This window comes from Streptomyces diversicolor, assembly GCF_057537855.1.
On record NZ_BAAJXA010000012.1, the window covers coordinates 1 to 115,343 of the forward strand.

The 115,343-nt window shown below is 71.7% G+C and carries 95 protein-coding genes, 1 tRNA gene and 2 pseudogenes; 42 read left to right on the top strand and 56 right to left on the bottom strand.

Going from position 1 to position 115,343, the window contains the following annotated elements; all coding sequences use genetic code 11:
- Positions 1-763: 763 nt before the first annotated feature.
- The 9 genes from AC27LF_RS15945 to uvrC form a co-directional block, all read right to left on the bottom strand.
- Positions 764-1,099 (bottom strand): RNA polymerase-binding protein RbpA, encoded by a 336-nt coding sequence (locus tag AC27LF_RS15945; protein ID WP_003976875.1) that lies wholly within the window; start codon positions 1,097-1,099, stop codon positions 764-766.
- A 199-nt stretch (positions 1,100-1,298) separates the two neighbouring features.
- Entirely contained in the window at positions 1,299-1,529 is a 231-nt protein-coding gene (gene secG, locus AC27LF_RS15950) for a preprotein translocase subunit SecG (protein WP_189942979.1), read from the bottom strand.
- 160 nt (positions 1,530-1,689) lie between these two features.
- Complete coding sequence (tpiA, locus tag AC27LF_RS15955; protein ID WP_479657557.1) at positions 1,690-2,466, bottom strand: triose-phosphate isomerase; 777 nt, start codon at positions 2,464-2,466, stop codon at positions 1,690-1,692.
- On the bottom strand, positions 2,463-3,683 hold the full coding sequence (locus AC27LF_RS15960) for a phosphoglycerate kinase (protein ID WP_479657558.1): 1,221 nt from the start codon (positions 3,681-3,683) through the stop codon (positions 2,463-2,465). Before AC27LF_RS15960 ends, tpiA begins: the two co-directional genes overlap by 4 nt.
- A 125-nt stretch (positions 3,684-3,808) precedes the next feature.
- Positions 3,809-4,816 carry a type I glyceraldehyde-3-phosphate dehydrogenase gene (gap, locus tag AC27LF_RS15965; protein WP_404039711.1) on the bottom strand — a complete coding sequence of 336 codons (1,008 nt, stop codon included), beginning with the start codon at positions 4,814-4,816 and terminating at the stop codon, positions 3,809-3,811.
- Between the two features lie 607 nt (positions 4,817-5,423).
- A complete protein-coding gene (gene whiA / locus AC27LF_RS15970) occupies positions 5,424-6,413 on the bottom strand; it encodes a DNA-binding protein WhiA (RefSeq protein WP_351746563.1) in 990 nt (329 codons plus the stop codon).
- Complete coding sequence (locus AC27LF_RS15975; RefSeq protein WP_479657559.1) at positions 6,404-7,471, bottom strand: gluconeogenesis factor YvcK family protein; 1,068 nt, start codon at positions 7,469-7,471, stop codon at positions 6,404-6,406. The genes whiA and AC27LF_RS15975 overlap by 10 nt, the downstream gene beginning before the upstream one ends.
- Positions 7,468-8,469: an RNase adapter RapZ gene (gene rapZ / locus AC27LF_RS15980; RefSeq protein WP_479657560.1), complete on the bottom strand. Its 1,002-nt coding sequence runs from the start codon at positions 8,467-8,469 to the stop codon at positions 7,468-7,470. Before rapZ ends, AC27LF_RS15975 begins: the two co-directional genes overlap by 4 nt.
- A complete protein-coding gene (uvrC, locus tag AC27LF_RS15985) occupies positions 8,466-10,553 on the bottom strand; it encodes an excinuclease ABC subunit UvrC (RefSeq protein WP_479657561.1) in 2,088 nt (695 codons plus the stop codon). Before uvrC ends, rapZ begins: the two co-directional genes overlap by 4 nt.
- Positions 10,554-11,172: 619 nt before the next feature.
- On the opposite strand from uvrC, the gene AC27LF_RS15990 reads away from it, so the two are divergent.
- On the top strand, positions 11,173-12,117 hold the full coding sequence (locus AC27LF_RS15990) for a hypothetical protein (protein WP_479657562.1): 945 nt from the start codon (positions 11,173-11,175) through the stop codon (positions 12,115-12,117).
- Positions 12,118-12,134: 17 nt separating this feature from the next.
- Here AC27LF_RS15990 and AC27LF_RS15995 read toward each other — a convergent pair whose 3' ends face one another.
- Positions 12,135-12,560: a Rieske (2Fe-2S) protein gene (locus AC27LF_RS15995; RefSeq protein WP_479657563.1), complete on the bottom strand. Its 426-nt coding sequence runs from the start codon at positions 12,558-12,560 to the stop codon at positions 12,135-12,137.
- 224 nt (positions 12,561-12,784) lie between these two features.
- On the opposite strand from AC27LF_RS15995, the gene AC27LF_RS16000 reads away from it, so the two are divergent.
- Together AC27LF_RS16000 and AC27LF_RS16005 are read left to right on the top strand one after the other, a co-directional pair.
- Entirely contained in the window at positions 12,785-13,921 is a 1,137-nt protein-coding gene (locus tag AC27LF_RS16000; RefSeq protein WP_479657564.1) for a LacI family DNA-binding transcriptional regulator, read from the top strand.
- On the top strand, positions 13,918-14,829 hold the full coding sequence (locus AC27LF_RS16005; RefSeq protein ID WP_479657565.1) for a carbohydrate kinase family protein: 912 nt from the start codon (positions 13,918-13,920) through the stop codon (positions 14,827-14,829). The genes AC27LF_RS16000 and AC27LF_RS16005 overlap by 4 nt, the downstream gene beginning before the upstream one ends.
- A 234-nt stretch (positions 14,830-15,063) precedes the next feature.
- Here the strand turns inward: AC27LF_RS16005 and uvrA are convergent, their stop codons facing one another.
- The gene (gene uvrA / locus AC27LF_RS16010) at positions 15,064-18,102 is read right to left on the bottom strand and encodes an excinuclease ABC subunit UvrA (protein WP_479657566.1); all 3,039 of its coding nucleotides are present in this window, start codon (positions 18,100-18,102) and stop codon (positions 15,064-15,066) included.
- Between the two features lie 224 nt (positions 18,103-18,326).
- Between uvrA and AC27LF_RS16015 the strand changes: the two genes are divergently transcribed.
- The 6 genes from AC27LF_RS16015 (at position 18,327) to AC27LF_RS16040 (ending at position 23,364) form a co-directional block, all read left to right on the top strand.
- A complete protein-coding gene (locus AC27LF_RS16015; RefSeq protein ID WP_479657567.1) occupies positions 18,327-19,016 on the top strand; it encodes a maleylpyruvate isomerase family mycothiol-dependent enzyme in 690 nt (229 codons plus the stop codon).
- Between the two features lie 45 nt (positions 19,017-19,061).
- Complete coding sequence (locus tag AC27LF_RS16020) at positions 19,062-19,712, top strand: MBL fold metallo-hydrolase (protein WP_479657568.1); 651 nt, start codon at positions 19,062-19,064, stop codon at positions 19,710-19,712.
- Between the two features lie 139 nt (positions 19,713-19,851).
- Positions 19,852-20,223, top strand: coding sequence for a hypothetical protein (locus AC27LF_RS16025; protein WP_479657569.1), 372 nt, complete (start codon positions 19,852-19,854; stop codon positions 20,221-20,223).
- A gap of 575 nt (positions 20,224-20,798) precedes the next feature.
- Positions 20,799-21,680, top strand: a complete 882-nt coding sequence (locus AC27LF_RS16030; RefSeq protein ID WP_479657570.1) for an ABC transporter substrate-binding protein — start codon at positions 20,799-20,801, stop codon at positions 21,678-21,680.
- Entirely contained in the window at positions 21,677-22,600 is a 924-nt protein-coding gene (locus tag AC27LF_RS16035) for an amino acid ABC transporter permease (RefSeq protein WP_479657571.1), read from the top strand. Before AC27LF_RS16030 ends, AC27LF_RS16035 begins: the two co-directional genes overlap by 4 nt.
- Positions 22,597-23,364 carry an amino acid ABC transporter ATP-binding protein gene (locus tag AC27LF_RS16040; RefSeq protein ID WP_479657572.1) on the top strand — a complete coding sequence of 256 codons (768 nt, stop codon included), beginning with the start codon at positions 22,597-22,599 and terminating at the stop codon, positions 23,362-23,364. The genes AC27LF_RS16035 and AC27LF_RS16040 overlap by 4 nt, the downstream gene beginning before the upstream one ends.
- Before the next feature lie 91 nt (positions 23,365-23,455).
- Here the strand turns inward: AC27LF_RS16040 and aroQ are convergent, their stop codons facing one another.
- Positions 23,456-23,929, bottom strand: a complete 474-nt coding sequence (aroQ, locus tag AC27LF_RS16045) for a type II 3-dehydroquinate dehydratase (protein WP_351735131.1) — start codon at positions 23,927-23,929, stop codon at positions 23,456-23,458.
- A gap of 343 nt (positions 23,930-24,272) precedes the next feature.
- Here aroQ and AC27LF_RS16050 point away from each other — a divergent pair, with 343 nt between their 5' ends.
- Positions 24,273-25,544 (top strand): MFS transporter, encoded by a 1,272-nt coding sequence (locus AC27LF_RS16050; protein WP_479657573.1) that lies wholly within the window; start codon positions 24,273-24,275, stop codon positions 25,542-25,544.
- Here the strand turns inward: AC27LF_RS16050 and AC27LF_RS16055 are convergent.
- The 6 genes from AC27LF_RS16055 to AC27LF_RS16080 form a co-directional block, all read right to left on the bottom strand.
- Complete coding sequence (locus tag AC27LF_RS16055) at positions 25,534-26,631, bottom strand: calcium:cation antiporter (protein ID WP_479657574.1); 1,098 nt, start codon at positions 26,629-26,631, stop codon at positions 25,534-25,536. The two genes, AC27LF_RS16050 and AC27LF_RS16055, sit on opposite strands and share 11 nt — an antisense overlap.
- A 248-nt stretch (positions 26,632-26,879) precedes the next feature.
- Entirely contained in the window at positions 26,880-27,884 is a 1,005-nt protein-coding gene (locus AC27LF_RS16060; protein WP_479657575.1) for a TerC/Alx family metal homeostasis membrane protein, read from the bottom strand.
- Between the two features lie 224 nt (positions 27,885-28,108).
- Entirely contained in the window at positions 28,109-30,127 is a 2,019-nt protein-coding gene (locus AC27LF_RS16065; RefSeq protein ID WP_479657576.1) for a TerD family protein, read from the bottom strand.
- A 55-nt stretch (positions 30,128-30,182) separates the two neighbouring features.
- Positions 30,183-30,761 (bottom strand): TerD family protein, encoded by a 579-nt coding sequence (locus tag AC27LF_RS16070; RefSeq protein ID WP_479657577.1) that lies wholly within the window; start codon positions 30,759-30,761, stop codon positions 30,183-30,185.
- A gap of 160 nt (positions 30,762-30,921) precedes the next feature.
- Positions 30,922-33,075 (bottom strand): excinuclease ABC subunit UvrB, encoded by a 2,154-nt coding sequence (uvrB, locus tag AC27LF_RS16075; RefSeq protein WP_479657578.1) that lies wholly within the window; start codon positions 33,073-33,075, stop codon positions 30,922-30,924.
- A gap of 40 nt (positions 33,076-33,115) precedes the next feature.
- A complete protein-coding gene (locus AC27LF_RS16080; RefSeq protein WP_479657579.1) occupies positions 33,116-34,006 on the bottom strand; it encodes an MHYT domain-containing protein in 891 nt (296 codons plus the stop codon).
- A 278-nt stretch (positions 34,007-34,284) separates the two neighbouring features.
- Between AC27LF_RS16080 and AC27LF_RS16085 the strand changes: the two genes are divergently transcribed.
- The 4 genes from AC27LF_RS16085 (at position 34,285) to AC27LF_RS16100 (ending at position 37,853) form a co-directional block, all read left to right on the top strand.
- The gene (locus AC27LF_RS16085; protein ID WP_479657580.1) at positions 34,285-35,157 is read left to right on the top strand and encodes a glycerophosphodiester phosphodiesterase; all 873 of its coding nucleotides are present in this window, start codon (positions 34,285-34,287) and stop codon (positions 35,155-35,157) included.
- 73 nt (positions 35,158-35,230) lie between these two features.
- A complete protein-coding gene (locus AC27LF_RS16090; protein WP_479657581.1) occupies positions 35,231-35,785 on the top strand; it encodes a methylated-DNA--[protein]-cysteine S-methyltransferase in 555 nt (184 codons plus the stop codon).
- Between the two features lie 248 nt (positions 35,786-36,033).
- Positions 36,034-36,942 (top strand): pseudouridine-5'-phosphate glycosidase, encoded by a 909-nt coding sequence (locus AC27LF_RS16095; protein ID WP_479657582.1) that lies wholly within the window; start codon positions 36,034-36,036, stop codon positions 36,940-36,942.
- Positions 36,927-37,853: a carbohydrate kinase family protein gene (locus AC27LF_RS16100; RefSeq protein WP_479657583.1), complete on the top strand. Its 927-nt coding sequence runs from the start codon at positions 36,927-36,929 to the stop codon at positions 37,851-37,853. Before AC27LF_RS16095 ends, AC27LF_RS16100 begins: the two co-directional genes overlap by 16 nt.
- A 431-nt stretch (positions 37,854-38,284) precedes the next feature.
- Here the strand turns inward: AC27LF_RS16100 and AC27LF_RS16105 are convergent, their stop codons facing one another.
- Entirely contained in the window at positions 38,285-39,079 is a 795-nt protein-coding gene (locus AC27LF_RS16105; RefSeq protein WP_479657584.1) for a methyltransferase, read from the bottom strand.
- Positions 39,080-39,294: 215 nt separating this feature from the next.
- Here AC27LF_RS16105 and AC27LF_RS16110 point away from each other — a divergent pair, with 215 nt between their 5' ends.
- The gene (locus AC27LF_RS16110; RefSeq protein ID WP_479657585.1) at positions 39,295-40,422 is read left to right on the top strand and encodes a magnesium and cobalt transport protein CorA; all 1,128 of its coding nucleotides are present in this window, start codon (positions 39,295-39,297) and stop codon (positions 40,420-40,422) included.
- A 24-nt stretch (positions 40,423-40,446) separates the two neighbouring features.
- On the opposite strand, the gene AC27LF_RS16115 is transcribed toward AC27LF_RS16110, so the two are convergent.
- The 3 genes from AC27LF_RS16115 to AC27LF_RS16125 form a co-directional block, all read right to left on the bottom strand.
- Complete coding sequence (locus AC27LF_RS16115; RefSeq protein ID WP_479657586.1) at positions 40,447-40,881, bottom strand: CBS domain-containing protein; 435 nt, start codon at positions 40,879-40,881, stop codon at positions 40,447-40,449.
- Positions 40,882-41,132: 251 nt separating this feature from the next.
- Positions 41,133-41,765: a nucleoside/nucleotide kinase family protein gene (locus AC27LF_RS16120; protein WP_479657587.1), complete on the bottom strand. Its 633-nt coding sequence runs from the start codon at positions 41,763-41,765 to the stop codon at positions 41,133-41,135.
- A gap of 106 nt (positions 41,766-41,871) precedes the next feature.
- Positions 41,872-42,216 carry a winged helix-turn-helix transcriptional regulator gene (locus tag AC27LF_RS16125; protein WP_479657716.1) on the bottom strand — a complete coding sequence of 115 codons (345 nt, stop codon included), beginning with the start codon at positions 42,214-42,216 and terminating at the stop codon, positions 41,872-41,874.
- Between the two features lie 192 nt (positions 42,217-42,408).
- Here AC27LF_RS16125 and AC27LF_RS16130 point away from each other — a divergent pair, with 192 nt between their 5' ends.
- The 4 genes from AC27LF_RS16130 (at position 42,409) to AC27LF_RS16145 (ending at position 46,435) form a co-directional block, all read left to right on the top strand.
- Positions 42,409-43,104: an NAD(P)-dependent oxidoreductase gene (locus tag AC27LF_RS16130; protein ID WP_479657588.1), complete on the top strand. Its 696-nt coding sequence runs from the start codon at positions 42,409-42,411 to the stop codon at positions 43,102-43,104.
- Between the two features lie 368 nt (positions 43,105-43,472).
- Entirely contained in the window at positions 43,473-44,168 is a 696-nt protein-coding gene (locus AC27LF_RS16135; protein ID WP_479657589.1) for a DUF2293 domain-containing protein, read from the top strand.
- A 139-nt stretch (positions 44,169-44,307) separates the two neighbouring features.
- Positions 44,308-44,787, top strand: a complete 480-nt coding sequence (locus tag AC27LF_RS16140; RefSeq protein ID WP_479657590.1) for an anthrone oxygenase family protein — start codon at positions 44,308-44,310, stop codon at positions 44,785-44,787.
- A gap of 160 nt (positions 44,788-44,947) precedes the next feature.
- Positions 44,948-46,435, top strand: a complete 1,488-nt coding sequence (locus tag AC27LF_RS16145) for a glutamate synthase subunit beta (RefSeq protein ID WP_479657591.1) — start codon at positions 44,948-44,950, stop codon at positions 46,433-46,435.
- A gap of 32 nt (positions 46,436-46,467) precedes the next feature.
- On the opposite strand, the gene AC27LF_RS16150 is transcribed toward AC27LF_RS16145, so the two are convergent.
- The 3 genes from AC27LF_RS16150 to AC27LF_RS16160 all read right to left on the bottom strand — a co-directional run bounded on the left by AC27LF_RS16150 (position 46,468) and on the right by AC27LF_RS16160 (position 47,845).
- Positions 46,468-46,602: a hypothetical protein gene (locus AC27LF_RS16150; protein WP_479657592.1), complete on the bottom strand. Its 135-nt coding sequence runs from the start codon at positions 46,600-46,602 to the stop codon at positions 46,468-46,470.
- Between the two features lie 106 nt (positions 46,603-46,708).
- Positions 46,709-46,984, bottom strand: a complete 276-nt coding sequence (locus tag AC27LF_RS16155) for a DUF397 domain-containing protein (RefSeq protein ID WP_479657593.1) — start codon at positions 46,982-46,984, stop codon at positions 46,709-46,711.
- A complete protein-coding gene (locus AC27LF_RS16160; RefSeq protein ID WP_479657594.1) occupies positions 46,985-47,845 on the bottom strand; it encodes a helix-turn-helix domain-containing protein in 861 nt (286 codons plus the stop codon).
- 220 nt (positions 47,846-48,065) lie between these two features.
- Here AC27LF_RS16160 and AC27LF_RS16165 point away from each other — a divergent pair, with 220 nt between their 5' ends.
- Positions 48,066-48,716 (top strand): ATP-binding protein, encoded by a 651-nt coding sequence (locus AC27LF_RS16165; protein ID WP_479657595.1) that lies wholly within the window; start codon positions 48,066-48,068, stop codon positions 48,714-48,716.
- Positions 48,707-49,138: a hypothetical protein gene (locus AC27LF_RS16170; protein ID WP_479657596.1), complete on the top strand. Its 432-nt coding sequence runs from the start codon at positions 48,707-48,709 to the stop codon at positions 49,136-49,138. Before AC27LF_RS16165 ends, AC27LF_RS16170 begins: the two co-directional genes overlap by 10 nt.
- 173 nt (positions 49,139-49,311) lie before the next feature.
- On the opposite strand, the gene AC27LF_RS16175 is transcribed toward AC27LF_RS16170, so the two are convergent.
- The 5 genes and pseudogenes from AC27LF_RS16175 to AC27LF_RS16195 all read right to left on the bottom strand — a co-directional run bounded on the left by AC27LF_RS16175 (position 49,312) and on the right by AC27LF_RS16195 (position 55,123).
- Complete coding sequence (locus AC27LF_RS16175; protein WP_479657597.1) at positions 49,312-49,956, bottom strand: DUF899 domain-containing protein; 645 nt, start codon at positions 49,954-49,956, stop codon at positions 49,312-49,314.
- Between the two features lie 113 nt (positions 49,957-50,069).
- A complete protein-coding gene (locus AC27LF_RS16180; RefSeq protein WP_479657598.1) occupies positions 50,070-51,236 on the bottom strand; it encodes a cytochrome P450 family protein in 1,167 nt (388 codons plus the stop codon).
- 233 nt (positions 51,237-51,469) lie between these two features.
- Positions 51,470-53,323, bottom strand: coding sequence for an FUSC family protein (locus tag AC27LF_RS16185; protein WP_479657599.1), 1,854 nt, complete (start codon positions 53,321-53,323; stop codon positions 51,470-51,472).
- Between the two features lie 626 nt (positions 53,324-53,949).
- A pseudogene (locus tag AC27LF_RS16190) lies at positions 53,950-54,270 on the bottom strand (DUF7873 family protein); the annotation flags it as partial.
- A gap of 40 nt (positions 54,271-54,310) precedes the next feature.
- Complete coding sequence (locus tag AC27LF_RS16195) at positions 54,311-55,123, bottom strand: nucleotidyltransferase domain-containing protein (protein WP_479657600.1); 813 nt, start codon at positions 55,121-55,123, stop codon at positions 54,311-54,313.
- Positions 55,124-55,312: 189 nt separating this feature from the next.
- Here AC27LF_RS16195 and AC27LF_RS16200 point away from each other — a divergent pair, with 189 nt between their 5' ends.
- Entirely contained in the window at positions 55,313-55,726 is a 414-nt protein-coding gene (locus AC27LF_RS16200) for a RidA family protein (RefSeq protein WP_479657601.1), read from the top strand.
- Positions 55,727-55,734: 8 nt separating this feature from the next.
- Entirely contained in the window at positions 55,735-56,187 is a 453-nt protein-coding gene (locus AC27LF_RS16205) for a GNAT family N-acetyltransferase (protein ID WP_479657602.1), read from the top strand.
- Here the strand turns inward: AC27LF_RS16205 and pip are convergent, their stop codons facing one another.
- Together pip and AC27LF_RS16215 are read right to left on the bottom strand one after the other, a co-directional pair.
- Positions 56,188-57,156: a prolyl aminopeptidase gene (gene pip, locus AC27LF_RS16210; protein WP_479657603.1), complete on the bottom strand. Its 969-nt coding sequence runs from the start codon at positions 57,154-57,156 to the stop codon at positions 56,188-56,190.
- 37 nt (positions 57,157-57,193) lie between these two features.
- A complete protein-coding gene (locus tag AC27LF_RS16215; protein WP_479657604.1) occupies positions 57,194-57,895 on the bottom strand; it encodes a uracil-DNA glycosylase in 702 nt (233 codons plus the stop codon).
- A gap of 149 nt (positions 57,896-58,044) precedes the next feature.
- On the opposite strand from AC27LF_RS16215, the gene AC27LF_RS16220 reads away from it, so the two are divergent.
- Positions 58,045-58,662: an RNA-binding S4 domain-containing protein gene (locus AC27LF_RS16220; protein ID WP_479657605.1), complete on the top strand. Its 618-nt coding sequence runs from the start codon at positions 58,045-58,047 to the stop codon at positions 58,660-58,662.
- A 6-nt stretch (positions 58,663-58,668) separates the two neighbouring features.
- Here AC27LF_RS16220 and AC27LF_RS16225 read toward each other — a convergent pair whose 3' ends face one another.
- Both AC27LF_RS16225 and AC27LF_RS16230 read right to left on the bottom strand, forming a co-directional pair.
- Positions 58,669-59,133, bottom strand: coding sequence for a DoxX family protein (locus AC27LF_RS16225; protein ID WP_479657606.1), 465 nt, complete (start codon positions 59,131-59,133; stop codon positions 58,669-58,671).
- A 99-nt stretch (positions 59,134-59,232) separates the two neighbouring features.
- Positions 59,233-59,931, bottom strand: a complete 699-nt coding sequence (locus tag AC27LF_RS16230) for a class I SAM-dependent methyltransferase (protein ID WP_479657607.1) — start codon at positions 59,929-59,931, stop codon at positions 59,233-59,235.
- 296 nt (positions 59,932-60,227) lie between these two features.
- On the opposite strand from AC27LF_RS16230, the gene AC27LF_RS16235 reads away from it, so the two are divergent.
- Positions 60,228-60,554, top strand: a complete 327-nt coding sequence (locus AC27LF_RS16235; protein ID WP_479657608.1) for a DUF6343 family protein — start codon at positions 60,228-60,230, stop codon at positions 60,552-60,554.
- 37 nt (positions 60,555-60,591) lie between these two features.
- Here the strand turns inward: AC27LF_RS16235 and AC27LF_RS16240 are convergent, their stop codons facing one another.
- The 5 genes from AC27LF_RS16240 to rpsA all read right to left on the bottom strand — a co-directional run bounded on the left by AC27LF_RS16240 (position 60,592) and on the right by rpsA (position 67,891).
- Positions 60,592-60,972, bottom strand: a complete 381-nt coding sequence (locus tag AC27LF_RS16240; protein ID WP_404026237.1) for a tetratricopeptide repeat protein — start codon at positions 60,970-60,972, stop codon at positions 60,592-60,594.
- A 50-nt stretch (positions 60,973-61,022) separates the two neighbouring features.
- The gene (coaE, locus tag AC27LF_RS16245) at positions 61,023-61,655 is read right to left on the bottom strand and encodes a dephospho-CoA kinase (RefSeq protein WP_479657609.1); all 633 of its coding nucleotides are present in this window, start codon (positions 61,653-61,655) and stop codon (positions 61,023-61,025) included.
- Between the two features lie 929 nt (positions 61,656-62,584).
- Entirely contained in the window at positions 62,585-63,520 is a 936-nt protein-coding gene (locus AC27LF_RS16250; protein ID WP_479657610.1) for a PAC2 family protein, read from the bottom strand.
- Between the two features lie 162 nt (positions 63,521-63,682).
- A complete protein-coding gene (locus AC27LF_RS16255) occupies positions 63,683-65,299 on the bottom strand; it encodes a flavin monoamine oxidase family protein (RefSeq protein ID WP_479657611.1) in 1,617 nt (538 codons plus the stop codon).
- 1,098 nt (positions 65,300-66,397) lie between these two features.
- Positions 66,398-67,891 (bottom strand): 30S ribosomal protein S1, encoded by a 1,494-nt coding sequence (gene rpsA, locus AC27LF_RS16260; protein ID WP_351735057.1) that lies wholly within the window; start codon positions 67,889-67,891, stop codon positions 66,398-66,400.
- 378 nt (positions 67,892-68,269) lie between these two features.
- Here rpsA and AC27LF_RS16265 point away from each other — a divergent pair, with 378 nt between their 5' ends.
- Positions 68,270-69,082, top strand: coding sequence for a class I SAM-dependent methyltransferase (locus tag AC27LF_RS16265; protein ID WP_479657717.1), 813 nt, complete (start codon positions 68,270-68,272; stop codon positions 69,080-69,082).
- A gap of 200 nt (positions 69,083-69,282) precedes the next feature.
- Positions 69,283-71,883 (top strand): ATP-dependent helicase HrpB, encoded by a 2,601-nt coding sequence (gene hrpB / locus AC27LF_RS16270; RefSeq protein ID WP_479657612.1) that lies wholly within the window; start codon positions 69,283-69,285, stop codon positions 71,881-71,883.
- 85 nt (positions 71,884-71,968) lie between these two features.
- On the opposite strand, the gene pgfA is transcribed toward hrpB, so the two are convergent.
- The 3 genes from pgfA to AC27LF_RS16285 all read right to left on the bottom strand — a co-directional run bounded on the left by pgfA (position 71,969) and on the right by AC27LF_RS16285 (position 75,032).
- Complete coding sequence (gene pgfA / locus AC27LF_RS16275; protein ID WP_479657613.1) at positions 71,969-72,961, bottom strand: cell envelope lipid trafficking protein PgfA; 993 nt, start codon at positions 72,959-72,961, stop codon at positions 71,969-71,971.
- Between the two features lie 21 nt (positions 72,962-72,982).
- Complete coding sequence (locus AC27LF_RS16280) at positions 72,983-73,117, bottom strand: SPW_0924 family protein (protein ID WP_479657614.1); 135 nt, start codon at positions 73,115-73,117, stop codon at positions 72,983-72,985.
- 205 nt (positions 73,118-73,322) lie between these two features.
- The gene (locus tag AC27LF_RS16285) at positions 73,323-75,032 is read right to left on the bottom strand and encodes a lytic transglycosylase domain-containing protein (RefSeq protein ID WP_479657615.1); all 1,710 of its coding nucleotides are present in this window, start codon (positions 75,030-75,032) and stop codon (positions 73,323-73,325) included.
- 307 nt (positions 75,033-75,339) lie between these two features.
- Here AC27LF_RS16285 and AC27LF_RS16290 point away from each other — a divergent pair, with 307 nt between their 5' ends.
- Complete coding sequence (locus AC27LF_RS16290) at positions 75,340-76,200, top strand: DUF4184 family protein (protein WP_479657616.1); 861 nt, start codon at positions 75,340-75,342, stop codon at positions 76,198-76,200.
- On the opposite strand, the gene AC27LF_RS16295 is transcribed toward AC27LF_RS16290, so the two are convergent.
- Both AC27LF_RS16295 and polA read right to left on the bottom strand, forming a co-directional pair.
- Positions 76,115-76,534, bottom strand: coding sequence for a hypothetical protein (locus tag AC27LF_RS16295; RefSeq protein WP_479657617.1), 420 nt, complete (start codon positions 76,532-76,534; stop codon positions 76,115-76,117). The two genes, AC27LF_RS16290 and AC27LF_RS16295, sit on opposite strands and share 86 nt — an antisense overlap.
- A 494-nt stretch (positions 76,535-77,028) precedes the next feature.
- A complete protein-coding gene (gene polA, locus AC27LF_RS16300) occupies positions 77,029-79,755 on the bottom strand; it encodes a DNA polymerase I (RefSeq protein ID WP_479657618.1) in 2,727 nt (908 codons plus the stop codon).
- Between the two features lie 224 nt (positions 79,756-79,979).
- Here polA and AC27LF_RS16305 point away from each other — a divergent pair, with 224 nt between their 5' ends.
- The 8 genes from AC27LF_RS16305 to AC27LF_RS16340 all read left to right on the top strand — a co-directional run bounded on the left by AC27LF_RS16305 (position 79,980) and on the right by AC27LF_RS16340 (position 89,626).
- Entirely contained in the window at positions 79,980-82,259 is a 2,280-nt protein-coding gene (locus tag AC27LF_RS16305; RefSeq protein ID WP_479657619.1) for an FdhF/YdeP family oxidoreductase, read from the top strand.
- Between the two features lie 80 nt (positions 82,260-82,339).
- On the top strand, positions 82,340-82,831 hold the full coding sequence (locus tag AC27LF_RS16310) for a hotdog fold thioesterase (protein WP_479657620.1): 492 nt from the start codon (positions 82,340-82,342) through the stop codon (positions 82,829-82,831).
- A gap of 239 nt (positions 82,832-83,070) precedes the next feature.
- Positions 83,071-83,283: a hypothetical protein gene (locus AC27LF_RS16315; RefSeq protein WP_479657621.1), complete on the top strand. Its 213-nt coding sequence runs from the start codon at positions 83,071-83,073 to the stop codon at positions 83,281-83,283.
- A 596-nt stretch (positions 83,284-83,879) separates the two neighbouring features.
- Positions 83,880-85,115, top strand: coding sequence for a branched-chain amino acid ABC transporter substrate-binding protein (locus AC27LF_RS16320; RefSeq protein ID WP_479657622.1), 1,236 nt, complete (start codon positions 83,880-83,882; stop codon positions 85,113-85,115).
- A 115-nt stretch (positions 85,116-85,230) separates the two neighbouring features.
- On the top strand, positions 85,231-86,163 hold the full coding sequence (locus AC27LF_RS16325; RefSeq protein ID WP_479657623.1) for a branched-chain amino acid ABC transporter permease: 933 nt from the start codon (positions 85,231-85,233) through the stop codon (positions 86,161-86,163).
- Positions 86,164-86,168: 5 nt separating this feature from the next.
- A complete protein-coding gene (locus AC27LF_RS16330; RefSeq protein WP_479657624.1) occupies positions 86,169-87,995 on the top strand; it encodes a branched-chain amino acid ABC transporter permease in 1,827 nt (608 codons plus the stop codon).
- A 6-nt stretch (positions 87,996-88,001) separates the two neighbouring features.
- The gene (locus AC27LF_RS16335) at positions 88,002-88,913 is read left to right on the top strand and encodes an ABC transporter ATP-binding protein (RefSeq protein WP_479657625.1); all 912 of its coding nucleotides are present in this window, start codon (positions 88,002-88,004) and stop codon (positions 88,911-88,913) included.
- Positions 88,910-89,626 (top strand): ABC transporter ATP-binding protein, encoded by a 717-nt coding sequence (locus AC27LF_RS16340; protein ID WP_479657626.1) that lies wholly within the window; start codon positions 88,910-88,912, stop codon positions 89,624-89,626. The genes AC27LF_RS16335 and AC27LF_RS16340 overlap by 4 nt, the downstream gene beginning before the upstream one ends.
- Positions 89,627-89,925: 299 nt before the next feature.
- Here the strand turns inward: AC27LF_RS16340 and AC27LF_RS16345 are convergent, their stop codons facing one another.
- On the bottom strand, positions 89,926-90,579 hold the full coding sequence (locus AC27LF_RS16345) for an ANTAR domain-containing response regulator (RefSeq protein WP_479657627.1): 654 nt from the start codon (positions 90,577-90,579) through the stop codon (positions 89,926-89,928).
- A gap of 100 nt (positions 90,580-90,679) precedes the next feature.
- Between AC27LF_RS16345 and AC27LF_RS16350 the strand changes: the two genes are divergently transcribed.
- A tRNA-Leu gene (locus AC27LF_RS16350) sits at positions 90,680-90,754 on the top strand.
- 102 nt (positions 90,755-90,856) lie between these two features.
- On the opposite strand, the gene pyk is transcribed toward AC27LF_RS16350, so the two are convergent.
- Together pyk and AC27LF_RS16360 are read right to left on the bottom strand one after the other, a co-directional pair.
- Positions 90,857-92,293 (bottom strand): pyruvate kinase, encoded by a 1,437-nt coding sequence (gene pyk, locus AC27LF_RS16355; protein ID WP_479657628.1) that lies wholly within the window; start codon positions 92,291-92,293, stop codon positions 90,857-90,859.
- 230 nt (positions 92,294-92,523) lie between these two features.
- Positions 92,524-93,210, bottom strand: coding sequence for an SIMPL domain-containing protein (locus AC27LF_RS16360; protein WP_479657629.1), 687 nt, complete (start codon positions 93,208-93,210; stop codon positions 92,524-92,526).
- 150 nt (positions 93,211-93,360) lie between these two features.
- Between AC27LF_RS16360 and AC27LF_RS16365 the strand changes: the two genes are divergently transcribed.
- A complete protein-coding gene (locus tag AC27LF_RS16365) occupies positions 93,361-95,172 on the top strand; it encodes a bifunctional metallophosphatase/5'-nucleotidase (protein WP_479657630.1) in 1,812 nt (603 codons plus the stop codon).
- 43 nt (positions 95,173-95,215) lie between these two features.
- On the opposite strand, the gene AC27LF_RS16370 is transcribed toward AC27LF_RS16365, so the two are convergent.
- The 5 genes from AC27LF_RS16370 to AC27LF_RS16390 form a co-directional block, all read right to left on the bottom strand.
- A complete protein-coding gene (locus AC27LF_RS16370) occupies positions 95,216-96,628 on the bottom strand; it encodes a lysine N(6)-hydroxylase/L-ornithine N(5)-oxygenase family protein (RefSeq protein ID WP_479657631.1) in 1,413 nt (470 codons plus the stop codon).
- Positions 96,625-97,983: a pyridoxal phosphate-dependent decarboxylase family protein gene (locus AC27LF_RS16375; RefSeq protein WP_479657632.1), complete on the bottom strand. Its 1,359-nt coding sequence runs from the start codon at positions 97,981-97,983 to the stop codon at positions 96,625-96,627. Before AC27LF_RS16375 ends, AC27LF_RS16370 begins: the two co-directional genes overlap by 4 nt.
- 535 nt (positions 97,984-98,518) lie before the next feature.
- The gene (pepN, locus tag AC27LF_RS16380; RefSeq protein ID WP_479657633.1) at positions 98,519-101,020 is read right to left on the bottom strand and encodes an aminopeptidase N; all 2,502 of its coding nucleotides are present in this window, start codon (positions 101,018-101,020) and stop codon (positions 98,519-98,521) included.
- Between the two features lie 66 nt (positions 101,021-101,086).
- Entirely contained in the window at positions 101,087-101,641 is a 555-nt protein-coding gene (locus tag AC27LF_RS16385) for a response regulator (RefSeq protein ID WP_479657634.1), read from the bottom strand.
- Positions 101,642-101,863: 222 nt separating this feature from the next.
- Positions 101,864-102,214: a chorismate mutase gene (locus tag AC27LF_RS16390; protein ID WP_479657635.1), complete on the bottom strand. Its 351-nt coding sequence runs from the start codon at positions 102,212-102,214 to the stop codon at positions 101,864-101,866.
- A gap of 476 nt (positions 102,215-102,690) precedes the next feature.
- On the opposite strand from AC27LF_RS16390, the gene AC27LF_RS16395 reads away from it, so the two are divergent.
- Positions 102,691-103,572 carry a hypothetical protein gene (locus AC27LF_RS16395; RefSeq protein ID WP_479657636.1) on the top strand — a complete coding sequence of 294 codons (882 nt, stop codon included), beginning with the start codon at positions 102,691-102,693 and terminating at the stop codon, positions 103,570-103,572.
- 295 nt (positions 103,573-103,867) lie between these two features.
- On the opposite strand, the gene AC27LF_RS16400 is transcribed toward AC27LF_RS16395, so the two are convergent.
- Positions 103,868-104,593, bottom strand: coding sequence for a vWA domain-containing protein (locus AC27LF_RS16400; RefSeq protein ID WP_479657637.1), 726 nt, complete (start codon positions 104,591-104,593; stop codon positions 103,868-103,870).
- Between the two features lie 146 nt (positions 104,594-104,739).
- Here AC27LF_RS16400 and AC27LF_RS16405 point away from each other — a divergent pair, with 146 nt between their 5' ends.
- Together AC27LF_RS16405 and AC27LF_RS16410 are read left to right on the top strand one after the other, a co-directional pair.
- Positions 104,740-105,660 carry a rhomboid family intramembrane serine protease gene (locus AC27LF_RS16405; protein WP_479657638.1) on the top strand — a complete coding sequence of 307 codons (921 nt, stop codon included), beginning with the start codon at positions 104,740-104,742 and terminating at the stop codon, positions 105,658-105,660.
- Positions 105,661-105,681: 21 nt separating this feature from the next.
- A complete protein-coding gene (locus AC27LF_RS16410; protein WP_479657639.1) occupies positions 105,682-106,587 on the top strand; it encodes a chitosanase in 906 nt (301 codons plus the stop codon).
- A 221-nt stretch (positions 106,588-106,808) separates the two neighbouring features.
- Here AC27LF_RS16410 and AC27LF_RS16415 read toward each other — a convergent pair whose 3' ends face one another.
- The 3 genes from AC27LF_RS16415 to AC27LF_RS16425 all read right to left on the bottom strand — a co-directional run bounded on the left by AC27LF_RS16415 (position 106,809) and on the right by AC27LF_RS16425 (position 113,957).
- Positions 106,809-108,269: a glutamate synthase subunit beta gene (locus tag AC27LF_RS16415; protein WP_479657640.1), complete on the bottom strand. Its 1,461-nt coding sequence runs from the start codon at positions 108,267-108,269 to the stop codon at positions 106,809-106,811.
- A complete protein-coding gene (gene gltB, locus AC27LF_RS16420; protein WP_479657641.1) occupies positions 108,262-112,770 on the bottom strand; it encodes a glutamate synthase large subunit in 4,509 nt (1,502 codons plus the stop codon). Before gltB ends, AC27LF_RS16415 begins: the two co-directional genes overlap by 8 nt.
- Positions 112,771-113,225: 455 nt before the next feature.
- Positions 113,226-113,957, bottom strand: a complete 732-nt coding sequence (locus AC27LF_RS16425) for a VIT1/CCC1 transporter family protein (protein WP_479657642.1) — start codon at positions 113,955-113,957, stop codon at positions 113,226-113,228.
- A gap of 240 nt (positions 113,958-114,197) precedes the next feature.
- Here AC27LF_RS16425 and AC27LF_RS16430 point away from each other — a divergent pair.
- Positions 114,198-115,184 (top strand): annotated as a pseudogene (locus AC27LF_RS16430) (ADP-ribosylglycohydrolase family protein); the annotation flags it as partial.
- Positions 115,185-115,343: the final 159 nt, after the last annotated feature.

Genomic DNA, 115,343 nt, shown 5'->3' on the forward strand with positions numbered 1-115,343 from the left:
CGTACAGATCGCCGACATGCAGCGTGTAGCCCGCGCCGCGCCCCGGGTCGGCGGCGAACAGGTCGCGCAGGTGGGAGTCGGCAAGCTGCTCGCGGTGCTCCGCCAGCGCGGTCCACTCGGGCATCTGGTCAAGCCTGGTACGGCCGTCTGCGTTCATTTCGGACTTCAGCCTTCTTTCCTACACCTGTCCTGCTGCGTGCCTTGCCCGCTGCGGGTCCCAACCTAATTGATCAGGGCGTGAGATGACGTCCCGTAGCGCCGTCGTGCGGCGCACCCACAGATACGTCCGGCTTGCCCGCCGGTATCAACGTCTGCGTATCCCGCGGTCCCGGCGCGCGGCCGGCGTACGGCCTGCGGCGCCGGACTGGCGATCGGGGCGCCCGTACCACTGGTGCCCGCACGTGCGATGGCGCGGCCCGCACACGGGGGCCGAGGAGGTGTGGTCGAAGACCGTCTGAAGTGTGGCCGAAAGCAGCCACAGAGCGTAACCACCGACGGTTGCGGCGGTGCGCGGCGGGGCCGCGAAGCGGAAGACGACGGCCGTCCACGGCCGTAGGGATCCTCCGTATTCCCCGTGTGCCCCGCGCCGTCCCACGGGTGCGCTCCCGCCCACCGCCGCGACCCCCGTCATGTGTCCCCCTCACGATTCGCCGATGCACAAACCGTAAAGGACGCCACTGACAATCGGTCCGCGGACGGTGCCCGCAGTCCCGCCGAACGGCTCCGGCCAGGCACCCACGGGCGCCCGGCCGGTTCTCAACTGCTAGATCTCGCCGCGCAGTTTGGCGAGCGCCTCGGCGAGGATCGCCTCGCCGTCCGCGTCGCTGCGCCGCTCCCGTACATACGCGAGGTGCGTCTTGTACGGCTCGGTGCGCGGCGGGTCCGGCGGGTTGTCCCGGTCCTGTCCGGCCGGGAAGCCGCAGCGCGGGCAGTCCCAGGTCTCGGGAACCTGCGCGTCGCTGGCGAAGCTGGGCTGCGTCTCGTGCCCGTTGGAGCACCAGAAGGAGATGCGCAGACGCGGGGCGGACTCGCCCCGCTCGGCCTCGCCCATCGGCCCCGCCCCGACCCGGCTTCCTCGGATCGCGTTGCCACTTGCCACGGTCGTAACTCCCTGCGTGATGGTGCCGCGAAGCGAGTCGGCGTTCCGCTCCGCCGCGAGCGCCTTAGTCTACGTAAGGCCCAACGCGCGTCCAGTGATGGGAGTTACCGTCCCCTCAACCAGACGCAAGCCCCATGATAGGCCGCGCCCAGAGGCACGTACCGAACATGGGGCCTTACGTTCGCAACGTATGCGTCACTCAGCTGTTCGTCTTCATGAGCAGGCCGAGCACGATGATGCACGCGAACCACAGCAGACCGATCACCACGGTGATCCGGTCGAGGTTGCGCTCGGCGACCGAGGAGCCGCCGACGGACGACTGCATGCCGCCACCGAACATGTCGGAGAGGCCGCCGCCCTTCCCCTTGTGCATCAGCACCAGCAGCATCAGCAGCAGGCTGAAGACGATCAGGGCGATCGAGAACCCCAAAACCACGGCTGGACCAACTTCCTCGGATTCGGATGGACGACGGGGGCCGGCAGGTACCTACCAGCCCCCGCAAGGGTACGACGTATCTCTGCTGCCGCCTACTCGCGGCGTCGCCGGGCCGCCTTAGGGGCGGGCCCGGCCGGGGCCGCGCCCCCGTGGCTCACTGGTCGCGGAAGCGGACGATCTTGACGAACTCGTCGGAGTCCAGCGAGGCGCCGCCGACCAGGGCGCCGTCGACATCGGGCTGGGCCATGATCTCGGCGACGTTGCCCGACTTCACGGAGCCGCCGTACTGGATGCGCACCTTGTCGGCCACGTCCTGCGAGTACAGTTCGGCGATCTTGCCGCGGACGGCCGCGCACACCTCCTGGGCGTCCGCGGCACCGCAGACCTTGCCGGTGCCGATGGCCCACACGGGCTCGTAGGCGATCACGATCGTCTCGACCTGCTCGGCCGTGAGGTCCTTCAGGCCGCCCTCGACCTGGGCGAGGGTGTGGGCGACGTGGTCGCCCGCCTCGCGGACGTCCAGTTCCTCGCCGACGCAGAGGATCGGGGTCAGGCCGTGCTTGAAGGCGGTCTTGGCCTTGGCGTTGACCTGCTCGTCGGTCTCGCGGTGGTACTGGCGGCGCTCGGAGTGGCCGATGACCACATAGGTGCACTTCAGCTTGGCCAGCATCGGTCCGGAGATCTCGCCGGTGTAGGCACCGGAGTCGTGTGCCGAGACGTCCTGGGCACCGTACTTGATCTTGAGTTTGTCGCCGTCGACCAGGGTCTGCACGGAGCGCAGGTCGGTGAAGGGCGGCAGGACGGCGACCTCGACGGCTTCGTAGTCCTTGTCGGCCAGGGCGAAGGCGAGCTTCTGGACGTGTGCGATGGCCTCCAGGTGGTTGAGGTTCATCTTCCAGTTGCCCGCCATCAGCGGCGTGCGCGTGCTCATGCTTGGTGGTCCTCCAGTGCGGCGAGGCCGGGGAGCGTCTTGCCCTCTAGGTATTCGAGGGAGGCGCCGCCTCCGGTCGAGATGTGGCCGAATGCGGTCTCGTCGAAGCCGAGCGTGCGCACGGCCGCGGCGGAGTCTCCGCCGCCGACGACGGTGAAGCCGTCCGTGTCGACGAGGGCCTGGGCGACCGTCTTGGTGCCCTCGGCGTAGTCGGGGTGCTCGAAGACGCCCATGGGACCGTTCCAGAAGACGGTCGCGGCGTCGGCGAGCTTGGCGGCATACAGCTCGCCGGTCCTCGGGCCGATGTCCAGGCCCATCTGGTCGGCGGGGATCTTGTCGGCGTCGACCACGGAGTGCTCGGTCGCCGCCTTGGCCTTCAGGTCCGGGAAGGCGGGGGCGACCACCACGTCGACCGGGAGCAGCAGCTCGACGCCCTGCTTCTCGGCGCGCTCCAGGTACTCGGTGACCGCCGCGATCTGGTCCTCCTGGACGAGGGAGACGCCGATCTCGTAGCCCTTGGCCTTCAGGAAGGTGTAGGCCATGCCGCCGCCGATGAGGAGACGGTCGGCCTTGCCGAGCAGTTCGTCGATGACGGCCAGTTTGTCGGAGACCTTCGCTCCGCCGAGCGCGACGGCGTAGGGGCGCTTGACGTCCTCGGTGAGCTTCTTCAGCACGCCGACCTCGGTGGCGATGAGGTGGCCCGCGTAGTGCGGTAGCCGGGCCGGGAGGTCGAAGACGGAGGCGTGCTTGCGGTGCACGGCGCCGAAGCCGTCACCGACGTAGACGTCCGCGAGGGCGGCCAGCCGGTCGGCGAACTCGCCGCGCTCGGTGTCGTCCTTGGAGGTCTCGCCGGGGTTGAAGCGCAGGTTCTCGATGACCGCGACCTGGCCGGGTTGCAGGTCGTCCACCGCGCCGTGGGCGGCGCGGCCGACGGTGTCCTGGGCGAACGCGACCGGCGCGCCGAGGAGTTCACCCAGCCGTTCCGCTGCGGGCAGCAGCGAGAATGCGGGGTCCGGGGCGCCCTTGGGGCGGCCCAGGTGGGAGGCGACGACCACCTTGGCGCCCGCCTCGGCGAGGGCCTTGATGGTGGGCAGGACGGCGCGGATGCGGCCGTCGTCGGTGATGACGCCGTCGGCGAGCGGGACGTTGAGGTCGGCGCGGACGAAGACCCGCTTGCCGTCGACGCCTTCGGCGAGGAGTTCGTCGATCGTCTTCATGGATGGGGCTCCCGGAGAGGGCTCGTGATCGTACGAGGGCTGAACACGCGCGTAAGGGCTCGGACCGCGCGCGGTGGCGCTGCCCGAGCCCTGCACTCACATCGAAGTGGCGCCTGGTGTGGCGATCAGAGCTGGCCGCCGACGAAGACGGTCAGGTCGACGAGGCGGTTGGAGTAGCCCCACTCGTTGTCGTACCAGCCGATGACCTTCACGTTCTTGCCCTCCTGGACCATGGTCAGGGAGGAGTCGAAGGTGCAGGACGCCGGGGCGTTGACGATGTCGGAGGAGACGATCGGGTCCTCCGTGTAGTCGAGGAGGCCCTTCAGCTCGCCCTCGGCGGCCTTCTGGAAGGCGGCGTTGACCTCTTCCTTGGTGACCTCGCGGCCCAGCTCGACGACCAGGTCGGTGACGGACCCGGTCGGGACCGGGACGCGCATGGCGATGCCGTCCAGCTTGCCCTTGAGCTGCGGCAGCACCAGGGCGGTGGCCTTGGCGGCGCCGGTCGTGGTCGGGATGATGTTCTCCGCGGCGGCCCGGGCGCGGCGCAGGTCCTTGTGCGGGAAGTCCAGGATGCGCTGGTCGTTCGTGTACGCGTGCACCGTCGTCATCAGGCCCTTGACGATGCCGAAGTTCTCGTCCAGGACCTTCGCCATCGGCGCCACACAGTTGGTGGTGCAGGAGGCGTTGGAGATGACGTGGTGGTTGGCCGCGTCGTACTTGTCCTGGTTGACGCCCATCACGATGGTGATGTCCTCATCCTTGGCCGGAGCCGAGATGATGACCTTCTTGGCGCCGCCGGCGAGGTGCTTGGCGGCGTCCTCGCGCTTGGTGAAGATGCCGGTCGACTCGATGACGAGGTCGACGCCCAGCTCGCCCCACGGGATGTTGGCGGGGTCGCGCTCGGAGAGCACCTTGATGGTGTGGCCGTCGACGGTGATGGTGTCGGCGGTGTGGGAGACCTCCTGCTTGAGGCGGCCCAGGATGGTGTCGTACTTCAGCAGGTGAGCGGTGGTCGCGGTGTCACCCAGGTCGTTGACAGCCACGATCTCGATGTCTGCACCCTGCTCCAGCAGCGCGCGGAAGTAGTTACGACCGATGCGGCCAAAGCCGTTGATGCCTACGCGGATCGTCACGAACCGATCTCCTCGTTGGTACGCCGGCCTTCGTTTGCCGGCGAGCTGTATGGGATGTCCCCGACCACCCCCGACCCTACCTCCCCGAGGCCCCGTCGGTGACATCGAGACGCCCCATACACGACACCGCGGCCCGTACCCGCTAGTAGGGGTACGGACCGCCCGGCCCGCCGCCACCGCGCGACGGGCCGGGGCACGTCCGCGGGCGTCCGAGGACATCGGGCCGCCGATTTCACCGTTTCGAGGGACGCGCCCCGTTGGGACCGCCGGGGAAGTCACTCCAAAGCGTTGTTCGCGGCGGCGAGTTGACGCGAGCGAGGGGCGCGCGCCGACGCGGCCGGCTCTCGCCCGCCCCGTGCGCCCGCGCCCCTGGCGTCGGCCGGCTTCACCCTTGTCTGACCGGCGGGCACTTTCCCGGCTCCGCACCCGGATCGGGCACTCGGCCTGCCCGTCCGGGCCCTGACCGCCGTCGTACTCCTCGGCGCGAGCACCCGTCAGGTCGGTGTGCTCGCCACGGCCTCGACCGGCTCCGCCGTCTCCTGATCCGCCTGCCCATGTCTCCTGATCGGCCTGCCCGCGGTGCGGCGCCGGTGGCGGATCGGGGCCGTCAGCCCGCCAGGTTGTCCGCCATCTCCTCGGTGAGGTTGGCCTCCGTGCCCGGGATGCCCAGGTCGGCGGCGCGCTTGTCGGCCATGGCGAGCAGTCGCCGGATCCGGCCGGCGACCGCGTCCTTGGTCAACGGCGGGTCGGCGAGCGCGCCCAGTTCCTCCAGGGACGCCTGCTTGTGCTCCATGCGCAGCCGGCCGGCGGCGGCAAGGTGCTCGGGAACCTCCTCGCCCAGGATCTCCAGGGCCCGCTGGACCCGCGCGCCCGCCGCGACGGCCGCACGCGCGGAGCGCCGCAGATTCGCGTCGTCGAAGTTGGCGAGCCGGTTGGCCGTGGCACGGACCTCGCGGCGCATCCGCCGCTCCTCCCAGGCCAGCACGGACTCGTGCGCGCCGAGACGGGTGAGCAGGGCGCCGATCGCGTCGCCGTCGCGCACCACCACGCGGTCCACGCCGCGCACCTCGCGGGCCTTCGCCGCGATCGACAGCCGGCGGGCGGCGCCGACCAGGGCGAGCGCGGCCTCCGGTCCCGGGCAGGTCACCTCCAGGGAGGAGGAGCGGCCCGGCTCGGTGAGCGACCCGTGCGCCAGGAAAGCCCCGCGCCAGGCGGCCTCGGCATCGCAGGTGGCCCCCGAGACCACCTGCGGGGGCAGGCCCCGGATCGGACGCCCCCGGCCGTCGACGAGCCCCGTCTGCCGGGCCAGCTGGTCACCGCCCGCGACCACCCGCACGACGTAGCGCGAACCGCGGCGCAGCCCGCCGGGCGCCATCACGATCAGCTCCGAACTGTGGCCGAAGATCTCCAGAATGTCCCGCTTGAGGCGGCGGGCCGCCATCGCCGTGTCCAGCTCCGCCTCGATCACAATGCGCCCGCTCACCAGGTGAAGGCCGCCGGCGAACCGCAAAATGGCGGAGACCTCCGCCTTTCTGCAGCAGGTCCGGGTGACGGGGAGCCGGGAGATCTCGTCCTTCACCGCTGCCGTCATCGCCATGGGCCGATCCTTCCATGCATCCGAAAAATACGGTCGTACGCGGCGGCCAACAGCTCCGGGTCATGCCGGGGAGAGCCGTCGGTCCGGGCAACCGGCGCCAGCTCGACCGCCGCCCCGAGCCGCTTGGCGGCCTCGGTGAGCGATTCCCGGTCGGGCACGGCGGCTTCGTCGGCCAGCACCACGTCCAGGGCGAGTTTAGGGGCGTGTCGCCCCAAAACCTCCAAATGACGCTGCGGTGAGAAGCCATCGGTTTCTCCCGGTTGCGGAGCGAGGTTCAGGGACAGCACACGGCGCGCCTTGGTGTTGGTGAGGGCGTCCAGCAGTTCGGGCACGAGCAGGTGCGGGATGACCGAGGAGAACCACGAGCCGGGGCCGAGCACCACCCAGTCCGCGTCCAGGACCGCCGCGACGGCCTCGGGCACGGCCGGCGGATCGGGCGGCACGACATGCACCGACTGCACTTCGCCGGGTGTCAGCGCCACCGTCGCCTGCCCGCGCACCGTGTCGACCGCCTCCGGCCGGTCCGGATCATGGCCCTTGACCAGGGCCTGGAGCTCCAGCGGCACGGCCGACATGGGCAGCACCCGGCCGTGCGCGCCGAGCAGCTTGCCGACCAGGTCCAGGGCCTGCACATGGTCGCCCAATTGCTCCCACAGGGCGACGATCAGCAGATTGCCGACCGCGTGATCATGCAGATCGCCCTGCGACTCGAAGCGGTGCTGGATGACCCGGGCCCAGGTCTGGCCCCAGTCGTCGTCCCCGCACAGCGCGGCCAGCGCCTTGCGCAGGTCGCCGGGCGGCAGCACGCCCAACTCGTCGCGCAGCCGCCCGCTGGAGCCGCCGTCGTCGGCCACGGTGACGACGGCGGTGAGGTCGCCGGTGATCCGGCGCAGCGCGGCCAGCGACGCGGACAGGCCCATGCCGCCGCCGAGGGCCACGACCTTGGGCTGGGTGCCCCGGCGGCGCGGCCGGGCGCCACGGGACTCGGCGGGGCGGCTCGCACGTGCCTCGGGGACCGCCAGACGCAGCCTGCTCAGCCGCGGAGTACGTGGCGTCATTCCCGTCCCATGTCCCGGTGCACGACCACCGTCTCCACGCCCTCGGCCGCGAGCCGCGCGGCGAGCTTCTCCGACATGGCCACCGAGCGGTGCTTGCCGCCGGTACAGCCGATGGCGATGGTCACATAGCGCTTGCCCTCGCGGCGGTAGCCGGCCGCGATGAGGCGCAGCAGTTCGGCGTACCGGTCAAGGAACTCCTTGGCGCCGGGCTGGTTGAAGACATACGCGGCGACCTCCTCATGCACTCCGGTGTACGGGCGCAGCTCGGGGACCCAGTGCGGATTGGGCAGGAAGCGCATGTCCGCGACCAGGTCGGCGTCGACCGGGAGGCCGTACTTGAACCCGAAGGACATCACCGTGGCCCGCAGCTCGGGCTCCTCCTCGCCGGCGAACTGCGCGTCCATCTTGGCGCGCAGCTCGTGCACGTTGAGGCTGGAGGTGTCGATCACCAGATCGGCGTCGCCGCGCAGCTCGCGCAGCAGCTCGCGCTCGGCGGCGATGCCGTCGACGATCCGGCCGTCGCCCTGGAGGGGGTGCGGGCGGCGCACGGACTCGAAGCGGCGCACCAGGGCCTCGTCGGAGGACTCCAGGAACACGATCCGCCGGGTGACCCCCCGGGTGTCGAGGTCGGCGAGGGATTCCCGCAGGTTGTCGAAGAACCGCCGGCCGCGCACGTCGACGACGACCGCGATCCGGGCCACATTGCCCTGGGAGCGGGCACCCAGCTCGACCATGGTCGGGATCAGCGCGGGCGGAAGGTTGTCGACGACGAACCAGCCCAGGTCCTCCAGGCACTTCGCGGCCGTCGAACGACCCGCTCCGGACATGCCGGAGATGATCACCAGCTCGGGGATGGCGGCCTCGGGGACCCCCGCCGTCGTGATGTCCGTACCCACTGCCTCTCCGTTTTCCCGGACCGCCGGCTGCGGCTGATCCCCGCTCGCTTCCTTGTGCTTTCGATCTCGTTCCGCTGTGTGCTGTGCGTCGTGCTCGGTCATCTCTCCTGCCCCCGTCGTTCGTCCGGGACGCCCGCGGTCACGGGCTCCCCCGAGGAACCCCCCGTCGTATCGGGCTCCTCGTCTTCAATGATCTCTCCGGTCGCCGTGTTCACGGCGGGTGCGGCCGGGGCCGCCCGGGCGAAGGCCGCGGCAATGGTCTCGGCCGTCTTGCGGCCGATGCCGGGTACCTCCTGGATCTGGTCGATTGTCGCGGACCGCAGCTTCTTCACCGAGCCGAAATGCTTGATCAACGCCTGTTTGCGGGTATCGCCGAGGCCCGGCACCTCGTCCAGGGGGCCGGCCCGGAACCGCTTGGCACGCTTGGCGCGCTGGTAGGTGATGGCGAACCGGTGCGCCTCGTCACGGACGCGCTGGAGCAGATAAAGGCCCTCGCTGGTGCGGGGCAGCACCACCGGGTCGTCGTCATGGGGCAGCCAGACCTCCTCCAGCCGCTTGGCGAGGCCGCAGACGGCGACGTCGTCGACACCCAGCTCGTCCAGGGCCCGCTGGGCGGCCGCGACCTGCGGCCGACCGCCGTCGACCACGACCAGCTGCGGCGGATAGGCGAACTTCTTGGGACGGCCGTCCTCGTCCTTGAGGCCGTTCTCCCCGTTCTCCGCGTTCTCTCCGTTCTCCCCTCTTTCCCCGTTCTCTCCGGCCTCGTCCACCCACTCGCCTGTCTTCTCCTTGTCGGCGAGGTAGCGCTTGAAGCGGCGGGTGATCACCTCGTGCATGGAGCGGACGTCGTCCTGGCCCTCGAAGCCCTTGATCTGGAAGCGGCGGTACTCGCTCTTGCGCTGGAGCCCGTCCTCGAAGACGACCATGGAGGCGACCACGTCCTCGCCCTGGAGGTGCGAGATGTCGTAGCACTCGATCCGCAGGGGGGCGCTGTCCAGGTCGAGGGCGTCGGCGATCTCCTCCAGCGCGCGCGAGCGGGTGGTCAGGTCGGAGGCGCGCTTGGTCTTGTGCAGGGCGAGCGCCTGCTGGGCGTTGCGCTGCACGGTCTCCATCAGGGCCTTCTTGTCACCGCGCTGCGGGATGCGCAGGGAGACGTTGGAGCCGCGGCGCCCGGTGAGCCATTCCTGCACGGGTTCGACCGGCTCCGGCAGGGCGGGGACCAGGACCTCCTTGGGTACGGCGTCCCCCTTCTCCTCGCCGTAGAGCTGCTGGAGTGCGTGCTCGACGAGGGCGCCGGTGGTGACCTCCTCCACCTTGTCGGTCACCCAGCCCCGCTGGCCGCGCACCCGCCCGCCGCGGACATGGAAGATCTGGAGGGCCGCCTCCAGTTCGTCCTCGGCGACGGCGATCAGGTCGGCGTCGGTCGCGTCGGCGAGCACGACCGCGTTCTTCTCCATGGCCTTCTTCAGGGCCCCTATGTCGTCGCGCAGGCGGGCGGCCCGCTCGTACTCCATCTCCTCGGCCGCCTCCGTCATCTGCCGCTCCAGTCGGCGCAGATAGGTGCCCGTGCGGCCGGCCATGAAGTCGCAGAACTCCTCGGCCAGTTCGCGGTGGTCCTCGGTGGAGATCCGGCCGACGCAGGGCGCCGAGCACTTGCCGATGTAGCCGAGCAGGCAGGGGCGGCCGGTGCGGGCGGCGTTCTTGAAGACACCGGCCGAGCAGGTGCGCACCGGGAAGACGCGCAGCAGCAGGTCGACCGTGTCGCGGATGGCCCAGGCATGCCCGTACGGCCCGAAGTAGCGGACGCCCTTCTTCTTGTGACCGCGCATCACCTGTACGCGCGGGAACTCCTCGTTCATCGTCACCGCGAGGTAGGGGTAGCTCTTGTCGTCGCGGTACTTGACGTTGAACCGGGGGTCGAACTCCTTGATCCAGGAGTACTCCAGCTGCAGCGCCTCGACCTCGGTGGACACGACGGTCCACTCCACGGACGCGGCCGTGGTGACCATCGTCCGGGTGCGCGGGTGGAGGTTCGCCAGGTCCTGGAAGTAGTTCGCCAGGCGTTGACGCAGGCTCTTCGCCTTTCCGACGTAGATCACCTGGCGGTGCTCGTCACGGAACCTGTACACCCCGGGAGAGTCCGGAATCTCTCCCGGCTTGGGGCGGTAGCTGGAGGGATCGGCCATGTCTCACACCCTACTGTCGGGCGGGGACAGTCCGACGGGCCTGTGGACAACGCCGCTGCGCCCCTCGGCACCGAGCCACGTTTCAAGAGGCACCCCCGGCGTTCCGCCGCTGCGGCGCACCGACCGCCTCGTCGCCCGTCAGCGCCGCAGCCGTGCGGAATGCCCGGTGGGCGACGCCGAGCGGGGCACAGCGGATCGGGCCGGGTCGGGCTCGGGGTGGCGACCGTGGGACGGCGGCTGCGGACCCTCGGTGCCGGTGGCCGGGCGGGCGAGGCCGATGGGCGAGGCGGCCGGTCACGGGGCGGGAGGGTCCCCCGGTGACCGGGCGGGCAGGGCGGAGGGCGCGGCGGCCGGCTGTCGGGAGGCCGGCCTGGGCCGCAGCCGAGGCGGTCGGCCGTGTGCCGCGGTCACGGCGGCCGACCGCCTGCCGCGGTGGGGCCCGAGGTGTTGTCGGGGATTGGTCGACACGCTTCAATGCGGTGGAACTCGGGGTCGTGAACGGCAGCGCACGGACAGGCGTACGGATAGGCGGGCGTCCCCGGCCGCCGACGGTGACCCCGAAGACCCGCGCGAACGGTCTGACCCGCCGTAGCGAACCCTCACAGAAAGGCCCCTGTGCATGCGGCACGGCACACAGCACGCGGACCTCGCCAGCGAGGAACTGGACACGGCCCTGCGGGGCGGCCCCTTCCATGTCGCGCTGCGCGCCGCGATCGCCGCCCGCGGCCTGCCGCTCCAGCGCGTCCAGCACCACCTGTCGCGGCACGGGGTCAAGGTCGGTGTCACCAGCCTGAGTTACTGGCAGCAGGGTGCCCGGCGGCCACAGCGCCCGGAGTCACTGCGGGCCGTTCGCGCGCTGGAGGAGATACTCAAGCTGCCGGAGGAGTCACTGATCCGGCTGCTCGCCGAGGACGAGAGCCCGGCCACCCAGCGGCCCGCGGCCCGCTCGTACCGCTCCCGGATGGAGGCCGCCGGAGTCCTGGACCGGTTTCAGGCCGAGCTGGGCTGGAGCCTCGACGGCGGGCTGCACGCGCTGGGCCACCACGAGCGAGTACGGGTGGGCGCGCGCCGTGAACTGGCCGGCCACGAGTCGCATCACATCGTGCGGGCGCACCGGGACGGGGTCGACCGCTTCGTGGCCGTCCATCACAGCGACCCGGGCTGCGCGCCCGACCGGATGACGGTGCACGCCCTGGAGAACTGCCGCATGGGACGCGTCCGTTGGGACCAGGCCACCGGTGTCCTGGTCGCCGAACTGCTCTTCGGCACCCGCTTGCGCTCGGGCGACACCTTCCTGTTCCGGTACGGCGTCGAGGACGGCACGGCCGGACCCTCACGCGAGTATGTGCGCGGCTTCGCCTTCCCCGGCGGTCAGTACGCCCTCCAGGTGCGTTTCGACGCGAACGCCCTCCCCGCGCGCTGTCATCGCTTCGCTCAGCACTCCCCCGCGGCGCCGCGCAGCGGTCGGCAGGAACTGCCGCTCAGCGGGGAGCACCGCTCGGTGCACCTGGTCGAGCCGCGGGTGCGACCGGGCACCATCGGGATCGGCTGGGACTGGGAGTGAGCCCGCCGCCCCGCTGATCAGGCGCCGGGCCCCGCGATGAGCTTGCCACCGGACGCCTTCACCGGCAGTTCGGGAAGCGGCTCGGTGGCCGGCGCCTGCACCACCTTGCCCGTCAGGGCGTCGAACTCGCTCCCGTGGCAGGGGCAGATCAGCGTCGTCCCCTCCAGTTTGTTGATGGGGCACCCGGCGTGTGTGCAGATGGTGCTGTATGCCTTCAGCTTGCCTCCGGCGTCCCTGCTGACCACGACGTTGTGGTCCTGGTACAGCTGGGCGCCGCCCTGGGCGACCTCGCTCTCGGCGCCGAGTTCCACCGGAGCGGTCGGCGTCGCGTCCGATGTGGTTCCGCCCGGTGCCGAGCAGGCGGCGAGTCCGAGCCCGGCCACCGGTGCGACGGCGGCTCCTCGAAGGACGGTACGGCGACGGGCGGAGGGTCGGGCGGGCATCGGAATCTCCACTGGTCAGGGGGTGGTGCGGGGTCGACCCTATCCGGCGACCCGCCCCCTGGTTCGCCGCGGGTGGCCGGGCAGGGCCTACGAAGGGGGCGGGGCGAGGCCCCGAGCTGCTGAGATGGCGGCGTAAACGCTTGCGCAAGCGTTTACGCGCTGCCCTCGGATGAGGTACCTTCCCGGCCAGAAAGACCGCCGCAGCCCGCCGGGAAGGAAACGCGATGCCCACCATGGCCGACGTGGCCCGGAGCGCCGGCGTCTCCGTGGCGACCGTCTCCCACGTGCTGAACGGCACGCGTCCCGTGCTGCCCCATACCCGTCAGGCCGTGCTGGACGCGGTCGACCGGCTGGGATACACGCCCAACACCCTCGCCCGCTCCCTGGTGACCTCGCGAACCTGCTCCATCGGGCTCGCGGTGTCGGCGATCAGCAACCCGTACTTCACCGAGATCCTTCAGGGTGTCGAGGCCGGTGCCCTGGAGGAGGGCTACGGCCTGCTGATCGCCGACCCGCACGACGACCCACGGCACGAACGCAAGGTCGTCCAACTGCTCCATGAGCGACGCGTGGACGGCATGATCGTCGCCCCGTCCGCCGATCCGCGTGACCTCATCGCCTACCTCGGCCGCCATGCCGTGCCCACGGTGTTCCTCGACCGGCTGATCGGCGACCGCCTCGACGAGTCGACCGCCGACGCGCCGCCGCCCTTCGACCAGGTCTGCGCCGAGGGTGCCGAGCCCATGGCACGGCTGGTCAGCCATCTCGCCTCACTGGGCCATCGCCGGATCGGCCTGGTCGCCGGACTGCCCGGGCTCAGCACGACCGGCGAACGGATCGCCGGCTACCGGGACGGCCTCGCCGCCGCCGATCTCCCCCACGACGAACGCCTCGTTGTGCCGGGCAACTCCGAATCGGCCGGTGCCGAGCGGGCGACGGCGGCCCTGCTGTCCCTCACCGATCCGCCCACGGCCCTCGTCACCGCCAACAACGCGATGACCATCGGCGCCCTGCAAGCGCTGCGGGACCGGGGCCTGCGGGTACCGGACGACATCGCCCTGTGCTGTTTCGACGACTTCGCCTGGGCGGACCTCTTCTCGCCCCGGCTCACCGCGATCGCCCAGCCCAGCAGGGAGATCGGCGCACAGGCCGTCCGTGTGCTGCTGGACCGTCTGGCCGCACCTGGCCGCCCCGCACGAACGGTCAGGCTCCCGTGCGCCTTCGTGCACCGCACTTCGTGCGGCTGCCCGGAGCCCTCCGTGCGGACCGGGCCGCCGGAGCCCGCCCGGCAACCCCGACACCCCGGGCAACCGGACCAGCCCGAACTGCCCGAGCAGCCCGCGAAAGGAAGCGTCTCGTGATCGTCGTCGCCGGTGAGGCCCTGATCGACCTGGTACCGCAGGGCACGGGTGCCCTGGCCCAGCTGAAGCCGGCGCTCGGCGGCGGCCCCTACAACACCGCCGTGGCCCTCGGCCGTCTGGGCTCCCCGACCGCCTTCTGCTCGCGCACCTCCTACGACGCCTTCGGTGAGGCCCTGCTGGACGAGTTGCGCGGCGCGGGTGTCGACGTCTCGGGTGTGCAGCGCGGCACGGAACCGACGACCCTCGCGGTCGCCACCATCGACGGGGACGGTTCGGCCGCCTACTCCTTCTATGTCGAGGGCACCGCCGATCGCCTCTTCGCGGCCCCGGCCGCCCTCCCGGCCGGGGCGCGCGCCGTGTCCTTCGGCACCTGCTCGCTCGTCCTGGAACCGGGGGCGAGCGCCTACGAGGAGCTGATGCGGACCGCCTCAGGACAGGGACTGTTCACCACGCTCGACCCGAACATCCGCACGGGCCTGATCGCGGACCCGGACGCCTATCGGGCCCGCTTCCGCGGCTGGCTGCCCTCCGTGACGCTGCTGAAGCTCTCGGAGGAGGACGCCGAGTGGCTGGGCGGCAGCCCGCGCGAGTGGCTGGCCGCGGGCCCCTCGGCCGTGGTGGTCACCCGGGGTGGTGACGGGCTCACCGCCTTCACCCGGGACGGCGCGGAGTACTCCGTGCCGGGTGAGAAGGTCGACGTCGTCGACACGATCGGTGCCGGCGACACGGTGAACGCGGCCCTGCTGCACGGGCTGTCCGCGCAGGGCTCCCTGTCCGCCGGGGCGCTGGCGGGCCTTGGCGCCGACGGATGGACTCGGCTGCTGCGGTTCGCGGCACGTGCGGCGGCGATCACGTGCTCGCGGGCGGGGGCGGAGCCGCCGTACGCCGCAGAACTGGGCGAGTGGTAGGGGCGTCGGCGGCGGCAGGCACGCAGCGGCTTCACGGGCCCTTCGAGGGCGGTTTCCTTGATGGTGTTGTCAAGGTTCGACCGGGCCTGTGGTTCGTGGGAGCGGGCGAACCACAGGGCCGGGGTGGCTGTCAGTAGAACGAGCGGCGCCCCGCGGGGAGTTCCCGTGGGGCGCCGCTTTTGATGACTTGTCAGGACGTGGTCGCCGCCCGGTTCCGGAGGCCCGGGCGCGCGGTCAGGCCTTGCGCGTCCGTGTCGTCTTCTTCGCGGGTGCCGTCTTCTTGGTGACACCTTCGGCCTTCTTGGTCGCCGTGTTGTTCACGGTCTTCACCGTTCTGGATGTGGTGGTCCGCTTCGCCGTCGACTTGGCCGCGACGGTCTTCTTGGCCGGGGCCCGGCGCGGGGCGGGCACCGAGGCCGCGTCGCTGATGCGTTCGGCGCCGAGGATCTCACGCAGGAACTTGCCGGTGTGGCTCGCCGGGACCCCGGCGACCTCCTCCGGTGTGCCCTCGGCGACGACGAGCCCGCCGCCCGCTCCGCCTTCGGGGCCCATGTCGACGACCCAGTCGGCGGTCTTGATCACATCGAGGTTGTGCTCGATGACGATGACCGTGTTGCCCTTGTCGACCAGGCCGGAGAGGACCTTCAGCAGCTTGCTGATGTCCTCGAAGTGCAGACCGGTGGTCGGCTCGTCCAGAACGTAGACGGTGCGCCCGGTGGAGCGGCGCTGGAGTTCGCTCGCGAGCTTGACGCGCTGCGCCTCGCCGCCGGACAGGGTGGTCGCGGACTGGCCGAGCCGGACGTAGCCGAGTCCGACGTCGTGCAGGGTCCTGAGGTGGCGGGCGATCGCGGGGACGGCCTCGAAGAAGTCGAGGGCCTCCTCGATCGGCATGTTCAGGACCTCGGCGATGGACTTGCCCTTGTAGTGGACCTCCAGGGTCTCCCGGTTGTACCGGGCGCCGTGGCAGACCTCGCACGGCACGTACACGTCCGGGAGGAAGTTCATCTCGATCTTGATCGTGCCGTCGCCCGCGCAGTTCTCGCAGCGGCCGCCCTTGACGTTGAAGGAGAAGCGACCGGGCTGGTAGCCGCGGACCTTGGCTTCGGTGGTCTCGGCGAACAGCTTGCGGATGTGGTCGAAGACGCCGGTGTACGTCGCCGGGTTGGACCGAGGGGTGCGGCCGATGGGCGACTGGTCGACGTGTACGACCTTGTCGACGAGGTCGTCGCCGTCCACGCGCGTGTGCCGCCCCGGCACATTGCGGGCGCCGTTCAGCTCGCGCGCCAGGTGTGTGTAGAGGATGTCGTTGACCAGCGTCGACTTTCCGGAGCCGGACACGCCCGTGACGGCCGTGAACACGCCGAGCGGGAAGGACACGTCGATGTCCTGGAGGTTGTTCTCCCGGGCCCCGTGCACCGTGAGTCTGCGGGACCGGTCCTGCGGACGCCGGACGTCGGGCACCGGAATGGACTTCCTGCCCGCCAGGTACTGACCGGTCTGCGACTCCTCGTTGACGAGCAGTTCCTTGAGGGAGCCGCTGTGCACGACCTTTCCGCCGTGCTCGCCCGCGCCGGGGCCGATGTCCACGACCCAGTCGGCGATCTTGATGGTGTCCTCGTCATGCTCGACGACGATGAGCGTGTTGCCCATGTCGCGAAGCCGGACCAGGGTCTCGATGAGCCGGTGGTTGTCGCGCTGGTGCAGGCCGATCGACGGTTCGTCGAGGACGTACAGGACGCCGACCAGCCCGGAGCCGATCTGGGTGGCCAGGCGGATGCGCTGGGCCTCGCCGCCGGAGAGCGTGCCCGCGGCGCGGTTCAGCGAGAGGTAGTCGAGGCCGACGTCCACCAGGAACCGCAGCCGCTCGTTGACCTCCTTCAGCACCCGCTCGGCGATCTTCTTGTCCCGGGCGCTCAGCTTCAGCTCGCCCAGGAAGTCCGCGCAGTCGCTGATCGACATCGCGGAGACCTCGGCGATCGACTTCTCCATGATCGTGACGGCGAGGACGATCGGCTTGAGCCTCGTGCCCTCACAGGTGGGGCAGGGCACCTCGCGCATGTAGCCCTCGAAGCGCTCGCGGCTGGCGTCGCTCTCGGCCTCGCTGTGCCGGCGCTTGACGAAGGGCACGGCTCCCTCGAAGGGCGTCGTGTACACGCGCTCTCGCCCGTACCGGTTGCGGTAGCGCACCTCGATCTGCGTCTTGTGGCCGTAGAGCAGGGCCTTCCTGGCGCGCTGCGGAAGGCCGGCGAACGGGATGTCCGTCCGGAATCCCAGGGCGTCCGCCAGGGCGCCGACGAGACGGCCGAAGTAGTCCTTGGTGTGGCCGTGCGACCAGGGGTGGATGGCGCCCTCGTCGAGGGACTTGTCCTCGTCGGGGACGATCAGCTCGGGGTCGACCTCCATGCGGGTGCCGATGCCGGTGCATTCGGGGCATGCGCCGAAGGGCGAGTTGAAGGAGAAGGAGCGGGGCTCCAGTTCCTCGAAGGACAGGTCGTCGTAGGGGCAGTACAGGTGCTCCGAGTACATGCGCTCGCGCTCGGGGTCGTCCTCGGGGAGGTCGACGAAGTCGAGCACGACCATGCCGCCGGACAGGCCGAGGGCGGTCTCCACGGAGTCGGTGAGGCGGCGCTTGGCGGAGTCCTTCACCGTGAGGCGGTCGACGACCACCTCGATGGTGTGCTTCTCCTGCTTCTTCAGCGTGGGCGGGTCGGACAGCTGGACGGTCTGCCCGTCCACACGCGCACGGCTGTACCCCTTCGTCTGGAGATCGGCGAACAGGTCGACGAACTCGCCCTTGCGTTCGCGCACGAGGGGCGAGAGCACCTGGAAGCGGCTCCCCTCCGGCAGTTCCAGGACCTTGTCCACGATGGCCTGCGGCGACTGGCGCGAGATGGGTCGGCCGCACTCGGGGCAGTGCGGCTTGCCGATGCGCGCGAAGAGCAGACGCAGGTAGTCGTAGACCTCGGTGATGGTGCCGACCGTGGAGCGGGGGTTGCGCGAGGTCGACTTCTGGTCGATGGAGACCGCCGGGGACAGGCCCTCGATGAAGTCGACGTCCGGCTTGTCCATCTGTCCGAGGAACTGCCGGGCGTAGGAGGACAACGACTCCACGTAGCGCCGCTGTCCCTCGGCGAAGATGGTGTCGAAGGCCAGCGAGGACTTGCCCGACCCCGACAGGCCCGTGAAGACGATGAGCGAGTCACGCGGCAGGTCGAGCGAGACATTCTTCAGGTTGTGCTCGCGCGCGCCACGGACGATGAGACGGTCGGCCACGCCGGTCCGCACCTTTCTTCAGAGAAGTGACAGGGGCCGGAGCCCCCGTGCTTCTTCAGACTAGGGGGAGCCACTGACAACGCCGGTCGGATTCCCGGTTGGATAACAAACCCGGTCCATCCAGCATGCCCGACGCCGCCCCCGACGATATAGCACGCACATTCGATTTGCGGGCCGACCCCACAACCTTCACCCGAAGGAGTGGCAGGGCTAGGGTCAGCCCCATGATTGATCACGCCCACGACCTGGCGTCTGTACGTACCGCGTCCGACCGGCTCCTCATCGCAGCCGCCGCACTGGACAACGCTGCCGTGACCGAGCCGTCACGGCTGCCCGGCTGGACCCGCGGACACATCCTGGCCCACCTGGCCCGCAACGCGGACGCGCTCGTGAACGTCCTGGAGGGGCGTCGCATGTACGCCTCCGCCGAGGCCCGCGACGCCGACATCGAGCGGGACGCCCCGCGCCCCCTGGACGTCCAGCTCGCCGACCTGCGCGACAGCGCGGCCCGCTTCCAGAACGCGGGCGCCGCGCCCGCGGACTGGGCCCGGACGGTGGAACTGCGCAACGGGGTCGTCGACGCGGCGCGGCGGGTGCCGTTCCGGCGCTGGGCCGAGGTCGAGCTGCACCACGTGGATCTCGGGATCGGATACGAGCTGGAGGATCTTCCGGCGGAGTTCGTGACGCGCGAGATCGATTTCCTCGCGGAGCGCTTCCGTGGTCACCGGGACGTGCCCGCGACGAGTCTGGCCGACGACCAGGGCCGCACGTGGACCACGGGCGGCGGCGCCGACGGCGGCCCGATCGGCGTGGAGGGGTCGGCCGCCGATCTGCTCGGCTGGCTGGCCGGGCGGCGCGACGGCTCCGCCCTGCGGGCCGCGGGCGGCCCGCTGCCGACGCTGCCCCCGCTGTAGCCGTGCGGGGTCACCGGGCCGCTCCCCCGCTATAGGCTGACGGCCATGACGTACAGCGGAGAGGTGACGGTCGGCGGACCGGCGGACGTGCACGAGCTCAAGGACCTGATGATCACCAAGATCGCGGTCGGGCCGATGGACAACAACGCCTATCTGCTGCGCTGCCGGGCCACCGACGAGCAGTTGCTGATCGACGCCGCCAACGACGCGGAGACGCTGCTCGGCATGATCGGTGACGACGGCATCGCCTCCGTGGTCACCACACACCGGCACGGTGACCACTGGCAGGCGCTCGACCGGGTGGTGGCGGCCACGGGCGCGCGTACGTTCGCGGGCCGGGACGACGCCGCCGGCATCCCGGTGCCGACCGACGTCCCGGTCGACGACGGCGACGTCATCCAGGTGGGGCAGGTCCGGCTGACCGCGCGCCATCTGGTGGGGCACACCCCGGGGTCGATCGCACTGGTCTACGACGACCCGCACGGCCACCCGCACGTCTTCACCGGGGACTGCCTCTTCCCGGGAGGCCCCGGCCGGACGACGCGACCCGCGGACTTCCGGAGCCTCATGTCCGGGCTTGAGGAGAAGGTCTTCACGCTGCCGGACGAGACGTGGATCTACCCGGGCCACGGCAACGACACCACCCTCGGGGCGGAACGTCCCCACATCCAGGAGTGGTGGGCCCGCGGCTGGTAGGCCCCGGTGCGGCCCGGACACGCTCTGCCGCATCGCCCCCATGTCGCACACGGGCGCACGCCCGCTGCCGCGCGCCCCCTGTCGCGTCGTCTCCGAGCCCGTCACGATGTCCCTGGCAGTCGCCGGCGAAGGGACGTAGATGGATCGCATAGCAGTTCCGCATCGGACGTTCGAGCACTTGCTCAGCGGGTTCGTCCGTAACGAGGCCGAAGAGATCGCCCACTTCGGCCGGGACGCCGAAGTCGTGATCCCCGGAGAGCCCTTCGGCAGTGTGTTCGCCTGGCTCTGGGACGAGCACCGGGATGCCGCGGTCGGGGCTTTCGCCGGACTCCTGGCCGAGGCACGACGTGCCGGCGAACCGGGCGAGGAGATTCGGCTGGAGAGCCTGATCAAGGGGCTGCGTACGGCGCTTCAGCGCTCTCGCCTCGGTCAGGAGCAGGAGTTCTGGGATGTGGAGCTGACCCTGCGCGAGCAGGTTCCGGAGCACTTCGGCGGCAGGACCGACCTCTGACGGCACACGCCGATGCAGCCATCCGCCCCGCCACCGAGCGGGGCGGAGCGCTTGGATGCGATGTGGTGCACGGCGTGGCGTGCGGTCGCCGTCTTCGCGCTGGCGCGTGCGCGGCCCCTGCGCATGCGCCGCGTAGGCGCCTGCCATGAGTGCCGAGCGCGGGCGCTCGGTTCCTGCGCCCAGCGCACGCTCGGCCCGCGCGCCCCGCGCAAGGTGGCGGCGCGCGCCCCGTGTGATTCGTTCACACACGTCGAGGGCGCGTGCGCGCTCCCCGGAGTGCGCTGATGCGCGGTCAACTGGTAGCAGCCCCGCGCAGGATGACGGCTCCTGGGCGGGACGGGCCGTCGGCCACACCATCCCGCCCTCGGCCGGCGGCCCAGGCGGCGGACAGACGGTCACAGGCCGCCGGCCACAAGGCGGGCGCGGTCGGCCGGTCCGGGACGGCCACCGGCAGGCAAGGACGGCCGTCGGCGGGCCGGCGGCGGCGTTCACACGGTGGCAACACCCGTTCCCAGCATGCGGACAATTACCGCCATGACCTCGACAAACACGGCATTCACTGCCACTCTCCCGCCATGCATCTTGCCCCTCGCGCACTGCGCGGCGCCGTCGCCGCCGTCACAGCCCTGCTCGCCACCGCCGTCGGCTGCGCTCCGCAGCCCGAGGAGAAGGCGGCCGCCACGCCGTCCGGTTCGGCCGGGACCACCTGTGCCAAGGGCGAGTTGGACACCGAGACGCCCGGCAAGCTGACCGTCGCCACGGACGAACCCGCCTACGAACCGTGGTTCAAGGACGACGAGCCTGCCAACGGGAAGGGCTTCGAGTCGGCGGTGGCGTACGCGGTGGCCCGGCAGCTCGGCTATGACCGGGACGCCGTCGTCTGGCAGAGCGTCCCGTTCAACAAGGCCTTCGCGCCCGGGGCGAAGACCTTCGACTTCGACATCAACCAGGTGTCGATCAGCGCCGAGCGCAAGAAGGCCGTGGACTTCTCGTCCGGCTACTACGACGTGCGCCAGGCCGTCATCGCCCTCAAGGGCACGAAGGCCGCGAAGGCGACGGGCATCGCGGATCTGGCGGATCTCAAGCTGGGCGCCCAGGTGGGCACCACCAGCCTGGACTACATCGACGACGTGGTGCGGCCCAAGCGGGAAGCGGCCGTGTACGCCAAGAACGACCAGGCGAAATCCGCTCTGAAGAACGGCCAGGTCGACGCTGTCGTCGTCGACCTGCCGACCGCGTTCTACATCACGGCCGCCGAGATCACGAACGCCGAGATCGTCGGCCAGTTCGAGAACCAGGGCGGCAGCCCGGAGCAGTTCGGGCTCGTCCTCGACAAGGGCAGCGCGCTGACCCCGTGTGTCACGCGGGCCGTCGACGCGCTGCGCAAGGACGGCACCCTGGCCCGGATCGAGACGCAGTGGCTGTCCGATGCCGTCGACGCCCCCGTGCTCAAGTGACGGTCACGAAGGGCGAGTCCGGCCGTGAGGGCGCGGACGACAAGGGTCACCTGTCGGATGACCGGCCCGGCGACGGCTATGCCCCGTCGCGGCGGCGGCTCGACCGCGAGCGCCACAAGCGCGCCCGGGCCCGGCGCGCGACGGCCGTCGCGGCGCTGTCGACGCTGGCGACGGCTGCCGTCCTGTATCTGGTCGTCGTCAACGCACCGGGCTGGACGCGCACCCGGGAGACGTTCTTCAACGGGCAGTACGCGCGCGAGGCATTCCCCAAGGTCCTCGAAGGGCTGTGGCTGAACGTCCGGCTGCTGCTCGTCTGCGGCGTCGCCGTCCTGGTCCTCGGCATGCTGATCGCCGTCGCGCGCACGCTGCGCGGCCCGGTGTTCTTCCCGTTGCGGGTGCTGGCCGCCGCGTACACCGACTTCTTCCGCGGACTGCCGCTGATCATCAATCTGATGATCGTGGTACTGGGTGTTCCGGCGCTGCGGCTGCAGGGCGTGACGGTCGATCCGGTGCTGCTGGGCGGCACGGCGCTGACCCTGACGTACTCGGCGTACGTGGCCGAGGTCTTCCGCGCCGGCATCGAGTCCGTGCACCCCTCGCAGCGTGCCGCGGCACGCTCGCTCGGCCTGACCAACCGGCAGGCGCTGCGCCATGTGGTGCTGCCCCAGGCCGTGCGCCGCCAGGTGCCGCCTCTGCTCAACGACCTGGTGTCGCTTCAGAAGGACACCGGGCTCGTGTCCATCGGCGGCGCCGTGGACGCCGTGCGGGCCGCGGACATCATCGTGGGCCGCAGCCTCAACTACACGCCGTACATCGTCGCGGGACTGGTCTTCGTAGCGCTGACCATCCCGATGACCCGCTTCACGGACTGGGTGACGGCCCGGATGGACCGGCAGCGGACCCAGGGAGGCACGATATGAGCACCACGCACACGGACGGCTCCCCCGTGCTGCGCATGGAGTCCGTCCGCAAGACCTTCGGGGCCGCGGTCGTCCTGCGGAACGTGGATCTGGAGGTCGCCGCGCACACGGTGACGGCGCTGATCGGCGCCTCCGGCTCCGGCAAGTCGACGCTGCTGCGCTGCGCCAACCTCCTGGAGGAGATCGACGACGGCGCGATCTGGCTGGACGGCGAGGAGATCACCGACCCCAGGGTCGACCAGGACGCGGTACGGCGCCGTATCGGCGTGGTCTTCCAGGCGTACAACCTGTTTCCGCACATGACGGTGCTGGAGAACATCACGCTCGCCCCGCGCCGGGTGCACGGGGTGGCGCGCGCGGAGGCGGAGGAGCGCGCTGTGGAGCTGCTGGAGCGGCTTGGGCTGGGTGACAAGGCGCGGGCGTACCCGGACCGGTTGAGCGGCGGCCAGCAGCAACGGGTGGCGATCGTACGGGCTCTGGCGGTGCGCCCGCGGCTGCTGCTGCTCGACGAGATCACCGCGGCCCTCGATCCCGAGCTGGTCGGCGAAGTACTCACCGTGGTCCGCGACCTGAAGGACGACGGCATGACCATGGTGCTGGCGACGCACGAGATGGGCTTCGCCCGGGACGTCGCCGACCAGGTCTGCTTCCTGGACGACGGCGTCGTACTGGAGCGGGGCACCGCCGAGCAGGTCTTCGGGGACCCGCGGCAGGAGCGCACCCGGCGCTTCCTGCGGCGGATCGTGGAGGCGGGCCGCCTGTGAGCCACCTCCAAGGCGACGGTCAGAAGGCGACGGCCGGCTCGAAGGCGGCAGCCGGCTTCAAGACGTCGATCGGGTCTCGAACCTGTGCGTCCTAGGCATCGGTCTGTGCCGCGCCCACCAGGGCGGCGACCCGCTCCACGCCGAACACGTACCCCTGCACTCCGCACCCGGCGATGACGCCGTCGGCGCGCAGGGAGACGTACGAGTGGTGACGGAACGACTCGCGCTTGTGGATGTTGGAGATGTGGACCTCCAGCACGGGCAGGCCGTCGCAGACGTTGAGCGCGTCCAGAATCGCGACGGACGTGTGCGAGTACGCACCCGGGTTGATGACGATCCCGCAGTGGTTGAGCCGTGCCTCGTGGATCCAGTCGACGAGTACGCCCTCGTGGTTGGACTGCCGGAAGTCCACCGTGCCGCCGTGCGCCCCCGCGGCCTTGGCACACAGGGCCTCGATGTCGGCGAGGGTGTCGGAGCCGTAGATCTCGGGCTGACGCTGGCCGAGCAGGTTCAGATTGGGCCCGTTGAGGATCATGATCGGGGCGTTGGCCAGGGTGCGGGGCACGGTTCCTCCGGTCCGTTCGGGGTGGCGGTGTGTCGACGACCGCTGCTGGGACCCGGTTTACCACGGTGCGCCGACGGCGCGTTGTGCGGCGGCGGCCCGGCCGGATGCCTGTGCGCCGCGGGCGTACGCCCCCTGCATGCCCGTCGTCTTCGACGTCGACTTCGCTCGCACCGGGCCCCGTTCATGATGCGCCGTGAAGGAACGATTCGTGTCGGCGGCCCGGCCCGGCGCATCACGGTCATCTGCTGACACATGACTCACCTCCGCACGCCCCCCGTAACCAACCGTCACTGTGGGTAGCTGTCGCGGCATGCACGATGTACGCACCGTAAGGTCACCGTCCATGCTGCGGATCGCAGCCGCCTCACTCGTCGGCAGCGCGATCGAGTTCTACGACTTCTTCGTCTACGGGACCGCGGCGGCCCTCGTCCTCGGTCCGCTGTTCTTCCCGACGTTCTCGCCGCTGGCGGGGACACTGGCCGCCTTCGCTACGTTCGGCGTGGGGTTCGTGGCCCGGCCGCTGGGTTCCGTGCTGTTCGGACACATGGGGGACCGACGGGGGCGGCGGCCGGTCCTCATCGCCTCGCTGCTGCTCACCGGCGTGTCGACGGTCGCGGTGGGGTGCCTGCCGACGTACTCGACGATCGGAGTGGGCGCGCCCCTGCTGCTGCTCATCCTGCGCTTTCTGCAGGGGCTGGGGCTCGGCGGCGAGTGGGGCGGTGCTGTGCTGCTGACCGCGGAGCACGCGCCGCCGGGACGGCGGGTGCTGTGGTCGAGCTTCCCGCAGGTGGGGCCGTCGCTGGGCTTCGCGCTCGCCAACGGTGTCATGCTGGCCCTGTCGGCGTCGCTTTCGGACGCGCAGTTCGCGCAGTGGGGCTGGCGGGTGCCCTTCTGGATGGCCGGGGCGCTCGCCCTGACCGGGCTGTGGCTGCGCTCCTCGCTCACCGAGAGTCCCCGGTTCCTGGCCATCGAGGACCACGCACGCGTGCCGCTCGTCGAAGTCTTCCGGCACCACGGGCGGCTGGTGCTGCTGACGGCCGGGGCGCTCGCGGTGGGGTACGCCGTGTTCTACGCCGTGACCACCTGGGCCCTCGCCTACGGGACGGAGCGGCTTGGGGTGAGCCGCTCCGTCATGCTGACCTGTGTCATGGCAGCCGTGGTGGTGAAGGGGGCGCTGACGCCCTTCATGGCCGTGCTCGGCGACCGCTTCGGGCGGCGGCCCATGTGCCTGACCGGATGCACCGCCGCCGCCCTGTGGATGTTCCCCATGGTCGCGCTCCTGGCCACGGGGGAGCCGCTGCTCATGTTCCTCGCCTTCCTCGGTGCGCTGGTCGCGTTCATCACCATGTTCGCGGTGATCGCCGCGTATCTGCCGGAGCTGTACGAGGCCCGGCTGCGCTGCACGGGCGCCGCGGTGGGCTACAACCTCGGCGGGGTCCTCGGCGGCGCGCTCACGCCGATCGTCGCGACCGCGCTCGCCGAGCACTCGGGGCGCGTCCCCTGGGGCGTGGGCGCCTATCTGACCGGGGTGGCGCTGCTCAGCCTTTGGTGCTTCGCCCAGCTGCCGGAGACCCGTCCGGCGCCGGCGGTGACGGCCGAGCCGGTCACGGGTTGATCGCCAGTTCCAAGTAGGCCGCGAAGAGCACCAGGTGCACACCGCCCTGCAACGGCGTGGCTCGGCCCGGCACCACGGTCAGGGAGCTGACCACCACGGTCAGGGCGAGCAGCAGCATATGTGTGGAGCCGAGTCCGAGGACCAGCGGCCCGGAGAGCCAGACGGAGGCGAGGGCCACGGCGGGGATGGTCAGACCGATGCTGGCCATCGCCGAGCCCAGGGCGAGGTTCAGGCTGGTCTGCACCCGGTCACGGCGGGCGGATCGGAGCGCGGCGATCGTCTCGGGCAGCAGCACCAGCAACGCGATGATCACGCCGACGACCGCATGATGCAGGCCGGCGGCTTCCACCGCGGACTCGATGGTCGGCGACACGCCCTTGGCGAGGCCGACCACGCCTATCAGGGCCAGGCCGAGCAGACCGAGGCTGATCCAGGCGGTGCGTGCGGAGGGTGCCGCCGCGTGGTCGTCCGCGGTGATCACCTCGCCCTGGCGGGTGATCGGCAGGAAGTAGTCGCGGTGCCGGACGGTCTGGGTGGCCACGAACAGCCCGTAGAGGATCAGTGAGGAGAGCGCCGCGAAGGTCAGTTGCACACCGGAGAACTCGGGACCCGGTTTGCTGGTGGTGAAGGTCGGCAGCACCAGGCTGAGGGTCGCCAGGGTCGCGACGGTCGCGAGAGCGGCACCGGTGCCCTCCGGGTTGAAGACGGCGGTGCCGTGGCGCAGGGAGGCGACGAGGAGGCACAGGCCCACCACGCCGTTGCAGGTGATCATCACCGCGGCGAAGACCGTGTCCCGGGCCAGCGTTGAACTCTTGTCGCCGCCGTCGACCATGAGGGTGACGATCAGGGCGACCTCGATGATGGTGACGGCGATGGCGAGGACGAGGGAGCCGAAGGGTTCGCCGACCCGGTGGGCGACCACCTCGGCGTGGTGCACGGCTGCCAGGACGGACCCGGCGAGGACCACGGTCACCAGCGCGACGAGGGCACCGGGCAGACTGCGGCCCCAGGTGAAGACGAGAAGGACGACCGCGAGCACCGGCACGAGGAGCGTCCACTGAGTGAGCGACCTGAACCGATGGGTCATGCGGCGATGGTGACAGAGGCGTACAGGGTTCGCATTCCGGTCCTTTCGATGACGAGGGGGGTCGAGCGCGGCTCGGATCCCCGTCGATTCGGGATTGTCGGGTGCGTCGGCGTGAGCCCGCGTCCGTCCCGGAGCGGGCGGGAGCGCTCGGCACCCGGCGGAGCAGCGGGAGCGGTGGGCGGCCAGGCGCTGCTCACCGCTCCCCTGCTGACTGATGTGGCCCGCGCCGTGTGGCGCGTGCGCGGCGGTCAGGCGTCGACGCTGTCCTTGGGTCCTTCGCTGGGCGTCGGCGGCTGCGCCGCTTCGGCCGCCGCCTGCTTCTTGTTCGCCATCAGGCTGGTGATCGTCGTGACGATCAGGACGCCGCAGATGACGCCGAGCGAGACGGGGATGCTGATCTCCGGGACATGCACCCCGGACTCGTGCAGGGCGTGCAGCACCAGCTTGACGCCGATGAAGCCGAGGATGACCGACAGGCCGTACGAGAGGTGGACCAGCTTCCTGAGCAGTCCGCCGATGAGGAAGTACAGCTGCCTGAGGCCCATCAGGGCGAAGGCGTTGGCGGTGAAGACGATGTACGGGTCCTGCGTCAGGCCGAAGATCGCGGGGATGGAGTCCAGCGCGAACAGCACGTCCGTCGTACCGATGGCGAGCATCACGACCAGCATCGGCGTCATGACGCGCTTGCCGTTCTGCTGGATCCACAGCTTGGTGCCGTGGTAGCGGTCGGCCACACCGAACCTGCGCTCGGCCGCCTTCAGCAGCTTGTTCTCCTCGTACTCCTCGTCCTGTTCCTCCGCCCTGGCCTCCTGGATCAGCTTCCAGGCGGTCCAGATCAGGAAGGCACCGAAGAGGTAGAAGACCCAGGAGAAGCTTGCGATGATCGCGGCTCCCGCGGCGATGAAGACCGCACGCAGGACCAGGGCTATGAGGACGCCGACGAGCAGCACCCGCTGCTGGTACTGCGAGGGCACCGCGAACTTCGCCATGATCAGGACGAAGACGAAGAGATTGTCGACGCTCAGCGACTTCTCGGTGATGAAGCCCGCGAAGAACTCGCCGGACGGCTGGCCGCCGCCGAAGACGAGCAGACCGAGGCCGAAGAGTCCGGCCAGGGCGATCCAGACGACCGTCCAGATGCCGGCTTCTTTGATCGACACGTCGTGGGGTTTGCGGCCGATGAAGAAGTCGACCGCGATCAGGGCGGCGAGCCCCCCGATGGTCAGGACCCACAGGGTCACGGATACATCCACTGCGCCTCCGGTACGTGAACGGGCAAAGGGTCAGCGTCGTCGCTGCCGGAGGTCTCTTCCACCCGAGACGGGCCGACGCCCCGGGATCTGGCCTGATCCGTATTGACGGGTACGCCGCAGCAGACAGGGAGTACTCCCCTCCGTACGAAGGACAGTACCCCAATCACCAAGTAAAGGTAAAGCGATTGGCAAAAGAATGATCAAATCGCCAGGTCAGAGGCCCTTTACTTGATCTTGGTACGGGCGATGGCCACCTGAGTGAGCACGTGGTGGAGCACCTGACTGCCGGGCGGGACGAGCGACGGCTCGTACGTCCAGGCATGGCCGACCCAGGGGTCGGCGAGGTGATCGTCGGGAACCGGCGTGAGTCGCATGAGCGAACGCCACAACGGGTCCAGCAAAGGGCCGTACGCGGCGGCGTCCTGACGGTCCGCGACCATCAGCAGGTGGACGCCGACCGAGGGGCCCTCGTCCGCGAGGTAGCGCAGGCCCGTGACGGCCCGGTCGTCGAAACCGTGCGGGAAGTCGTTGACGATCAGCAACTGCCGGGCGGTGTCAATGCCGGGGGGCAACGCGTCGGCGGCGCCGCCGCGCAGCGCCATCTGCACCAGGTCGACGCGCTGGGTGAGCCCGCCCAGGACCTGCGTCACCCCCGCGGCGCCGGTCGCCGGCGGCGCGGCCAGCACGCCCGCCCGTACCAGCGGAGCGAGTTCCCGGGTCGCCGAACCGGCCGGGTCGATCACATGGGCCGCGAAGTCGCCCGCCGGATGGGCGGCGAGCAGCCGGGCCGCGACCGCCACCGCCGTCTCCATCGCTCGCTGCCGCAGCTCACCGGAGTCCAGGAACGAGACGCCCGCCGCCGCGGGACCGCTGTCGATCCACAGTCCCCGCTCCAGGGGCAGCCGCACCAGCAGCGGTATGCGCAGCGCCGGGCTCTCCGGCAGATGGAGGTCGCCCAGCCGCAGGGCCATCGGGGGCTCCGTGGGCACGCGATACCCGTGCCAGACGGGGTTGTCCCAGCGGGCGTACGCCGGCGGAAACGCGGGCTCGACGACGCCGGCCTCGGCGGTGAGCTGGGTGAGGTCGCGGTCGAGGACCGCCGCGGCCTGGTCGATGAGCTGGGCGCGCTTGGCACGGGCCGCGTCCCGCGCGGCGTCACCGGCGGAGCCGAGCCTGCTGCGCGGGTCGGACAGGATCTGGTCCAGCTCCTTCTCCATGCGGGAGTCCGCGAAGTCGACGGCGCTGCGGTACGCGGCCGTCGTCCGGGCCAGGTCCTCGAACATCCCCCAGACCTGGTTGTAAAGCCGCTCCTCAAGGGACCAGCCGGCCGCGTCGCCCGCCACGGGTGGCGCGGGCGCGCCCGGCGGGGCGGGCGGCGCCTGCGGCGGAGGCGGCGGCGCCGTCGCGTGTCCGCGGTCCGGATGGGTGTAGTCGATCGGGCTGCCGGTCGCCGCGGCGGACTGTGTCGTGCCCGTCGCCGCACCCTCGTACCCGATCTGCCCCGGCCCTGCCGGTGTCTGCGCCGCGTACGGGCTGGGCGCCTCGTACGGATGGGCGGGCCCCGGCCGCACCGGGTCGGCGGCGGCGCCGGAAGCTGAACCCGGCTGGTCGGTGCCGGACGCGGGCGCCGCGGCCCTGCGGGTGCGCTCGCCGTCCGCCGGGCGCGGCGGGGGTGCCGCGACCGACCGGGCCAGGCCCCGGGCCACCGCCTCCTGGATGCCGCCCGCGAGCTCGTCGGCCCGGGGCACCCCCAGGTCGGTGAAGAGCGCGGCGAGACCGTCCGCGTAACCCTGTCCGACGGCGCGCACCTTCCAGGCGCCCTGTCTGCGGTACAGCTCCAGGGCCACGACGGCCGACTCGGCGTCCAGGCCGGTCAGGGTGTAACGGGCGATCTCCGCGCCGTCGAGGCCGGTGACCGCGGCGCGCGGGGCGGTGACCGCGCCGAAGCGGAGCGGACCGCCCGCCCCGGAGGGCAGGGCGAGCAGCACATTGACCCGGTGCACGGCCTCGGGCAGGGCCGCCAGGTCCACGGCCAGCCGATGGTCGGCGGCGGCCTGCCCGGACACCTCGATGCCGGGCAGCGTGGGCGCGCCGGGGTGGGCGACCCACGCGCCGTCGCGCGCCTTGCCGGTCTCGTCGCTGAGCGTGGCGCCCGCCACGACCGGCACGTCGGCCGTTATCCGGATTTCGAGCCGGGCCTGGGAGAGCGGGTGGTTCTGCCCGCGTACCAGTTCGGCCGTCATCGCCATCCCCCTGTGTCGTGGTGTCGTGCGCCGCTCGTCGGTGTCGCCGGTCGTCCTACAGGTGCGGCAGGATCGCGGGCATCAGGTCCTGGAAGGTGCGGCCGTTGGCCGGGGTGCCGAGGGCGGTCATCGCCCAGCCGGCACCGGACCGGTGCACCTTGGCCATGACCTGGGCGGTGTAGGCGCCGCCGCCGGCCAGCGTGTAACGGGCGAGTTCCTGACCGTTGGTCTCGTCGACCAGGCGGCAGAACGCGTTCTGCACCTCCTGGAAGGTCTGGCCCGTGAAGGAGTTCACGGTGAAGACGATCTGGTCGATGTGCACGGGCACCCGCTGGAGGTCCACGAGGATGGACTCGTCGTCGCCGCCCTGGCCCGCGCCGCCGACGAGGTTGTCACCGGTGTGACGCACGGAGCCGTCGTCGCTCACCAGATGGCGGAAGAACACCACGTCGACGGGCTGCTTGTCGGCGAACAGCACCGCGGAGGCGTCCAGGTCGATCTCCCGTGTGCGGGAGCCGAACAGGCCCCGGCGCGGGGCCGCCTGCCAGCCGAGACCCATCCGGACCGCGGTCAGGGTGCCCCCGTCCTTCTTTTCCAGACTGATGGCCTGACCCTTGGTCATGTTGACGGTCACGGCTGCTTCCCCTCTCGGTGTTTCCCCTGTTGCCGCGGCGCCCGCGGTTGACCAGAACCCTACGCACCGGCACTGACAGTGCCGAACCCCGATCCGTGCTTTGTGTCGGTGTTGCAACACTCCGCGCACGTACCGGGGTCCGGGACGGCCGACGGCGGGATCAGGCCAGTCCCGCCTCTCTCATCTGGCGCAGCTCCTTCTTCATCTCGGAGACCTCGTCGCGCAGCCGGGCCGCGATCTCGAACTGCAGGTCGGCGGCGGCGGCGCGCATGCGCTCCGTCATCTCCTCGATCTGCCCGGCGAGTTCGGCCGCCGGGTGGTCCGTCGGCACCGCGTCCTTGGTCTTGGCCTTGCCCTTGGCGGGCTTGGCGGCCTTCGCGCCCTTGGCCGCCTTGTCGCCGAGCGACGGGACCGGGGCCTTGGCACCCTTGCCGTCCTTCACCTTGCGGTATCCGGTGCCGAGAAGCTGCTCGGTGTCGACCTCCTCGCGGGCGATCTGCGCGACGATGTCGTTGATCTTCTTGCGCAGCGGCTGTGGGTCGATGCCGTTGGCCTTGTTGAAGGCGATCTGCTTCTCGCGGCGCCGGTTGGTCTCGTCGATGGCCCGCTCCATCGCCGGGGTGATCTTGTCGGCGTACATGTGGACCTGACCGGAGACATTGCGCGCCGCGCGGCCGATGGTCTGGATCAGGGACGTCCCCGAGCGCAGGAAGCCCTCCTTGTCGGCGTCGAGGATCGCCACGAGGGAGACCTCGGGCAGGTCCAGGCCCTCACGCAGGAGGTTGATGCCGACCAGGACGTCGAACTCGCCGGAGCGCAGTTCGCGCAGCAGCTCGACGCGGCGCAGGGTGTCGACGTCGCTGTGCAGATAGCGGACCTGGATGCCGAGTTCCAGGAAGTAGTCCGTGAGGTCCTCGGCCATCTTCTTGGTGAGCGTGGTGACCAGGACGCGCTCGTCCTTCTCGGTGCGCTTGCGGATCTCGTGCACCAGGTCGTCGATCTGACCCTCGGTGGGCTTGACCACGACCTCCGGGTCGACCAGGCCGGTGGGGCGGATGATCTGCTCCACGACCCCGTCGGAGCGGGACAGCTCGTAGGCGCCCGGAGTGGCGGACAGATAGACGGTCTGCCCGATGCGCTCCTGGAACTCCTCCCACTTCAGCGGGCGGTTGTCCAGCGCGGAGGGCAGACGGAAGCCGTGCTCCACGAGGGTGCGCTTGCGGGAGGCGTCGCCCTCGTACATGGCGCCGATCTGCGGGACGGTGACATGCGACTCGTCGATCACGAGCAGGAAGTCGTCCGGGAAGTAGTCCAGCAGGGTGTTGGGCGGGGAGCCGGGCAAGCGGCCGTCGAAGTGCATCGAGTAGTTCTCCACGCCGGAGCAGGTGCCGATCTGGCGGAGCATTTCGATGTCGTACGTGGTGCGCATCCGCAGCCGCTGGGCCTCCAGGAGCTTGCCCTGCTTCTCCAGCTCGGCCAGACGCTCCGCCAGCTCCTTCTCGATGTCGTTGACGGCCCGCTCCATGCGTTCGGGACCGGCGATGTAGTGCGAGGCGGGGAAGACGTACAGCTGCCGGTCGTCGCTGATGATCTCGCCGGTGAGCGGATGGAGGGTGGACAGCGCCTCGATCTCGTCGCCGAACATCTCGATGCGGACGGCCAGTTCCTCGTACACCGGGAAGATCTCGATGGTGTCGCCGCGGACCCGGAAGGTGCCGCGGGTGAACGCCATGTCGTTGCGCGTGTACTGGATGTCCACGAAGCGGCGCAGCAGATCGTCGCGGTCGATCTCGTCGCCCACCCGCAGGGGGACCATCCGGTCCACGTACTCCTGTGGCGTGCCGAGGCCGTAGATGCAGGAGACCGAGGCGACCACGACGACGTCGCGGCGGGTGAGCAGCGAGTTGGTCGCGGAGTGCCGCAGGCGCTCCACCTCCTCGTTGATCGAGGAGTCCTTCTCGATGTAGGTGTCCGACTGCGGGACGTATGCCTCGGGCTGGTAGTAGTCGTAGTACGAGACGAAGTACTCGACCGCGTTGTTCGGGAGCAGTTCGCGGAACTCGTTGGCCAGCTGGGCGGCCAGTGTCTTGTTCGGCGCCATCACGAGTGTGGGGCGCTGAAGCTGCTCGATCATCCACGCCGTGGTGGCGGACTTGCCGGTGCCGGTCGCGCCCAGCAGGACGACGTCCTTCTCACCGGCCCCGATGCGCTTGGCCAGGTCGGCGATGGCCGTCGGCTGGTCGCCGCTGGGCTGGTAGGGGCTGACGACCTCGAAGGGCGCCACCGTGCGTTCGATGTGGGAAACGGGCCGCATGCCATCCACGGTACGACCCCGCACTGACAACGGGCTCCGGTCAGCGGTTCTGCGGGGTGCGGGAGCTGTGGTGTCCCGGCTGGTCGGCCCTCTGGTGGATGCGCCGCGGGCCGGCCGGGACCTCCGGGCGACGGCGCGGGTGCGGGGCGAGCGCGCCGGCGGGGACGCCGGGTTTGCGCTCCTGCGGGGGCCGGGCGGGCCTGCCCGCGATCATCAGCGGGTCGACCATCACGACGACGCCCGCGATCAGGAGGAAGACGAGAGGTCCGATCAGCATGGGCGCGAGCAGGACCGCGGACGAGGAATCCCCGGAGGCCGTGGCGGAGCCGTGCAGGTGCACGGTGAGGGCCGCCATGCCGGTGTAGTGCATGCCGCTGACCGCGAGTCCCATGACGAGGCTGGCGCCCACGCTCCACAGGAAGCCGCGGACCTGTCCCGCGGCCCACAGGGCGGTGGTGGCGGCCACGACCGCTATCACGACGGAGGCGGCGACGGTGACGGTGTTGTACTCCAGGCTCCCGTGCAGGCGCATGCCCGCCATGCCGAGGTAGTGCATCGAGGCGATGCCCAGGCCGGTGATCGTTCCGCCGGTGAACAGCGCGGTTCCGGTGGCGCCGCGGTAGCCGACGATGAAGATCCCGACGCCGACCATGACGATGGCGATGCCGAGGCTGGCGTACGTGATCGGTCTGTCGAAGTGGACCGGGGCCTCCGCGACGGTGAATCCCATCATGGCGACGAAGTGCATGGTCCAGATGCCGGAGCCGATGGCGGCGGCGCCCAGGGCGAGCCACGCGGGGCGCCTGGAATGGGACACCAGCAGGGACCGGGTCGTGCAGCGCAGACCGAGGGCGCCGCCGAGGCAGGCCATCAGGAAGGCCACCAACGGGGTGACGGCCCCGTAACTGAAGTCGTCGACCGTGCCCTGCATGCGCGGCTGCCCTTCCGCCTTCTCGCGTCCCGGATGATCTGATGTGCGCCCCCGTCCCAGGACCGCTCGGGCGGTCAGGGTTGTCGCAGAGAGTATGACCCCACCGGAACGGACGAACGATTTTCCGGCAAAGAAACACGCCCTTGCCCCACTTGTGCGGCACCGGTGAGCAGCCACGGGCATCTCGGTCCAAACTGTGCTCATCCTGTATCGCGCCGCCGTCCACTCTCTGCTGTCACCCTAGTGCTGTCCGTATTCGTCCGTCGCGAGGAGCACGCATGCACGCGCGCGTCATTGCCGTCATGGCCGTCGCGCTCCTGGGGGCCGCCGCCCTGGTGACGCCCACCCGCGACGCCCGGGCCGGCGGCGCCGGCGGCCAGGTCACGGTCGTCGCCCACCGGGGCGCCTCGGCCCACGCCCCGGAGAACACCCTGCCCGCCGTCGACGAGGCGGCCCGAAGGGGCTTCACCTGGGTCGAGAACGATGTGCAGCGGACGAAGGACGGCGAACTGGTCGTCATCCACGACGACAGCCTGGCCCGCACCACGAACGCCGAGGAGGTGTTCCCGGACCGGGCACCCTGGAAGGTGAAGGACTTCACCGCGGCCGAAATCGCCCGCCTGGACGCGGGCAGCTGGTTCGGACCCGCGTACGCGGGCACGCGCGTGCCGACGCTCAAGGAGTACATGCGCCGGGTCGACCACCACCACGAGAAGCTGCTCCTGGAGATCAAGAGTCCCCAGCTGTACCCGGGCATCGAGCGGGAGACCCTGAAGCTCCTCGGCAACGAGGGCTGGCTGGACCGGCAGCACCTCGGCCGGCTCGTCGTGCAGAGCTTCAGCGCGGACAGCCTGCGGATCGTGCACGACCTGAAGCCGGGCCTCACGACCGGCTACCTCGGCACGCCACCGGCGGCGGACCTGCGCGCCTACGCCGGCTTCGCGGACCTGATCAACCCGTCCTACGCGTCCGTCTCCAGGAACTACGTCGCCACCGTGCACTCCTACGACGGGCCGCACGGCAGGCCGCTCGCGGTGTTCGCCTGGACCGTCGACGACGCGCCGACCGCCCGGAAAGTCGCCGGGTACGGCGTCGACGGCATCATCACGAACCGGCCCGAGGTGGTGCGGCAGGCGCTGAGCGCGCCCTGAGTCCCCGCGGCGGAACGGCTCCGGACCGACCGACGGCGGGGCGTTGTCAGTGGCGGGTCGTACGGTGGGGCGCATGGACAGCCATGGGCAGGACGAGCAGCGGGTGGTGTGGGCCGTCGTGGGCACCGACATCGGTCCGCTACTGCTGGCGGCGACCGGAAACGGCCTGGTCAACGTCGTTTTCCACGCGACCGACGGGGTGCGCGACCGGGCACTGGAGCGGCTGGCGGCCCGGCTGGGCACCGAGCCCGTCGAGGCACCCGGTTCACCGCTGCTGGCCGAGGCGATACGCCAGATCGAGGCGTACTTCGCGGGGAGACGGCATGACTTCGAGCTGCCGCTGGACTGGTCGCTGATCTCCGGCTTCAACCGGCAGGTGCTGCGCGAACTGGCGTCCGGCGTCCCGTACGGCACGGTCGTCGGATACGGCGATCTGGCCGGGCGGGTCGGTCAGCCGGGGGCGGCGCAGGCGGTGGGCACGGCCATGGGCTCCAATCCGCTGCCGGTCGTCGTGCCCTGTCACCGGGTCGTGGAGAGCGACGGCGGGATCGGCGGGTTCGGCGGCGGTCTGGAGACCAAGCGGAAGCTGCTCGCCCTGGAGGGCGTGCTGCCCGAGCCCCTGTTCTGACGGTCCTGCGCCGCGGTCGGTACGCCCTTGTGCGGGCACGGTGAGGGACGGGCCGGGGCCGGCGCGGTGCCGTCCTCTCCAGCACGTCGGGGTCCCGGGAGCAGAACCGGTGCGGTGCCCTTGCCGCGAGCGCCGTCGGAGTCGGTCCTAGCAGGCTGGTGGCGGCCCCTCCGCGGGGCCGCGAGCGTTTAGCCCGCCGTGCGGCTCGCCAGGGATGAGGCAGGGACCGAGTGACAGGAGGCAGGCGCGTGGTGCTGATGGTGGCGGAAGAAGTACGGGAGGCGATCGCCGCGCGTCGTCCCGTGGTGGCCCTGGAGTCCACGATCATCGCGCACGGGCTGCCGCGCCCACGCAATCTCCGGGTGGCGCGGGAGCTTGAGGAGGCGGTACGGCGAGAGGGTGCCGTGCCCGCCACCATCGCCGTGCTGGACGGGCGTCCCCATGTGGGTCTGGACAAGGAGCAGTTGGAGCGGATCGCGAACGAGGAGGGCCTGCGCAAGCTGGGCCATCGCGACCTGCCGCCGGCCGTGGCGGCGGGGGCGAGCGGGGCGACCACGGTGTCGGCGACCGCGCTGCTGGCGGCACATGCCGGCGTCCGGGTGTTCGCGACGGGCGGGCTGGGCGGCGTGCACCGGCAGTGGACGGTGACGCAGGACGAATCCGCGGACCTGGGCCTGCTGGCGCGTACCCGGATCACGGTGGTGTGCGCGGGGGTGAAGTCGATCCTGGACGTGCCGGCCACCCTGCAGCGGCTGGAGACGCTGGGGGTCGCGGTCGCCGGGTACGGCACGGACCGCTTCCCCGGCTTCTATCTGTCCGACTCCGGACACCCCGTGGACTGGACGGTGCGCAGCCCGGAGGAGGTGGCGCGGGTCATGCGCGCCCAGGACGCTCTGGACGGTCCGGAGTCCGCGTTGATCGTCGCGAATCCCGTGCCGGAGACGGAGCAACTGGATCCCGCGACGCACGCGCGGGTGCTCGCCGACGCGCTGCGCGCGTGCGAGCAGGAGGGGATCACCGGGCAGGCGGTCACGCCGTTCCTGCTGGACTACCTGGTCCGGCACACCGACGGTGCCTCGCTGAGCGCCAATCTGGCGGCCGTCCGCGGCAATGTGCGGCTGGCGGCACGGATCGCGGCGGCGTGGTCCCGGGGGTGACAGCGGGGCGGACGGGGGCGCTGCTGGTCGTCGGGGACGTCGTCACCGATGTCGTGGCCCGGCACCGGGGCCCGCTCGCGGCCGGCACCGACACGGCGGCGGCGATCCGGACGCTGCCCGGCGGGGCGGGCGCCAATGTGGCCTGCTGGGCCGCTGCGGAGGGCTGCGCCGATGTGCGGCTGCTGGGGCGGGTGGGTGCGGACGCGGCGGCGTGGCACGAGCGGGAACTGGTGTCGGCCGGAGTGCGTCCGCGGCTCGTACTCGACGCGGAGGCGGCGACCGCGACGGTGATCTGCCTCGTGGACGCGGGCGCCGCGGCCGAGCGCACCTTCCTCACGGACAGCGGCGCGTCGCTGCGGCTCGAACCGGCCGACTGGTCGGACGGGCTGCTCGACGGGGTCGCCTGGCTCCATCTGTCCGGCTATCTGCTGTTCTCCGAGCCGAGCCGGGCGCTGGCTGCGGTGGCCCTGCGGGCGGCACGCGCGCGTGGGGTGCCGGTGAGCCTGGATCCGGCATCGGCGGGGTTCCTCCGGGACTTGGGGGTGGACCGCTTCCTGGCGTTCGCCGAGGGCCTGGACGTCCTGCTGCCCAGCCGGGACGAGGCGTGCCTGCTGACGGGCCTGGCCGATCCGGCGGACGCCGCGGCCAAGCTGAGCCGTCTCGTCCCGCTGGTGGTGGCCAAGCTCGGTGCCGACGGGGCGTTGGTGGCCCGGTACGGCGAGGTGCTGGCCCGGGTTCCGGCCGCGCCGGTGACGCCCCGGGACACGACGGGCGCGGGTGACGCGTTCACCGGCGCCTTCCTGGCCGCCCTCCTCGCGGGTGCGGGTGCCGAGGACGCGGTGGCGCGGGGGTGCCGGGCGGGTGCCCGTGCGGTGGGGCGGGTGGGCGGCCGGCCACCGGCGCGCGCATGACCGCGACGCGGTCTTGAGCCGCGGCAGATTCCTGGCGGCGGCGCTGGCGCGGACCGGCCGTGGCGCGGCGGTGTATGCGAAGCGGCGGACCCGCGGGACGTCCCGCCGCTCGGGCGCGGCGATACCGGTGACAGGCCGGAGAGGCGCGACAGCGCGGGGGCCGTGGGGCACGCGGGGCAATGCCGTCGGCGCGGGACGGCAGGCATCGTGCGGGACGGAAGACGCGGCGCGAGGCGGCAGGCATCATGCGGGACGGAAGGCCCCCGTACGGCGCGCTGTCTCGCGCGTGCAATTACGTCTGGCCCGGCGCAATACGCTTCGTGCGGCGCAGCGAACGCAGACGGCGGCCCAGGGCGGTTCGATGTCGCGGACGGGCGGATACAGCGGTCGTCGGGTGCGGCAGTGCGGGTCGGTCCGGTCTATGTCTTGCTCTATGCCTTGCGTCCCCACGCCGAGATCATCGGTGCCGTGGCCAGGTCCATGCCGCCCGCGGCGACGTTGGCGAGGTGCTGGTCGATGTCCTCGTCGGTGGCCAGTCCCGCGGCGACGAGCCGGTCCCGGATCTGCCGCACGGTGGCGGACTCCAGCGCCGCGCAGGCGGGCGAGGTGAGCGGAAAGTACGCGTCGGCCTGCACGCCGCGCAGTCCGGCCTCGCGCAGCAGGCGCGGGAGCCTGCGGCCGTAGGACAGGTCGGCGCCGCGCTCGGCGAGCAGGCTGCGAAAGCCCTTGCGCAGCCGATTGGCGAGCTGCTGCTCGGGGCCGTACTCGTCCGGGCAGATGAGGGGCTGGAGCGCCGGGTCGGCGTCCTCGATCAGGAGACCTCCGCCGGGCCGCAGCGCCTGGACCATCGAGCGCAGCGCCCGGTCCCGGTCCGGGACGTGTACGAGGACCAGACGGGCGTGTACCAGGTCGAACCCCTCCCCTGGCGGCTCCTGCGCGCCGACGTCGTGGACGCGCACCTCGACGTGCGGACGGGCGGCCGGGAGGAGCAGTGAGGTGTCGATGTCGGTGGCGACGACCTTGCCGGTCGGGCCGACCTTCTCGGCCAGCCAGGACACCACCGAGGTACCGCCGGCGCCGACCTCCCAGCAGCGCCGGCCGGGCCCCAGCCCGAGGTCGGTCAGGTGCCGGAAGGTGGTGGGGTCGAAGAGGGTGGCGAAGGCGTCGAAACGCTGCCCTGCCTCGTGCTGCCGGTTGTCGAGGAGATAGCCGTCGGGTTGTGTCATGCCGCGATCATCCCAGTCGGCCCGCCGCTCGATCGAGGATGGTCGACGCTCCGGCGCGACGAGCGGCCCGCCACGGCCGTGACGGCTTGTCCACAGGCGGGAACCAAGCGGAATGCGCCGTTCCCACAGGCTTGCCCGCGTATCGCGCCGGGCTGGCAGACTTTCTGGTCAAGGCGCGACAGCACGGCGCGAGGAGTACAGACAGGGGGATCCGGATGTCCATGGCAGGGAATCTGCGCAAGGTCAGGGACCTGAGCGGGATGGGCCGCCTGCGCAAGGTCGCGCGGCTGGCCCGGAGGCGACCGCGCGTCGATCTGAGCCACCCCGCCCGGTCACCGCTGGGCTCCTCGGTGGTCAACTGCGTGACGTACCGGGACGGCACCCGGGTCTCCGGCGGCGGCGACCTGGTCGACACCGTGGAGCGGATACGCAAGAGCGGCGACGGATTCGTCTGGCTCGGGCTGCACGAGCCGACGGACGCCGAGTTCGCCGGCGTCGCCGAACTGTTCGACCTGCATCCGCTGGCGGTCGAGGACGCGGTGGAGGCCCATCAGCGTCCGAAGCTGGAACGGTACGGGGAGACGCTGTTCGTGGTGTTCAAAACGGTCTGCTACGTCGGGCACGAGGAGCTGACGGCGACGAGCGAGGTAGTGGACACCGGCGAGATCATGGTGTTCCTCGGCCAGGACTTCGTGATCACGGTGCGGCACGGACGGCACGGCTCGCTGGGACCGCTGCGCGAGGAGCTGGAGTCGCAGCCCCGGCAGTTGGCCAAGGGCCCGGCGGCGGTGCTGCACGCGATCGCGGATCATGTGGTGGACGAGTATCTGACCGTGACGGACGCGCTGCAGTCCGACATCGACCAGGTCGAGACCGATGTGTTCGCGGAGAACGGGGCGCGGGTCGACCCCGGGCGTATCTACCAACTGAAGCGTGAACTCCTCGAACTGAAGCGGGCGGTGGTGCCACTCGCCCGTCCGGTCGAGGACCTGGCCACACGGCCGATCCGGGTGGTCGACCTGGAGATACAGGCCTACTTCAGGGACGTCCTCGACCACTTGATACGGGCGAAGGAGCAGATCGCCTCCTTCGACGAACTGCTCAACTCGATCCTCCAGGCCCATCTGGCACAGGTGACGGTCGCGCAGAACGAGGACATGCGGAAGATCACGGCCTGGGCCGCGATCATCGCCGTACCGACGATGGTGTGCGGGGTCTACGGCATGAACTTCCACCACATGCCGGAGCTGCGCTGGCGATTCGGCTATCCGCTGGTCATCGGGGTGATATCCATCGCGTGTCTGACGCTGTACCGAGGGTTCAGGCGCAACGGCTGGCTGTGACCGGCCCGGGGCCGGATCCGGGCGTCAGTGACCGGGCGGCGTGGTCCGGGCGTAGACGCTCTCGGTGAAGGCGGCGATCTGGTCCTCCCTGAGGTGTTCGGCGAGGTCGGCCTCGCTGATCATGCCGACCAGACGCTTGTTCTCGATGACGGGCAGGCGGCGGATCTGGTGCCCCCGCATCTCCTGGAGCACTTCGCCGACGTCGGCGCTCGCCTCGATCCAGCGGGGCGTGCCGTGGGCCATCTGCCCTGCGGTGATCTTGGCGGGGTCGTGGCCCATGGCCACACAGCCGACCACGATGTCGCGGTCGGTGAGAATGCCGCAGAGCCGTTCGTTCTCGTCGCTGATGGGCAGCGCCCCGACGTTCAGCTCGCGCATCAACTGGGCGGCGCGGTCCAGGGTCTCGTGGGCGGGGATCCACTGGGCGCCACGGTGCATGATGTCTCCGGCGGTGGTCATGGTGCACCTCCCGGTACCGGACTGGCCGGCGCGGCGCGGGAAACACCGCTGGTCCCGGCGGCCTTCATTCTCCCGCGCACGGCCCGGTCTCCGCACCCGCAGACGCGAGCCGCGCTCCCCTCTCGGCCCGGAGCGCGGGCCGCGCCCGCCGCAGGTGGAAGGGCCGTGGTCAGAAGGTCCACGCGCGGAGGGCCCGCACGGGGAAGCACACGAAGAAGGCCCGTGCCGGGAAGGCCCGTGTGCGGGGTGGTTCAGCCGTTCCAGGCGGGGTGCCGGGGGTCGTCGGCGCGGACCAGGACGTCGGCCGTCGTGGCGGGGTCGGTCTCGTCCGCGTACCGCTCGAAGGCGGGCAGCGTCCAGTGGTCCGCCTCGGGGGTGCGGCGGCGCAGGGCGCCCGGTGAGAGGAGGACATGGACGGTCAGGTCGAAGGGAAACCAGTGCCGCAGAAGGAGCGGACCGTGCAGCAACAGCAGCCCGCCGGGCGGGAGTCGGACATAGGAACTGCGGGTGGCCCGGTCGGTGGCCGGGTCCCACAGGTCGGGCAGGACGCGGCCGTCGCCGCCGGGTTCGAGCGGGCCGAAGACCTCACGCCACAGTGCCGCGGTGTCGAACCAGCCGCTGTAGTAGGACTCCACGTCCCGGTGACCGTGTTCCAGCCGGACGGAGGCGGGGCGCAGGAATCCTTCGGCGCCCACGACGAGCGAGGGACGGCCGCGTACCCGCAGCGCCTGCGCGACCCGCTCCGCGAGGTCGCCGGGGCGGGCGGCCGAGGCGCCGTCGAAGGCGACGCGCGGCCAGGAACCGCCGTCCGCGGGCCGGACGTCGAGCAGCCGCTCGGCCAGCCGTTCGGCGAGCCGGTCCCAGGTGATCGCTTCGAGTCGCACGGGCCCATGATGCCGTGCCGGGCCGACCGCACCGGCACGGGACCGGCCAGGGCCGGTCCTGGCGTCCTGTCGCGAGGTCCGGCGGGCCGTGTGGGGCCGGTGGTGGTCAGGAGAGCCGTTCGTGGGCGCGGCGGGCGGCGAGGAGGGCCGGCAGATGCGCCTCGCTCCAGGCGCGGGCGGCATCGAGGAGAGGGATCAGGGTGCGACCGAGAGGGGTGAGGGCGTATTCGACACGAGGCGGGTTCTCGTCGTATGTGGTGCGGGTGAGCAGACCGTCGCGTTCCATCGCGCGCAGGGTCTCGCTGAGGACCTTGGGGGTGATCGCCCGGAGCGGGACGCGGAGTTCGCCGAAGCGGCGCGGGCCGCCTTCGAGACAGCGGATCACCATGCCGGACCATTTGTCGCCGATCCGGAACGGCATCGCCGAGGACGGGCAGACGGGGTCGAACATGTCGGGATCGAGCGGGAGGTGGTCAAGCGGGACGTGGTCGAGCGGGGTGTGGTCGAGCGGGGTCGGCCGCTCGCGGTCCGTCGCTTCGGTCATCCGTCGAGGGTAGCGCCGATACCGTTGAAGTAACCGGGGTCCCGGCCCCTAACGTCCAGGTCAGCACGCGAAACCGCGGTGCGGACAGGGAGGTTGGGCATGGGCGGGAGCAGGGACGGGATCGTCGTCTTCGGAGCCGGCGGGCGGGCCGGGCGGGCGGTCACGGCGGAGGCGCGCGGCCGTGGGTACGAGGTGACGGCGGTGGTGCGGGATCCGGCGCGGTATCCGGATCTCGCCGTGGACGGGGTGACCGTCGTGCGCGGGGATGTCACCGATCGCGGTTCGGTGGCCGACGTCGTGGGCGGGCGGGTCGCCGCCGTGCATGCGGTGTCCCCGTTCAGCGGTCCCGAGCAGGGGTTCGACACGCTTGACCCGGAGTTCTTCGTGAAGGCGGCGGACGCGCTGCTCGGTGGCCTCGCCGCCACCGGGGTGGGCCGCCTGGTGGCCATCGGGCTGGGCGCCAATCTGCTCGGCGTGGACGGCCGGCCGCTGATGGATGATCCCGGGGCGTTCCCCGCGGAGGTACGGCCGTTCGCGCTGGCGCACACCGCGGGGCTCGAACGACTCCGTGAGCACCGTGCCGGGGCGGTCGACTGGGTGATGCTCACGCCGGCCGGGTACCTGGAGCACGGCGGGGTGCGGACCGGGCGATACCGGGTCGGCGGGGAGCGGCTGCCCGACGGTGACGCCTGGTTGTCGTACGCGGACCTCGCGGTGGCGGTCGTCGACGAGATCGAGGCCCCGGCGCGGCACCGCACACGCGTCTCGGTGTTCAACCTCCGCGCGGACGAGTGAACCCGCCATCGCCGGGATGCGGAGCCACCCCTCCAGACGGACGCGGGAACCCGCCATCGCGGCGATGCGAGGGGCGACGCCTCCGCCAAGACACGGGAACCCGCCCTCGCCGGGACACGGAGCCACCCCTCTCCACACGGACGCGGGAACCCGCCATCGCGGCGATGCGAGGGGCGACGCCTTCGCCCAGACGCGGGAGCCCGCCCTCGCCGGGATGCAGGGTCCCCTCTCCGCACGGACCCGGAGTCCGCCATCGCCGGAATGCGGGAAGCCACCTCTTCGCCCAGACGCGGGAACCCGCCATCGTCGGGATGCGGGGGCGCGCTGAGGCACGGGAGAAGCGGGGGTGGGAGGGGAAGGTAGCGGGTATGGCGCGTCTTGCAACTCACCCGTCGTCCAACGGACTTCTCGTGATCCAGCCGCTGCGGCGCAAGCAGTGTGCCGCGTGCCGTCGCGGGCCGTTGTCGCTGCTCGTGTCCGAGGACGGGGTGCCGCGCTGCCTCGACTGTGCCGACCTCGGTCATCTGGTGTTCCTGCCGCGCGGCGACACCGCGCTGACGCGCAGGTCGCGGGAGGAGAGCGGGCTGTCGGCGGTGGTGGTGCGGTTCAACCGGCGCAGGAGCCGGTACGAGCGGCAGGGTGTGCTCGTCGAGGAGGCGGCCCTGGCCCGGGCGGAGGAGCGGTGCCTGGCCGACGCGGAGGCGCGAAGACGGCGCCGGGCCCGGGACGCGCGGCGCCGGGCGGCGCAGGACGCCCGGTTCGCGCAGGCGTTCGCGGCGGAGATCCGGCGGCTGTTTCCCGGGTGCCCGGCCGACAGGGCGGAGGCGATCGCCGGGCACGCGTCCGCGCGGGGCAGCGGGCGGGTGGGGCGCAGTGCGGCGGGGCGGTCGCTGTCCGAGGGCGCGGTGGTCTCGGCGGTCGTGGCGGCCGTGCGGCACCTGGACACGCCGTACGACCGGCTGCTGATGAGCGGGGTGCCGCGGCAGGATGCGCGGCGGCGGATCGCGGCGGCCGTGGAGTCGGTGCTGCGCGGGTGGCGGGGGGCCGGGGCGGACGTGGGGTGAGTCCGGCGGGGTGGGGCGGCTGGACGCTCGCGCATGCGCTCGCGCGTCACGGCGATGGCCCGGGTTTCGCAGGGGGAATTCACTGGGGCGACGGCGGGTGCCGGGTGGACCCGGTTCGAGGCGGGGAGTGGATGAGGACATGATCGACGGGCCGTACTTCGTGCTGATCGTGCTGGGGGTGCTCGGTACCGGGCTGGTGGCCGGGGTGTTCTGCGGGTTCTCCACGTTCGTCATGCGCGGGCTGGGCGCGTTGCCTCCCGCGCAGGGCGTGGCCGCGATGAACGCGATCAACGTGGCCGCGGTGACGCCCGCGTTCATGCTGGTGTTCGCGGGGTCCGCGGTGCTGTGCGCGATGATCGCCGTGGTGACGTTCGTGCTGTGGCCGGACGACGGCAAGGTGGAGTTGCTGCTGGGCAGCGCGCTGTTCCTGTTCGGTTCGTTCGGGCTGACCCTGGCCGCGAACGTGCCCCGCAACGACACCCTGGCCGGGTTGGAGCCGGGCAGCCCGGAGGCCGCCGCGTACTGGCCGACGTATGTGCGCGAGTGGACCATGTGGAACCACGTCCGCACGGGAGCCTCGGCCGCCGCCGCTGTGGTGTATGTGCTGGCGCTCACCTGAGTGCGGCCGGGGGCCGCCTGTGTGGGTCCGGGGGCGGGCAGGCTGCGCGGGAAGGGGCCGTCGGCGGCCCTGCGGGGGCGGCCGGGGGGACGTATCGTGGCGGCAGGAGTGCCGCCCGAAGACGCTTGGCCCGTCGTACGCGTAGGCAAGGAAGACGACCATGGCCGACCCCAAGGGTTTCATGACCACGCCGCGCGAGGAGTGGCCGCGTCGGCCCGTCGAGGAACGGGTCAGGGACTGGGACGAGGTGTACGTCCCGGGGGCGTTGCTGCCCATCATCAGCAAGCAGGCCGACCGGTGCATGGACTGCGGCATACCGTTCTGTCACGAGGCATGTCCGCTGGGGAACCTGATCCCCGAGTGGAACGATCTGGTGGCGCGCGAGGACTGGCGGGTGGCCGCCGACCGGCTGCACGCCACGAACAACTTCCCCGAGTTCACGGGCCGGTTGTGTCCGGCGCCGTGCGAGGCGGGGTGCGTGCTCGCGATCAATCAGCCGGCGGTGACCATCAAGAACGTCGAGTGCGCCATCGCCGACCGGGCCTGGCAGGAGGGCTTCACCCCGCCCCGGCCGCCGGACCGGCTGTCGGGGCGGACGGTCGCGGTGATCGGATCGGGCCCCACGGGGCTCGCCGCGGCACAGCAGCTGACCCGGGCCGGGCACACGGTCGCCGTGTACGAGCGGGACGACCGGGCGGGCGGGCTGCTGCGGTACGGCATCCCGTCGTTCAAGATGGAGAAACGTCACCTGGAGCGGCGGCTGGAACAGATGCGCGCCGAGGGCACCAGGTTCCGTACGTCGACGCTGGTCGGGCGGGACATCGGGGCGGACGAGCTGCGGACGCGCTATGACGCCGTGGTGATCGCCACGGGGGCCACGGCGTGGCGGGAACTCGCCGTGCCGGGGCGGGAGTTGGCGGGGATCCACCAGGCGATGGAGTATCTGCCGCTGTCCAACCGGGTGGGCGAGGGCGATCTGACGGTCTCGCCGCTGTGCGCGGCGGGGAAGCACGTCGTCATCGTGGGCGGCGGCGACACCGGTGCGGACTGTCTGGGCACGGCGGTCCGGGACGGCGCCGCGTCCGTGACCCAGTTGGACATCTACGCCCAGCCGGGCGCCGAGCGGGACGCGGACGCCGAGCCCTGGCCGACGTATCCGAAGATCTACCGGCTGTCGGCCGCGCACGAGGAGGCGCGCGATCTGGTGACGGCGCCGGCGGCCGACGCGGACGCGCGGCTGTTCGCGGCGTCGACGCTGCGTTTCACCGGGGACGAGAGCGGCCATGTGCGGTCGCTGCATCTGGTGGAGGTGGACGCGGCACGCCGGCCGCTGCCGGGCACCGGACGGAGCCTGCCCGCGGACCTGGTGCTGCTCGCGCTCGGCTTCTCCGGGCCCGACCGTACGGACGGGCTGATCGACCAGCTGGGGCTGGCGATGGACGCGCGCGGCACGATCGCCCGGGACGCCGGTTTCGCGACCGGCGTCCCCGGCGTGTTCGCCGCCGGGGACGCCGCGCGCGGACAGTCGCTGATCGTATGGGCGATCGCGGAGGGCCGGGCGGTGGCCGCGGCGGTGGACCGGTATCTGACGGGGAGTTCGCGGCTGCCCGCGCCGATATCGGCGTACGACCGGCCGATGGCGGTGTGAGGGCCGGCCTGCGCCGGCCCTCCCCCGCTGCCTTACGGGTGCGGGCGGTACCCCCGTTCGTCGGCGGTGTGGTCGTGTGTGCCGTGGCGGTTCCGGTCGTATGCGCGCGCGGGGTGCGGGCTGCCGGTGTCGGTCTCGATGGCGGTGACGGGGTTCTGCCCGGTCATGGGGCACTCCGTAAGCGGCGGACGCGGTGGGTGATCAAGTCAGTACCGGAACAGGGAAGTCGATCAGCGGAAAGTCGAGTTAGCAGCAACATCAACGTGCGGGGGTTCAGGACAGCAGGAAGTCCGCGTCACCCGCCTTCGCGCCCTGTATGAAGGCGGTCATCTCGTCCGTGGTGTAGATGAGCGCCGGCCCGTCCGGGTCGGTCGACTGACGGACGGCGATCCGGCCGTCGGAGAGCTTCATGGCCTCCAGGCAGTTACCTCCGTTACCGCCGCTCCACGGCTTGTGCCAGCCCTCGCTGCCCAGATCGCGCGCGGGCATGCCGTTGTAGATCCGCTGGGCGCGGGGCAACGGCTTGGCGTGGGTCATGCTGCGTTCCATTCACAACTCCTTGCGAAGATCCCGGAGGATCTCCTTGGTGCGATGTGCCGTGGCGGCCTGAGCCGCCATGCGGTCCATGACCTCAAGGTGGGTCGCCACCTCCGAGCGCGCGTCCAGGTAGACGGCGCCGGTCAGGTACTCGCTGTAAACCATGTCCGGCAGTTCCGACACGGCGAATCGGAACAGCACGAAGGGCCCGTACGTGCCCGGATGCGGCCCGCTGGCGAACGGGGCGATCTGGAGGGTCACGTTGGGCAGCTTTGCGGCCTCAAGCAGCTTGTCGACCTGCGCGCGCATCACCTTCGGGCCGCCGACCTGGCGCAGCAGGACGGTCTCGTCCATCACCACCCAGAAACGGGGCGCGTCGGCGCGGGTGAGCAGGTCCTGGCGCTGCATGCGCAGCGCGACATGGCGCTCGATGTCCTCGGGCTGGGTCTGGCCTATGGCGCCGGATTCCAGGACGCCGCGCGCGTAGTCCTCGGTCTGCAGCAGGCCGGGTACGAAGTGCGGTTCGTACGAGCGGATCAGGCTGGCCGCGCCTTCGAGGCTGACGTACATCGAGAACCAGCCCGGCAGGATGTCGTGGAAGCGCTGCCACCAGCCGGGCTTGTTGGCGTCCTCGGCGAGCTGCACGAAGAGGTCGGCCTCGTCGTCGGAGACGCCGTATGCCTTCAGGAGCAGCTGGAGGTACGGGATCTTGAGTGCGACTTCGGCCATCTCCATGCGGCGGACGGTGGCGGGGGCCACACGGAGGATGCGGGCTGCCTCCTCGCGCTTGAGCCCGGCGCGTTCCCGCAGGTCCAGCAGGCGCCGACCGAGGACGACCTGGCCCACGGTCGGCGCGGACCGCGGTTCGCTCACGCTCCACCTCCACCTCTTGAACGCGCTGGACACGCATGAATCCGGACAGCCCTGCGGCGCCGTTCGAAGAAGTCATCGGTGATCAGCTGGATCGCCGGTGATTCGAACTGGCGCCGCCGGACGTGCTGTTGCGAGCAGTGTGCCATGGCCCTCGACCGAGTCACACAGCACTCTGCAATTTTCAGAGTGACACTTGCCAAGTGTGCACGGCGGGGCGATAGTGGCAAGCGTGATTCCGTCCGCGCCCTTAGGAACAGAGGCCGCCGCAGACCGACCGGGTCTCGGCGCCGCCGCGGGAGCAGCCGCAGGTCAGGCCGCTGCCGAGCGTCGGTTCCGGTTCGAGCTGGCCGCACATCCGGGCTCACCCGCCCAGGCGAGACGCCTGACGCGGGCCCGGCTGTCCGGCTGGTCGGTGTGCGCGGACACCTGCGACACCGCGGCCCTGGTCATCTCGGAGCTGGTCACCAACGCGGTCGTGCACACGGCCAGCAGCCGGGTGGTGTGTGAGCTGCACGACCACGACGACGTGCTGCGGATAGCCGTGCGTGACGAGGGGTGCGCGCCTGGTGAACCCCGTCCGTCGCCGCAGCGGGCCGAGGAGGAGCACGGGAGGGGATTGCTTCTCGTGGATGCCATGTGCCGGGCCTGGGGCGCCCAGGAGCACGGGCCGGGCCTGCTGGTCTGGGCCGAGCTGCCGCGCCGGGGCGACACCGCCCCGGACACCGCAGAACCGCGCAGCGACCTGGGCTGGGGCACCCGCCCCGAGCCCGGCCCCGGCCGGGGCACCGGCGAGGAGGAGCGGGTGCAGAAGCAGTACCGCAGGACGTCCGAGACGGAGACACGACGGTCCGGGAGGGCTGAATGGCTGTGAGCGGCGCCCCCCACGGCCCGGTGCGCGGGCTCGACACCCTGGTGCGGCTGCAGCGCGAGCAGCGTTCGCCGGGCGCGACCGGGCGGCTCGCGCTGCCCGAGGGCATGACGACACCGCTGGGCTGCGACGCCGTCGCGGTGCCCGCCCGCTTCGGGCCGCTCGTCGTCCCCCGGCTGCCGCGGGTGGGTTGTGTGTACGCCGACGGATCGCACTGGTGGTGGATCGTCCCGTCGGACTCCGACTACGCGCTCACCTGGCCGACCCCGGCGCACTACGCGCCCGGCGCCCGGCTGCCCGCCACCAGCCGTCTCATCCACCGGCCGGACGGCACGGTTCCGTACACCCCGCCGATTCCGCTCTATCTGGCCCTGTGCCGGGTGACGGGGACCACACCGGACTGGTCCCGGCAGCTCAGCGCGTAACCGCCGGCGGAAGGACGCGGCAGCCCGGGCCGACCGGGCGTCCCATGGCCGGCCGGTTCACGACGAAGCCGCACACGCGAAGCCGCCGCCTCGGCACCCTGCCGCCGCCTCACGGTGTCCCTCGGGGTGTGGATCGATTCCGATCACCTTCCGACGGTTCGCGCACGTCCGTGTCAGGTGTCGTACTCGTCGTGACGGCGGACCCGGTCGCTGCCCTCGGGGGCGCGGCCGAGCACCGTCAGGTCCAGCAGGCTGGGGATGGAGCCCAGTGCGTCCAGTCCGTCCTCGTAGGCCGAGTAGGTGTGGAAGACCCGGTCGTGCTCACGCAGGAAGCAGCTGATCCCGGGCCGGTCGGCGAGCGTTCCGTCCCGTTCCAGGGTCACCTCGAAGTCCCGGTTGAAGTCGTTGCCGTACGACGAGAACCAGGGCAGCGCCCAGCCCATCCGCGCCTTGAACGGCAGGATCCGGGTGAACGGCGCCCGGGAGACGACCGCGAACGACGTCTCGCGCGCGTGGAGGTGCGCCAGATGCCCGATCTGGTCGAGGAAGGCGGAGCAGTCGGGGCAGCCCGCGTCCCATTCGGGCGCGAACATGAAGTGGTAGACGACGAGCTGGCGCCGCCCCTCGAACAGATCGAGGAGCGTCGCCTTGCCGTCGCCGCCCTCGAACACGTACTCCGTGTCGATCTCGACCACGGGCAGCCGGCGCCGCTGCGCGTTCAGCACGTCGCGTGCGCGCCGGACCGCCTCCTCCGCGGCCAGCAACTCCGCGCGCGCCGCACGCCACTGCGCGCGCGAGACGATCTCCGGTAACCGCATGGAGCCTCCTGTACGACGGTCACGACCCTGCGCTCTGGATGGTGACCCGCGGGCCGGGCGGAACTCATCGCCCCGCGGGCGATTTTCCTCCACGCGGGGCACGGGCGCCGCGATCAGTAGGTCACGGGCAACGCGACCAGCCCCCGCGCGCGCAGCGACCGGCGCCACCGCAACCCGCCGTCCGCGAGGGCCAGATCCGGGAACCGCTCCAGCAGGGCGGCCAGGGCGATCTCGGTCTCCGCGCGGGCCAGCGGAGCGCCGAGGCAGTAGTGGATGCCGTGGCCGAGGGCGAGGTGTCCGCCGGCGTCACGGCCGAGGTCGAGGCGGTCGGGGTCGGGGAAGCGGGCGGGGTCGCGGTTGGCGGCCGCCGGTGACACCCAGACCGTCTCGCCCGCGGGCACGGTCACCCCGCCGATCGTGACGTCCTCGACCGGGAAGCGCCGGATGGCGAGCAGCGCGGGTCCCTCGTAGCGGGCGAACTCCTCGACGGCGCCCGGCAGCAGGCCGGGGTCGCGGCGCAGCGCGGCGAGCTGGTCGGGGTGGCTGAGCAGGGCGAGCACCGAGTTGCCGATGAGCTGCACCGCGTTCTCGTAGCCGGCGAACAGGATGAGGAAGGCGAGGGACATCAGTTCGTCCTCGCTCAGCCGGTCGCCGTCGTCGCGCACGGCGATCAGGTCGGAGAGCAGGTCGTCGCCCGGCTCGGCGCGCTTGTCGCGCAGCAGCCGGGTGAAGTACCCCAGCATCGCCGCCACGGCCTCCTTGCCGGCCTCGGGCCGTGCCGGGTCGGGGGCGACGAGACTGTCCGTCCAGACCCTGAAGTCGAACCGGTGCTCGTCCGGAATGCCGAACAGGTCGCAGATGACGGTGATCGGCAGGGGTGCGGCGTAGGCGGCGACGAGGTCGGCGCTGCCGTGCGGGCCGAGCGCGTCGAGCAGCGCGTCGGCGGTGCGCCGGATCGGCGCCCGCAACCGCTGCACACGGCGCGGTGTGAAGGCCCGGCCGACCAGGCGGCGCACGCGCGTGTGGTCGGGCGGGTCCATGTTGAGCAGGTTGGCGTCGAGCGCGGGTGGCAGCGGGAAACCCTTGTAGGTGCCCGCCGAGGCGTGCCGTTTGTCGAGCGCGAGCCGGGGGTCGGCGAGGGCTTCGCGCACGTCGTCGTAGCGGGTGACGAGCCAGGCGGGGGTGCCGTCGGGGCCGGTGATGCGGTGCACCGGTGCGCTGTCGCGCAGCCGCCGGTACACGTCGTACGGGTGGTCGAGGAGGCCGTCCGCGAGATCCATGGGGCACAGCCTAGAAAGAAGCGGGTGCTGGGGTGGCGTACTCCTGAAGGCGGCACCGTCGGCGTCCGGACGGGACGGTGGTCGCGACGAACCGGCGGGGCCGTTAAGCACGGTGGCCGAGACGGACCGGTGGGGCGGTGAGGGGCGGTGGTGGGGACGGCCCGGTGGGGTGGTGAGGGGCGGGGGTCGGCGGGGCAGGCGTGCGGGCGATGGCGGCCGGCCGCGTACGGCGGTCAGGCTGTGAGCGGCAGTTCCGGGGCCGTCAGCCCGAGTTGCCGTCCGCCGCGCTCCAGTTCCGTGAGCAGTGCGTCGAGTTGCTCGGTGTGGCGCGGGCTGAGCCGTCCGGTGTCGTCGAGGTGCACGGCGCAGGCCGTGGTCGTGTCGACGAGCCGTTCCAGGACGGCCGCGACCGCGTCCGTGCCCTCGGTGTGCCGGGCGAGGGCGGGCAGTTCGGCGGCGGCGAGGGCGATGGCGGCACGGGCCGCGGCGAGGGTGCGATATGCCTCGCGGCGCAGCGCCCACCGCTCGGGCCGGTCCTCGGACCCCGCGAGGACATGGGTGAGGTAGGCGTGCGCGGCGTTCCCGGCCGCGGCGAGCCGGGCCCGTACGCCCGCGCCCCGCTCCCCCGGCATCGGCAGATGCCCGACGACCAGCACGAGCGCGCAGGCCAGCAGCGTCTCGCCGATCCGGCTGACGGACGCTTGGGGCTCTCCGCCGACCATGACGAGGGCGAGCACGAGCACGGTGACGACGGCGGTCTGCGCGGCGAAGTGCCGGGTGGCGACCGGGATGAGCGCCCCGCTGACCGCGACCAGCGCGACGAGCCCCGCCGGCCGGGGCAGTACGGCGGCGAGTCCGGCGAAGACGAGGGCACCGAGAACGGTCCCGGCGGCCCGGCACAGCACCCGCGAGGCCAGCGGGCCGAGATCGGGCTTGACGAGGAAGACCGCGGTGGCCGGCAGCCAGTACCAGTGCTGGTGCTGCCCGTACCAGCGGGCGTGGTGCAGGGACTGGGCGATGGCCGCGCTCGCCCCGAAGCACAGGGCGACCCGCAGTCCGTACTCCCGTCCGCCGGTGCCCAGCGCCGTGCGGAGCGCATCGCGCGTCCGCCGCCTGTGGGTGTGCAGGTTGCCGTCCTCGCCCCGGTCGAAGACGTCGGCGGCGTGCAGGAGTGCGTCGTCGAGGGCGCGCAGGGCCGGCGCGCGGCGGCCGGGCGCGGGCAGCGGCCCCGTGGGGCGGTTGCCGCGGACGGCGGCGGCGAGCCTGCGGGGCCCTTCGCAGGCCCGGCCGGACACCGCTTCCCCGGCCCAGGCGAGCGCGGTCGCGGCCTCGGCGAGCGGTAGCGCGGCGGCGTACTGGGCGCGCAGCCGCCGCTCGGCGGCGGAGCCGGCGTAGCGGCGCAGCCGGGGCCCGGCGAGGGCGTCCTGGGCGTGGTCGAGGGCGGCGGTGAGCGCGGCCCTGCGCCGGACGGCCGCGCCGGTGCCTGCGGCGTCGAGCAGGTCCGCTACGGCGTCGTACACGTCGGCCACCGCCGTCCGTTCGCCGTCGAACCGGTAGTCGCCGGTGAGGGCGCCGGGCGTGGGCAGGGCGAGCCGCAGCGCGAGCAGCCAGCCGGCTCCGGCGAGGAAGGCGAGCGCCCGCAGCCAGCCCGGTTCGGGCAGCGGCATGCCGGCCCCGATCGCGGCGGTGACGAGCAACTGCGTGCCGGCGCCGGATGCGACGGGCCCGACCGCGCTCATGCCGCCGGCGACGAGCCCGAGGCCGGTCAGCAGCAGGGTCAGCGGGACCGCGCCGAGGTACCGACCCGTGTACGTCCCGATCAGCAGCCCCACCGCCCCGGCGAGCGCGGGCACGCCGAGCCGTGCGACCGCCGCACGTCGGCTGCCGGGCCGGTCGTTGATCCCGGCGAGCATGGCGGCGATGGCGGCGACGACACCGAGGGAGGCGTGGCCGCCGAGGACGGCGCCGAGCAGCAGGGGGCCCGCGGCGAGCGCCCCGCGTGCGACGGCGCTCCAGGGGACGGGCCCGCGCTGGGCGCTGAGGGCGTGGGCGAGCCAGGGCGGGGCTGCGGGGAGGGCGCGGGTCACCGGGGCTCCTGTCCGGACGAGGGCGGGGGGTGCCTTCGGGCGACGGCGGCCGTGGCGAGCGGGCAGTGGGTCCACGGTAGATCGCGGGACCGTACGCGAGGGAGCGGTGGCGTTTCCGCCGTGTGACGGTTGACCGGAGGGGGCGTTCTTTATGAACGCAACGGCGTGGCCGGACCGGGTCCCGGACGGATCGTCGGGCCGAACGGGCGCGGACCCGGGGGCGTAGCCTGCCCCCGGGTCCTGGAAGTGCCGTCCACGATCACACGCCGGCACGCTTGAGGGTCCAGGTCAGTCGTCATGTCGTCGCGTCCTGCCTTTGGACCACCGCACATCGAACTGTGCGGACCGGACTTGAACCGGCATCTCGACGCCTTGGGGCCTGGGCCCGGTCGATCCGGCGATCGACGGCGAATGCTGAGTCTGGAGCGAGAGTCTGAGATTGATCGCGGTCTGCCTCTGCCGGTTGGGCCACCGCGGCACGGAGAGGGTCCATGGATGCCGCGGGGAGGACTCGAACCTCCACTGGAACCGCGCCGTCACGACAAGCTTCAGCTTCAGCTTGCGCTCCTCGCGCACCCCGGTCACCGGGACCGGGGAGTCTCACAGGGTACGGTCACCGGAAGAGCGGGGACGTCGGCGACGAGCACTCGTCCGTCCACCGTCACGTCCGCCCGGGCGGTGCAGTTGGCCCAGTCCTTGGTGGCGGTCAGGTCGAACAGCCGCGTCAGGGTCGCCGCGGTCTCCCGCAGCACGTCCTCGGCCTTGACCTGCACCCGCGTCGACTCGGGCGGCAACTGCTCGCCCTCCTCGTCCTTCGGCTGGTACGTCCGGGAGATGCCCGCCAGCAACGCGGGCTTGTGCAGCCCGTGATGGGCGGCCGTCAGGTCCTGGTGCGCCTTGGACTTGATGCCCTTCTCGACTGCGATGATCTGGTTGAGTTTCGCCACGTGAAGACGCTAGCAGCGTCGACTCGGCCATCTCGAACGGTTATTCGGCCAGCCGGGCGTCAGCGGTGGCAGGGCCGGCGGTCACGGCGCGGGCCGCGGCGACCGACTCCTCGAAAAGGGCCTCGGCGCGCTCGACACCGGCCACCGGCCCGGCGCCGCGCAGACCGGTCACGATGCCGTCGACGGCGCGCAGGCCCGCCCGCTCCAGCAGCCGTTTCTCGTTGGTCACCCATTCCCCGCGGGCCGCGAGCACCGCGTGGGCGGTCTGGGCGGCGGCCACGGCGAGGGCGCCGGCGACCTCGGTGAGGCGGCCGTGCGGCGCGTGGTGGGCCTTGGCGTAGGCGAGGGTGGCGCGGGCGGTGCCGTGCCAGTGTTCGGGGGCGGTACGGCGCAGCTTCGGCGGGTAGGCCGCGGGGCGCGGCAGTTCTCCTCGCAGCACCGTGTTGACCGCGAGTTCCGCGACGACCAGGTAGCTGGGGATGCCGGCGAGGTGGAAGAGCAGCGGCTCCACCCGGAAACGGCCCTCCTGCGCCTCCGCCAGTTCATGCTCGACGACGTCCAGGTCGCGGTAGTGCACGTCGACACGACGGCCGTCGACGGTCAGCCACGCGCCGCCGTTGAAGACGCCGCCGCCCCAGCCGCCGATCTCGGAGACCTCGCCCGGCCAGCCGAGGGCGCGCAGCTCCGCGGGGTCGAAGCGGCCCCGGTAGTAGACGGCGAGGTCCCAGTCGCTGTCCGGGCGGTGGGTGCCCTGGGCCCGGGAGCCGCCGAGTGCCACGGCCCGGACGGCGGTGAGCGCGGCGAGGCGGTCGGCGGTGGTGTCCAGGAACGTCTGGTCGGGATCGGACGGCATGGGCGGCTCCGGCGGATGAACGGGACGTCGGGTGCGGTGCGGTGTGTTTCCCACGGGGATCGGCGGGAGGCGATCGGCGGGATCTTAGGTGCGGTGGGCCGGTCACGCGAACCGAATAATTCGGATGCGGACACGCGACCGTGCCCCGCATGATCGGCAGCCTGCCCGCCACCCGCACCGGGAGCCACCATGATCCAGCACATCACCGCCCCCGCCCTCTTCCCGCCGCCCAGGTACTCCCACGCCTGCGTCGTCGCGGCCGGCACGAAGCTCGCGTTCCTCGCGGGGGCCGTCCCGCTCGCTGCGGACGGCACCCTCGTCGGCCCGGACGACCCGGTACGGCAGGCCGAGCAGGTGATCGCGAATCTGGTCGAGCAACTGGACGCCGTGGGCAGCGACCTGGCCCATGTCGTGGCGACGGACGTGTACGTCGTCAGCGCCGAGCCCGCGGTGCTCTCGCAGGTGTGGGAGGTGGTCGAGGCCAGCGGGCTCAGCACCGGACCGCACGCGTCGACGCTGGTCGGCGTGGCCTGCCTCGGTTACCGCGGCCAACTGGTCGAGATCACCGCCACGGCCGTCGTCCCCGCGGGGGTGGGCGTGTGAGGGGCGGTGTGGGTGTGGTTCTGCGGCGTGCTGTCGCGGCCGACGCGGGGGACGTCGCCGATGTCTGGCTGCGTTCGTACGATGCCGCGCTGCCGACGGTCACCCGGCCGCGGTCCGACGACGCCGTACGGGACTACTTCCGTGACGTCGTCGTACCGCTCAGGGAGACCTGGGTCGCCGAGCCGGCCGGCGGGGGCGGGACCGTGGGGGTGATGGTGCTCGACGGCGCGACGCTCTCCCAGCTCTACCTCGACCCCCGGTGGCGGGGCCGCGGCATCGGTGACCGGTTCGTCAATCTGGCCAAGGAGCGCAGCCCCGAGGGCCTTTCCCTGTGGACCTTCCAGGTCAACAGGCCCGCCCACCGCTTCTACGAGCGGCACGGCTTTGTCGCCGTCGAGTTCACGGACGGCCGCGCGAACGAGGAGCGGGAACCGGACGTCCGCTATGTGTGGCGGCCGTGATCAGGCGGCGGACGCCGCGTACTTGTCCGTCGCCGCCACCACCGCGTCCACGACGCCCGGCGCGCCCGCGTTGTGGCCGGCCTCGTCCACGACCACCAACTTGCTGCCGGGCCAGGCGTGATGGAGCCGCCAGACCATCCCGACGAGGTTGGCGAGGTCGAGGCTGCCCTGGACGAGGGTCCCCGGGATGCCCTTCAACAGGTGCGCGTCGCGCAGCACGACGCCCGTGTCGTTGCCCTCACCGAGGAAGTGGTCGTTGCCCCAGTAGTGGGTGACCGTGCGGGCGAAGCCCATCCGGAACTCCGGGTCCTCGTACCGCTCGACCGACCGCGGCGGCGCGGGGACGATCGCCGTCTCCCAGTCGGTCCAGGCGCGCGCCGCCCGCTCCCGCACGGCCTGGTCGGGCGACTCCAGCAGCCGGTGGTAGGCGGCGGCGAGGTTGCCGTCCCGCTCGTCCTCGGGCAGCCCGGCCAGGAACCGCTCGAACGCCTCGGGGAAGATCTTCCCCAACCCCCTGGTCAGCAGGGCCACTTCGGCGTTGGAGCCGGTCGCGACCCCGGCCAGCACCAGCTCGGACACGGCCTCCGGATGCGTCTGCGCGTACCGCAGTCCCAGCACCGAGCCCCATGAGATGCCCCACACCAGCCACCGCTCGATCCCGAGGTGCCGGCGCAGCAGTTCCAGGTCGGCGATCAGATGGGCCGTCGTGTTGACGCTCATGTCGGTGCCGTACGCGCTCGCCCTCGGCGTCGAACGGCCGCTGCCGCGCTGGTCGAGCAGCACGATGCGGTACGCGGCCGGGTCGCAGTAGCGGCGCAGTTGCGGGGTGCTGCCGGAGCCCGGGCCGCCGTGCAGCATGACCGCGGGCTTGCCGTGCGGATTGCCACAGGTCTCCCAGTGGACGAGGTTGCCGTCACCGACGTCGAACATGCCCTGGTCGTACGGTTCGATCTTCGGATACAGGCCCATCGGGGCACCGTAACGACCCGGCGGCGGGCCTGTCCTGTCATTTCCGGCCCGGCAGCCCGGCGGCGTCCGCCGCCGTGCGCAGCACCTCCCGCAGCATCTCGGGCGTGAGCCGACCGGTGAAGGTGTTGCGCTGGCTGACGTGGAAACAACCGAAGAGGTCCAGCCCGTCGAGGGACACCCGGGCGCCGTGCGCGAAGGCCGGCCGGGGACGCGGGATCGTCCAGCCCGCCGCGGCGAAGGCGGGCAGCGCGGCCTGCCAGCCGAAGGCGCCCAGCACGACCGCGGCCCGCAGGGTGGGCCGCAGCAGCCCCAGCTCCCGCACCAGCCAGGGGCGGCAGGTGTCGCGTTCGGCGGGCGTCGGCCGGTTGGCGGGCGGGGCGCAGTGCACGGGCGAGGTGACGCGCACGCCGTACAGTTCCAGACCGTCGTCGGCGCTCACGGACGTGGGCTGCGAGGCCAGCCCGATGTCGTACAGCGCCCGGTACAGCACGTCGCCCGAGCGGTCGCCGGTGAACATGCGGCCGGTCCGGTTCCCGCCGTGTGCGGCGGGCGCCAGCCCGAGGATCAGCAGCCGGGCGTCGGACGGTCCGTAGCCGGGCACCGGGCGGCCCCAGTACGTCCAGTCGGCGAAGGCGGCGCGCTTGGTCCGGGCCACCTCCTCGCGCCATGTCACCAGCCGCGGGCAGGCCCGGCAGCCGGCGATCCGCCGGTCGAGAGCGTCGAGGCCACTACCGTCCATGCCCCCACGGTATGCCCGACGACCGGCACCCCCGCCGCCACGGAGGGAAACGGCAGACGGCACATACAGCGGGCGCCGTGCGGCGGGCAGGCGAGCGTGGGTGGGAAAACGCTGCCGTGTTCCTCGGGGCGGCGAGCTAAGGTCGGGGCATGGCTTCCGAGGATGCGGACGTGAACGGCGACCATGGGACCGAGCCGACCGGCTCCCCAACGGGTCCCCGGGCGGGTGCCCGGACCGACGCCACGGCCGAGGGCCTTCCCGCGCGGTCCGACGCCGAGCCCGGGGGCTCCTCGGACGCGCCCGCCGGCGACACCATGGACCCCAAGGTCGCCGCTGCGGTGGCCGCCGCCCGGGCGGCCGGTCCGGGGAAGGGCGAGACCGTCCGCATCGACAGCTGGATCTGGGCCGTCCGTCTGATCAAGACCCGCTCGCTGGGCGCCGCCGCCTGCCGTGGCGGGCACGTCCACGTCAACGGCGAGCGTGTGAAGCCCGCGTACTCCGTGCGCGTCGGCGACGAGGTGCGGCTACGGCACGAGGGCCGGGAGCGGATCGTCATCGTCAAGCGTCTGATCCGCAAGCGGGTCGGCGCCCCCGTGGCGGTTCAGTGCTATGTCGACAACTCGCCGCCTCCCCCGCCTCGGGATGCCGTCGCCCCCGCGGGTGTGCGCGACCGTGGCGCCGGCCGCCCCACCAAGCGGGACCGCCGCGAACTGGAACGGCTGCGGGCCCTGCGCGGCCTCGGCAACCGCCCCCCGGGATCCCGGTGACCCAGATCATGCCCGCCGGTGCACCAGTCGCAGCAGGTCCGCGTTGCGCCCGCGTCGGGCCCAGGCGATGAGGGCCAGGGGCACGATCAGGATGAGCGGGGTCGCCGCGTTCTCTCCGTCGAAGGCGGTGAGCTGGACGACGAACGCCCCCACCATGAGCGCGCCGAGTGCCATGGCCGCCACCGACTGCAGGACCGGTATCAACAAGGCCACGGCCCCGGCCAATTCGAGCGCGCCGATGATGTACATGCCGGTGTTGCCCCAGCCGATCTGGTCGAAGGACTCGACGGCCGAGGAGTGCGCGATCAGCTTGGGCAGGGCACTGGCGATCGCGTAGAAGAGCGCGAGCAGCACCTGTAGGCCGAACAGGGCGGCACGGGCCCGGCGGCCACGCGGGGTCGCGGACTCGGCGATGACCGCAGCGGAGGCGGTGTCGGAGGCGGACGTGCCGGAGGCACTGATCTCGGACATGGATTCTCCCGTTGAAGCGTCCTGGTCGCTGTCACAGAGGCAGACCCCCTTTCGGCGGGGAACTCATCGCCGCCGGGCGAACCTGGTGCGGTCACGTCCCTAGGCCGTCCGGACCGCCCTGACCCACACCCGGTCCGGTGTCAGATATTCGTCCACCTCCAGTCCGGCCTCCGCCAGTGCCCTCTCGAACTGTTCCTTCGTCAGTGGCCGGGCCAGGAACGTCTGGGTCCAGACCGCGTCCGGGAACACATACTCCGCGTGCACCGAGTTCACCCCGTCGCCGACCGGCTCGGCCGAGACCATGCGCACGGTGTAGCCGCCCGGATCGACCCGCTCCCGCGGGAGATTCGTGTGGTAGTCCTCGCCCTCCCGCTGGATCAGCACGCAGCCGCCCTCCGCGACATGCCGGGCGCAGGTGTGCAGCAGGCCGCGCCGCACCTCCGTGTCCCCGGCGTGCACCAGGAACGAGGCGAGCATCACCACGTCGAACGTCTCGCCCAGGTCCAGGTCCTCGATCGGGCTGCATATGGTGCGCGCCCCGCGGACGCGCTCCAGCATCTCCGCGGACTCGTCGACCGCGGTGACCGTGAACCCCCGCTCCAGCAGGGGGTGGGTCACGCGTCCGACGCCGCTGCCCAACTCCAGGATGCTCGCCCCGGCCGGCACGGCCGCGGCGATGATGTCCGGCTCGTCACCGACCGACAGGCGCGAGTAGAGCTCCACCGCGCAGCCGTCCGGGGTGATCGCACCGGGTCCCGTTCCCTCGTATCCCTCTCGTCCATCTCGTCCATCTCGCATTTCAGCCGTCATGCCCGAACAACGGCCCGGCGCCGCACACCCGTTCCCATGCCGCAGCAGTTCACCCGTTCGAGTGGACGGGCCGGTGCGCTGCCCGCATCCGCCGCCCCTTTGCCGCCTGCGGTGGACAGCCGTGGTCCGGGGCACGCCCCCAGGTCGAGCAGCAGGTCAGGCACGCTGCCGGTGTCGGCCGGCGCGGCGGGTCGCCGCCGGTCGGCGTCCGCTCGGTGTCCCGGCCGTCGCGCCTGGTCGGCGTCCGTGTCGAAGAGTACGTTTCAGACAGGAGTGGTGATCCGATGCGTACGGGCAGTGAGCCGACGACCGCGCGCAGTGCTCTGCGGGCGCGGTTCTGGCTGAGCGTGTGGGGAGTGTCCTGGGCGGTCTTCGGAACGGCGGTGTTCGCGCTGGTGGGCCGGACGGGCTGGGCCATCGCCTGCGGGCTGCTGTGGCTGGTGGCCAGCATCGACCTGATCATGATCGTCCGGCACATCCGGCAGGGGCCGCACTACCAGCCGGGCCGCGATGTACCGCCGTACGCTCCGCCGGCGAGCCCGCCGTTCTACCGCCGCCCGTCGCAGCGCCGGCCGCGGTATCGCCGCCCGCCCCAGCACCGGCACCCGTGACCGTCCGGTGGCGCCGGCGTTCACGGCCCCGCCGGGCTCAGGAATCGAACCGCGCCGCCTTCAGATACTGCGGGTTCGGGTCGAGCGCCGCCGCCAGCCGGAAGTGCCGCTTGGCCTGGTCGCGGCGGCCCTGGCGCTCATAGGTGCGGGCGAGGGCGAAGTGCGCGAACGCGTTGTCCGGCTCTCGCTCCAGGACGATGGTGAACTCCAGCTCGGCGGGCCGTAGTTGCGCGGCGGCAAAGAAGGCACGCGCGCGCAGCAGACGGGCGGCCGTGTTCTCGGGGTGCGCGGCGATGACTCCGTCGAGCAGTTTCACCGCGCCCCGCGGATCCCGTGCGTTGAGCAGATGCTCGGCGGCACGGAAGTCGATGACATGCGTTTCCGGAGTACGTCCGGGCGATCCGCTGGTCTCGGGCACGGCACACTCCTTCCCTCGCAGACACCGTTCAACGCCCCGTCGTACGCATGCTATTCCCCGGCCGCCCCTGCGGTGCCCGTGCGGTGCGCCCGTTCCCTGCGGACCAGGTCGGCCCACACCTCGGCGACGCGCCGCCGCAGGGCGTCGAGGGACACGTCGTTGTCGATGACGACGTCCGCGATCTCCAGGCGCTTGTCCCGGGTCGCCTGCGCCGCCATACGCGCGCGTGCGTCCTCCTCGCTCATTCCGCGCCGCCGTACGAGCCGGTCGAGCTGGGTCTCGGGGCCGGCGTCGACGACGACCACGACGTCGTACAGGGGCGCGAGGCTGTTCTCGGCGAGGAGCGGCACATCGTGCACGACGATGGCGTCGGCGGGCGCCGTGCTCTCCAGTTCGCGGGAGCGGGCGCCCACCAGGGGGTGCACGATCGAGTTCAGAACGGCCAGCTTCTCGGGGTCGGCGAAGACGATCGCGCCGAGCCCTGGCCGGTCCAGGCCGCCGTCGGCGGTGAGGACCCGCTCGCCGAAGGCGTCGACCACCGCCGCGAGTCCTGGGGTGCCGGGCGCGACGACCTCGCGGGCGATGCGGTCGGCGTCGATCAGCACGGCACCGTGCTGCACCAGCAGCCGCGACACCTCGCTCTTTCCGGCGCCGATTCCGCCGGTCAGGCCAACTTTCAGCATGCTCGGAAGCCTAGACGCTGCGCTCGGCCGGTGGGGTGGGAGGGGCGGACGGCGGAGCGGGGCGCCCCGGTGACCCCGGGACCGCCCGCCGGCCTCACGGCCCCGCGCGCAGCGGAGGCACCCGAGCCTGGGGCGGCTCGCGTGCGGGCGCTTCGATCAGCTCCGTCCGAGTCCCGGGCCGTCCGAGTCCCGGGCCGTCTGAGCCTGGGCGCGCCCGAGCCCCGGGGAGTCTGAGACCCGACTGTCTGAGTCCGGGGCCGTGCGTGTCCGGGGGGCCGGGCCAGGCCCGTCCGGGTTCATGGCTGATCGGGTCCGGGGCGTTTGTGTACGGGATGGGCCGGGCATCGGGGCGGCCTGTGTCCGCGGCTGTTCGAGTCAGGGCCGTTTACGACCGGGGCCGTCCGAGTCCAGGACCGTTTGCGTGCGGGGCGATCGGGGCCCGGCCATCCGGGGTGAGGGCCTTCGAGCGCGGCACCCTTGGTGTGCGGAGGGCTCGGGCTTGCACTCCGTACGTCAGCTGCGCCATGCCCGCGGGCACTCCGCGCGGGATCGTGAGCGGCCCGGGGCGGCCGGTCAGGCGCCTCCCACCCGTCCGCTGCGGAGCGGTCGGGCCCACACTCCGCACGTCAGCTACGCGAGAACATGAGGCCCATGGGTGGTACGCGCGGGATCGTGAGCGGCCCGAGGCGGCCGGTCAGCCGCCTCCCACCCGTCCGCTGCGGAGCGGTCGGGCCCGCACTCCGTACGTCAGCTGCGCGAGAGCCATGAGGCCCATGGGTGGTACGCGCGGGATCGTGAGCGGCACGGGGCGGTCGGTCCGGCACCTCCCGCCCCGTCCGCTGCCGGATGCTCGGGGCTGCGCTCCGGGCACCCCCGGACGCGGACTGTCCGGACTCCCTCGGAGTCGGAGCCGGTCCGCTTCGGGGGTGTCAGCCCTCGCCTTCCCGTTCCGCCAGGAAGCGTTCGAATTCCTGGCCGATCTCGTCCGCCGACGGGATCTCGACCGGTTCGGCGAGCATGTTGCCCCGGGTTTCGGCGCCCGCCGCGGCATCGTACTGGTGCTCAAGGCCCTGGACGAGAGCCGTCAGTTCCTCGTCGCCCTCCTGGATCTGCCGGTCGATCTCGGTCTGCGTGCGGTACGCGTCCGTGCGCAGCGCGTGTGCGATGCCCGGCAGGACCAGGCCGGTGGCGGCCGTGATGGCCTCCAGGACGGTCAGCGCCGCGTCCGGGTACGCGGAGCGGGCGATGTAGTGCGGAACGTGCGCGGCGACGCCCAGCACGTCATGTCCGGCCTCCATGAGGCGGTACTCCAGAAGCGCCTCGGCGCTGCCGGGCACCTGGGCCTCTTCGAAGGGGCTGCGGCCCGGTACGAGGTCGGTGCGGTTGCCGTGCGGCGTGACGCCCACCGGGCGGGTGTGCGGGACGCCCATGGGGATGCCGTTGAAGCTCACGGACAGGCGGACGCCGAGCCGTTCCACGATCTGCCGTACGGCGGTGGCGAAGCGCTCCCACTCCACGTCGGGCTCCGGGCCGGACAGCAGCAGGAAGGGCGCTCCGGTGGCGTCCTGGACGAGGCGGACCTCGATGGCCGGGACCTCGTAGTCGGTCCAGCGGTCGCGTTTGAACGTCAGCAGCGGGCGCCGGGCCCGGTAGTCCACGAGCCGGTCGTGGTCGAAACGGGCCACGAGTTGGTGGGGCAGCGAGTCGAGCAGCCGGTCGACGATCTGGTCGCCGGTCTCGCCCGCGTCGATGTATCCGTCGAAGTGGTAGAGCATGACAAGGCCGGCCGACTCCTGGGCCAGCGCCATGTCGACGACGGCCAGCCCCTTCGGCTCCCATGCGTACAAACCCTGCGGATCAAGCACTGTGACCGCTCCTCCTCTGTTCCCACCGGATCAACGTCCGCGGGGACGCGGGCATTCCCGCCTCCGCCGGACCGGTCGCGGCGGCTCCGGGCGGTGCCGGGATCGCATGGAGCCGCCGCGCCGCCGCGCCGCCGCGCCGCCGCGCCGGGGCGCCGGACGGGGTCAGGAGGCGAGCACGCGCCGGTGCAGCTCGGTGACGACCTTGCGCGCTGAGGTGATCGCGCCGTGCTGCCAGGCGTCCAGGTAGCTGAGGTAGTCGCCGGCGAAGTACACGTTGCCCTGCGCCCGGTTGAGCGGCGCGTACGCCGGGGCGTCGGGGCCGCCGGGCATGGAGTGCCAGGCGCCTTCCAGATAGGGGGCGAGCTTCCACTGGTGCGAGAACGACGCGGCCAGTTCGGTGCGGTACTTCTCGCCGTGGATCTGGACGCCCTGGGCCACGGCGCGCTCCAGGCGCCCGGCGGGGGTGAGCGCCGAGTACGCCTCGGAGTGTGCGCCGGTGTTGTAGTAGCCGATGATCACCCCTCGGTCGCCGAGGTGGCCGTAGGACGGGTACCAGATGTGGTCCAGGTCCAGGTCGGTCTCGGTGATGCCGCCGAAGATCCTGAAGTCCCGCTCCCACCAACGGCTCCTGTACTCAAGGCCGATCTTGGAGGCGTGGGAGGGCCGCACGGCGAGGAGGGCGGTCTGCACCGCGGAGCCGAGGTTGTGCGAGGTCTTCGCGAGGATGTGCGGTGCCAGTGTGGCGATGCAGTAGTCGGCCTCGATGGTGCGGGTGCGGCCGTGCTGGGTGTAGGTGACGACGACGCCGTGGCCGGTGTTCTTGATGTCGGTGACGGGCGCGCCGGTGCGGATCCGCTTCTCCCCTATGGCGCGTGCGAACGCTGCGGGTATCCGGTCCATGCCGCCGACCGGCTGGAACATCAGCATCGCCTGGTCGTAGCCGAACTCGAAGGAGAAGTAGCGGCCGACGTTGGAGGCGAAGACCTCGGAGAGCGTGGGTATGTCGCCGAGTTCGTTCCCGGGTGTGCCCGAGGCAGCGGGGTCGACGGTGAAGCCGCGGTGCTCGGTGCCGGTGTAGGTGTAGTCGGCGCCGAGGGAGCCGTAGCCCTTGAGGAAGGCCAGCAGTCTTTCCCTGTCGTCGGCGGTCAGTTCGGCGTCGAGGGCGCCGGCGTTGGTGGCCTTCGCGAGCAGTTCGGAGACGTAGCCGTAGACGTCGGCCTTCGCGGTCCGGTACTGGACCGGCGTTCTCATGCCGGCGCCCGGGTTGTAGATGAGCGCGCTGGCGTTGGAGTTGGTGAAGACCTCTATGGGGACGCCGAGTTCGCGACAGTAGTCGAGGGTGACCATCCACTGGGCGAGGCGTGCGGGGCCGGCGTTCATGTACTGGCCCTTGCTGAATCCGGCCGTCTGCCGCACGCCGTTGATGTCCGTGAGGGTGTCGCCGCCGCGGACGGTGAGGTTGCGGCCGCCGACGCGGTCGCGGGCTTCCAGGACGGTGCAGTCGTAGCCGGCCTTGCCCAGTTCGTACGCGGAGGTGAGGCCGGCGATGCCGGCGCCGATGACGACGACCTTGGCGGGTTTGCCCGTGCGGCCCTGGAGGGTGAAGTCGCTGTGGCGGGGCGGCTGGAACGGCGTCTCCTTCTCGGCCGCGTAGGCGGCGGTGGGGGCGAGGCCGAGCGCCCCCATGGTGGCGAACATCGCTCCCGCTCCGCCGGCGACGCCGACGCTGCGCAGGAATGTACGACGGCTCGTTCCCGACCCGGGCTGAGGCAGTGCCATGGCGGAGGCTCCCATCTCGATCATGAACGACCGAGGAAGCCTCCCAATGGCCGGTTACGGGCCGTCGGTTGTTGGTGTGTCCCGCACGTTTCTACACGGCGAGGCAACTCACAACTCCCCGAGGCGGGGCGGCAAACCGCACGAGCGGCCACGGACGACCCGTGGCGGACCGAACAACCGGCGCTCGCCGGGCTGCCGGTGCCTCGCGGGGCTCACACGGCTGCCGGTCGCTCGCGGGGTTGCGCGGGGCGCACGGGCCTGCTCGTGGGTCACGGGACCGCGCGGCGCGCGCTCGGCTACCGGCCACCCACCGAACCGCACGCGGCTACCGGCACCGCACGCGGCCCACAGGCTACCGGTGGCTGGCGGGGCCGCGCAGGGCGCGCAAGGCTGCCGGTGGCTCACAGGACTGCGCAGGGGGGCGTGTTCGGCTGCCCTCCGCCCACCGAACCGCACGCTGCTCACGCGGCTGCCGGGACTGCACGCGCCCCACACCCCTACCGGTCCCACGCGCGGCTGCGGGCGACTGCCAGTCGCCGCCGAACCGCACGCCGGTCCCAAGACTGCCAGTGGCTCGCGAGGCTGTGCGCGGCGCCGATCGCCCACGGAACCGCACGAGGCCCACACGGCTGCCGGTGGAACTGCGCAGGGCCACAGGACTGCGCGGCGCGCGCTCAGCTGCCAGGCGCCCGCCGGACCGCACGCGGCCCACACGGCTACCGGTCACCCGCCGATCGGCACCCGGTCGCACCGGAACGCACGCGGCCCACACGGCTACCGGTCGCGCCGAACCGCACGCAGCCCGCACCGCTGCCAGGCGCCCGCCGAACCGCACGCGGCCCACGCCACGGCCAGCCGCCCACCGGACCGCATCCGGCCCACGCCACTGCCAGCGCTCACCGAACCGCACCCGGCTTCTTAAGGCTGCCGTGGCTCGCAGGGCTGCACGCGGCCCACACGGCTGTCGGCCGCCCGCCACATGGCTACAGGTTGCCCGTCGAACCGCTCCCAAGGCGGTTGCGCCCAAGGCGGAGGGGCCGCACCTCGGAAGGTGCGGCCCCTCTGTTGACTGCCAAGCCTCAGCGGCTAGCGATCAGGTCAGCTCTGACCACCGGCGAGCTTCTCGCGCAGTGCGGCCAGCGCCTCGTCCGAGGCCAGCGCGCCGGAGTTGTCCGCGCCCTCGGAGGAGTACGAACCGCCACCGGACGCGGCCGGAGCGGCGGCCTCGCCGCCCTCGGCGGCAGCGGCGGCATCGGCCTCACGGGACTTGATGACCTGCTGCTGGTGCTGCTCGAAGCGCTGCTGCGCCTCGGCGTACTGGCGCTCCCACTCCTCGCGCTGCTTCTCGTAGCCCTCAAGCCAGTCGTTGGTCTCGGGGTCGAAGCCCTCGGGGTAGATGTAGTTGCCCTGGTCGTCGTAGGACGCGGCCATGCCGTACAGGGTCGGGTCGAACTCGACCGCGGCCGGGTCGGCACCGAAGGACTCGTTGGCCTGCTTGAGGGACAGCGAGATCCGGCGGCGCTCCAGATCGATGTCGATGACCTTGACGAAGATCTCGTCGTTGACCTGGACGACCTGCTCCGGGATCTCCACATGGCGCTCGGCCAGCTCGGAGATGTGGACCAGACCCTCGATGCCCTCGTCGACGCGGACGAACGCACCGAACGGAACCAGCTTCGTGACCTTGCCGGGTACGACCTGGCCGATCTGGTGGGTGCGGGCGAACTGCTGCCACGGGTCTTCCTGGGTCGCCTTCAGCGACAGGGAGACACGCTCGCGGTCCATGTCGACGTCAAGGACCTCGACGGTGACCTCCTGGCCGACCTCGACGACCTCGGACGGGTGGTCGATGTGCTTCCAGGACAGCTCGGAGACGTGGACCAGGCCGTCGACGCCACCCAGGTCCACGAAGGCACCGAAGTTGACGATCGAGGAGACCACACCGGAGCGGACCTGACCCTTCTGGAGGGTCGTGAGGAACGTCTGGCGGACCTCGGACTGGGTCTGCTCCAGCCAGGCACGGCGGGACAGGACCACGTTGTTGCGGTTCTTGTCCAGCTCGATGATCTTGGCCTCCAGCTCCTTGCCGACGTACGGCTGGAGGTCGCGGACCCGGCGCATCTCGACGAGGGACGCGGGCAGGAAGCCACGGAGGCCGATGTCGAGGATGAGACCACCCTTGACGACCTCGATGACGGTACCGGTGACGATGCCGTCCTCTTCCTTGATCTTCTCGATGGTGCCCCAGGCACGCTCGTACTGGGCACGCTTCTTCGAGAGGATCAGGCGGCCTTCCTTGTCCTCCTTCTGGAGGACGAGGGCCTCGATCTCGTCGCCGACGGCGACGACCTCGTTCGGGTCGACGTCGTGCTTGATCGAGAGTTCGCGGCTCGGGATGACACCTTCGGTCTTGTAACCGATGTCGAGCAGGACCTCGTCCCGGTCGACCTTCACGATGACGCCGTCGACGATGTCGCCGTCGTTGAAGTACTTGATCGTCTCGTCGATCGCTGCGAGGAACGCGTCCTCGTTACCGATGTCGTTGACCGCTACCTGCGGGGTGGTGGCGGTGGTCTCGGTGCTGCTCGTCATGTGGGAAAGGGCTCCGGTACGGACATTGAAGTCGTAGGTACTGCTTACGCCGGGAGCCCGTTTCGCTCTGCAGAAGCCGGACAGCCTAGGAAGCGCCCCACCGGGAATCCGGCGACGGCGCCTCGACAACCGAGGGGACATACAACAGATGCGAGCGCAGCCTGCTACGTCTGAGGAGCGCAGGCCCGCAGCGCAACTTGTAGCATACGGGGGCAGCCGGACAGGGTCAATGCACGAAGGCGCACAGCCGGGGCGGATCGTCGCATACCCGGCACAAGAACCGTCCAGCCAGGCCACGCCGGTCCGCGGGACCCCTTGCGTGACACGGCGTGCGCGCACGCCCCGTGGAATGCAGGGAAGAGTACGACGAGGGAGCCGATCATCCAAGAGTCCGAAGCGTTCGAGCCGGAGGCCACCCGGCGTGCGGCCGGTGTCGCGGAGAGCGCCCGTGCCAATCGCGGCTGGTGGGACCGGAACGCGGACGAGTACCAGGTCGAGCACGGCACGTTCCTCGGGGACGACCGTTTCGTGTGGGGTCCGGAGGGCCTTGACGAGGTGGAGGCCGAACTGCTCGGCCCGCCCGAGGAGCTGAAGGGCAGGGCCGTCCTGGAGATCGGGGCGGGCGCGGCGCAGTGCGCGCGCTGGCTGGCCGCGCAGGGCGCGCGTCCGGTGGCCCTGGATCTCTCGCATCGCCAGTTGCAGCACGCGCTGCGCATCGGCGGATCGTTTCCCCTGGTGTGTGCCGACGCCGCCGCGCTGCCGTTCGCGGACGCCTCCTTCGACCTGGCGTGCTCGGCGTACGGGGCGCTGCCGTTCGTGGCGGACCCGCGGCTGGTGCTGCGGGAGGTGCGCCGGGTGCTGCGTCCGGGCGGCCGGTTCGTCTTCTCCGTCACGCACCCGATCCGCTGGGCGTTCCCGGACGAGCCGGGGCCGGAGGGCCTGACGGTCTCGGCGTCGTACTTCGACCGCACGCCCTACGTGGAGCAGGACGACGAGGGCCGGGCCGTGTACGTCGAGCACCACAGGACGCTCGGCGACCGGGTCCGTGACATCGCCTCCTCCGGTTTCCGGCTGGTGGACCTGATCGAGCCGGAGTGGCCGGCGTGGAACACGTCCGAGTGGGGCGGCTGGTCCCCGCTGCGCGGCGCCCTCGTCCCGGGTACGGCGATCTTCGTCTGCGAGCGGGACTGACGCACACGCGCGCGTGGGGCGGGACGCGGGACCGACCGGCTCGTTCGCCCCGCCCGCCGTCGACTGCCGACGCACACGCGCGTGGGGCGTGGCGCGGGCCCATCAGCATGACCGGCTCCGGAAGTGCGACGCACACGCACGCCTGGATTGAGCGCACACGCGCATGGGGACGGTTCCGCGGGCGTACGACACTGGGGGGCGTGATCCGTTACGACGCCCTGGACGCCCTGCCCGTACGCGCCGCCCTGCCCGCGCTGGACGACGCCCTGGCGGGGCACGGCACCGCCGTCCTGGTGGCGCCGCCCGGCACCGGCAAGACCACGCTGGTGCCGCTCGCGCTGGCCGGGCTGCTGGGCGACGGGCCGGCGCGGCGGGTGGTCGTGGCCGAGCCTCGGCGGATCGCGGCGCGCGCGGCGGCCCGCCGGATGGCGTGGCTGCTGGGCGAGGAGGTCGGACGCTCCGTCGGCTACACGGTGCGCGGCGAGCGGGTCGTGGGGCGCCACGCGCGCGTGGAGGTCGTCACGACCGGTGTGCTGTTGCAGCGGCTCCAGCGGGACCAGGAGTCGGCCGGTGTCGATGTCGTCGTGCTCGACGAGTGCCACGAGCGGCATCTGGACGCGGACACGGCGGCGGCGTTCCTGTGGGACGTGCGCGAGACGCTGCGCCCGGACCTGCGGCTGGTGGCGGCGTCGGCGACCACGGACGCGCAGGGCTGGGCGCGGCTGCTGGGCGGCGCGCCGGTGGTCGAGGCGCGGGGCGCCGCGTACGACGTCGAGGTGGTGTGGGCGCCCCCGGCGCGCCCCGTACGGCCGCCGCACGGCCTGTGGGTCGATCCGGCGCTGACGGCGCATGTGGCGTCGGTGGTGCGGCGGGCGCTGGTGGAGCGCTCGGGTGACGTGCTGTGCTTCCTGCCGGGTGTCGGCGAGATCGCCCGGGTCGCCGGCCAGTTGGGGGATCCGCGTGGCCTCGGTAACGTCGAGGTGCTTCAGGTGCACGGGCGGGCGCCGGCGGCGGTGCAGGACGCGGTGCTGGCGCCCGGGGAGCGCCGTCGGGTGGTGCTGGCCACGTCCGTCGCGGAGTCCTCGCTGACGGTTCCCGGGGTGCGGGTGGTCGTCGATGCGGGGCTCGCGCGTGAGCCGCGGGTGGACCACGCGCGCGGGTTGAGCGCGCTGGCCACGGTACGGGCGTCGCAGGCGGCGGGGCGGCAGCGGGCGGGCCGTGCCGGGCGCGAGGCTCCGGGCACGGTGTACCGGTGCTGGGCGCAGGCGGAGGACGCGCGGCTGCCGCGTTTCCCGGCGCCGGAGATCAAGGTGGCCGATCTGACGGCGTTCGCCCTTCAGGCGGCGTGCTGGGGTGATCCGGACGCCTCCGGCCTCGCGCTGCTGGATCCTCCGCCGGGCGGGGCGATGGCGGCGGCGCGCGAGGTGCTGACGGCGATCGGCGCGGTGGACCCGGCGGGCCGGGCGACGCAGCGGGGGCTGCGGCTGGCCCGGCTGGGGCTGCACCCCCGGCTGGGGCGTGCGCTGCTCGACGCGGCGCCGCTGGTGGGCGCGGAGCGGGCGGCGGAGGTGGTCGCGCTGCTGAGCGAGGAGGCGCCGCGGGCGTACGGCGACGATCTCGCGGGCGCGGTGCGGGCCGCGGGGCGCGGCGGCGATGCCTACGCGGGCCGCTGGCGGGCGGAGGTGCGACGGCTGCGGGCCGTCGCCGCCGAGTCCGGCCGCCCGTCCGGCCGCCCGGTCACGGCGACGGCGCGGACCGACGCGGACGGCGCTGCCGCACCGCCCGTGGCGTCGCCGCCGGCCCGGCTCCGCGACCCGGCGGGGATCGGCGCGGACCGGGCCGCGGGTGTCGTCGCCGCTCTCGCGTTTCCCGAGCGGGTGGGGAAGTGGGCCGGCGGGTCGTGGCTGATGGTGTCGGGGACGCGGGCGGAGGCCGCTGAGGGTTCGGCGCTGCGCGGCTGCGCATGGCTCGCCGTCGCCGCCGCGGACCGCCCCGTCGGCAAGGGCCACGCGCGCGTGCGGCTCGGGGCCGTCGTGGACGAGGACGTGGCCCGGCTCGCGGGCGGGGCGCTGCTGGACGGGCGCGACGAGGTGCGCTGGGCCGACGGGGACGTCGTGGCGCGCAGGGTCGAGCGGCTGGGGGCGGTCGAACTGGCCGTGCGGGCGCTGCCGGACGCCGCGCCCGCCCTGGTGCGCAAGGCGCTGCTTGAGGGGCTGCGCCAGGAGGGGTTCGGGCTGCTGAAGTGGTCGGCGGAGGCGGGCGTGCTGCGGCAGCGGCTGGCCTTCCTGCGGCGGCACCTCGGCGAGCCCTGGCCGGACGTGTCGGACGACGCTCTGCACGCGCGCGTGGAGGAGTGGCTGGAGCCGGAACTGGGGCGGGCCCGGCGCCGTGCGGACCTCGCGCGGATCGACGCCGGACAGGCGCTCGCGCGGCTGCTGCCGTGGGCGGACGGCACGGCCGGGCGCCTGGACGAGCTGGCCCCGGAACGGATCACCGTGCCCAGTGGGTCCCGGATCCGGATCGACTACGGCGACCCGGAACAGCCCGTCCTCGCGGTGAAGCTGCAGGAGATGTTCGGGCTGCACGCGTCGCCCGCCGTCGCCGGAGTGCCGTTGCTCGTGCATCTCCTCTCCCCCGCCGGGCGGCCCGCCGCGGTCACCGCCGATCTGGCCTCCTTCTGGAAGGACGGCTACCGGGGCGTACGGGCGGAGCTGCGCGGCCGGTATCCGAAGCATCCGTGGCCCGAGGACCCGGCCACGGCCGAGCCGACCCGGCACACCAACGCCCGCCTCAGGCGCTGACCGGCCCGGAAGGCGACCGGTTCGAAAACCGACCTGTTCAGGAACCTCCCGGCTCGGGAGCCTTCCGGTTCAGGCGCCGACCGGTTCAGGCGCCGACCGGCTCCGGTTCGGACGTGTCGGCCCGCGCGGGCTCTTCCGGTCGGCGGCCGCGCGCCTCCAGGCAGAGGGAGAGGACCAGCAGCACGACGCCGAAGGACAGGAATCCCCAGGGCAGGTAGGACGTGAGCAGCAGGACGACGGTGCGGTTCTGCTTGACCAGGGACACCGTGTGCGCGATGTAGTCCTCGCGCATCTTCACATGGCCGGCGAACGCCGTGACCCGGTCCCGGCCGCCGAGCAGGGTGCCGCCGCGCAGCTCCTCCTTGTGGATCTCCTCGCCGTAGACGGGCGCGCCGGTGACGGGCTCGACCCAGAACTTGCGGACCGTGGTGTACCAGCGGGTCGTCCCTGTTCTGGCGACCGACTCCGGGGTGATGCCCTCGACGGGCATGGCCTTGGGGAAGGGCACCTTGGTCCAGGGGACGGTCTGTTCGAAGTAGTAGACGGTCAGCCCGCGGAAGTCGCGGGTGCCCTGGTAGTGGATGGGGCTGGTGGTGCGGGTCTGCGCGTCGAAGTACTCGTAGTCCCGCTTCTCGGTGAGGAAGGGCCACTTGAACTCGATGCCGTCCCTGCGGACCGGGTCGCCGTCGACCATCTCGCCGGTGGCGTGGACGGGTTCCTGAGAGTGGGCGTCGAAGATGTAGCGCTCGGGGATCTCGGAGACCATCTTGCCGTCGGGGCCCTGGACGTAGGACAGGCCGTCCCAGACGACCACGTCGCGGCCCGCCGTCCGCTCGACCTTCTTCGATGCCTCCACGTTGCCCTTGAGCGTCTGCACGATGGTGACCTTGGAGACCTTCCGCGCCCGCATCGTGCCGTAGTCGAGGAGGGTGGCGCCCTTGGCCTCCAGGACCATGTCCTGGTACTGGTTCGGCGGGATCTTGGCCAGGCGCGGGAAGGCGTACCAGCGCACCAGCGGGGACAGCGCCGCGAAGAACACGGCGAGGGCGAGCAGGACCAGGCCGGCCTTGCGGCGCATCTCGGCCTCCCAAAGGGGCGGTTACGGGTGTGCGGGCACGGTCGTCAACAGCGGCTTCGGGGACGTCCTGCCGTCCGGCAGGCCCATGACGGTGATGGCGAGGACCAGGGCGAGCGCGAGGACGAGACCGCTCGCGGCGGCGATCAGGGCACGCATGCGGAGCCTCCCCGTACGGTCGGAACGGTCGGGCACGGAGCGGGTAGCTGGCAGGACTCCGGCCCGGACGTCGCGAACTGATGGTTCGTCAGGTCCGGCACCGTAGCAACGGCAGGGCGAGATGAGAACACGTCGCACACCAACGAGGGCGCCCCTCCGCACAGGCGGAGGGGCGCCCTCTCAGGGAGCGTGCTGTCGGCGGCCGTTACGACGTCGCGGAGGCGGTCGGCGACGGGGCCGGGCTCTCGGTCGCCGCGGTCACCGTCAGCTCGACGGTCAGCGTGGCGCCGCCGGTGGTGGTGATCCGCAGCAGGAACGTGCCCGCGGTGTCGTCCGCGTACAGCTTGGGCAGCGTGATCTGGCCGTTCGCGTCGGTCACCAGGCCGCTCAGGGTGCGCACCGCGTTGCCGTCGGCGTCCTTGAAGTAGGGGCCCTTGTCGTTGACGGAGGTGTCGTCCGCCGACCTGATCAGGGTCGCGGTGGCCGCGACGCCGTCCGCGACCGCGCCCCGGTACGTGGCCTTCACGGTGACCTGGTCGGCGAACTCGCCACCCGCCGTGCAGGTCAGCGGGGCTGTTCCGGTGCTGGTGAGGGCGTCGGCCGCGCGTGCGGTGACCGTCGCCGTGTAGTCCAGGGCCTTGACCGTCGGGCGGCCCACCACGGCGGCCCGTACCGTGAAGTCGCCGGTCTTCCGGCCCGCCGTGAGCGCCGGCGCGACGGCCACGCCCTTGCTGTCGGTGGCGACCGTGGCGACGCGCTCGCCGCCGGCGAAGGTGGCGTCGGTGTCTCCGACCAGGGTGAACCGGACGCGGACCTTGCCGACGGACGTGCCGGCCTTGGTCTCGGCGCGTGTGCTGATCTTCTCGGCGAAGGTGTCGCCCGCCATCGCGGAGAGCCGGGCGGTGCCCGCGTCGGCCAGGTGGTCCACCGTGTCGGTGGGCGTGGCCGGCGCGGACGGCGTGCCCGGTGTGCTCGGCGGGGACGGTTCCTGGGGTTTCGGGCTGTCGCTCGGCGTCTGCGGCTTCGGCGTCGACCCGCCCGGCTTCTGGGGCGACGGCGAGCGGTCGGAGCGGTCCGGTCCGTCGCTGCGGTTGCCGGGCAGCCGGCCGGTGCCGTCCGGGATCGAGTGGATGCCCTTGCGGTAGTACTCCAGCCACGACAGGACGGTGTCGAGGTAGTCCTGCGAGTTGTTGTAGCTGAGGATCGCCCGGTCGAGGTCGGCCTGCACCGACAGGTCCCAGCCGTACCGGCACAGGTAGTGGCCGGCCGCGAGCGCCGCGTCGTAGATGTTGTTGGGGTCCTTCTTGCCGTCGCCGTTGCCGTCGCGGCCCGCCCAGGCCCAGGTGGACGGGATGAACTGCATGGGGCCCACGGCCTGGTCGTACAGGCTGTTGCCGTCGTACGCGCCGTTGTCGGTGTCCTTGATGAGCGCGAAGCCGTTGCCGTCGAGCTGCGGGCCGAGGATCGGGCTCAGGGTGGTGCCGTCCGCGTCGACCCGGCCGCCGCGAGCCTGGCCGGATTCGACCTTGCCGATGGCGGCGAGGAGTTCCCAGGGCAGGTTGCAGCCCGGCTTGGCGGAGCGCAGCTGCGCCGCGGCCTTCTTGTAGGCGTCCAGCACGGTGGCCGGTATGCCCGCCTCCGTATCGCCCTGGGCGACCGGGGTGCCGGCGCTCGACGACGGGCTGGGGCTTGGGCTGTTGAGGGGCGGCAGGTCCGTGTAGTACGGCGAGTTGCCGGTGGCGTTGTGCTCGGTGTCCTCCTCCGGTGCGGAGGCGCTGGTGCCCGTGGCGGCCCGCTGGTCGGGGTCGGCCGTACCGCCCGGAGCCTGGGACGCCGAGAGGGCCGCGACCGCCGCCGCGGCCGCAGCGGTCGTCGCCGCCCCCTTGCGCAGCCTCCTGCCGAAATGCGCCGCCATAGAGTGAACCCCTCCCGTGGACGCCCCCGGCGCCCGTCTCCGACTGCCTGCTCGCTCTGTTGTGACGGTTGACCCGGGGCAGTGGTTGCCCCGCCGCGCCGTTCCCGTACGCACGGTGATCCCTCAGGCCGTGCGTCACCGGCGGCGACCCAGTGACCCTACGGCAACTTTCTTTGCTCGGGCACCCGTTGCAGCCCGGTTTTCACCGGTTGGCCATATGCCGTTGCGGTGGCGGAAGTCCCCCATACTTGACGGACGCGATCACCGGGTCGGCGCAGCGGCCGACGACCGCTTCAGGGGGCCCTCGTTGCCGTTCACTCTCAGCCACGCCGCCGCCGTGCTGCCCGCGGTGCGCACGGACGGAACCGGGCGGGGCCGGCTCGTGCCCGCGGTGCTCGTCGCGGGGTCCTTCGCCCCCGACATGACCTTCTACGCGGCGAGCGTCCTGCCGGGCGCGATGCGGTTCGGGACGGTCACGCACTCGCCGGGCGGCGTCCTCGGCGTCGACGTGCTGACCGCGTGGGCGCTCGTGGGGCTGTGGCTGCTGGTGCGCGAGCCACTGGTGGCGCTGCTGCCGCAATCCCACCGGGCACAGGCCGCGGCGCTGCTGCGGTGCGGGGCGCCACGCGCGCGCGTGCGGCCCGCCACGGTGGCGTGGTGGTACGTGTCCGCCGTCCTCGGTGCGCTCACCCATGTGGGCTGGGACGCGTTCACGCACCAGGGCCGCTGGGGCACACGGCTGGTCCCGGTGCTGGACCGGGACCTGGCGGGCGCGCCGCTGTACTGGTACCTGCAGTACGGCGGCTCGGCGCTGGCCGCGCTCGTGATCGCCGCGTTCGTCCTGCGTGCGGTACGGCGGGCTCCCGCGCGCGAACCGGTGGGGGTGCCGGTGCTGTCCGCAGGGGACCGGTGGCGGGCCGGTGCCGTGATCGGTGGCTGCGCGGTGGTCGCGGCGGTGGAGCGTGCGGTCCGCTGGTGGACGCACTGGGGCGCCGCGGCGCGGCCCTGGGAGCTGGTGCCTGCGGTGTGTTTCGGGGCGGGCGCGGGGCTTGTGCCTGGGCTCGTGGTGTACGCCCTCGGGGTCAGGGTGTGGCGTCCGGCCCCGGATCCGGTTCTTGCCGGTCCCGGGGCGGGCGGGGCGGAGCGGAGCCGGCCCGTCGCTCGGTGACGGTGGCCACGAACACGGTGATGGTGCGGGGCGGGCGCGGGCGCGGGCGTGGGAGCAGGGTGAGCAGCAGCGCGAGATAGCTGCGGGCCAGCTCGGTCCGGTGGCGCCAGCGCGGCGTCGGATCGCGGCGGGGGGTGTGCCCGCCGAGTCGCCGCCCGATGTCCGCCACGGCCTTGCGTACCGTGGTCGCCGGGGCGGTGGGGATGCGGGCGGTGCTTGCGTCGGCCGCGAGGGCCGGGACCTGCGGGGGCGGCAAGGACGGGGCCCTGGCGGTGTCCGCCCTGGCCGTGATCCACGCCTGTGCCGTCCGGCGGTGGAGCATGCGTATACCCATGCCCGCATCCTTACGGGCGGGCGTGGCGGGGGCGTTCTGGCGGGGGCCACGTGAGTGACGGGTCCCTGCGGGGCTTGGCCGGGGGTTGTGCGGGTTGCCTGGCGGCGCCGGGTTGTGCGGGTTGGCTGGTGAGGTGGGTGCGGTGAGTTCGGCACCGCCGTCCTGCGCCGTCGTGGTTGTTCGCCGTTGCGGCGGAGAATTCACGTGCGGCTGGGATTTCAGGTGCGGCTGAGACTTGGGGGTGGCTCAGAGGTGGGTGCGGCTGGGGGTTTGAGCGCGGCTAAGTCTTGGGTGGCTCAGGGGTGGGTGCGGGGAGTTCGGCACCGCCGTCTTGCGCCGTCGTGGTTGCTCACCGTTGCGGCGGGAAATGCATGTGCGGCTGGTGCTTCGAGTTGTTCCTTGCGGTTCGGCAGAGGGGCGCGAGGAACTGCGCGACTGGCCGCGATGCCGCCGCGGGCAAGCGGCGGCGCGGCGCGGCATGTCCGGTGGAGCGCCTAGTGGGCTGCTGATTCCCAGTCGGGGCCCGCGCCGACGGAGACGTCCAAGGGGGCCCTGAGCTGGACGGCGGTGGCCATCTCGCGGCGGACGATCCGCTCCGCGGCCTCGCGCTCGCCGGGGGCGATCTCCAGGACGATTTCGTCGTGGACCTGGAGCAGCATGCGCGAGGTGAGGCCCGCCTCGCGCAGCGCCCGGTCGACGTTGAGCATGGCGATCTTGACGATGTCGGCCGCCGTGCCCTGGATCGGCGCGTTCAGGGCCATCCGCTCGGCCATCTCGCGGCGCTGTCGGTTGTCGCTGTTGAGGTCCGGCAGATAGCGGCGGCGCCCGAACAGCGTCTCCGTGTAGCCGGTCGCCCGCGCCTCGTCCACCACGCGGCGCAGATAGTCCCGCACGCCGCCGAACCGCTCGAAGTACGTGTCCATCAGGGCACGGGCCTCGGCCGCCTCGATGTTCAGCTGCTGGGAGAGGCCGAAGGCGGACAGCCCGTACGCCAGGCCGTACGACATCGCCTTGATCTTGCGGCGCATCTCCGCGTCCACCGCGAGGCGGCCGACCGAGAACACCTGCGAGGCGACCGTGGTGTGCAGGTCCTCGCCCGAGGTGAACGCCTCGATCAGGCCCTCGTCCTCGGACAGGTGGGCCATCACGCGCAGCTCGATCTGGCTGTAGTCGGCGGTCATCAGGGATTCGAAGCCGTCGCCGACGACGAAGCCACGGCGGATCGCGCGGCCCTCGTCCGTGCGGACCGGGATGTTCTGCAGGTTCGGGTCGGTCGAGGAGAGCCGGCCGGTGGCCGCGACGGTCTGGTTGAACGTGGTGTGGATGCGGCCGTCGGCCGCGATCGTCTTGATCAGGCCCTCGACCGTGACGCGCAGCTTCGCCTGCTCGCGGTGGCGGAGCATGATCACCGGCAGCTCGTTCTCGGTCTGGGTGGCGAGCCAGGCCAGGGCGTCGGCGTCGGTGGTGTAGCCGGTCTTGGTCTTCTTGGTCTTCGGCAGGGCCAGCTCGCCGAACAGCACCTCCTGGAGCTGCTTGGGCGAGCCGAGGTTGAACTCGTGCCCGGCCGCCGCGTGGGCCTCCTTCACCGCCTGCTGCACGGCTCCCGCGAACATCTGTTCCATGGCTTCCAGGTGGGCCCGGTCCGCCGCGATGCCGTGCCGTTCCATGCGGGCGAGCAGCGCCGAGGTCGGCAGTTCGACGTCCCGCAGCAGGTCCGCGGCGCCGACCTCCCGCAGCCGGCCCTCGAACGCCTCTCCCAGGTCGAGGATGGTGCGGGCCTGGATCATGAGCGCCTCCGCCTCGGCGGCGTCGTCCGCGCCGAAGGCGAGCTGGCCGTCGGCCGCGGCGGCGGGCGCCAGCTCGCGGCCCAGGTACTCCAGGGACAGCGCGTCCAGGTCGAAGGAGCGGCGGCCCGGCTTGACCAGGTAGGCCGCGAGCGCCGTGTCCATGCCGACGCCGTCGATGCTCCAGCCGTGCTCGGCGAAGACCCGCATGGCGCCCTTGGCGTTGTGCAGGACCTTGGGCCGGCCGGCGTCCGCCAGCCAGGCCGCGAACGCGTTCTCGTCGGCCTCGTCCAGCTCGGACGGGTCGAACCAGGCGGCGGCACCGTCGGCCGCGGCGAGCGCCACCTCGGCGACCGAGCCGGTGCCCAGGGCCCAGGCGTCGACGGTGGCGATGCCGAGCGGCCGGGTGCCGTGCTCGGTGAGCCAGGGGCCCAGCTCGCCGGTGCCGAGCACGGTGCCGTCCAGTTCCACCCCGCCGACCGCGACCACGGTGGTCTCGGCCTCCTCGGCGCCCGGGTCGACGGCGAACAGCCGCTCGCGCAGGGACGGGTTGCGGATCTCCAGGGTGTCCAGGATCATCGCGACGCCCTTGCGGTCGTACGGGGCGCGCTCCAGGTCGGCGACCGTCTTCGGCAGCTCCACCTGACGCTCCAGCTCGGTGAGCCGGCGGTTGAGCTTGACCGACTCCAGATGGTCGCGGAGGTTCTGTCCGGCCTTGCCCTTGACCTCGTCGGCGCGCTCGACCAGTTCCGCGAAGGAACCGAACTGGTTGATCCACTTGGCGGCCGTCTTCTCGCCGACGCCGGGGATACCCGGGAGGTTGTCGGAGGGGTCGCCGCGCAGCGCGGCGAAGTCGGGGTACTGGGCGGGCGTCAACGCGTACTTCTCGAAGACCTTCTCCGGGGTGAAGCGGGTCAGCTCCGAGACGCCCTTGGTCGGGTACAGCACCGTCGTGTGCTCGGTGACCAGCTGGAAGGAGTCGCGGTCACCGGTGACGATCAGCACCTCGAAGCCCTCGGCCTCGGCGCGGGTGGCGAGGGTGGCGATCACGTCGTCCGCCTCGTACCCCTCGACGGCGAAGCGCGGGGCGTGCATCGCGTCGAGCAGTTCACCGATCAGCTCGACCTGGCCCTTGAACTCGTCCGGGGTCTTGGAGCGGTTCGCCTTGTACTCGGCGAACTCCTCGGAACGCCAGGTCTTGCGGGAGACGTCGAAGGCCACCGCGAAGTGCGTGGGCGTCTCGTCGCGCAGCGTGTTGGCCAGCATCGACGCGAAGCCGTAGATCGCGTTCGTCGGCTGGCCCGTCGCGGTCGTGAAGTTCTCCGCGGGCAGCGCGAAGAACGCGCGGTAGGCCAGCGAGTGCCCGTCCATGAGCATGAGCCGGGGACGGTTACCGCCGGAGGTCTTGTCGGTCTTCTTCGATGCTGTCTCTGCCACGAACCCGATCCTGCCACGCCGCACTGACAGCCGGCCCCGCCCGCTCGCCTCGACCGGGCTCGGGCGGCCCGGGGAAGAGAGGAGACAAGGAGGAAGAAGGGGGAACCGGGGGAACAGACGTCGCGGGGCATGGGCGGCGCCCCCGACCGGCCTCGATGGTTGTCACCGCCGCGTGGGAGTATCGAACGCGAACGCACAGATGCAGTCGTCGAGGGGAGCGCGCGGTGGCGACGAAACCGCCGAAGGGTGATCCGGTCCAGGACGCGCCGCGGGTCGGCGCGCCCCAGCATGCGGCGGCGGGGCTGCCGGCCATCGGGCACACGCTGCGGATCGCACAGCAGCAGATGGGCGTGAAGCGCACCGCGCTGACCCTGCTGCGGGTCAATCAGAAGGACGGCTTCGACTGCCCGGGCTGCGCCTGGCCCGAGCCGGACCACCGGCACACGGCGGAGTTCTGTGAGAACGGCGCGAAGGCGGTGGCCGAGGAGGCCACGCTGCGCCGCGTCACCCCGGAGTTCTTCGCCGCGCACCCGGTCGCCGATCTGGCCGGCCGCAGCGGCTACTGGCTGGGACAGCAGGGGCGGCTCACGCACCCCATGTACCTCCCGGAGGGCGGCGAGCACTATGAGCCGGTCTCCTGGGAGCGCGCCTTCGACATCGTCGCCGACGAGATCGCCGCGCTGTCCTCCCCCGACGAGGCCGTCTTCTACACCTCGGGCCGCACCAGCAACGAGGCCGCGTTCCTCTTCCAGCTGTTCGCGCGGGAGCTGGGCACGAACAATCTGCCCGACTGCTCGAACATGTGCCACGAGTCGTCCGGCTCGGCCCTGTCCGAGACCATCGGCATCGGCAAGGGCAGCGTCCTGCTGGAGGACCTGTACAAGGCCGACCTGATCATCGTGGCCGGCCAGAATCCGGGGACGAACCACCCGCGGATGCTGTCGGCCCTGGAGAAGGCCAAGGCCAACGGGGCGAGGATCATCAGTGTCAATCCGCTGCCGGAGGCGGGCCTGGAGCGGTTCAAGAACCCGCAGACCCCGCAGGGCATGCTCAAGGGCGCCGCGCTGACCGATCTGTTCCTGCAGATCCGCATCGGCGGCGACCAGGCGCTCTTCCGTCTCCTGAACAAGCTGATCCTGGAGACCGAGGGCGCCGTCGACGCGGACTTCGTCCGTGAGCACACCCATGGCTACCAGGAGTTCGCCGCGGCGGCCCGCGCCGCCGACTGGGACGAGACGCTGACGGCGACGGGCCTCACGCGCGCGGAGATCGACCGGGCGCTGGAGATGGTGCTCGCCTCCGAGCGCACGATCGTGTGCTGGGCCATGGGTCTCACCCAGCACAAGCACTCCGTGCCGACCATCCGCGAGGTGGTCAACTTCCTGCTGCTGCGCGGCAACATCGGGCGTCCGGGCGCGGGCGTGTGCCCGGTGCGCGGCCACTCGAACGTGCAGGGAGACCGGACGATGGGCATCTTCGAGCGGCCCGCGCCGGCCTTTCTGGACGCCCTGGAGAAGGAGTTCGGTTTCGCCCCGCCGCGTGAGCACGGCTACGACGTGGTCCGCGCGATCCGGGCCCTGCGCGACGGCGAGGCGAAGGTCTTCTTCGCGATGGGCGGCAACTTCGTCTCCGCGTCGCCCGACACCCGGGTCACCGAGGCGGCCATGCGGCGGGCGCGGCTGACCGTGCACGTGTCGACGAAGCTCAACCGCTCGCATGTGGTCACGGGCGCGCGTGCGCTGATCCTGCCCACCCTGGGTCGCACCGAGCGTGATCTGCAGGGGTCCGGCGAGCAGTTCGTGACCGTCGAGGACTCCATGGGCATGGTGCACGCCTCCCGGGGCCGGCTGGAACCGGCGGGCCCGCGGCTGCTGTCCGAGCCGGCGATCGTGTGCAGGCTCGCGCGCCGGGTGCTCGGCGCGGACAGCGTGGTCCCCTGGGAGGAGTTCGAGAAGGACTACGCGACGATCCGGGACCGTATCGCGCGCGTGATCCCCGGCTTCGAGGACTTCAACGCGCGCGTGGCCCGGCCCGGCGGTTTCGCGCTGCCGCACGCCCCGCGTGACGAGCGCCGCTTCCCGACGGCCACGGGGAAGGCGAACTTCACGGCGGCGCCGGTCGAGTACCCGAAGCTGCCGCAGGGCCGTCTGCTGCTGCAGACGATCCGCTCGCACGACCAGTACAACACCACCGTCTACGGCCTGGACGACCGCTACCGGGGCATCAGGAACGGGCGCCGGGTGGTGCTGGTGAACCCCGAGGACGCGCGCGAACTGCGGCTGGCCGACGGGTCGTACGTCGATCTGATCGGTGAGTGGCGGGACGGCGTGGAGCGGCGGGCCGCGGGGTTCCGGGTGGTGTACTACCCGACCGCGCGGGGCTGTGCGGCGGCGTACTACCCGGAGACCAATGTGCTTGTGCCGCTGGATGCCACGGCGGACACCAGCAACACCCCGGCCAGCAAGTCCGTCGTGGTGCGTCTGGAACAATCGGCAACCGACTGAGCCGCCCCGGACCCCGTCCGGGGGCACCCCCGGCTCAGTGGAGTTCCGGCGAGTGGATCACGACGAACGGAGCCTGGTCGATGGGCGAACAGCAGCACGTGAAGTTCCCGCAGCAGATCGTCGACGAGTACGCCGCGCTCGGGGTTGATCTTCCGGCCCTGTTCTCCGCGGGCCATCTGGGGACGCGGATGGGCGTGCAGATCGTCGAGGCGTCGGCGGAGCGGGTCGTCGGGACGATGCCGGTGGAGGGGAACACCCAGCCGTACGGGCTGCTGCACGGCGGCGCGTCCGCGGTGCTGGCGGAGACGCTGGGCTCGGTGGGCTCGATGCTGCACGGGGGCAGTTCGAAGATCGCCGTGGGCGTCGACCTCAACTGCACGCACCACCGGGGTGTGCGGTCGGGCCTGGTCACCGGGGTGGCGACGCCGGTGCACCGGGGACGGACCACGGCGACGTACGAGATCGTGATCAGTGACGAGGCGGGTCGGCGGGTGTGCACCGCACGGCTGACCTGTCTGCTGCGTGAGGTCAACGCCGACGACGAGGCACGGGTCCGTCCCGCGCAAGCCTGACGGCGGGCCCGCGCCGAACCGTTGGACCCGGCCGCCCGGGCCCGTGCCTTCGGCTCATGGGACGGCGAGGAGGCCCCCGCGCGGGGGTGACCGCGTCCGCGCTGGGGTCTGCCTGGCGCTGGCGGCGGCAGTGGCGGCGGCCGACTGCGGCGGGCCCGGCGGACCGGGGCCACCGCCCGGCCCCCGGCCGGGACATCGGCCCGCCGGCCGCGCCGGCCCCCTCAGCGCCGTCATCCCCGGTGACGCCGGCCGGATCGGCGGTCCCGTCGGCGACCTCCGACGCCGAGTTGTGCGCCCGGACCGTCGCCCACGGGGCACGGCAGGTGCTCGACGACGGCGCCTACGGCGACTACCGGTCGATGGGGCTGTCCAACGGCCCGTACGAGATCGTGCGGCGCGTCGTGGCCGCGGCGCGCTCCGCGGGTTGGGCCGTCAGGCGCGCTCCGGGGTAGGTCGTAATGTCCGTTTGCGGCTGCGGCAGCGTTGTGGCTTGTCGCGCAGTTCCTCGCGCCCCTTGGGGGCGGCCCGTCATGACGCCGGGGTGCCTTTCCGGGCATATGTGGGCTCTCCCCGTAAGATCACGATAACCGTGCACGTGACGGAATGCGGAAAACCACCGAGGACGCCGGACTTCCTTTCCTGGGCGTAACTCTGCGTAATACGCATGCAATACAAGCCACCAGTTTCATCCCGTGATCACGGTACGCACCGCACGCCTCAGAAGCCCTTCGAGTTGCCTGTCGCAACAGTTCCGGTCATTACCAAAACACCCGAGACACCTGAATGGATCCATGGCGGGTCCTGCGGGTTCTCACCATGCGGACGGGGCGAATCGACCGGAATTCGCGCGTTCCCCCCACGGTGTACCGCTCTGCATTACCTGGGGTCATAACAAGAGCGTCACAGCCTTGGTCAGACTCTCTCCCCATTCCTCGCACCGGGCCTAGAGTCACGGCCAGTCACCGCGCCGTCGGATTGTGATTTCGGCCCAGCGCGCGACTCGACCGTTTCCACGGGGATGCGGTCGTGCCAGGGGAAAGGATGGATCGTGCGTCAACGTTCGCTCATCGCCATCACCGCCGCGCTGGCGGCGGGAGCACTCACCCTCACCGCCTGCGGCTCGCGCGACAGCGGCGACAAGGGCTCGGACTCCAGCAGCGGTGGCGGTACCACCGTTGTCATCGGCGTCGACGCCCCGCTGACCGGCGACCTGTCCGCGCTGGGCCTCGGTATCAAGAACTCGGTGGACCTCGCGGCCAAGACCGCGAACAAGCAGGACTACGTCAAGGGCATCACCTTCAAGATAGAGGCCCTGGACGACCAGGGGCAGCCCTCCTCGGGCCAGCAGAACGCCACCAAGCTCGTCGCCGACAAGAGCGTCCTCGGTGTCGTCGGCCCGCTGAACTCGTCGGTGGCCGAGTCGATGCAGAAGGTCTTCGACGACGCCAAGCTGGTCGAGGTCTCGCCGGCCAACACCAACCCGGCCCTGACCCAGGGCACCAACTGGCAGACGTCGAAGTCACGTCCGTACAAGTCGTACTTCCGCACCGCGACCACGGACGCCATCCAGGGCCCGTTCGCCGCGCAGTACCTGTTCAACGACGCCAAGAAGAAGAAGGTCTTCGTCATCGACGACAAGAAGACCTACGGCGCGGGCCTCGCCGCCACCTTCACCGAGGAGTTCAAGAAGCTCGGCGGCACCGTGGCCGGCAGCGAGCACATCAACCCGGACACCAAGGACTTCTCCGCGGTCGCCACCAAGGTCAGGAACTCGGGCGCCGACGTCGTCTACTACGGCGGCGAGTACCCGCAGGCCGGCCCGCTGAGCAAGCAGATCAAGGCAGCCGGCGCCAAGATCCCGGTGATCGGCGGTGACGGCATCTACAGCGCCGACTTCATCAAGCTGGCGGGCGCGACCGCCACCGGCGACCTCGCCACCTCGGTCGGCGCCCCGGTCGAAGAGCTGCCCTCCGCCAAGGAGTTCGTGGCCAACTACAAGTCCGCGGGCTACAAGGAGGCGTACGAGGCGTACGGCGGCTACTCCTACGACTCGGGCTGGGCGATCATCGAGGCCGTGAAGAAGGTCGTCGAGGACAACGATGGCAAGCTGCCGTCCGACGCCCGCACGAAGGTCGCCGAGGCCATGCAGAACGTCTCCTTCGACGGGGTGACCGGCAAGGTCTCCTTCGACGAGTACGGTGACGCGACCAACAAGCAGCTCACCGTGTACGCCGTCAAGAACGGCGCCTGGGAGCCGGTCAAGTCCGGTACCTACACCGGCTGATCCGCCCGGACCACACGAGCCGCGCGGGGCGCTGTTCCACTGGCGCCCCGCGCGGACTCGCATCCGGCTCCATCCGTCATCCGTCGAAACATCCGAACGTCTCGGAGGACATGCGGTGAACGAACTGCCGCAGCAGCTGGTCAACGGCCTGCTACTGGGATCCATGTACGGGCTGGTCGCCATCGGTTACACAATGGTCTACGGCATCGTCCAGCTCATCAACTTCGCCCACGGCGAGATCTTCATGACCGGCGCCTTCGGGGCCCTCTCGGTCTATCTGTGGGTGCTGCCCGACGGAACCACCATGTGGGTGGCCCTGCCGCTCATGCTCATCGGCGCCATCCTGGTCTCCGTCATCGTCGCGGTGGGGGCGGAAAGGCTCGCCTACCGCCCGCTGCGCGGCGGCCCCCGCCTCGCCCCGCTGATCACCGCCATCGGCCTGTCCCTGGCCCTCCAGCAGGCGGTCTGGGCCTGGTACCCCGAGGCCAAGTCCGCGCGCACCTTCCCGCAGATCGACGGCGGCCCGTTCCATGTCGGCAGCGTCACCATCCAGACCGGCGACATCTTCCTGATCGCCGCGGCGCCCGTCAGCATGGCCGTCCTCGCCTACTTCGTCATGAAGACGCGCACCGGTCGCGGCATGCAGGCCACCGCCCAGGATCCGGACACCGCGAAGCTCATGGGCGTCAACACCGACCGCATCATCGTGATCGCCTTCGCCCTCGGGGCCACCTTCGCGGCGGTCGGCGGTGTCGCCTACGGCCTGAAGTACGGTCAGATCGAGTACAAGATGGGCTTCATCCTCGGCCTGAAGGCGTTCACCGCCGCCGTCCTCGGAGGCATCGGCAACATCTACGGCGCCATGATCGGCGGTGTCGTCCTCGGCGTCGCCGAGACCCTGGCCACCGCCTACATCGCCGACATCCCGGGCATGGACAAGTTCGGCAGCCAGTCCTGGGCCGACGTCTGGGCCTTCGTACTCCTCATCCTCGTACTGCTGTTCAGGCCGCAGGGCCTGCTCGGCGAGCGCGTCGCGGACAGGGCGTGACACCGATGACCACACAGACCACCGCACCCGAAACCCCCAGCGCCCCCGTCGCCGGCCGCACGCGCGGCGCCCTCGGCATGCCGGCGCCCGTCGCGCGCGCCCTCGCCACCGGCGGCGGCGCCCTCACCGTCGTCTCGACGTTCCTCGCCTGGACCTGGACATCCGAGTTCCCCGGCGATCTGACCGTCTACGGCTACCCCGGCGGCCTCCAGGTCCTGGTGCTCATAGCCGGGGCGCTGACCGCGCTGTTCGGCCTCGCCTCGTACGGGGTCAAGGGCCTCGGCCGGCTGACGCCCGCGGGCGGCGACGGCGCCCTCAGGTTCGCCTCGCTGGCCGCCTTCGGCACCGCCTGGTACACGGTCATCGCGATCAGCGCCAAACTCGGCGGCGTCGTCAACCTGGAACCCGGCGGCTATCTCGTGGCCGCGGCCTCCCTGATCGCCGTCCTCGGCGCGCACGCGCTGCCGTTCGAGCGGCCCGAGCCCGACCCGCTCGACCCGGACGAGACCGGCTGGGCGCGCGCCAAGCACCGCCTCGCCCACGGGTGGCAGACCCTCAGGGCCTCCTACGCCGGCGGCACCGCCCGCCCCGTGGGCGCGCTGCCCTCGTACGTCGAGATCCTGATCATCGTCGCGGTCCTCGCCCTCGGCCTGACCGTCTTCACCTACGGCATCGGCACCTCGTACGACGAGCTGTTCATCGGCTTCCTGATCACGGCCGGGTTCGGCTTCGCCGCGCTCAACAAGGCGGGCCTGATCGCCCAGGCGTCCCAGATCACCTCCCGGCACCAGAACATCACCATCGTCGGCGCCTTCGTCGCGGCGGCCCTGTTCCCCTTCACCCAGACCGACGACCAGTACGCCACGGTCGGCGTGTACATCCTCATCTTCGGAACCGTCGCCCTCGGACTGAACATCGTCGTCGGCCTCGCGGGCCTGCTCGACCTCGGCTATGTGGCCTTCCTCGGCGTCGGCGCCTACGCGGCGTCCCTGGTCTCCGGCTCGCCCAGCTCCCCGTTCGACGTGCACTTCCCGTTCTGGGCCGCCGTCCTGGTGGGCGCCGCCGCCTCCCTCGTCTTCGGTGTGCTCATCGGCGCCCCGACCCTGCGGCTGCGCGGTGACTACCTCGCCATCGTCACCCTCGGCTTCGGTGAGATCTTCCGGATCACCGCCAACAACCTCGACGGCACCTCGGGACCCGACCTGACCAACGGCTCCAACGGCATCTCCTCGATCCCGAACCTCAACATCTTCGGATTCGACTTCGGCGCCCAGCACGACGTCGGCGGCTTCACCATCGGCCGGTTCGCCAACTACTTCTTCCTGATGCTGGTCATCACCGCGGTCGTCGTGCTGGTCTTCCGGCGCAGCGGCGACTCCCGCATCGGCCGGGCCTGGGTGGCCATCCGCGAGGACGAGACCGCGGCCCTCGCCATGGGCATCAACGGCTTCCGCGTCAAGCTCATCGCGTTCGCCGTCGGCGCCTCGCTGGCCGGTCTCGCCGGTACGGTCCAGGCCCACGTCACCTACACGGTCACCCCGGAGCAGTACCTCTTCGCCGGCCCCATCCCGCCCAACTCGGCGTTCCTGCTGGCCGCCGTGGTCCTCGGCGGCATGGGCACGATCAGCGGGCCGCTCATCGGCGCGTCCCTGCTGTTCCTGATCCCCAACAAGCTCCAGTTCCTCGGCGAGTACCAGCTCCTGGCCTTCGGTGTCGCGCTCATCCTGCTGATGCGCTTCCGCCCGGAGGGCCTGATCCCCAACCGGCGCCGCCAGCTCGAATTCCACGCAGAGGCCGAAGCGCCCGCCGTCCTCACCAAGGCAGGGGCCTGAACCACGATGACTACCGACACCACCACCCGGGACGCCGCCTCCGGGGCCTCCGCGCCCGGCCAGGTCGTGCTCGACGCGCGCGGCGTCACCATGCGCTTCGGCGGCCTGACCGCCGTGCGCAATGTCGACCTCACCGTCAACAGCGGTGAGATCGTGGGCCTGATCGGCCCGAACGGCGCCGGCAAGACGACCTTCTTCAACTGCCTGACGGGCCTGTACGTCCCGACCGAGGGAGAGGTCCGCTACAAGGGTGCCGTGCTGCCGCCGAAGTCCTTCAAGGTCACCGCGGCCGGCATCGCCCGCACCTTCCAGAACATCCGGCTGTTCGCCAACATGACGGTCCTGGAGAACGTCCTCGTCGGCCGCCACACCCGCACCAAGGAGGGGCTGTGGTCGGCCCTGCTGCGCGGCCCCGGCTTCCACCGGGCCGAGGCGGCCTCCCGTGAACGCGCCATGGAACTGCTGCGGTTCGTCGGCCTGGACGCGAAGGCCGAGCACCTGGCCCGCAACCTGCCCTACGGCGAGCAGCGCAAGCTGGAGATCGCCCGGGCGCTGGCCAGCGAGCCGGGGCTGCTGCTCCTCGACGAGCCGACCGCGGGCATGAACCCGCAGGAGACCCGGGCCACCGAGGAACTGGTCTTCGCCATCCGCGACCAGGGCATCGCCGTCCTCGTCATCGAGCACGACATGCGCTTCATCTTCAACCTCTGCGACCGGGTCGCCGTCCTCGTGCAGGGCGAAAAGCTCATCGAAGGCGACAGCGTGACCGTGCAGGGCGACGAGCGGGTCGTCGCCGCCTATCTGGGCGAGCCCTTCGAGGACGCGCCCGGCGCCGAGGAGGTCGCCGAGGTGGAGGCCGCCGAGGCACACGCCGACACCCCGCAGGACGCCGCGCCCGGCAAGGAGAACGACCGATGACCGCACTGCTCGAAGTCGAGGACCTCCGGGTCGCCTACGGCAAGATCGAGGCCGTCAAGGGCATCTCCTTCAAGGTCGAGGCCGGCGAGGTGGTCACCCTCATCGGCACCAACGGGGCCGGCAAGACCACCACGCTGCGCACGCTGTCGGGGCTGCTCAGGCCGGTCGGCGGGCAGATCCGGTTCAACGGGAAGTCGCTGAAGAAGGTGCCCGCGCATCAGGTGGTCGCGCTGGGGCTCGCCCACTCCCCCGAGGGGCGGCACATCTTTCCCCGGATGACCATCGAGGACAATCTGCGCCTCGGCGCCTTCCTGCGCACCGACCGGCCGGGCATCGAGAAGGACATCCAGCGCGCCTACGAGCTGTTCCCCATCCTCGGGGAGCGCAGCAAGCAGGCCGCGGGCACCCTGTCCGGTGGTGAGCAGCAGATGCTCGCGATGGGCCGGGCGCTGATGTCCCAGCCGAAGCTGCTGATGCTCGACGAGCCGTCGATGGGGCTGTCGCCGATCATGATGCAGAAGATCATGGCCACCATCGCCGAGCTGAAGTCGCAGGGTACGACGATTCTGCTGGTCGAGCAGAACGCGCAGGCCGCGCTCTCCCTTGCGGATCATGGGCATGTCATGGAGGTCGGCACGATCGTTCTGTCGGGGACCGGGCGGGAGCTGCTGCACGACGAGTCGGTGCGGAAGGCTTACCTGGGCGAGGACTGAACGCTCCGCTGGTTCGGCCGGTGTTGCTGCGTGGCTCCGCTGCGGCGTGGCTCGGCTGCGGTGTCGGTGGGTGCGGGTCCGGCATCGGTGGGCTGCGGGTCTGGCGTCGGCCGCGTGCGGGTGCGTTGTGGCTGGGCGCGCAGTTCCCCGCGCCCCTTCGGGGCGCGCTGCCGGGCCGCGAGTCGATGCGTGAGGCACGCCTCGGCGGGAACACCTACAGCCCCGCGCCTCCTTGGGGCGCTGTGTATGGTTGGGCCCGCCCTCCCGGGGTGTTGGGGGGGCGGGCCTTGTTGGGGGGGCTAGGGTTTGGGGGTCTTTTTTTCTGCGTTGTCTGCGATGACGGCCTCGGCGACCTGTTGCATGGACATCCGGCGGTCCATGGAGGTCTTCTGGATCCAGCGGAAGGCGGCCGGCTCGGTCAGCCCGTACTCGGTCTGGAGGATCGACTTCGCGCGGTCGACCAGCTTGCGGGTCTCCAGCCGCTGTGTGAGGTCGGCGACCTCCTTCTCCAGCTGCCGCAGCTCGGTGAAGCGGGAGACGGCCATCTCGATGGCCGGCACCACGTCGCTCTTGCTGAACGGCTTCACCAGGTACGCCATCGCTCCGGCGTCACGGGCGCGCTCGACGAGATCGCGCTGGGAGAAGGCGGTGAGCATGAGGACCGGGGCGATGGACTCCTCGGCGATCTTCTCGGCCGCGGAGATGCCGTCCAGCTTGGGCATCTTCACATCGAGGATCACGAGGTCGGGCCGGTGCTCGCGGGCGAGTTCCACGGCCTGCTCACCGTCGCCGGCCTCTCCGACGACGGTGTACCCCTCCTCCTCCAGCATCTCTTTCAGGTCGAGCCGGATCAGCGCCTCGTCCTCGGCGATGACGACACGGGTCGTCAGCGGAGGCACGTGCGACTTGTCGTCGTCGGGCACGTCTACGGGCTGGGGCGACTCGGCGGTCACGGGGGCTCCTCGTTCAGGGCAGGGGTACTGCTGACAAGAGCCTACCTAGCTACGGTATGGTGGACGCGCGGAGGGTCAGGCAAAACCTTTGATTCTTCGAGCCCCGGTAGCCCAATTGGCAGCAGGCAACGGATTCAAAACCCGTACAGTGTCGGTTCGAGTCCGACCCGGGGCACTTTTCCTTCGATCTCAAGGTCAGTGATTTTCCGGGGCCCCTCCTTATGAGGGGCCCTTTCGTGTGACCGGGCGCCAAAAAAAGCTGCCGCCGCCGGCTTGGCTATCGGGGGCTGTCGTCCTCGCCGATGTGGTGGACACGCACCATGTTCGTCGTGCCGGAGACGCCGGGCGGGGAGCCCGCCGTGATGACGACGACATCGCCCTTCTGGCAGCGGCCGTACTTCAGGAGCAGTTCGTCGACCTGGGCGACCATGGCGTCGGTGGAGTCGGCGTGCGGCCCCAGGAAGGTTTCGGCCCCCCAGGTGAGGCTGAGCTGGGAGCGGGTCGCGGGCTCCGGGGTGAAGGCCAGCAGCGGGATCGGGGAGCGGTAGCGGGACAGCCGGCGGGCGGTGTCTCCGGACTGGGTGAAGGCGACCAGGAACTTCGCGCCGAGGAAGTCACCCATCTCCGCCGCCGCCCGGGCGACCGCGCCGCCCTGGGTGCGGGGCTTGTTGCGCTCGGTCAGCGGCGGGAGCCCGCCCGCCAGCATGTCCTCCTCGGCCGCCTCGACGATGCGGGCCATGGTGCGGACCGTCTCGACCGCGTACTTGCCGACGCTGGTCTCGCCGGACAGCATCACCGCGTCCGTGCCGTCGATGACGGCGTTCGCGACGTCGCTCGCCTCGGCCCGGGTGGGGCGCGAGTTCTCGATCATCGAGTCCAGCATCTGGGTGGCCACGATGACCGGCTTGGCATTGCGCCTGGCGAGCTTGATGGCGCGCTTCTGGACGATCGGCACCTGCTCCAGGGGCATTTCGACGCCCAGGTCGCCGCGCGCGACCATGATGCCGTCGAAGGCCGCCACGATCCCGTCGATGCCGTCGACGGCCTGCGGCTTCTCGACCTTGGCGATCACCGGCAGGCGCCGGCCCTCCTCGTCCATGATGCGGTGGACGTCCTCGATGTCCCTGCCGCTGCGGACGAAGGACAGCGCGATGACGTCGAAGCCGGTGCGCAGGGCCCAGCGGAGGTCGGCCTCGTCCTTCTCGGAGAGCGCGGGCACGGAGACGGCGACGCCCGGCAGGTTGAGGCCCTTGTGGTCGGAGACCATGCCGCCCTCGACCACCGTGGTGTGCACCCGGGGGCCGTCCACGGAGGTGACCTCAAGGCAGACCTTGCCGTCGTCCACGAGGATGCGCTCACCGGGCGTGACGTCGGCGGCCAGGCCGGAGTAGGTGGTTCCGCACTGGTTGCGGTCGCCCTCGGCGTCCGCCTCCACCGTGATGGTGAAGGTGTCGCCGCGTTCAAGGAGTACCGGTCCTTCGAGGAAGCGGCCGAGGCGGATCTTCGGGCCTTGAAGGTCGGCGAGGAGGCCGACGCTGCGCCCGGTCTCGTCGGCGGCCTTCCGCACGTGTCGGTACCGTTCCTCGTGCTCGGCGTGACCGCCGTGGCTGAGGTTGAATCGGGCGACGTCCATTCCGGCCTCGACCAGGGCCTTGATCTGGTCGTACGAGTCGGTGGCGGGCCCCAATGTACAGACGATCTTTGCTCGGCGCATGCATCGAGCCTAGGGCTTACCGGCGGGTAGAGAATTGGCCGGACGTGACTACTCAACAACCTTTGAGTAAAGGGTCATTGACAACTGTTGAATTGTGCGACCGGGCGCTCTGATGAGCATATGGAACGCCGGGAATGGCCCCGCGGACCGCTCACGGACGGCCGTGGACAATCAGCGGACGGTTACCGACCGTCGCCTTCCCGGACATTCCCGCTCCGCTTCACCGGGGCTCACAGGCGTGGGGGTGTCATCGTGAAGCGGGCGTCGACCTGTGCGTACACGTGCTGCCGCTGGGGTTCCAGGTCGAGCGGAGGCGCGGTGTCCCCCGCGTTCTCCGCCGCCGCGGCGAAGGCCATGGAACGGGCGCGCACGCCGGGGTGGCCGTAGGGCTCGGCGCTCTGCGCGCCGGTGTCGGCGAGTTCGACCAGCGCGGCCAGCGAGGCGCCGAGCGCTTCCGCGTACTCGCGGGCCCGCCGGACCGCCTCGTGCACCGCCTGCCGGCGGGCCTGCCCGTGCACCGGCGAGCCGGGGCGCAGCGCCCACCAGGGGCCGTCGACGCGGGTCAGCTCCAAGTCGGCGAGGCGTGCGGCGAGTTCGCCGAGCGCCGGGAAGTCGGAGAGTTCGGCGGTGAGGTGGACGCTGCCGTGGTAGGCGCGGACGCGCTCGCCCCGGCCGTGTGTCGACAGTTCCGGAGCGATGGACAAAGAGCCCGTCTCCAGGCGTTCCACCGCCTCGCCGTAGGACTTGACGAGGTCGAGGACGGCGGCGTTGCGCCGGGTGAGGTCGTCGAGGGCCGAACGCCGGTCCCGTCCGCGGGCGGTGACGGTGATGCCGATGCGGGCGATCTCCGGGTCGGCTTCCAGATGCGCCTCGCCGCGGACGGCGACGCGGGGCAGCTCGGGCGAGGGAGAGGTCATACGCCCCACTCTGTCACGCCTTTCCCCGGTTGGAACCCAGGAGTTCATCGATGAGGTCACCAGATCGAAACCTCCCGGACCTGTTGCCGTCGGCCGGGCCGGGCCAGAATCTACGCGCGTTGTTGAACCATTCCCCGAGGAGAACGCACGATGCCGCTGAACCGCCGGAAGTTTCTGAAGAAGTCCGCAGCAACCGGAGCGGGAGTGGCGATCGCCGGTGCCGCGGCAGCCCCGGCGCAGGCGTCGGCGTCGCCCGCCCAGGGCACGGCCGGCAAGCGGCCCAAGCGCCACTCGCTGACCGTCATGGGCACCACCGATCTGCACGGGCACGTCTTCAACTGGGACTACTTCAAGGACGCGGAGTACTCCGACACCGCCGGCAACGCGATGGGCCTGGCCCGGGTCTCCACCCTGATCAACCAGGTACGCAAGGAGAAGGGCCGCGAGAACACGCTGCTCCTGGACGCCGGCGACACCATCCAGGGCACCCCGCTGACGTACTACTACGCGAAGGTCGACCCGATCACCGCCAAGGGCGGCCCGGTGCACCCGATGGCCCAGGCGATGAACGCGATCGGCTACGACGCGGCGGCCCTCGGCAACCACGAGTTCAACTACGGCATCGAGACGCTGCGCACGTTCGAGGACCAGCTGCGTTTCCCGCTGCTCGGCGCCAACGCCGTCGACGCGAAGACCCTGAAGCCCGCCTTCCCGCCCTACTTCATCAAGAAGTTCCCGGTGAAGGGCGCCCCGCCGGTCACGGTCGCCGTCCTCGGCCTGACCAACCCGGGCATCGCCATCTGGGACAAGGCGTATGTGCAGGGCAAGCTGAAGTTCCCGGGTCTGGAGGAGCAGGCCGCGAAGTGGGTGCCGAAGCTGCGCTCCATGGGCGCGGACGTCGTGATCGTCTCGGCGCACTCCGGGACGTCCGGCACGTCGTCGTACGGCGACCAGGTGCCGTACGTGGAGAACGCGGCGGTCAACGTGGCCAAGCAGGTGCCGGGCATCGACGCGATCCTGGTCGGGCACTCCCATGTGGAGATCCCGGAGCTGAAGGTCACCAACGAGAAGACCGGCAGGACGGTCGTGCTGTCCGAGCCGCTGTACTTCGCCGAGCGGCTCACCCTGTTCGACGTCGAGCTGGTGTTCGCCAAGGGCCGCTGGACGGTGGAGTCGGTCTCGGCCTCGCTGCGCAACTCCAACACCGTCGCCGACGACCCGAAGATCACCAAGCTGCTGTCCGACGAGCACGCGAAGGTCGTCAAGTACGTCAACCAGGTGGTCGGCACCGCCACCGAGACGCTGACCACGGTCGACGCCCGCTACAAGGACGCGCCGATCATCGACCTCATCAACAAGGTGCAGGAGGACGTGGTCAGGGCCGCGCTCGCGGGCACCGCGTACGCCTCGCTGCCGGTGCTCTCGCAGGCATCGCCGTTCTCCCGCACCTCGGAGATCCCGGCGGGCGAGGTGACGATCCGGGACCTGTCGAGCCTGTATGTGTACGACAACACGCTGGTCGCGAAGCTGATGACGGGCGCCCAGGTGCGGGCGTACCTGGAGTACTCGGCGGAGTACTACGTCCAGACCGCCCCCGACGCGGTGATCGACGTGCAGAAGCTCACCAACGCGGGCGGCCGTCCGGACTACAACTACGACTATGTGTCGGGGCTCCGTTACGACATCGACATCGCCCAGCCGGCCGGTTCGCGGATCAAGAACCTCACCTTCGACGGGGCCGCGCTGGACGACGCGCAGCAGTTCGTGTTCGCGGTGAACAACTACCGGGCCAATGGCGGCGGCGCGTTCCCGCACGTGGCCTCGGCCCAGGAGCTGTGGTCCGAGTCGACGGAGATCCGGACCCGGATCGCGGAGTGGGTGACCGCGAAGGGCGTCCTGGATCCCAAGGACTTCGCGTCGGTCGACTGGAAGCTGACCCGGGCCGGCACGCCGGTGTTCTAGGGCCTTGCGAGCCGGCCCCGGGCACCGGCCCGGGGCCGGCTCGTCAGCTCCGGTCGTCCACGAGCGGGGTCAGTACCCGCGCCTGCCGGGCGGGCGGCACCGGCCTTGCCGGTTCGAGTCCGAAGCTGGTGAAGGCCGTCCGGCCGGGCAGCGGGTAGGTCTCCTTCTTCGTCAGGGAGTTGATGATGGTGGCGCTGCGCCAGGCGGCCAGCCCCAGGTCGGGTGCGCCGACGCCGTGGGTGTGCCGTTCCGCGTTCTGCACATAGGCCGTGCCCGTGACGGACGGGGCGAGCACGAGCCGGAACGCCTCGTCCACCTGGGGGCGGCCGGCGCCGTCGCGGCGCACATGGGGGTCGAGTCCGGCGAGGACGCGGTCCAGCGGGCGTTCCCGGTAGCCGGTCGCGAGGACGACCGCGTCCGTGGTCAGCCGGGAACGGGTGTCCTGCTGGACGTGTTCCAGGTGGAGTTCGATCCGGGTGGTGGCGACACGGCCCGCCGTGCGCACCCGGACTCCGGGGGTGAGCACGGCGTCGGGCCAGCCGCCGTGCAGGCTGCGGCGGTACAGCTCGTCGTGGATGGCGGCGATGGTCTCGGCGTCGATGCCCTTGTGCAGCTGCCACTGGGCGGCGACGAGCCGGTCCCTGACCGGTTCGGACAGGCCGTGGAAGTAACGGCTGTAGTCGGGGGTGAAGTGCTCCAGTCCGAGCTTGGAGTACTCCATGGGCGCGAACGCCTCCGTGCGGCCCAGCCAGTGGAGCCGTTCGCGGCCGGGCGGGCGGTGGCGCAGCAGGTCGAGGAAGACCTCGGCGCCGGACTGCCCGGAGCCGACGACGGTGACATGCCCGGCGGCGAGGAACGCCTCGCGGTGCTCCAGATAGTCGGCGGCGTGCACGACGGGGACGTCGGGCGCCGCCACCAGGGGCTTGAGCGGTTCGGGCACATGGGGGGCGGTGCCGACGCCGAGGACGATGTTCCTGGTGTGGGTGCGGCCCAGAAACTCCGCCTTGCCCTCGGCGTCGAGGCGGGTGTGGTCGACCTCGAAGACGTCCCGTCGGGGATTCCAGCGGACGGCGTCGACCCGGTGGGAGAAGTGCAGTCCGGGAAGGTTCTCGGCGACCCAGCGGCAGTAGGCGTCGTACTCGGCGCGCAGGCTGTGGAAGCGCTCGGCGAAGTAGAAGGGGAAGAGCCGGTCCCGGCTCCTGAGGTGGTTGAGGAAGCTCCACTGGCTGGTCGGGTCGGCGAGGGTCACCAGGTCGGCGAGGAAGGGGACCTGGACGGTCGCGCCCTCGATGAGCAGGCCGGGATGCCAGTCGAAGCCGGGGCGCTGTTCGTAGAAGACGGCGTCGAGTTCGGCGAGCGGGTGGGCGAGGGCGGCGAGGGACAGGTTGAACGGGCCGATGCCGACGCCGACGAGATCGCGGGGAGCTTCGCTCTCGTGGTGTGGGGGGCTGGTCATCTGGGCGTGGTTCCTTCCACGAGTTTCAGGAGGCGGGCCAGTTCGTCCCGGTGGGTGTGGGGGTTGAGGAGGGTGGCCTTCAGCCAGAGGCGGCCGTCGAGGCGGGCGCGCCCGAGCACGGCCCGGCCCTCCGTGAGCAGTCCGCGCCGTACGGCGGCGACGGTCTCGTCGTCCGCTCCGGCGGGCCGGAACAGGACGGTGCTGATGACGGGCCGGTCGTACAGTTCGAAGCCGGGGTGGTCCTGGACGAGGGCGGCGAACTCGCGGGCCCGCGCGCACACCTGGTCGACCAGGGCGCCGAGTCCGCGGCGGCCGAGGGTCTTCAGGGTGACGGCGGTCTTGAGCACATCGGGGCGGCGGGTGGTGCGCAGGGAGCGGCCGAGCAGGTCGGGGAGGCCGGCCTCGGTGTCGTCGTCGGCGTTCAGGTAGTCGGCGCGGTGCTGGAGCGCGGCGAGTTCGCGGGGGCGGGCCACGGCGATCAGGCCCGCGGCGGCCGGCTGCCAGCCGAGTTTGTGCAGGTCGAGGGTGACGGTGTGGGCGGCTTCGAGACCGGCCGACTGCTCGCGGTGCCGGTCGCTGAAGACGAGCGGCCCGCCGTAGGCCGCGTCGATGTGCAGCCGGGCGCCGTGGGCGGAGCACAGTCCGGCGATCTCGGCGAGCGGGTCGATGAGGCCGGCGTCGGTGGTGCCGGCGGTGGCGGCGACCAGCAGGGGGCCCGGGAGCCGGACGACGGCGTCATGGAGCGCGGCCGGGTCGAGGATGCCGCGCGGTGTGGGTACGACCACGGGTTCGGGCAGGCCCAGCAGCCAGGCGGCGCGGGGCAGCGAGTGGTGGGCGTTGGCGCCGCACACGAGCCGGACGCCGCCGCCCCGTGTCTCGCGGGCGAGCAGCAGCGCGAGCTGGTTGGACTCGGTGCCGCCGGTGGTGACGAGGGCGTCGGCCAGGCCGATCTCCTGGGCGAGCCGGCGGGTGACGACGGCTTCCAGCGCGGAGGCGGCGGGCGCCTGGTCCCAGGAGTCCAGGGAGGGGTTGAGGGCGCTCACCGCGAGGTCCGCGGCGGTGGCGACGGCGAGCGGCGGGCAGTGCAGATGGGCCGCGCACAGCGGGTCGGCGGGGTCGGCCGAGCCCTCGGCGAGGGCTCGCACGAGGGTGCGCAGGGCGTCCGGGTCGCCCTCGCCGGGCAGTACGTCCCCCATGGCCTCGGCGATCCGCGCGGCGACCGCCTCGGGGCCGCCAGCGGGCAGCGGACCGCCGCGCGCCCGTGCGCCGTCCCGGAGGGCGTCGAGCACGGTGTCCAGCAACGGCCGCAGGGCGTCGGGCCCTTCGGGGGACGAGGCGAAGGGGGGCGTGTTCATGGGCTCTCCTCCGGGCCGCGGGACAGCGGAACGACCATGTGGCTTCCAGCTTGTACGCGACGGCCCCGACGCGCCCGGGATGCGCGGCGATGGGACCCGAAAGTGGGTACTCCCGTACGGGGAAAATCTGTCGGGTATGTGCCGGCGGCATCGCGGCGCCGATGTCGCCCGACGGTTTCCGGAGGTCCGTGCCCGGCACCGTGTCGTGCGCGGGCGGGAGTTGGGCCCCGCGGTCCGAGACGGCCGTGGCCCGGGCGGGGCCGCTGCACCCGGGCGGACGCCCGCTGTGTGCGAGTCCCCACCTGTGCTCGAAGCGCGGGTCCTTCGCCACCGCCTGCGGTCCAGGCCCAGCGAGGGGCACGCCAGGGCGCCCGAGCCGTACGGCGACTCGGCCGTCCGCTCGTCCCGGGTCGCGCCCACAAGGAGCCCCCGCAGAAAGGCCCGACCTGCGTGTCCCGCGGTCAGCGCGCACCGGCCGAAGGCTCGGCGGCGTGGCGGGTCCATGGCCCCCGGGTGCCGGGTCCTCGTAGGAGAGTTACGCCTTGCGGATGCGCAGGGCCCTGGCGAGGTCGTCGAGTTCGTCGGTGAGCCAGCGGCGCAGGGCGGTGGTCGGCTCGCCGTCGCGCAGGCATGCCTCGCCGAGGGCAAGGTTCTCGGCGTCCACGGCGTGGGCCGGGAAGGCCCAGCGGCCGACGGCGGTGGCGATGGCCGGGCCGCGGCGGGCGGCGACGGCGACCGCGTCGGGGTAGTAGCGCGGCACGTACTCCCTTACCAGATCGGCCTGTTCGGGCTGCCAGAAGCCGCGGGCGGTGGCGATGAACAGGTAGTTCGACAGTTCGGCCCCGCGGTCCGCGGCGAACATCGCCTCCCACGCGGCCCGCTTGGCCTCCGGGTCGGGCAGGGCGGCGCGGCAGCGGGCGGCGCCCTCCTGACCGGTGGCGCTCGGGTCGCGTTCCAGTTCCGCGGCGATGGCGGCCTCGTCGGTGGCGCCGAGCACGGCGAGCCGGCCCAGGATGCGCCAGCGCAGCTCCGGGTCCAGCTCGGGCCCGCCGGGCACGGTGCCGTCGGCGAGCCAGGCGGCGATCGTGTCGGGGTGGGCGGCGACATCGATGAAGTGGCGGACGGCGAGCAGCCGCCGGCCGGGGCTGTCGCCGTCCTCGGTGCGCCGGATGAGGTCACGGCACAGCGAGGAGAGCGTGGCCAGCGCGGCGGGCCGGTCCTCGGGCGTGACGTACCGGCCGGCCACCTGCACGGTGGCGAAGGCGAGGACGCCCTCCACGAGGGCGAGGTCGGTCTCGTGCGGCAGATGGGCGCGGGCGGCGTCCAGGTAGGCGGCGGGCGGGAGTTCGCCGTCGCGGACCGCGTCCCGCAGCGCGTTCCACACGACCGCGCGGGTGAGCGGATCGGGCAGGCGGGACAGTCCCGTGCGCAGCGCGTCGAAGGACTCGGCGTCGAACCGGACCTTGGCGTAGGTCAGGTCGCCGTCGTTGAGGAGCAGCAGCGCGGGCCGCTTGCCGAGGGGGTGCGGCGCGGTCTGCGGTACGTCGAGGTCGACGCGCTCACGCAGCACGAGGCGGCCCTCGTCGGCGAGGTCGTGGTCGTACAGGCCGACGGTGATGCGGTGCGGCCGGCTGCCGTCGCGTGCGACGGTGAGCGCGCAGGTGCCGTCGGCGGCGGGGGCGACGGCCGGGGTGAGGGTGTCGACGCCGGTGGTGCGCAGCCAGGCGTCGGCCCAGGCGTGCACGTCGCGCTCGGTGGCGGTGGCCAGGGAGTCGATGAAGTCGGCAAGCGTGGCGTTGCCGAACCGGTGCCGGGCGAAGTGGGTGTTGATGCCGGCCAGGAAGTCCTTCTCACCGAGCCAGGCGACGAGCTGGCGCAGCGCGGAGGCGCCCTTGGCGTAGGAGATGCCGTCGAAGTTGAGCAGCGCGGCGGCGGTGTCGTCCACGGCCTCGGGGGCGACGGGGTGGGTGGAGGGGCGCTGGTCGGCGTTGTATCCCCAGCCCTTGCGGGCGACGCCGAAGTCGACCCAGGTGTCGGTGAAGCGGGTCGCCTCGGCGGTGGTCTGATAGCCCATGTACTCGGCGAAGGACTCGTTGAGCCAGATGTCGTCCCACCACTTGAGGGTGACGAGGTCGCCGAACCACATGTGGGCCATCTCGTGGGCGATGACCATGGCGCGGGTCTGCCGCTCGGTGTCGGTGACGGCGGAGCGGAAGACGAACTCGTCGCGGAAGGTGACCAGGCCCGGGTTCTCCATGGCGCCGGCGTTGAACTCGGGGACGAACGCCTGGTCGTAGGAGTCGAAGGGGTAGGGTTCCTCGAACTTCTCGTGGTAGCGGTCGAAGCACGCGCGCGTGACGTCGATGATCTCCTCGGCGTCGGCGTCCAGGTGGGGCGCGAGGGAGCGGCGGCAGTGGATGCCGAAGGGCAGTCCGCGGTGCTCGGTGCGCACGGAGTGCCAGGGTCCGGCGGCGACGGCGACCAGGTAGGTGGAGATCAGCGGGGTCGGGGCGGCCCGCCAGCGGCCCGCGCCAAGGTGCTCGGTGATCCCGTTGGCGAGGACGGTCCAGCTCTCGGGGGCGGTGACGGACAGCTCGAAGACGGCCTTCAGGTCGGGCTGGTCGAAGGCCGCGAAGACGCGCTGCACGTCGTCCATGAACAGCTGGGTGTAGACGTACGTCTCGCCGTCGGAGGGGTCGGTGAAGCGGTGCATGCCCTCGCCGGTGCGGGAGTAGTGCATCCGCGCGTCGACGCGCAGTTCGTGCTCGCCCGCGGCGAGGTTCTTCAGCGGCAGCCGGTTCTCGTCCAGCGAGTCCGGGTCGAGGGGCTGTCCGTCGAGCGTGACGGAGCGCAGCTCGGCGGGTTTGACCTCGACGAACGTGTCGGTGTTCGTGGCGTCCGCCCGCACGGAGAACCTGATCGCGGTGCGCGAGCCGAAGGTCGCGTCCCCGGCGGTCAGGTCGAGTTCGATCGTGTAGCGGTGGACGTCGAGGAGCTGTGCTCGGTTGTGCGCTTCGTCGCGCGTGAGTACGGACATGCAGGCCATGCTGCCCGATGCCGCCGACAACACACAGGGGCGGATGCGATATGCGGCTTATGTCCATTATGGGGCAGTGGTGGCCCGCCCGGCGTCGCGTTGCGGCGGTACCCGGCCGTCGGGGTGCGGCCGGACGGCGCGCGGGCCGCGGTCCCCGTCCTGGGCGCGGGCCGCGAGCAGCGCGCGCAGCTCGCGCACCTCTCGTTCCAGGGCGAGGCTGCGCTGGTGGGCAGCGTACAGGTGGCCGACCTTGGTGCGCAGGGCCCATGGGTCGACCGGGGTGCGGACGAGGTCGGCGACCCCGAGCCCCAAGGCGGCCGCGGCCAGTTCGCGGTCCGGGTCGGAGCCGGTGAGCAGGACGACGGGGATGTGCCGGGTCTGTTCCAGGCGGCGTATGCACCGCACCACGTCCAGGCCGTCCGGCCCGTCCGGGCCGTAGGCGCCGGGCGTGCTCACATCGAGCAGGAGGAGGCCGACCCGGCCGCGCAGGACCTGCTTGAGCGCCTGGTCCGAGCTGGTGGCGCGGCCGGTCCTCAGGCCCAGCGGGGCCAGGGCGTGCTCCAGTGCGTACAGCGTGTGCTGGTGGTCGTCGACGATGAGGATCTCGGCGTCCGACGGCATGGCCCCACGTCCCTCCCGCCCGGCAGGCCCACCAGCTTACGCCGGGACACTGACGGGGAGTGCTCGCGGTCTGACCAACCGTGCCCGCGGAAAGGCCGCGACGCGCCGTCGGTCGTCTGCGGCACCGTGGTGGCCGGTGGCGCGGTTCCCCGCGCCCCTTCGGAGCGCAGCCGCGGCATCACCCCAGCCGGCCGGGGCAGCGGGCCGCCGCGTCGCCGGAGATCAGCCCGGCTCGACGGCCTGATGCCTGGCGGTGTCCTCGGCGATGCGCTCGTGGTGTCTGATCACCTCGGCGACGATGAAATTGAGGAACTTCTCAGCGAAGGCCGGGTCCAGCTTGGCGTTCTCGGCGAGGCTGCGCAGCCGGGCGATCTGCCGGGCCTCGCGGGCCGGGTCGGCGGGCGGCAGCCGGTGCACGGCCTTGAGCCGGCCGACCTGCTGGGTGCACTTGAAGCGCTCGGCGAGCATGTGGACGACGGCCGCGTCGATGTTGTCGATGCTGTCGCGCAGCCGGTCGAGTTCCGCGCGCACGGCGGGATCGACGTCACCGGTACCGGTGTTGCTGGTGGTCATGGGGGTTCAGCCTAAGGGGCGGCGGCGAGTTCGATCATCGGCGGATCGCCGGGACCGGGGACCCGGTCGCTCACCTACGGGCCGTGCGTCGGCGAGCCCAAGGGCATCGCCGGCGGCATCCTGCACGAGCGGCAGTGTCTGCACGGAGCACGCGCGCGTGGACTGCGGCGGACGCCTTCGACGACGGGGTGCCTGCGGTGCCCCGCACGGCGCCGCCCGGGGCGGCGCACCGGGACTGTACCGGGGCGCGGTCACGGCCTGCGCGGCGGCGACGCACGGCTCGAACTGCCGGGCTGGACACGCGGACGGCCGCCCCGCACCCGCCCCGCACCCGCCGGGCGCTCGCCGTGCGTGCGGTCGTGCGCTCGCTGTGCGTGCGGTCGTGCCGGGCGGTGACGGGGGGCCGCGGACCGGTGAAAAACGCTCACGCCCGCATACAGTGGATGAGAAGTCGGGGCGTCCTTGGGGGTGACGGCGTGGCGAACGACGGGCCGGTCATGCACGGCTACCCGCATCTGGAGACGGTGCGGGCCGCGATCACCGCGCTGTACCGGCGGCTGTCGTACGACACGATCCAGACCTTCCCGACCAGTGTGGCCCCCGCCGACGTGGCCTTCTGCGACACCGACGATCTGCACCTGGGCGCGCAGCGGGTGGCCGGCGAGATCGTCCGGCACTTCCGGCTGCCGGACGCCCGGGTGATCGTCAGCTTCCGCGAGATGACCCATGCGGCGAACGTCGAACTCGCCGCGGGCCCCGAGTACTTCGTCGAGCTGAACGACCGTTTCCGCACCCATCGGCGGGACATCGGCGCGGCCCTTGCGCACGAGGTCACGCATGTCTATCTGCACCGTCTGGACCTGTCCTTCCCCAGCACGGCGGAGAACGAGATCCTCACGGACACGGCGGCCACGTACCTGGGCGCCGGCTGGCTGCTGCTGGACGCCTTCCGGGAGGACGCGGTGTCGTCCCAGAAGCTCGGCTACCTCACCCCGGAGGAGTTCGGCTACGTCCTGGCCAAGCGCTCCCTGGTCTTCGGCGAGGACCCGTCCGTGTGGTTCACCAGCCCGCAGGCGTACACGGCGTACACCAAGGGACTGGCGCAGGCCCGGCACGACGAACAGCAGCCGCCGCTGACCGCGGCCGGCTGGGCGGGCCGCCGCCGCTACGCCCGCGACCGCCGGCACGCCCACGGGCCGCAGCCCGGCGTGCCCTACACCTTCACCCCCGACGGCGGCGGCCGGCTGCGCGTCTCCTTCCCCTGCCCGACCTGCCAGCAGCGCATCCGGGTACCGGTGAAGGGCCGGGTCCGGGCCCGCTGCGCCCTGTGCCGCACGGTCCTGGACTGCGACACCTGACCCCCCGCCCGCCAACCGCGCCCCCGCCGGAAACCGCCGCCAACCGCCGCCAACGGCAAGCTGCCGGGGCTCCTCGCGGGTCGGTTCCGGCACCGGCCGGTCTGGACATCGCCAGGCCCGGCCCTGCCCGCACCCGCCGGGCGGTGGTGGCCCCGGCGGCACCGGCACCAGCGTTCCAGTCCGGTTCCGGCACGTCTGCTTCCGCCTCGACCGCCGCACACACCCCGGGGGCCTCGCCGAGAATCGGCGCGCCGCCCGCCCCTCCCCCTGCCATGGAGAAGGTCGTTGGGCGGGGTCAGGGTGAGGGGATGACGGCCTGGGATCGGGCTGCGCTCAGCCAGGTGGGGAACTCGCCCAGCAGACGGTCGTACAGGTCGGCGTCGGACACCTTCCGCGGGTCCTGGCCGGCGTGGAAGAAGCCCGCGTTGTCCACCACCCGGCGGTCCGGCACCGCCAGTTCGTCCAGCTTGCGCAGGAAGTCGAACTGGCGGCTGTCCGGGTCGCCGAAGCCGACGAACTGCCAGAACAGCGGCAGCCTGGCCGCCTTGCACAGATAGCGTTCGGCGGCGGGCTTGCTGATCGGGCCGCCGTCGGTCTGGAAGACGACGAGGGCGGGCGCGGTGGAGCCGCTGTCCAGGTAGTGGTCGATGACGGCGTCCATGGCCAGGTGGTAGCTGGTCTTGCCCATGTGCCCGAGCCCGGCGGCGATCCGGCCGATGCGGCCCTGGTGGTCGGCGAGGGCGATCTCGGTGACGGCGTCGACGTCCGTCGAGAAGAACACCACCGGCACCCGGCCGTCGTCGTCGAGGTGCGCGGACAGCCCGAGCACCCGGTCGGCGAGCGCCTGCACACTGCCGTCCTCGTAGTACGGCCTCATCGACCCGGAGTAGTCGACGACGAGGTAGACGGCCGCGCGCAACCCGTCCAGCCCGTGCTTGACGAGGGACACCCCGGCGGTACGGTACGGCTCGACCAGCGCGGGCGCGCTCTCGGTCACCTTGCTGAGACTGATCGCGGCCATGCCGGGCTCCCCCCTCGTGCGGCTCCGGAGGCCGAGACTACGCGATCTTCCACCCCCGCTTTTTCCTCCCGCCCCCGCGGTTCGCTATTTTGTTCGCCGCCGTCCCCACCGGCTCGTCCCATGCCCATGATCTTGAGGAGCCGGCCGTGGCCGCCGAGTCCGCCGTCACCACCTGCTACCGCCACCCCAGGGTGGAGTCGCATGTGCGCTGCACCCGCTGCGATCGCTACATCTGCCCGGCCTGCATGCGGGAGGCCGCCGTCGGCCACCAGTGCGTGGACTGCGTACGCGAGGGCGCCCGGTCGATACGGCAGGCACGGACCGCGTTCGGCGGCCGGATCACCACGGTGCCGGTCGTCACCGGTGTCCTCATCGGCCTCAACGTCCTCGCCTACCTCGCCGAACTGGTACGCCCCGGGGTCGTGGACCGGTTCGGGATGCTGGGGCGCGGGCTCGTGGGCGGCGACGGCACGCACTATCTGTGGCAGTACCCGTACGGCCCCGACGTGCACGCGGAGGGGCTTGCCGGAGGCGAGTGGTACCGGCTGCTGACCGGGGCGTTCCTGCATCTGCCGGCCACGGAGACGCCGTTCGGCATCCTGCACATCGTGCTGAACATGGTGTCCCTGTGGAGCCTCGGCCGGGTGGTCGAGGCCCAGTTGGGCCGCGTCCGCTTCGTCGCCCTGTATCTGCTCTCGGCGCTCAGCGGCTCCGTACTGGTGCTGCTGATCGCCCCGGACACGCTGACGGTCGGCGCGTCCGGCGCGATCTTCGGACTCGGTGCCGCCTACTACGTGATGGCCCGCCGCCTGGGCTACGACATGAACGCCGTCAACCGCTACATGGTGGGGCTGCTGCTGTGGCTGGTGATCTCCGCGGGGTTCGCGTCCTGGCAGGGGCACCTCGGCGGTCTGCTGGCGGGCGGCACGCTGACGCTCGCCTACGCGTACGCGCCGCGGGACGGCCGGCGCACCCTGGTGCAGGCGGGCGCGGGCATCGCCGTGCTGGTCCTGCTGGTGGTGTTGACCTGGGCGAAGGTCTCGGAACTGACGGGAGGGGCGGCCTGATACGGGCCGTACGGTGATGTCATGAAACGAGCCGGAATTCTGCTGTTCGCGGCCGTCCCGGTGATCGTCACGGCGGTGGTGTACGTGGCCACGCCGGGCGACTCGGGTCCCTCCTCGTCCCAGCCCGCCTCCGCCGCGGCCCAGGCCCGCACGGACGCCAAGGCGCGGGCCGAGCGGTCGGAGAAGTCCCAGGACGACGAGGTGATCGCGGACGCCCCGCCGGGCCTTGCCGCGCCGGGGAAGAAGGAGCTGGCGCAGCAGCTCGTGGCGAGCGCCGAGAACTCCACGCTGGACTGGCGCAGTACGTACGGCTACATCGAGGACATCGGCGACGGGCAGGGCTACACCGCGGGCATCATCGGCTTCTGCACCGGCACGCACGATCTGCTCACCCTGGTGGAGCGCTACACCAAGGCGCACCCGGACAACGGTCTCGCCGGCTATCTGCCCGCGCTGCGCAAGGTCGACGGCACGGACTCGCACGAGGGCCTCGACCCCGGCTTCACCGCCGCCTGGAAGGCGGAGTCGAAGCGCCCGGCCTTCCGTGCGGCTCAGGACTCCGAGCGTGACCGTGCCTACTTCGACCCCGCCGTCCGCCTCGCCAAGCTGGACGGACTGGGCACGCTGGGCCAGTTCATCTACTACGACGCGATGGTCTTCCATGGGCCCGGCACCGGTCCGGACGGCTTCTACGGCCTGCGTGAACGTGCCCTCAAGGAGGCCGACACCCCTGCGGAGGGGGGTAGCGAGAAGGCGTACCTCGACATCTTCCTGGACGTCCGCCGCAAGGCCATGCGGGTCAAGCGGCCGGGGATCGACACCAGTCGCATCGACACGGCTCAGCGGCAGTTTCTCTACGACGGCAACATGGGGCTGCGTCGGCCTTTGCGGTGGCGGGTGTACGGGGAGTTGTACGAGGTGCGGTGACCTGGCCGTGGCGTGACGTGTCGTGTCGTTCTTTGTCTGCGGGTGCGTCGTGGCTGGGCGCGCCCGCGCGGCGGAGCCGCACATTGACACAGCCCCGCGCCCCATTGGGGCGCTCCATCGGGCCCGGGGCCTCATGAGAAAGTGGCGGCGCCTGCCCTGGGTCCGGTCGGGGACTGGGCAGGCGCCGTCGGTGTTCCGTACGCCTTTGTACGGGACGTCTGTCAGCCCAGGGCGCGGTCCGTCGGGCGGATCGGGGCCGGCAGGTCGCTCGCGCCGGTCAGGAAGCGGTCGACGCCCTTGGCGGCCGAGCGGCCCTCGGCGATCGCCCACACGATGAGCGACTGCCCGCGGCCGGCGTCACCGGCGACGAAGACGCCCGGGACATTGGTCTGGAAGTCGGCGTCGCGGGCGATGTTGCCGCGCTCGTCCAGCTCAAGGCCGAACTGCTCGACCAGGCCGTTGTCCCGGTCGGTGCCGGTGAAGCCCATGGCGAGCGTGACGAGTTGGGCGGGGATACGGCGCTCCGTGCCCGGCTTCTGGGTCAGCCTGCCGTCGACGAACTCGACCTCGGCGAGGTGCAGCCACTGCACCTGGCCGTCCTCGTCGCCCTCGAAGTGGGTGGTGGACGCCGAGTAGATGCGCTCGCCGCCCTCCTCGTGGGCCGAGGTGACCTTGTAGAGGATCGGGAAGGTCGGCCAGGGCTGGGCGACCTTGTCCCGCTCGTCGTTGGGGCGGGGCATGATCTCCAGCTGGGTGACGGAAGCCGCGCCCTGGCGGTGGGCGGTGCCCACGCAGTCCGCGCCGGTGTCGCCGCCGCCGATCACCACGACGTGCTTGCCCTTCGCCGAGATCGGCGCGGTGACGTAGTCGCCCTCCTGGACCTTGTTGGCCAGCGGCAGGTACTCCATCGCCTGGTAAATGCCCTTGAGTTCACGGCCGGGCACCGGCAGATCGCGGGCGGTGGTGGCGCCGGCGGCGATGACGACGGCGTCGTACCGCTTGCGCAGGTCCGTCGCCTTCAGGTCGCGGCCGATCTCGACGCCGGTGCGGAACCGGGTGCCCTCCGCGCGCATCTGCTCGATACGGCGGTTGATGTGCCGCTTCTCCATCTTGAACTCGGGGATGCCGTAGCGCAGCAGGCCACCGATGCGGTCGGCGCGTTCGTAGACGGCGACGGTGTGGCCGGCCCGGGTCAGCTGCTGGGCGGCGGCCAGGCCCGCGGGGCCCGAGCCGATCACGGCGACCGTCTTGCCGGACAGTCGCTCGGGCGCCTGCGGCCGGACGTCACCGGCGTCCCACGCCTTATCGATGATCGAGACCTCGACGTTCTTGATGGTGACCGGCGGCTGGTTGATGCCGAGTACGCACGCCGACTCGCAGGGCGCCGGACACAGCCGCCCGGTGAACTCCGGGAAGTTGTTGGTGGCGTGCAGCCGCTCCGAGGCGGCGGACCAGTCCTCGCGGTAGGCGTAGTCGTTCCACTCGGGGATCAGGTTTCCGAGCGGGCAGCCGTTGTGGCAGAACGGGATGCCGCAGTCCATGCACCGGCTGGCCTGCTTGCTGATGATGGGCAGCAGCGAGCCGGGGACGTAGACCTCGTTCCAGTCCTTGACGCGCTCGCTGACGGGACGGGTCTCGGCGATCTGACGGCCGTGGTTGAGGAAGCCCTTCGGGTCAGCCATTGATCGCCGCCTCCATCATCTTCTCGTGGGTCTCGGTCTCGGAGAGACCGGCTCGCTCGGCGGCGTCCTTGGCGGCGAGCACTGCCTGGTACGTGCTGGGGATGATCTTGGTGAAGCGGTCGGCCGCGGTGTCCCACTCGGCCAGCAGCTTCTCGGCGACCGTCGAGCCGGTCTCCTCCTGGTGGCGGCGCACCACGTCGTGCAGCCACTGCTTGTCCGTCTCGTCCAGCGGCTGGATCGCGCCCAGGTTGCCCGCGTTGACGTGGTCGCGGTTCAGGTCGATGACGTAGGCGACGCCGCCGGACATGCCGGCCGCGAAGTTGCGGCCCGTCTCGCCGAGGACGACCGCGTGACCGCCGGTCATGTACTCGCAGCCGTGGTCGCCCACGCCCTCGGCGACCACCAGCGCACCGGAGTTGCGCACGCAGAACCGCTCGCCGGTGCGACCGCGCAGGAACAGCTCGCCGCCGGTCGCGCCGTAGGCGAGGGTGTTGCCCGCGATCGTGGAGAACTCGGCGAGGTGGTCGGCGCCGCGGTCCGGGCGCACGATCACCCGTCCACCGGACAGTCCCTTGGCGACGTAGTCGTTGGCGTCGCCCTCCAGGCGGAGGGTGACGCCGCGCGGCAGGAACGCGCCGAAGGACTGGCCGGCCGAGCCGGTGAAGGTGATGTCGATCGTGTCGTCGGGCAGACCTGCGCCGCCGAACTTCTTCGTCACCTCGTGGCCGAGCATGGTGCCGACCGTGCGGTTGATGTTGCGGATGGGGACCTGCGCGCGCACCGGCTGGGCGTCGGTGGCGCTGGACGCGGCGAGGGCGTCGGCGGCGAGCTTGATCAGCTCGTTGTCCAGGGCCTTGGCCAGGCCGTGGTCCTGCTCGACGGCCTGGTGGCGCACCGCGCCCGCGGGCAGGTCGGGCACGTGGAACAGCGGCTCCAGGTCCAGGCCCTGCGCCTTCCAGTGGTCGACGGCCCGGCTGACGTCAAGCGCCTCGGCGTGGCCGACGGCCTCCTCGATGGAGCGGAAACCCAGCTCGGCCAGGAGTTCGCGGACCTCCTGGGCGATGAACTCGAAGAAGTTCACCACGTGCTCGGCCTTGCCGGCGAACCGCTCCCGCAGGGTCGGGTTCTGGGTGGCGATGCCGACCGGGCAGGTGTCCAGGTGGCAGACGCGCATCATGACACAGCCGGAGACGACGAGCGGCGCGGTCGCGAAACCGAACTCCTCGGCGCCGAGCAGCGCGGCGATCACCACGTCGCGGCCGGTCTTCAGCTGGCCGTCGGTCTGCACCACGATCCGGTCGCGCAGGCCGTTGAGCAGCAGGGTCTGCTGGGTCTCGGCGAGGCCCAGCTCCCAGGGGCCGCCCGCGTGCTTGAGCGAGGTCAGCGGGGAGGCGCCGGTGCCGCCGTCGTGCCCGGAGATCAGGACCACGTCCGCGTGCGCCTTGGAGACGCCCGCGGCGACCGTGCCGACGCCGACCTCGGACACCAGCTTCACATGGATCCGCGCGGCCGGGTTGGCGTTCTTGAGGTCGTGGATCAGCTGGGCCAGGTCCTCGATGGAGTAGATGTCGTGGTGCGGCGGCGGCGAGATCAGGCCGACGCCGGGGGTGCTGTGCCGGGTCTTGGCCACCCACGGGTACACCTTGTGGCCGGGCAGCTGGCCGCCCTCGCCGGGCTTGGCGCCCTGGGCCATCTTGATCTGGATGTCATCGGCGTTGACCAGGTACTCGGAGGTCACGCCGAAACGGCCGGAGGCGACCTGCTTGATCGACGAGCGGCGCGCCGGGTCGTACAGGCGCTCCGGGTCCTCGCCGCCCTCACCGGTGTTGGACTTGCCGCCCAGCCGGTTCATGGCGATGGCAAGCGTCTCGTGCGCCTCGCGGGAGATGGACCCGTACGACATGGCGCCGGTGGAGAAGCGCTTGACGATCTCGCTGACCGGCTCGACCTCGTCGACGGGGACCGGCTGCCGGTCCGCGGCGAAGCCGAACAGCCCGCGCAGCGTCATCAGGCGCTCGGACTGCTCGTTCACGCGCGCGGTGTACTTCTTGAAGACGTCGTAGCGGCCGGTGCGCGTGGAGTGCTGGAGGCGGAAGACCGTCTCGGGGTCGAACAGGTGCGGCTCGCCCTCGCGGCGCCACTGGTACTCGCCCCCGATCTCCAGGGCGCGGTGCGCGGGGGCGATGCCGGAGGCCGGGTAGGCCTTGGCGTGCCGGGCGGCGACCTCCTCGGCGACGACGTCGATGCCGACGCCGCCGATCTTGGTGGCGGTGCCGTTGAAGTACTTCTCGACGAAGCCCTCGTCGAGGCCGACGGCCTCGAAGACCTGGGCGCCGCGGTAGGAGGCGACGGTCGAGATGCCCATCTTGGACATGACCTTCAGGACGCCCTTGCCGAGCGCGTAAATCAGGTTGCGGATGGACTGCTCGGTCTCCATTCCGGGCAGGAAGGTGCCCGCGCGGACCAGGTCCTCCACGGACTCCATCGCCAGGTACGGGTTGACCCCGGCGGCGCCGTAGCCGATGAGCAGGGCCACATGGTGGACCTCGCGGACGTCGCCGGCCTCGACCAGCAGGCCCACGTGGGTGCGCTGCTTGGTGCGGATGAGGTGGTGGTGGACGGCCGCGGTGAGCAGCAGCGAGGGGATCGGGGCGTGCTCGGCGTCCGAGTGGCGGTCCGACAGGACGATCAGCCGGGCGCCGTTGCCGATGGCGGCGTCGGCCTCGGCGCAGATCTCGTCGATGCGGGCGGCCAGCGCGTCGCCGCCGCCGCCGACCCGGTACAGACCGGAGAGGGTCGCGGCCTTGAAGCCCGGCAGGTCGCCGTCGGCGTTGATGTGGATGAGCTTGGCCAGCTCGTCGTTGTCGATGACCGGGAAGGGCAGCACGACGGAGCGACAGGACGCGGCGTTCGGGTCGAGCAGATTGCCCTGCGGGCCCAGCGCGGAGCGCAGCGAGGTGACCAGTTCCTCGCGGATGGCGTCCAGCGGCGGGTTGGTGACCTGCGCGAACAGCTGGGTGAAGTAGTCGAACAGCAGACGCGGGCGCTCGGACAGGGCGGCGATGGGCGAGTCGGTGCCCATGGAGCCGATGGGCTCGGCGCCGGTCTTGGCCATCGGGGCGAGCAGGACGCGCAGCTCTTCCTCGGTGTAGCCGAAGGTCTGCTGGCGGCGGGTGACCGAGGCGTGGGTGTGCACGATGTGCTCGCGCTCGGGCAGGTCGCCCAGCTCGATCTCGCCGGCCTCCAGCCAGTCGGCGTAGGGCTGCTCGGCGGCGAGGGTCGCCTTGATCTCGTCGTCCTCGATGATGCGGTGCTCGGCGGTGTCGACGAGGAACATGCGGCCGGGCTGCAGCCGGCCCTTGCGGACCACCTTGGCGGGGTCGATGTCGAGGACGCCGACCTCGGAGCCGAGGACGACGAGGCCGTCGTCGGTGACCCAGTAGCGGCCGGGGCGCAGTCCGTTGCGGTCGAGTACGGCGCCGACCTGGGTGCCGTCGGTGAAGGTGACGCAGGCCGGGCCGTCCCAGGGCTCCATCATGGTGGCGTGGAACTGGTAGAAGGCGCGCCGGGCCGGGTCCATGGAGGCGTGGTTCTCCCATGCCTCCGGGATCATCATCAGCACGGAGTGCGGCAGCGAGCGGCCGCCGAGGTGCAGCAGTTCCAGCACCTCGTCGAAGGAGGCGGAGTCGGAGGCGCCGGGCGTGCACACCGGGAAGACGCGCTCCAGGTTTCCGTCGCCGAACAGGTCGGAGGCCAGCCGGGACTCGCGGGCGCGCATCCAGTTGCGGTTGCCCTGGACGGTGTTGATCTCACCGTTGTGCGCGACGAAGCGGTACGGGTGCGCGAGCGGCCACGACGGGAAGGTGTTGGTGGAGAACCGGGAGTGCACGAGCGCGATCGCGGTGGCGAAGCGGCGGTCGGACAGGTCGGGGAAGAACGGTTCGAGCTGTCCGGTGGTCAGCATGCCCTTGTACACGATCGTGCGCGCGGACAGCGACGGGAAGTACACGTCTGCCTCGCGCTCGGCGCGCTTGCGCAGCACGAACGCCTTGCGGTCCAGCGCGATGCCCTCGCTGGCGTTGTCGGTGACGAAGAGCTGCCGGAAGACCGGCATGGTCGAGCGGGCGGTGGCGCCCAGCAGATCGGGGGCGACCGGGACCTCGCGCCAGCCGAGGATCGTCAGCCCCTCCTCGTGGGCGATCGTCTCGATCTGTGAGACGGCCTCGGCGGTGTGCTCCTCGGGCAGGAAGGCGATGCCGACGGCGTACGCCCCGGCCGCGGGGAGTTCGAATCCGGCCACCTCGCGGAAGAAGGCGTCCGGCACCTGGGAGAGCAGTCCCGCGCCGTCGCCGGAGTCGGGCTCGGAGCCGGTGGCACCGCGATGCTCCAGGTTGCGCAGAACCGTGAGCGCCTGCTCGACCAGCACATGGCTCGCCTCGCCGGTGAGGGTGGCCACGAAGCCGACGCCACAGGCGTCGTGCTCGTTGCGGGGGTCGTACATACCCTGCGCAGCAGGGCGAGCATCCATGAACGACCAGTTCCGGCCATTCGTGGAATGCTGGGACGGCTGGCGCGGTGTACGCATCGGCTCTCCCGTCGTCGTCATCTGGCATATGCGGCTGCCGAGGGACGACGCTGGCCCTCTGCGTGAGTGCAAAATTTCGTGCAGGTTACATGATGGAACGGTGCTCGGGAATATGCTCCGTTCCAGCATGCGGACGTCGCCGGGGTGCGCGACAGAGCGCCGCGCACGGCGGCGGAAGTATGTGGGGGCCGGCGCGGACAGATCCATGTCCATCGGCCCGAAGGGGGGCGGGAGGGGCGTCCTCGCTCATCCCGCGGATGCGCCGTAGGCGTCTTTGCCCACAGCGCTTACGGCTCATGCCCAGCGGTTAAGCATTCGAAACCAGTGGGTAACAGCTGCTCATGCGGCCCGGCGCATGGGTGCCAGCCGCACTATCCTACGGCGGTTCCGAACAAACTGCCCAGGGCGAAGGTCACACCGGCCGCCGCGCCACCGAGGGCGAGCTGCCGCAGACCGCTGAACCACCAGCTGCGGGCGGTCACCTTGGCGACCACGGCGCCGCAGCCGAACAGCCCGATGAGGGCCAGCACCAGGGCCGGCCACAGCGCGGTCGCGCCCAGCAGGTACGGCAGGACGGGCAGCAGGGCGCCCAGCGCGAACGAGCCGAACGAGGAGACCGCCGCGACCAGCGGCGACGGCAGGTCGCCCGGGTCGACGCCCAGCTCCTCCCGGGCGTGTATCTCCAGGGCCTGCTCGGGGTCCCGGGACAGCTGCCGGGCGACCTCGCGGGCCAGCTCCGGCTCGACGCCCCGCGTCTCGTAGAGCGCCGCCAGTTCCGCCTCCTCGTCCTGCGGATGCCGGCGCAGCTCCCGCCGCTCGACGTCCAGCTCGGCCTCGACCAGTTCGCGCTGCGAGGCGACGGAGGTGTACTCGCCGGCCGCCATGGAGAAGGCGCCGGCGGCGAGGCCCGCGAGCCCCGTGATGACGATGGTCTGGTGGCCGACCGCGCCGCCCGCCACACCGGTGATCAGGGCGAGGTTGGAGACCAGGCCGTCCATCGCGCCGAACACGGCGGGGCGCAGCCAGCCGCCGTTCACGTCCCGGTGCGTGTGATTGTCCCGATGGGCCTCGTGCAGCGCGGCCTCGGTGTCGATGATGGCCATAGGGGTCCCCCCAGGAGCTTAGTTGGACGGGTTCTACTTTTTGACAACAGCGAATCTACGCCTTTGATTTCCGTCCCGCCAGCAAGGAAAGGCTGGGCTAACCTGCGGCTTTACCTTTTTTGCTCAAACGTGCGGGGTGCTGCGCATATGTCGACCGGGTGATGCTGAGGCCATCGGTGCTCGCGCCGACCGCTCCGGTGGCAGACATCCGCAAAAGCCGCCCCACGAAGAGAGCCGCCCATGGCATCGATCGCCCGCATCCCGTCGGTCCCGTCCCCCGGGGACGCCACCGAACTCCGCGACCGGGCGCGCGGCGCGCTGCTCGGCCTGGCGGTGGGAGACGCGCTCGGAGCCCCGGCGGAGAACCTGAAGCCCTCGGAGATCCGGGCCCGCTGGGGCCGTATCACGGGCTACGTCGTCGAACGGCCGGCCGGCACCGACGACACCGAGTACGCGATCTTCTCGGGGCTGCTGCTCGCCCGGCACGGCTGCGCGCTCACCCCGGAGCATGCGGAGGCGGCCTGGCACGAGTGGATCGCGAACCGGCACGAGGGGCCCTTCCGGGGAGCGGGGTTCAGCGAGCGGGGCACGCTGGAGAACCTGCGCCGGGGGCTGGCCGCGCCCATCTCCGCGCAGCACCGCCACGCCTGGAGCGACGGCCTCGCGATGCGGGCCGCCCCCTTCGGGGTGTTCGCTGCGGGCCGCCCCGCCGAGGCGGCCCGGCTGGTGGCGATCGACGGCTCGGTCAGCCATGACGGCGAGGGCATCTACGGCGGGCAGGCGGTGGCCGCCGGGGTGGCAGCGGCCATGGCGGGGGCGCCGGTCAGCGCGGTGGTCGCCGCCGCGCTCGCCGTCGTCCCCGACGACTCGTGGACGGCCCGCTCGCTGCGCCGGGCGGTCGCCGTCGCCCACCGCGGCGAACGCGCGGTCCGCTCCGCGGTCGTCGTCGGCGGCTACCCCTGGACCGACCTCGCCCCCGAGGCGGTGGCCCTCGCCTTCGGGGCGTACGCGTCCGCCGACGGCGACTTCCGGCGGGCCGTCCTGACGGCGGTCAACATGGGCCGGGACGCCGACACCACGGCCGCCGTGGCGGGCGCGCTGGCCGGCGCGACCGAGGGCGCCGGCGCCGTACCGTCCGACTGGGCGGCGGCGATCGGTCCGGCTCGCGGCAGCTGCCTGCCGTCCATGGCGGGCCACCATGTACTCGACGTGGCGGACCTCCTGGTCGAACACGCCCCGGCTCCCCCGGCCCGGGAGACACCGGAACTCCTGCTCGGGCAGGCACCGGAATTCCTGCTCGGGCAGGCAGCGAAACTCCTGGTCGAGGAAGCGCCGGGTCCCGCGGCCAGGCAGGCACCGGAACTCCCGGTCCGGGACGCACCGGAA

Coding starts and splice junctions, on each gene's coding strand:
- AC27LF_RS16400 (WP_479657637.1), bottom strand. CDS start 104,593: ATGGCCGCGATCAGTCTCAGCAAGGTGACCGAGAGCGCGCCCGCGCTG.
- AC27LF_RS16195 (WP_479657600.1), bottom strand. CDS start 55,123: ATGCCGTCCGATCCCGACCAGACGTTCCTGGACACCACCGCCGACCGC.
- AC27LF_RS15995 (WP_479657563.1), bottom strand. CDS start 12,560: ATGCCCGCCCGACCCTCCGCCCGTCGCCGTACCGTCCTTCGAGGAGCC.
- whiA (WP_351746563.1), bottom strand. CDS start 6,413: ATGGCGATGACGGCAGCGGTGAAGGACGAGATCTCCCGGCTCCCCGTC.
- AC27LF_RS16105 (WP_479657584.1), bottom strand. CDS start 39,079: ATGACACAACCCGACGGCTATCTCCTCGACAACCGGCAGCACGAGGCA.
- AC27LF_RS16415 (WP_479657640.1), bottom strand. CDS start 108,269: ATGGCTGACCCGAAGGGCTTCCTCAACCACGGCCGTCAGATCGCCGAG.
- AC27LF_RS16065 (WP_479657576.1), bottom strand. CDS start 30,127: ATGACGGCCGAACTGGTACGCGGGCAGAACCACCCGCTCTCCCAGGCC.
- AC27LF_RS16110 (WP_479657585.1), top strand. CDS start 39,295: ATGTCCATGGCAGGGAATCTGCGCAAGGTCAGGGACCTGAGCGGGATG.
- AC27LF_RS16255 (WP_479657611.1), bottom strand. CDS start 65,299: ATGGCACTGCCTCAGCCCGGGTCGGGAACGAGCCGTCGTACATTCCTG.
- AC27LF_RS16175 (WP_479657597.1), bottom strand. CDS start 49,956: ATGCGGTTACCGGAGATCGTCTCGCGCGCGCAGTGGCGTGCGGCGCGC.
- AC27LF_RS16125 (WP_479657716.1), bottom strand. CDS start 42,216: ATGTTCGACCCCGTCTGCCCGTCCTCGGCGATGCCGTTCCGGATCGGC.
- AC27LF_RS16030 (WP_479657570.1), top strand. CDS start 20,799: ATGCATCTTGCCCCTCGCGCACTGCGCGGCGCCGTCGCCGCCGTCACA.
- AC27LF_RS16135 (WP_479657589.1), top strand. CDS start 43,473: ATGGCGCGTCTTGCAACTCACCCGTCGTCCAACGGACTTCTCGTGATC.
- AC27LF_RS16225 (WP_479657606.1), bottom strand. CDS start 59,133: ATGTCCGAGATCAGTGCCTCCGGCACGTCCGCCTCCGACACCGCCTCC.
- AC27LF_RS16000 (WP_479657564.1), top strand. CDS start 12,785: ATGCCCACCATGGCCGACGTGGCCCGGAGCGCCGGCGTCTCCGTGGCG.
- uvrC (WP_479657561.1), bottom strand. CDS start 10,553: ATGGCCGATCCCTCCAGCTACCGCCCCAAGCCGGGAGAGATTCCGGAC.
- AC27LF_RS16425 (WP_479657642.1), bottom strand. CDS start 113,957: ATGGCCATCATCGACACCGAGGCCGCGCTGCACGAGGCCCATCGGGAC.
- AC27LF_RS16335 (WP_479657625.1), top strand. CDS start 88,002: ATGACTACCGACACCACCACCCGGGACGCCGCCTCCGGGGCCTCCGCG.
- gltB (WP_479657641.1), bottom strand. CDS start 112,770: ATGTACGACCCCCGCAACGAGCACGACGCCTGTGGCGTCGGCTTCGTG.
- AC27LF_RS16025 (WP_479657569.1), top strand. CDS start 19,852: ATGGATCGCATAGCAGTTCCGCATCGGACGTTCGAGCACTTGCTCAGC.
- AC27LF_RS15975 (WP_479657559.1), bottom strand. CDS start 7,471: ATGACGCCACGTACTCCGCGGCTGAGCAGGCTGCGTCTGGCGGTCCCC.
- AC27LF_RS16220 (WP_479657605.1), top strand. CDS start 58,045: ATGGCTTCCGAGGATGCGGACGTGAACGGCGACCATGGGACCGAGCCG.
- AC27LF_RS15960 (WP_479657558.1), bottom strand. CDS start 3,683: ATGAAGACGATCGACGAACTCCTCGCCGAAGGCGTCGACGGCAAGCGG.
- AC27LF_RS16140 (WP_479657590.1), top strand. CDS start 44,308: ATGATCGACGGGCCGTACTTCGTGCTGATCGTGCTGGGGGTGCTCGGT.
- AC27LF_RS16295 (WP_479657617.1), bottom strand. CDS start 76,534: ATGGGTATACGCATGCTCCACCGCCGGACGGCACAGGCGTGGATCACG.
- AC27LF_RS16370 (WP_479657631.1), bottom strand. CDS start 96,628: ATGACCAGCCCCCCACACCACGAGAGCGAAGCTCCCCGCGATCTCGTC.
- AC27LF_RS15990 (WP_479657562.1), top strand. CDS start 11,173: ATGCGGCACGGCACACAGCACGCGGACCTCGCCAGCGAGGAACTGGAC.
- AC27LF_RS16020 (WP_479657568.1), top strand. CDS start 19,062: ATGACGTACAGCGGAGAGGTGACGGTCGGCGGACCGGCGGACGTGCAC.
- AC27LF_RS16390 (WP_479657635.1), bottom strand. CDS start 102,214: ATGACCACCAGCAACACCGGTACCGGTGACGTCGATCCCGCCGTGCGC.
- AC27LF_RS16085 (WP_479657580.1), top strand. CDS start 34,285: ATGCACGCGCGCGTCATTGCCGTCATGGCCGTCGCGCTCCTGGGGGCC.
- pgfA (WP_479657613.1), bottom strand. CDS start 72,961: ATGCGCCGCAAGGCCGGCCTGGTCCTGCTCGCCCTCGCCGTGTTCTTC.
- AC27LF_RS16050 (WP_479657573.1), top strand. CDS start 24,273: ATGCTGCGGATCGCAGCCGCCTCACTCGTCGGCAGCGCGATCGAGTTC.
- AC27LF_RS16360 (WP_479657629.1), bottom strand. CDS start 93,210: ATGACCTCTCCCTCGCCCGAGCTGCCCCGCGTCGCCGTCCGCGGCGAG.
- AC27LF_RS16180 (WP_479657598.1), bottom strand. CDS start 51,236: ATGGATCTCGCGGACGGCCTCCTCGACCACCCGTACGACGTGTACCGG.
- AC27LF_RS16215 (WP_479657604.1), bottom strand. CDS start 57,895: ATGGACGGTAGTGGCCTCGACGCTCTCGACCGGCGGATCGCCGGCTGC.
- tpiA (WP_479657557.1), bottom strand. CDS start 2,466: ATGAGCACGCGCACGCCGCTGATGGCGGGCAACTGGAAGATGAACCTC.
- pepN (WP_479657633.1), bottom strand. CDS start 101,020: ATGTCCGTACTCACGCGCGACGAAGCGCACAACCGAGCACAGCTCCTC.
- AC27LF_RS16410 (WP_479657639.1), top strand. CDS start 105,682: ATGAAACGAGCCGGAATTCTGCTGTTCGCGGCCGTCCCGGTGATCGTC.
- AC27LF_RS16385 (WP_479657634.1), bottom strand. CDS start 101,641: ATGCCGTCGGACGCCGAGATCCTCATCGTCGACGACCACCAGCACACG.
- AC27LF_RS16365 (WP_479657630.1), top strand. CDS start 93,361: ATGCCGCTGAACCGCCGGAAGTTTCTGAAGAAGTCCGCAGCAACCGGA.
- AC27LF_RS16285 (WP_479657615.1), bottom strand. CDS start 75,032: ATGGCGGCGCATTTCGGCAGGAGGCTGCGCAAGGGGGCGGCGACGACC.
- AC27LF_RS16130 (WP_479657588.1), top strand. CDS start 42,409: ATGGGCGGGAGCAGGGACGGGATCGTCGTCTTCGGAGCCGGCGGGCGG.
- AC27LF_RS16155 (WP_479657593.1), bottom strand. CDS start 46,984: ATGGAACGCAGCATGACCCACGCCAAGCCGTTGCCCCGCGCCCAGCGG.
- AC27LF_RS16200 (WP_479657601.1), top strand. CDS start 55,313: ATGATCCAGCACATCACCGCCCCCGCCCTCTTCCCGCCGCCCAGGTAC.
- pip (WP_479657603.1), bottom strand. CDS start 57,156: ATGGGCCTGTATCCGAAGATCGAACCGTACGACCAGGGCATGTTCGAC.
- AC27LF_RS16235 (WP_479657608.1), top strand. CDS start 60,228: ATGCGTACGGGCAGTGAGCCGACGACCGCGCGCAGTGCTCTGCGGGCG.
- AC27LF_RS16115 (WP_479657586.1), bottom strand. CDS start 40,881: ATGACCACCGCCGGAGACATCATGCACCGTGGCGCCCAGTGGATCCCC.
- AC27LF_RS16145 (WP_479657591.1), top strand. CDS start 44,948: ATGGCCGACCCCAAGGGTTTCATGACCACGCCGCGCGAGGAGTGGCCG.
- AC27LF_RS16150 (WP_479657592.1), bottom strand. CDS start 46,602: ATGACCGGGCAGAACCCCGTCACCGCCATCGAGACCGACACCGGCAGC.
- AC27LF_RS16040 (WP_479657572.1), top strand. CDS start 22,597: ATGAGCACCACGCACACGGACGGCTCCCCCGTGCTGCGCATGGAGTCC.
- rapZ (WP_479657560.1), bottom strand. CDS start 8,469: ATGACCGAGCACGACGCACAGCACACAGCGGAACGAGATCGAAAGCAC.
- uvrB (WP_479657578.1), bottom strand. CDS start 33,075: ATGCGGCCCGTTTCCCACATCGAACGCACGGTGGCGCCCTTCGAGGTC.
- AC27LF_RS16230 (WP_479657607.1), bottom strand. CDS start 59,931: ATGCGAGATGGACGAGATGGACGAGAGGGATACGAGGGAACGGGACCC.
- AC27LF_RS16015 (WP_479657567.1), top strand. CDS start 18,327: ATGATTGATCACGCCCACGACCTGGCGTCTGTACGTACCGCGTCCGAC.
- AC27LF_RS16330 (WP_479657624.1), top strand. CDS start 86,169: ATGACCACACAGACCACCGCACCCGAAACCCCCAGCGCCCCCGTCGCC.
- rpsA (WP_351735057.1), bottom strand. CDS start 67,891: ATGACGAGCAGCACCGAGACCACCGCCACCACCCCGCAGGTAGCGGTC.
- AC27LF_RS16375 (WP_479657632.1), bottom strand. CDS start 97,983: ATGAACACGCCCCCCTTCGCCTCGTCCCCCGAAGGGCCCGACGCCCTG.
- AC27LF_RS16340 (WP_479657626.1), top strand. CDS start 88,910: ATGACCGCACTGCTCGAAGTCGAGGACCTCCGGGTCGCCTACGGCAAG.
- AC27LF_RS16090 (WP_479657581.1), top strand. CDS start 35,231: ATGGACAGCCATGGGCAGGACGAGCAGCGGGTGGTGTGGGCCGTCGTG.
- pyk (WP_479657628.1), bottom strand. CDS start 92,293: ATGCGCCGAGCAAAGATCGTCTGTACATTGGGGCCCGCCACCGACTCG.
- coaE (WP_479657609.1), bottom strand. CDS start 61,655: ATGCTGAAAGTTGGCCTGACCGGCGGAATCGGCGCCGGAAAGAGCGAG.
- AC27LF_RS16280 (WP_479657614.1), bottom strand. CDS start 73,117: ATGCGTGCCCTGATCGCCGCCGCGAGCGGTCTCGTCCTCGCGCTCGCC.
- AC27LF_RS16170 (WP_479657596.1), top strand. CDS start 48,707: ATGGCTGTGAGCGGCGCCCCCCACGGCCCGGTGCGCGGGCTCGACACC.
- AC27LF_RS16055 (WP_479657574.1), bottom strand. CDS start 26,631: ATGACCCATCGGTTCAGGTCGCTCACTCAGTGGACGCTCCTCGTGCCG.
- AC27LF_RS16310 (WP_479657620.1), top strand. CDS start 82,340: ATGGGCGAACAGCAGCACGTGAAGTTCCCGCAGCAGATCGTCGACGAG.
- AC27LF_RS16080 (WP_479657579.1), bottom strand. CDS start 34,006: ATGCAGGGCACGGTCGACGACTTCAGTTACGGGGCCGTCACCCCGTTG.